This window comes from Streptomyces sp. NPDC033177 (assembly GCF_055577715.1).
Genome location: NZ_JBVIPS010000004.1, coordinates 221506 through 329485, shown reverse-complemented (window position 1 = coordinate 329485; position 107980 = coordinate 221506). Strand labels below are relative to the sequence as shown.

Annotated in this window: 111 protein-coding genes and 8 pseudogenes (1 of these 119 cut by a window edge); 57 read left to right on the top strand and 62 right to left on the bottom strand. The window is 68.7% G+C overall.

Annotation, left to right across the window (positions count from 1 at the left end):
• Positions 1-242 precede the first annotated feature (242 nt).
• From ACZ5U5_RS16375 to ACZ5U5_RS16350, 6 genes are all read left to right on the top strand, one after another.
• A complete protein-coding gene (locus ACZ5U5_RS16375; RefSeq protein ID WP_469021674.1) occupies positions 243-1304 on the top strand; it encodes a TerC family protein in 1062 nt (353 codons plus the stop codon).
• A 740-nt stretch (positions 1305-2044) separates the two neighbouring features.
• Positions 2045-2386, top strand: coding sequence for an ArsR/SmtB family transcription factor (locus tag ACZ5U5_RS16370; RefSeq protein ID WP_469021673.1), 342 nt, complete (start codon positions 2045-2047; stop codon positions 2384-2386).
• Positions 2387-2389: 3 nt separating this feature from the next.
• Positions 2390-2905 carry an SRPBCC family protein gene (locus ACZ5U5_RS16365; protein WP_469021670.1) on the top strand — a complete coding sequence of 172 codons (516 nt, stop codon included), beginning with the start codon at positions 2390-2392 and terminating at the stop codon, positions 2903-2905.
• On the top strand, positions 2905-3525 hold the full coding sequence (locus ACZ5U5_RS16360; protein ID WP_469021668.1) for a dihydrofolate reductase family protein: 621 nt from the start codon (positions 2905-2907) through the stop codon (positions 3523-3525). Before ACZ5U5_RS16365 ends, ACZ5U5_RS16360 begins: the two co-directional genes overlap by 1 nt.
• Positions 3526-3636: 111 nt before the next feature.
• Entirely contained in the window at positions 3637-3945 is a 309-nt protein-coding gene (locus tag ACZ5U5_RS16355) for a hypothetical protein (protein ID WP_469021665.1), read from the top strand.
• 120 nt (positions 3946-4065) lie between these two features.
• Positions 4066-4731, top strand: a complete 666-nt coding sequence (locus ACZ5U5_RS16350; RefSeq protein WP_469021664.1) for an MSMEG_1061 family FMN-dependent PPOX-type flavoprotein — start codon at positions 4066-4068, stop codon at positions 4729-4731.
• Between the two features lie 505 nt (positions 4732-5236).
• On the opposite strand, the pseudogene ACZ5U5_RS16345 reads toward ACZ5U5_RS16350, so the two are convergent.
• A pseudogene (locus ACZ5U5_RS16345) lies at positions 5237-5491 on the bottom strand (hypothetical protein); the annotation flags it as partial.
• Between the two features lie 375 nt (positions 5492-5866).
• Between ACZ5U5_RS16345 and ACZ5U5_RS16340 the strand changes: the two are divergent.
• On the top strand, positions 5867-6445 hold the full coding sequence (locus tag ACZ5U5_RS16340) for a phosphoesterase (RefSeq protein ID WP_469021661.1): 579 nt from the start codon (positions 5867-5869) through the stop codon (positions 6443-6445).
• Entirely contained in the window at positions 6442-8007 is a 1566-nt protein-coding gene (locus ACZ5U5_RS16335; RefSeq protein ID WP_469021659.1) for an alkaline phosphatase D family protein, read from the top strand. Before ACZ5U5_RS16340 ends, ACZ5U5_RS16335 begins: the two co-directional genes overlap by 4 nt.
• A 233-nt stretch (positions 8008-8240) precedes the next feature.
• Here the strand turns inward: ACZ5U5_RS16335 and ACZ5U5_RS16330 are convergent.
• Together ACZ5U5_RS16330 and ACZ5U5_RS16325 are read right to left on the bottom strand one after the other, a co-directional pair.
• Positions 8241-8715: pseudogene (locus ACZ5U5_RS16330) on the bottom strand (DinB family protein).
• A gap of 162 nt (positions 8716-8877) precedes the next feature.
• A complete protein-coding gene (locus ACZ5U5_RS16325) occupies positions 8878-9273 on the bottom strand; it encodes a cupin domain-containing protein (protein WP_469021657.1) in 396 nt (131 codons plus the stop codon).
• Positions 9274-9379: 106 nt separating this feature from the next.
• Between ACZ5U5_RS16325 and ACZ5U5_RS16320 the strand changes: the two genes are divergently transcribed.
• Entirely contained in the window at positions 9380-10210 is an 831-nt protein-coding gene (locus ACZ5U5_RS16320) for a helix-turn-helix transcriptional regulator (RefSeq protein WP_469021654.1), read from the top strand.
• Positions 10211-10413: 203 nt separating this feature from the next.
• On the opposite strand, the gene snpA is transcribed toward ACZ5U5_RS16320, so the two are convergent.
• Positions 10414-11106: a snapalysin gene (gene snpA, locus ACZ5U5_RS16315; RefSeq protein WP_469021652.1), complete on the bottom strand. Its 693-nt coding sequence runs from the start codon at positions 11104-11106 to the stop codon at positions 10414-10416.
• Between the two features lie 566 nt (positions 11107-11672).
• Here snpA and ACZ5U5_RS16310 point away from each other — a divergent pair.
• Positions 11673-12197, top strand: a complete 525-nt coding sequence (locus tag ACZ5U5_RS16310) for a 2'-5' RNA ligase family protein (RefSeq protein WP_469021649.1) — start codon at positions 11673-11675, stop codon at positions 12195-12197.
• Between the two features lie 479 nt (positions 12198-12676).
• Here the strand turns inward: ACZ5U5_RS16310 and ACZ5U5_RS16305 are convergent, their stop codons facing one another.
• Both ACZ5U5_RS16305 and ACZ5U5_RS16300 read right to left on the bottom strand, forming a co-directional pair.
• Positions 12677-12946: a hypothetical protein gene (locus ACZ5U5_RS16305; RefSeq protein WP_469021647.1), complete on the bottom strand. Its 270-nt coding sequence runs from the start codon at positions 12944-12946 to the stop codon at positions 12677-12679.
• Positions 12947-12955: 9 nt separating this feature from the next.
• Positions 12956-13156, bottom strand: a complete 201-nt coding sequence (locus ACZ5U5_RS16300) for a hypothetical protein (protein ID WP_469021645.1) — start codon at positions 13154-13156, stop codon at positions 12956-12958.
• 521 nt (positions 13157-13677) lie between these two features.
• Between ACZ5U5_RS16300 and ACZ5U5_RS16295 the strand changes: the two genes are divergently transcribed.
• The 5 genes from ACZ5U5_RS16295 to ACZ5U5_RS16275 all read left to right on the top strand — a co-directional run bounded on the left by ACZ5U5_RS16295 (position 13678) and on the right by ACZ5U5_RS16275 (position 17736).
• A complete protein-coding gene (locus ACZ5U5_RS16295) occupies positions 13678-14208 on the top strand; it encodes a DinB family protein (protein ID WP_469021643.1) in 531 nt (176 codons plus the stop codon).
• 76 nt (positions 14209-14284) lie between these two features.
• Positions 14285-15064, top strand: a complete 780-nt coding sequence (locus tag ACZ5U5_RS16290) for a DUF899 family protein (RefSeq protein ID WP_469021641.1) — start codon at positions 14285-14287, stop codon at positions 15062-15064.
• Positions 15065-15216: 152 nt separating this feature from the next.
• Positions 15217-15666, top strand: coding sequence for a nuclear transport factor 2 family protein (locus ACZ5U5_RS16285; RefSeq protein ID WP_469021638.1), 450 nt, complete (start codon positions 15217-15219; stop codon positions 15664-15666).
• A gap of 893 nt (positions 15667-16559) precedes the next feature.
• Complete coding sequence (locus ACZ5U5_RS16280; RefSeq protein WP_469021635.1) at positions 16560-16934, top strand: VOC family protein; 375 nt, start codon at positions 16560-16562, stop codon at positions 16932-16934.
• Between the two features lie 331 nt (positions 16935-17265).
• Positions 17266-17736: a GNAT family N-acetyltransferase gene (locus tag ACZ5U5_RS16275; protein WP_469021632.1), complete on the top strand. Its 471-nt coding sequence runs from the start codon at positions 17266-17268 to the stop codon at positions 17734-17736.
• A 179-nt stretch (positions 17737-17915) separates the two neighbouring features.
• Here the strand turns inward: ACZ5U5_RS16275 and ACZ5U5_RS16270 are convergent, their stop codons facing one another.
• A complete protein-coding gene (locus ACZ5U5_RS16270; RefSeq protein ID WP_469021629.1) occupies positions 17916-18404 on the bottom strand; it encodes a hypothetical protein in 489 nt (162 codons plus the stop codon).
• Between the two features lie 300 nt (positions 18405-18704).
• Between ACZ5U5_RS16270 and ACZ5U5_RS16265 the strand changes: the two genes are divergently transcribed.
• The 3 genes from ACZ5U5_RS16265 to ACZ5U5_RS16255 all read left to right on the top strand — a co-directional run bounded on the left by ACZ5U5_RS16265 (position 18705) and on the right by ACZ5U5_RS16255 (position 24946).
• Entirely contained in the window at positions 18705-19052 is a 348-nt protein-coding gene (locus tag ACZ5U5_RS16265) for an STAS domain-containing protein (RefSeq protein WP_469021628.1), read from the top strand.
• A 1431-nt stretch (positions 19053-20483) separates the two neighbouring features.
• Positions 20484-22964 carry a PQQ-dependent sugar dehydrogenase gene (locus ACZ5U5_RS16260; RefSeq protein ID WP_469021625.1) on the top strand — a complete coding sequence of 827 codons (2481 nt, stop codon included), beginning with the start codon at positions 20484-20486 and terminating at the stop codon, positions 22962-22964.
• Positions 22965-22969: 5 nt separating this feature from the next.
• Entirely contained in the window at positions 22970-24946 is a 1977-nt protein-coding gene (locus ACZ5U5_RS16255; RefSeq protein WP_469021623.1) for a ThuA domain-containing protein, read from the top strand.
• A gap of 108 nt (positions 24947-25054) precedes the next feature.
• On the opposite strand, the gene ACZ5U5_RS16250 is transcribed toward ACZ5U5_RS16255, so the two are convergent.
• Positions 25055-26383 (bottom strand): ATP-binding protein, encoded by a 1329-nt coding sequence (locus ACZ5U5_RS16250; RefSeq protein ID WP_469021620.1) that lies wholly within the window; start codon positions 26381-26383, stop codon positions 25055-25057.
• A gap of 206 nt (positions 26384-26589) precedes the next feature.
• Positions 26590-26979, bottom strand: a complete 390-nt coding sequence (locus tag ACZ5U5_RS16245; RefSeq protein ID WP_469021618.1) for an iron chaperone — start codon at positions 26977-26979, stop codon at positions 26590-26592.
• 145 nt (positions 26980-27124) lie between these two features.
• Between ACZ5U5_RS16245 and ACZ5U5_RS16240 the strand changes: the two genes are divergently transcribed.
• The 3 genes from ACZ5U5_RS16240 to ACZ5U5_RS16230 all read left to right on the top strand — a co-directional run bounded on the left by ACZ5U5_RS16240 (position 27125) and on the right by ACZ5U5_RS16230 (position 28804).
• Positions 27125-27622, top strand: a complete 498-nt coding sequence (locus ACZ5U5_RS16240; protein ID WP_469021615.1) for an SRPBCC family protein — start codon at positions 27125-27127, stop codon at positions 27620-27622.
• A complete protein-coding gene (locus ACZ5U5_RS16235; protein ID WP_469021613.1) occupies positions 27619-27960 on the top strand; it encodes an ArsR/SmtB family transcription factor in 342 nt (113 codons plus the stop codon). The genes ACZ5U5_RS16240 and ACZ5U5_RS16235 overlap by 4 nt, the downstream gene beginning before the upstream one ends.
• 121 nt (positions 27961-28081) lie before the next feature.
• Positions 28082-28804: a DUF899 family protein gene (locus tag ACZ5U5_RS16230; protein ID WP_469022451.1), complete on the top strand. Its 723-nt coding sequence runs from the start codon at positions 28082-28084 to the stop codon at positions 28802-28804.
• Between the two features lie 20 nt (positions 28805-28824).
• Here ACZ5U5_RS16230 and ACZ5U5_RS16225 read toward each other — a convergent pair whose 3' ends face one another.
• From ACZ5U5_RS16225 to ACZ5U5_RS16190, 8 genes are all read right to left on the bottom strand, one after another.
• On the bottom strand, positions 28825-29385 hold the full coding sequence (locus ACZ5U5_RS16225; protein WP_469021611.1) for a cytochrome b: 561 nt from the start codon (positions 29383-29385) through the stop codon (positions 28825-28827).
• A gap of 119 nt (positions 29386-29504) precedes the next feature.
• Positions 29505-30275 carry a hypothetical protein gene (locus ACZ5U5_RS16220; protein WP_469021607.1) on the bottom strand — a complete coding sequence of 257 codons (771 nt, stop codon included), beginning with the start codon at positions 30273-30275 and terminating at the stop codon, positions 29505-29507.
• Between the two features lie 236 nt (positions 30276-30511).
• Complete coding sequence (locus tag ACZ5U5_RS16215; RefSeq protein WP_469021605.1) at positions 30512-32248, bottom strand: chitinase; 1737 nt, start codon at positions 32246-32248, stop codon at positions 30512-30514.
• 186 nt (positions 32249-32434) lie between these two features.
• Positions 32435-33337: an amidohydrolase family protein gene (locus tag ACZ5U5_RS16210; RefSeq protein ID WP_469021604.1), complete on the bottom strand. Its 903-nt coding sequence runs from the start codon at positions 33335-33337 to the stop codon at positions 32435-32437.
• Positions 33334-33990 (bottom strand): hypothetical protein, encoded by a 657-nt coding sequence (locus ACZ5U5_RS16205; RefSeq protein ID WP_469021601.1) that lies wholly within the window; start codon positions 33988-33990, stop codon positions 33334-33336. The genes ACZ5U5_RS16210 and ACZ5U5_RS16205 overlap by 4 nt, the downstream gene beginning before the upstream one ends.
• 155 nt (positions 33991-34145) lie before the next feature.
• Entirely contained in the window at positions 34146-34343 is a 198-nt protein-coding gene (locus tag ACZ5U5_RS16200) for a hypothetical protein (protein WP_469021599.1), read from the bottom strand.
• A gap of 323 nt (positions 34344-34666) precedes the next feature.
• Positions 34667-36226, bottom strand: coding sequence for an MFS transporter (locus ACZ5U5_RS16195; RefSeq protein WP_469021597.1), 1560 nt, complete (start codon positions 36224-36226; stop codon positions 34667-34669).
• 113 nt (positions 36227-36339) lie between these two features.
• On the bottom strand, positions 36340-37047 hold the full coding sequence (locus ACZ5U5_RS16190; protein ID WP_469021596.1) for a TetR/AcrR family transcriptional regulator: 708 nt from the start codon (positions 37045-37047) through the stop codon (positions 36340-36342).
• 166 nt (positions 37048-37213) lie between these two features.
• Between ACZ5U5_RS16190 and ACZ5U5_RS16185 the strand changes: the two genes are divergently transcribed.
• On the top strand, positions 37214-37657 hold the full coding sequence (locus tag ACZ5U5_RS16185) for a nuclear transport factor 2 family protein (protein ID WP_469021593.1): 444 nt from the start codon (positions 37214-37216) through the stop codon (positions 37655-37657).
• Between the two features lie 154 nt (positions 37658-37811).
• Here the strand turns inward: ACZ5U5_RS16185 and ACZ5U5_RS16180 are convergent, their stop codons facing one another.
• The gene (locus tag ACZ5U5_RS16180; RefSeq protein ID WP_469021590.1) at positions 37812-38390 is read right to left on the bottom strand and encodes a DUF6328 family protein; all 579 of its coding nucleotides are present in this window, start codon (positions 38388-38390) and stop codon (positions 37812-37814) included.
• 154 nt (positions 38391-38544) lie between these two features.
• Complete coding sequence (locus ACZ5U5_RS16175; protein WP_469021587.1) at positions 38545-39570, bottom strand: ArsR/SmtB family transcription factor; 1026 nt, start codon at positions 39568-39570, stop codon at positions 38545-38547.
• Between the two features lie 244 nt (positions 39571-39814).
• Between ACZ5U5_RS16175 and ACZ5U5_RS16170 the strand changes: the two genes are divergently transcribed.
• Positions 39815-40222: a VOC family protein gene (locus ACZ5U5_RS16170; RefSeq protein WP_469021584.1), complete on the top strand. Its 408-nt coding sequence runs from the start codon at positions 39815-39817 to the stop codon at positions 40220-40222.
• Positions 40223-40312: 90 nt separating this feature from the next.
• On the opposite strand, the gene ACZ5U5_RS16165 is transcribed toward ACZ5U5_RS16170, so the two are convergent.
• The 4 genes from ACZ5U5_RS16165 to ACZ5U5_RS16150 form a co-directional block, all read right to left on the bottom strand.
• Positions 40313-41068 (bottom strand): GNAT family N-acetyltransferase, encoded by a 756-nt coding sequence (locus tag ACZ5U5_RS16165; RefSeq protein ID WP_469021582.1) that lies wholly within the window; start codon positions 41066-41068, stop codon positions 40313-40315.
• An 88-nt stretch (positions 41069-41156) separates the two neighbouring features.
• Positions 41157-42287 carry a DUF475 domain-containing protein gene (locus ACZ5U5_RS16160; protein WP_469021579.1) on the bottom strand — a complete coding sequence of 377 codons (1131 nt, stop codon included), beginning with the start codon at positions 42285-42287 and terminating at the stop codon, positions 41157-41159.
• A gap of 164 nt (positions 42288-42451) precedes the next feature.
• Positions 42452-42853 carry a response regulator gene (locus ACZ5U5_RS16155; protein ID WP_469021577.1) on the bottom strand — a complete coding sequence of 134 codons (402 nt, stop codon included), beginning with the start codon at positions 42851-42853 and terminating at the stop codon, positions 42452-42454.
• 163 nt (positions 42854-43016) lie between these two features.
• A complete protein-coding gene (locus ACZ5U5_RS16150) occupies positions 43017-43706 on the bottom strand; it encodes a TetR/AcrR family transcriptional regulator (RefSeq protein ID WP_469021575.1) in 690 nt (229 codons plus the stop codon).
• Between the two features lie 107 nt (positions 43707-43813).
• On the opposite strand from ACZ5U5_RS16150, the gene ACZ5U5_RS16145 reads away from it, so the two are divergent.
• Positions 43814-45235: an MFS transporter gene (locus tag ACZ5U5_RS16145; RefSeq protein WP_469021574.1), complete on the top strand. Its 1422-nt coding sequence runs from the start codon at positions 43814-43816 to the stop codon at positions 45233-45235.
• A 256-nt stretch (positions 45236-45491) separates the two neighbouring features.
• On the opposite strand, the gene ACZ5U5_RS16140 is transcribed toward ACZ5U5_RS16145, so the two are convergent.
• Positions 45492-46382: an aminoglycoside phosphotransferase family protein gene (locus ACZ5U5_RS16140; protein ID WP_469022449.1), complete on the bottom strand. Its 891-nt coding sequence runs from the start codon at positions 46380-46382 to the stop codon at positions 45492-45494.
• A gap of 255 nt (positions 46383-46637) precedes the next feature.
• Positions 46638-48035, bottom strand: coding sequence for an NAD(P)-binding domain-containing protein (locus ACZ5U5_RS16135; protein ID WP_469021572.1), 1398 nt, complete (start codon positions 48033-48035; stop codon positions 46638-46640).
• A gap of 354 nt (positions 48036-48389) precedes the next feature.
• Between ACZ5U5_RS16135 and ACZ5U5_RS16130 the strand changes: the two genes are divergently transcribed.
• Positions 48390-48758, top strand: a complete 369-nt coding sequence (locus ACZ5U5_RS16130; RefSeq protein WP_469021569.1) for an ArsR/SmtB family transcription factor — start codon at positions 48390-48392, stop codon at positions 48756-48758.
• A 300-nt stretch (positions 48759-49058) separates the two neighbouring features.
• Here the strand turns inward: ACZ5U5_RS16130 and ACZ5U5_RS16125 are convergent.
• The 3 genes and pseudogenes from ACZ5U5_RS16125 to ACZ5U5_RS16115 form a co-directional block, all read right to left on the bottom strand.
• A pseudogene (locus tag ACZ5U5_RS16125) lies at positions 49059-49163 on the bottom strand (NAD(P)-binding protein); the annotation flags it as partial.
• Entirely contained in the window at positions 49160-50272 is a 1113-nt protein-coding gene (gene arsB / locus ACZ5U5_RS16120) for an ACR3 family arsenite efflux transporter (protein ID WP_469021567.1), read from the bottom strand. The pseudogene ACZ5U5_RS16125 and the gene arsB, both read right to left, overlap by 4 nt.
• The gene (locus tag ACZ5U5_RS16115; RefSeq protein ID WP_469021565.1) at positions 50272-50577 is read right to left on the bottom strand and encodes an ArsR/SmtB family transcription factor; all 306 of its coding nucleotides are present in this window, start codon (positions 50575-50577) and stop codon (positions 50272-50274) included. The genes arsB and ACZ5U5_RS16115 overlap by 1 nt, the downstream gene beginning before the upstream one ends.
• 231 nt (positions 50578-50808) lie before the next feature.
• Here ACZ5U5_RS16115 and ACZ5U5_RS16110 point away from each other — a divergent pair, with 231 nt between their 5' ends.
• Positions 50809-51249, top strand: coding sequence for an arsenate reductase ArsC (locus tag ACZ5U5_RS16110; RefSeq protein ID WP_469021562.1), 441 nt, complete (start codon positions 50809-50811; stop codon positions 51247-51249).
• 502 nt (positions 51250-51751) lie between these two features.
• Positions 51752-55228, top strand: coding sequence for a DNA polymerase III subunit alpha (locus tag ACZ5U5_RS16105; RefSeq protein ID WP_469021560.1), 3477 nt, complete (start codon positions 51752-51754; stop codon positions 55226-55228).
• Between the two features lie 51 nt (positions 55229-55279).
• On the opposite strand, the gene ACZ5U5_RS16100 is transcribed toward ACZ5U5_RS16105, so the two are convergent.
• The 4 genes from ACZ5U5_RS16100 to ACZ5U5_RS16085 form a co-directional block, all read right to left on the bottom strand.
• Positions 55280-55966: a flavodoxin gene (locus ACZ5U5_RS16100; RefSeq protein WP_469021558.1), complete on the bottom strand. Its 687-nt coding sequence runs from the start codon at positions 55964-55966 to the stop codon at positions 55280-55282.
• Between the two features lie 90 nt (positions 55967-56056).
• Positions 56057-56908 carry an aldo/keto reductase gene (locus ACZ5U5_RS16095; RefSeq protein ID WP_469021556.1) on the bottom strand — a complete coding sequence of 284 codons (852 nt, stop codon included), beginning with the start codon at positions 56906-56908 and terminating at the stop codon, positions 56057-56059.
• A gap of 51 nt (positions 56909-56959) precedes the next feature.
• A complete protein-coding gene (locus tag ACZ5U5_RS16090) occupies positions 56960-57988 on the bottom strand; it encodes a zinc-binding dehydrogenase (RefSeq protein ID WP_469021555.1) in 1029 nt (342 codons plus the stop codon).
• 95 nt (positions 57989-58083) lie between these two features.
• Positions 58084-59061 (bottom strand): aldo/keto reductase, encoded by a 978-nt coding sequence (locus ACZ5U5_RS16085; protein ID WP_469021552.1) that lies wholly within the window; start codon positions 59059-59061, stop codon positions 58084-58086.
• Positions 59062-59239: 178 nt separating this feature from the next.
• Here ACZ5U5_RS16085 and ACZ5U5_RS16080 point away from each other — a divergent pair, with 178 nt between their 5' ends.
• Positions 59240-60133: a helix-turn-helix transcriptional regulator gene (locus ACZ5U5_RS16080; RefSeq protein ID WP_469021549.1), complete on the top strand. Its 894-nt coding sequence runs from the start codon at positions 59240-59242 to the stop codon at positions 60131-60133.
• A gap of 205 nt (positions 60134-60338) precedes the next feature.
• Entirely contained in the window at positions 60339-60689 is a 351-nt protein-coding gene (locus tag ACZ5U5_RS16075) for an ANTAR domain-containing protein (RefSeq protein ID WP_469021548.1), read from the top strand.
• Positions 60690-60832: 143 nt separating this feature from the next.
• On the opposite strand, the gene ACZ5U5_RS16070 is transcribed toward ACZ5U5_RS16075, so the two are convergent.
• The 4 genes and pseudogenes from ACZ5U5_RS16070 to ACZ5U5_RS16055 form a co-directional block, all read right to left on the bottom strand.
• On the bottom strand, positions 60833-61381 hold the full coding sequence (locus tag ACZ5U5_RS16070; protein ID WP_469021546.1) for a YciI family protein: 549 nt from the start codon (positions 61379-61381) through the stop codon (positions 60833-60835).
• A 269-nt stretch (positions 61382-61650) separates the two neighbouring features.
• Positions 61651-61830, bottom strand: a pseudogene (locus ACZ5U5_RS16065) (IS5/IS1182 family transposase); the annotation flags it as partial.
• Between the two features lie 234 nt (positions 61831-62064).
• Entirely contained in the window at positions 62065-62448 is a 384-nt protein-coding gene (locus ACZ5U5_RS16060; protein WP_469021543.1) for an SH3 domain-containing protein, read from the bottom strand.
• 315 nt (positions 62449-62763) lie between these two features.
• Positions 62764-63162: a hypothetical protein gene (locus tag ACZ5U5_RS16055; protein ID WP_469021542.1), complete on the bottom strand. Its 399-nt coding sequence runs from the start codon at positions 63160-63162 to the stop codon at positions 62764-62766.
• Between the two features lie 249 nt (positions 63163-63411).
• Here ACZ5U5_RS16055 and ACZ5U5_RS16050 point away from each other — a divergent pair, with 249 nt between their 5' ends.
• The 4 genes from ACZ5U5_RS16050 (at position 63412) to ACZ5U5_RS16035 (ending at position 66576) form a co-directional block, all read left to right on the top strand.
• Positions 63412-64395: a helix-turn-helix domain-containing protein gene (locus tag ACZ5U5_RS16050; RefSeq protein WP_469021540.1), complete on the top strand. Its 984-nt coding sequence runs from the start codon at positions 63412-63414 to the stop codon at positions 64393-64395.
• Positions 64396-64607: 212 nt separating this feature from the next.
• Positions 64608-65225 carry a dihydrofolate reductase family protein gene (locus ACZ5U5_RS16045; protein WP_469021538.1) on the top strand — a complete coding sequence of 206 codons (618 nt, stop codon included), beginning with the start codon at positions 64608-64610 and terminating at the stop codon, positions 65223-65225.
• A gap of 8 nt (positions 65226-65233) precedes the next feature.
• Positions 65234-66085, top strand: coding sequence for an alpha/beta fold hydrolase (locus tag ACZ5U5_RS16040; RefSeq protein ID WP_469021536.1), 852 nt, complete (start codon positions 65234-65236; stop codon positions 66083-66085).
• A 101-nt stretch (positions 66086-66186) separates the two neighbouring features.
• Entirely contained in the window at positions 66187-66576 is a 390-nt protein-coding gene (locus ACZ5U5_RS16035) for a thiol-disulfide oxidoreductase DCC family protein (RefSeq protein WP_469021533.1), read from the top strand.
• A 24-nt stretch (positions 66577-66600) separates the two neighbouring features.
• Here the strand turns inward: ACZ5U5_RS16035 and ACZ5U5_RS16030 are convergent.
• Positions 66601-67322: pseudogene (locus ACZ5U5_RS16030) on the bottom strand (NADP-dependent oxidoreductase); the annotation flags it as partial.
• A gap of 41 nt (positions 67323-67363) precedes the next feature.
• Positions 67364-67864, bottom strand: coding sequence for a PaaI family thioesterase (locus tag ACZ5U5_RS16025; RefSeq protein ID WP_469021531.1), 501 nt, complete (start codon positions 67862-67864; stop codon positions 67364-67366).
• Positions 67865-67962: 98 nt separating this feature from the next.
• On the opposite strand from ACZ5U5_RS16025, the gene ACZ5U5_RS16020 reads away from it, so the two are divergent.
• Together ACZ5U5_RS16020 and ACZ5U5_RS16015 are read left to right on the top strand one after the other, a co-directional pair.
• Positions 67963-68427 (top strand): winged helix-turn-helix transcriptional regulator, encoded by a 465-nt coding sequence (locus ACZ5U5_RS16020; RefSeq protein WP_469021529.1) that lies wholly within the window; start codon positions 67963-67965, stop codon positions 68425-68427.
• 169 nt (positions 68428-68596) lie between these two features.
• Positions 68597-69595 (top strand): RNA polymerase subunit sigma-70, encoded by a 999-nt coding sequence (locus ACZ5U5_RS16015; protein ID WP_469021526.1) that lies wholly within the window; start codon positions 68597-68599, stop codon positions 69593-69595.
• Between the two features lie 293 nt (positions 69596-69888).
• Here ACZ5U5_RS16015 and ACZ5U5_RS16010 read toward each other — a convergent pair whose 3' ends face one another.
• Both ACZ5U5_RS16010 and ACZ5U5_RS16005 read right to left on the bottom strand, forming a co-directional pair.
• Entirely contained in the window at positions 69889-70338 is a 450-nt protein-coding gene (locus tag ACZ5U5_RS16010; RefSeq protein WP_469021524.1) for a DUF6069 family protein, read from the bottom strand.
• Positions 70335-70946 (bottom strand): TetR/AcrR family transcriptional regulator, encoded by a 612-nt coding sequence (locus tag ACZ5U5_RS16005; RefSeq protein WP_469021522.1) that lies wholly within the window; start codon positions 70944-70946, stop codon positions 70335-70337. The genes ACZ5U5_RS16010 and ACZ5U5_RS16005 overlap by 4 nt, the downstream gene beginning before the upstream one ends.
• A 165-nt stretch (positions 70947-71111) precedes the next feature.
• Here ACZ5U5_RS16005 and ACZ5U5_RS16000 point away from each other — a divergent pair.
• A pseudogene (locus ACZ5U5_RS16000) lies at positions 71112-71261 on the top strand (MFS transporter); the annotation flags it as partial.
• Between the two features lie 370 nt (positions 71262-71631).
• Complete coding sequence (locus ACZ5U5_RS15995; RefSeq protein ID WP_469021519.1) at positions 71632-72453, top strand: SAM-dependent methyltransferase; 822 nt, start codon at positions 71632-71634, stop codon at positions 72451-72453.
• Between the two features lie 204 nt (positions 72454-72657).
• Here ACZ5U5_RS15995 and ACZ5U5_RS15990 read toward each other — a convergent pair whose 3' ends face one another.
• A complete protein-coding gene (locus ACZ5U5_RS15990) occupies positions 72658-72813 on the bottom strand; it encodes a DUF6131 family protein (RefSeq protein ID WP_453448267.1) in 156 nt (51 codons plus the stop codon).
• A 426-nt stretch (positions 72814-73239) separates the two neighbouring features.
• On the opposite strand from ACZ5U5_RS15990, the gene ACZ5U5_RS15985 reads away from it, so the two are divergent.
• From ACZ5U5_RS15985 to ACZ5U5_RS15960, 6 genes are read left to right on the top strand one after another with little or no spacing between them, the layout of a single operon-like run.
• Positions 73240-74028, top strand: coding sequence for a GntR family transcriptional regulator (locus tag ACZ5U5_RS15985; protein ID WP_469021516.1), 789 nt, complete (start codon positions 73240-73242; stop codon positions 74026-74028).
• Between the two features lie 41 nt (positions 74029-74069).
• Positions 74070-74297: a 4Fe-4S dicluster domain-containing protein gene (locus tag ACZ5U5_RS15980; protein WP_351904079.1), complete on the top strand. Its 228-nt coding sequence runs from the start codon at positions 74070-74072 to the stop codon at positions 74295-74297.
• Positions 74298-74312: 15 nt separating this feature from the next.
• Positions 74313-75656 carry an ABC transporter substrate-binding protein gene (locus tag ACZ5U5_RS15975; protein ID WP_469021512.1) on the top strand — a complete coding sequence of 448 codons (1344 nt, stop codon included), beginning with the start codon at positions 74313-74315 and terminating at the stop codon, positions 75654-75656.
• Entirely contained in the window at positions 75653-76528 is an 876-nt protein-coding gene (locus tag ACZ5U5_RS15970) for an ABC transporter permease (RefSeq protein WP_469021510.1), read from the top strand. Before ACZ5U5_RS15975 ends, ACZ5U5_RS15970 begins: the two co-directional genes overlap by 4 nt.
• A complete protein-coding gene (locus ACZ5U5_RS15965) occupies positions 76512-77300 on the top strand; it encodes an ABC transporter ATP-binding protein (RefSeq protein WP_469021508.1) in 789 nt (262 codons plus the stop codon). Before ACZ5U5_RS15970 ends, ACZ5U5_RS15965 begins: the two co-directional genes overlap by 17 nt.
• Positions 77301-77310: 10 nt before the next feature.
• Complete coding sequence (locus ACZ5U5_RS15960; RefSeq protein ID WP_469021505.1) at positions 77311-80070, top strand: fumarate reductase/succinate dehydrogenase flavoprotein subunit; 2760 nt, start codon at positions 77311-77313, stop codon at positions 80068-80070.
• Here ACZ5U5_RS15960 and ACZ5U5_RS15955 read toward each other — a convergent pair.
• From ACZ5U5_RS15955 to ACZ5U5_RS15945, 3 genes and pseudogenes are all read right to left on the bottom strand, one after another.
• A pseudogene (locus ACZ5U5_RS15955) lies at positions 80042-80226 on the bottom strand (hypothetical protein); the annotation flags it as partial. The gene ACZ5U5_RS15960 and the pseudogene ACZ5U5_RS15955 overlap by 29 nt on opposite strands.
• An 81-nt stretch (positions 80227-80307) precedes the next feature.
• On the bottom strand, positions 80308-81228 hold the full coding sequence (locus ACZ5U5_RS15950) for an LLM class F420-dependent oxidoreductase (RefSeq protein ID WP_469021502.1): 921 nt from the start codon (positions 81226-81228) through the stop codon (positions 80308-80310).
• Between the two features lie 155 nt (positions 81229-81383).
• Positions 81384-82052 (bottom strand): TetR/AcrR family transcriptional regulator, encoded by a 669-nt coding sequence (locus tag ACZ5U5_RS15945; RefSeq protein WP_469021499.1) that lies wholly within the window; start codon positions 82050-82052, stop codon positions 81384-81386.
• Between the two features lie 70 nt (positions 82053-82122).
• On the opposite strand from ACZ5U5_RS15945, the gene ACZ5U5_RS15940 reads away from it, so the two are divergent.
• A complete protein-coding gene (locus ACZ5U5_RS15940) occupies positions 82123-83028 on the top strand; it encodes an SDR family NAD(P)-dependent oxidoreductase (protein ID WP_469021496.1) in 906 nt (301 codons plus the stop codon).
• 91 nt (positions 83029-83119) lie between these two features.
• Here ACZ5U5_RS15940 and ACZ5U5_RS15935 read toward each other — a convergent pair whose 3' ends face one another.
• The 3 genes from ACZ5U5_RS15935 to ACZ5U5_RS15925 all read right to left on the bottom strand — a co-directional run bounded on the left by ACZ5U5_RS15935 (position 83120) and on the right by ACZ5U5_RS15925 (position 85734).
• Complete coding sequence (locus tag ACZ5U5_RS15935; protein WP_469021493.1) at positions 83120-84280, bottom strand: oxygenase MpaB family protein; 1161 nt, start codon at positions 84278-84280, stop codon at positions 83120-83122.
• Between the two features lie 130 nt (positions 84281-84410).
• Entirely contained in the window at positions 84411-85466 is a 1056-nt protein-coding gene (locus ACZ5U5_RS15930) for a polyprenyl synthetase family protein (RefSeq protein ID WP_469021490.1), read from the bottom strand.
• A complete protein-coding gene (locus tag ACZ5U5_RS15925) occupies positions 85456-85734 on the bottom strand; it encodes a polyprenyl synthetase (protein ID WP_469021488.1) in 279 nt (92 codons plus the stop codon). The genes ACZ5U5_RS15930 and ACZ5U5_RS15925 overlap by 11 nt, the downstream gene beginning before the upstream one ends.
• Before the next feature lie 325 nt (positions 85735-86059).
• Here ACZ5U5_RS15925 and ACZ5U5_RS15920 point away from each other — a divergent pair, with 325 nt between their 5' ends.
• Positions 86060-87004 (top strand): threonine/serine dehydratase, encoded by a 945-nt coding sequence (locus ACZ5U5_RS15920; protein WP_469021485.1) that lies wholly within the window; start codon positions 86060-86062, stop codon positions 87002-87004.
• Between the two features lie 67 nt (positions 87005-87071).
• Here the strand turns inward: ACZ5U5_RS15920 and pip are convergent, their stop codons facing one another.
• Entirely contained in the window at positions 87072-88034 is a 963-nt protein-coding gene (pip, locus tag ACZ5U5_RS15915) for a prolyl aminopeptidase (protein ID WP_469021482.1), read from the bottom strand.
• A 490-nt stretch (positions 88035-88524) separates the two neighbouring features.
• Between pip and ACZ5U5_RS15910 the strand changes: the two genes are divergently transcribed.
• A complete protein-coding gene (locus tag ACZ5U5_RS15910; protein WP_469021480.1) occupies positions 88525-88698 on the top strand; it encodes a hypothetical protein in 174 nt (57 codons plus the stop codon).
• A 27-nt stretch (positions 88699-88725) separates the two neighbouring features.
• Here ACZ5U5_RS15910 and ACZ5U5_RS15905 read toward each other — a convergent pair whose 3' ends face one another.
• Positions 88726-89556: a hypothetical protein gene (locus tag ACZ5U5_RS15905; RefSeq protein WP_469022446.1), complete on the bottom strand. Its 831-nt coding sequence runs from the start codon at positions 89554-89556 to the stop codon at positions 88726-88728.
• 66 nt (positions 89557-89622) lie between these two features.
• Between ACZ5U5_RS15905 and ACZ5U5_RS15900 the strand changes: the two genes are divergently transcribed.
• Positions 89623-90264 carry a nucleotidyltransferase domain-containing protein gene (locus ACZ5U5_RS15900; RefSeq protein WP_469021477.1) on the top strand — a complete coding sequence of 214 codons (642 nt, stop codon included), beginning with the start codon at positions 89623-89625 and terminating at the stop codon, positions 90262-90264.
• 53 nt (positions 90265-90317) lie between these two features.
• On the opposite strand, the gene ACZ5U5_RS15895 is transcribed toward ACZ5U5_RS15900, so the two are convergent.
• The 3 genes from ACZ5U5_RS15895 to ACZ5U5_RS15885 form a co-directional block, all read right to left on the bottom strand.
• Positions 90318-90737, bottom strand: a complete 420-nt coding sequence (locus tag ACZ5U5_RS15895) for an Imm26 family immunity protein (protein ID WP_469022444.1) — start codon at positions 90735-90737, stop codon at positions 90318-90320.
• 5 nt (positions 90738-90742) lie between these two features.
• Positions 90743-91477, bottom strand: a complete 735-nt coding sequence (locus tag ACZ5U5_RS15890) for a hypothetical protein (protein WP_469021475.1) — start codon at positions 91475-91477, stop codon at positions 90743-90745.
• Positions 91478-91695: 218 nt separating this feature from the next.
• A complete protein-coding gene (locus ACZ5U5_RS15885) occupies positions 91696-92112 on the bottom strand; it encodes an ATP-binding protein (protein WP_469021472.1) in 417 nt (138 codons plus the stop codon).
• A 214-nt stretch (positions 92113-92326) separates the two neighbouring features.
• Between ACZ5U5_RS15885 and ACZ5U5_RS15880 the strand changes: the two genes are divergently transcribed.
• Positions 92327-92701, top strand: a complete 375-nt coding sequence (locus tag ACZ5U5_RS15880) for an STAS domain-containing protein (protein ID WP_469021470.1) — start codon at positions 92327-92329, stop codon at positions 92699-92701.
• Positions 92702-92913: 212 nt separating this feature from the next.
• On the opposite strand, the gene ACZ5U5_RS15875 is transcribed toward ACZ5U5_RS15880, so the two are convergent.
• A complete protein-coding gene (locus ACZ5U5_RS15875) occupies positions 92914-93759 on the bottom strand; it encodes an SDR family oxidoreductase (protein WP_469021468.1) in 846 nt (281 codons plus the stop codon).
• Between the two features lie 92 nt (positions 93760-93851).
• Between ACZ5U5_RS15875 and ACZ5U5_RS15870 the strand changes: the two genes are divergently transcribed.
• Positions 93852-94454, top strand: coding sequence for a TetR/AcrR family transcriptional regulator (locus tag ACZ5U5_RS15870; protein WP_469021466.1), 603 nt, complete (start codon positions 93852-93854; stop codon positions 94452-94454).
• Between the two features lie 204 nt (positions 94455-94658).
• Positions 94659-94940, top strand: a complete 282-nt coding sequence (locus ACZ5U5_RS15865; RefSeq protein ID WP_469021463.1) for a hypothetical protein — start codon at positions 94659-94661, stop codon at positions 94938-94940.
• A gap of 26 nt (positions 94941-94966) precedes the next feature.
• Here the strand turns inward: ACZ5U5_RS15865 and ACZ5U5_RS15860 are convergent.
• A pseudogene (locus ACZ5U5_RS15860) lies at positions 94967-95173 on the bottom strand (winged helix-turn-helix transcriptional regulator); the annotation flags it as partial.
• Between ACZ5U5_RS15860 and ACZ5U5_RS15855 the strand changes: the two are divergent.
• Positions 95154-95411 (top strand): zinc-binding dehydrogenase, encoded by a 258-nt coding sequence (locus ACZ5U5_RS15855; RefSeq protein WP_469021461.1) that lies wholly within the window; start codon positions 95154-95156, stop codon positions 95409-95411. The pseudogene ACZ5U5_RS15860 and the gene ACZ5U5_RS15855 overlap by 20 nt on opposite strands.
• A 349-nt stretch (positions 95412-95760) precedes the next feature.
• Here the strand turns inward: ACZ5U5_RS15855 and ACZ5U5_RS15850 are convergent, their stop codons facing one another.
• Entirely contained in the window at positions 95761-96045 is a 285-nt protein-coding gene (locus ACZ5U5_RS15850) for a cupin domain-containing protein (protein WP_469021459.1), read from the bottom strand.
• Between the two features lie 178 nt (positions 96046-96223).
• Here ACZ5U5_RS15850 and ACZ5U5_RS15845 point away from each other — a divergent pair, with 178 nt between their 5' ends.
• Positions 96224-96928, top strand: a complete 705-nt coding sequence (locus tag ACZ5U5_RS15845; protein ID WP_469021456.1) for an SMI1/KNR4 family protein — start codon at positions 96224-96226, stop codon at positions 96926-96928.
• Between the two features lie 106 nt (positions 96929-97034).
• Here ACZ5U5_RS15845 and ACZ5U5_RS15840 read toward each other — a convergent pair whose 3' ends face one another.
• From ACZ5U5_RS15840 to ACZ5U5_RS15830, 3 genes are all read right to left on the bottom strand, one after another.
• Positions 97035-97580: a GNAT family N-acetyltransferase gene (locus ACZ5U5_RS15840; protein ID WP_469021454.1), complete on the bottom strand. Its 546-nt coding sequence runs from the start codon at positions 97578-97580 to the stop codon at positions 97035-97037.
• Positions 97581-97731: 151 nt separating this feature from the next.
• On the bottom strand, positions 97732-97971 hold the full coding sequence (locus tag ACZ5U5_RS15835; RefSeq protein WP_469022441.1) for an acyl carrier protein: 240 nt from the start codon (positions 97969-97971) through the stop codon (positions 97732-97734).
• A 62-nt stretch (positions 97972-98033) separates the two neighbouring features.
• Positions 98034-98342: a hypothetical protein gene (locus ACZ5U5_RS15830; RefSeq protein ID WP_469021452.1), complete on the bottom strand. Its 309-nt coding sequence runs from the start codon at positions 98340-98342 to the stop codon at positions 98034-98036.
• Between the two features lie 380 nt (positions 98343-98722).
• Here ACZ5U5_RS15830 and ACZ5U5_RS15825 point away from each other — a divergent pair, with 380 nt between their 5' ends.
• From ACZ5U5_RS15825 to ACZ5U5_RS15805, 5 genes are all read left to right on the top strand, one after another.
• A complete protein-coding gene (locus ACZ5U5_RS15825) occupies positions 98723-99505 on the top strand; it encodes an MHYT domain-containing protein (protein WP_469021450.1) in 783 nt (260 codons plus the stop codon).
• 143 nt (positions 99506-99648) lie between these two features.
• Positions 99649-101964, top strand: a complete 2316-nt coding sequence (locus tag ACZ5U5_RS15820) for a sensor histidine kinase (RefSeq protein ID WP_469021447.1) — start codon at positions 99649-99651, stop codon at positions 101962-101964.
• A complete protein-coding gene (locus ACZ5U5_RS15815; protein ID WP_469021445.1) occupies positions 101961-102425 on the top strand; it encodes a roadblock/LC7 domain-containing protein in 465 nt (154 codons plus the stop codon). The genes ACZ5U5_RS15820 and ACZ5U5_RS15815 overlap by 4 nt, the downstream gene beginning before the upstream one ends.
• Entirely contained in the window at positions 102422-102865 is a 444-nt protein-coding gene (locus tag ACZ5U5_RS15810) for a DUF742 domain-containing protein (protein ID WP_469021442.1), read from the top strand. Before ACZ5U5_RS15815 ends, ACZ5U5_RS15810 begins: the two co-directional genes overlap by 4 nt.
• Positions 102846-103442 (top strand): GTP-binding protein, encoded by a 597-nt coding sequence (locus ACZ5U5_RS15805; RefSeq protein WP_469021440.1) that lies wholly within the window; start codon positions 102846-102848, stop codon positions 103440-103442. The genes ACZ5U5_RS15810 and ACZ5U5_RS15805 overlap by 20 nt, the downstream gene beginning before the upstream one ends.
• A 22-nt stretch (positions 103443-103464) precedes the next feature.
• Here ACZ5U5_RS15805 and ACZ5U5_RS15800 read toward each other — a convergent pair whose 3' ends face one another.
• The 4 genes from ACZ5U5_RS15800 to ACZ5U5_RS15785 all read right to left on the bottom strand — a co-directional run.
• Positions 103465-104235, bottom strand: a complete 771-nt coding sequence (locus ACZ5U5_RS15800; RefSeq protein WP_469021438.1) for a hypothetical protein — start codon at positions 104233-104235, stop codon at positions 103465-103467.
• A 119-nt stretch (positions 104236-104354) separates the two neighbouring features.
• Positions 104355-104831: a (2Fe-2S)-binding protein gene (locus ACZ5U5_RS15795; protein WP_469021435.1), complete on the bottom strand. Its 477-nt coding sequence runs from the start codon at positions 104829-104831 to the stop codon at positions 104355-104357.
• Positions 104832-104877: 46 nt separating this feature from the next.
• The gene (locus ACZ5U5_RS15790; RefSeq protein ID WP_469021433.1) at positions 104878-107124 is read right to left on the bottom strand and encodes a molybdopterin cofactor-binding domain-containing protein; all 2247 of its coding nucleotides are present in this window, start codon (positions 107122-107124) and stop codon (positions 104878-104880) included.
• A gap of 310 nt (positions 107125-107434) precedes the next feature.
• A protein-coding gene (locus tag ACZ5U5_RS15785) for an oxygenase MpaB family protein (protein WP_469021431.1) crosses the window boundary here: on the bottom strand, positions 107435-107980 show its final stretch. 681 nt of this gene lie beyond the right edge of the window; 546 of the gene's 1227 nt are visible here — the last part of the coding sequence; the start codon falls outside the window, past its right edge; its stop codon occupies positions 107435-107437.

The following is a 107980-nucleotide window of genomic DNA, read 5'->3' as shown; positions in this document are numbered from 1 at the left end:
CGCCAGGCGGCGGGGCGAGGCGGTGTACGGACAGGCCCACGCACGTACACGCACCCGCACCCGCACCCGCACCCGCACCGATCTCGCAGGTGCACCGATCTCACATGCGCTGGACGCTCGCGTCACCGTTGGCCCCAGCACCATGATCCGGCACGGAGCGAGCCTGGCCTCAGGACAACCACGGTCACATCCCGCAGACTCGAAGTAGGGCTTCCGGTCGACCGCGTCTGAGAGGTCAGATCGTGTACGACGTGCCGCTGTGGCTGTGGCTGGTTTTCGCCGTCACCGTACTGGTGTCGCTGGCGGTCGATCTGCTTGCGCACCGGGAGGCGCACGTCATCGGCTTTCGGGAGGCCGCCGCCTGGAGCGGAGTCTGGGTGGGCCTGGCCATCACCTTCGGCGCCGTCGTCTTCCTCGTGGTCGGGTCGGATGCCGGGGTGGAGTACACGACCGCGTGGCTGCTGGAGAAGAGCCTGTCGGTCGACAACCTCTTCGTCTTCGCCCTGATCTTCGGCTACTTCAAGGTGCCCCGCGCCTACCAGCACCGGGTGCTCTTCCTCGGGGTTCTCGGCGCGCTGGTCTTCCGCGGCATCTTCCTTGCCGCCGGCGTGGCGGTGGTCAGCCGCTTCACCGCCGTCCTGTTCGTCTTCGCGGCCATCCTCTTCTACAGCACCTACAAGATCGTCAAAGGGGAGGACGACAGTTTCGACCCAGGCAAGAGCATCGCCGTGCGTCTGCTGCGCAAGGTCGTCCCTGTGCGGGACGAGTACGCGGGGACCCGCTTCTTCGTCAAAGAGGCCGGCCGACGCGTCGCGACCCCACTGCTGGCCGTCGTGGCCGCAATCGAAGCCGCAGACCTCGTCTTCGCCGTTGACAGCGTCCCCGCGGTCCTGGCCGTCAGCAGCGACGCCTTCATCGTCTACACCAGTAACGCCTTCGCCATCCTGGGGCTGCGCGCCCTGTACTTCATGCTCGCCGGCCTGCTCGACCGCTTCCACTACCTCAGCGTGGGGCTCGCGTTCATCCTCTCCTTCATCGGCATCAAGCTCGTCCTCCAGGCGTCCCACAAAACGATCAGTGCTGCCATCCCCGAGATCCCCTCGCTTCTCAGCCTCGGGGTCATCGTCGTCGTCCTGGCCATCTCCGTCGGCGTCAGCATGCTGCGCCCCCCGCCAGACCACACCCACACCCCACTTACGGACACGGCCGAGCCTGCAGATTCCTCACCCAAGAGCACCTCCGGCGACCCCCCTCAACCGCCGACCGGGCCGCGCGATCCAGACGAACCGCCTGACACCAAATGAGCGCCGATTGCCGACCGCGGATCGGCCACCGACCTACCGGCTGAAACAAATCACCCAAAACCCTACCAATAGGCATTAAATTTGTCGTAAAATTTCGGTTATGAAAACTCAGCGGAGATCCAGGACGAAGCCGCCAGCCCAACACGTCTGCCACTCGTGCCAACAGCCGGTGGACGCCGTTCTGAAGCGGCACAAAACCATGGGCGTGTACGTAGCCCTCTGGGTTGCGGGCCCCTGCCACCATCCGCAGTGCGACCAGTACGTACCGGAGCAGGTGGCGATCAGCTCGGTACGCAGTGCCACCTGGAAGAATCTGACCGGCTGGACAGGCCGCCCCTGAGTGCCCTTGCCCCACGGCGGTACGGCGGCTCGCTCCGAGACTGCGCCTGGCGTGCTCCCCGACCCGGCAAAACCACCGATCAACCGATTAACCGGTGGCATCGAAACCGCACGATCTCTCGCAGTCGACACCACCGGTCCTGAACTCCCCGGACGCCGGGGCATCCCGTTGCACCGGCCCCGCGGTTGAGGCGAAACCGACCGTGGAGGGGAGCTGCGCGCCCGGAACCGCCCGCTCCAAGTCTCCTCTCCAGGCAAGAAATTGGAGCTTCCCGCACAGCTTTGGCGCGGCGCACTTCCCCTACGTCATCCGCCCCCGGCCGCTCACGATCGCCATCTGGCAAGACCTGCCCGACCTTCCCCGCCCTTGACGTATGCCGATATCGGCATACGATTGATCCATGGCACGAGCAGCGACCACGTCGGACGTCTTCAACGCGATCGCCGAGCCGCAGCGCCGGGAGATCCTGGCGCTCCTGCGGGCGGGTGAGCGCTCGGTGACCGAGCTGGCCCAGGAGTTGGGGATGACCCAGCCGGGGGCGTCCAAACACCTGCGGGTACTCCGGGAGGTCGGGCTGGTACGTGACCGCAAGGCTGGCAAGCAGCGCCTGTACGGCCTTGACGCCGGCGGGCTGAAACCCGTCCACGAGTGGACCGGCGGTTTCGAGCAGTTCTGGAACGAGAGCTTCGACCGCCTGGACGCCTACGTGCAGGACCTGAAGCAGACCAGGGAAACGGAGTAGCGGATGAGCACGACAGAGCACGGAACGCCGGCGGAGTCGGCAGGGTCGGCGACAGCCGACCGCGCGATCGTCATCTCCCGGATCATCGACGCCCCACAGGAGCTGGTGTTTGAGGCGTTCACCGAGGTGCGGCACCTGTCGCGATGGTGGGGTCCGGAAGGATTCACCACCACCACGCGGGCGTTCGAGTTTCGCGTCGGCGGAGAGTGGGACTTCGTGATGCACGGACCGGACGGGACGGACTACCAAGAGTGGATCACCTGGACCGAGCTCACCCCGTCGGAGCGGATCGCGTTGCTTCACGGTGAGTCCCGCGACGACCCGAACGCCTTCGAGTCGGTCCTGACGTTCGAGCCCAATGGCACGGCGACGCGTATCGAGATGCGCACTCTGTTCCCCACCAAGGAGCTGCGCGACGAGGCGGCCGAGAAGTATCACGCGATCGAGGCCGGCCGGCAGACCCTGAGCAACCTGGCGGCCTACGTCACCGAGACCGTTCGCAAGGGAGCTGAGAGCTGATGGCCGGGAAGGTGTTCTTCAGTGTGTCGATGTCGCTGGACGGTTTCATCGCGCCCGAGTCCTCCGAGGAGTTGATGGGGAAGCAGTGGATGGAGCTGCAACAGTGGGTCTTTCCTCAGCGGTTCTTCCGGGAGAACCTGCATCTGGGCAACGGCGGCGAAGAAGGGCGCGACAACGACATCGTGCGGGAGACGTTCGAGCGCACGGGCGCCAGCGTGATGGGCAAGAACATGTTCGACGCCGGCGAGAAGATGTGGCCGGAGGAGGCACCGTTCCACACGCCGGTCTTCGTCGTGACGCACGAGAAACGTGACCCCTGGGAGCGACCCGGCGGCACCACATTCCACTTCGTCAACGACGGGATCGAGTCCGCCCTCGACCGGGCCCGCGAGGCGGCCGGCGAGCGGGACGTCCGGGTCGCGGGCGGCGGCGCAACGATCCTGGAGTACGTGAACGCCGGTCTGATCGACGAGTTCTCGATTGCGCTCTCCCCCGTGCTGTTCGGCTCCGGGATCCGCCTGTTCGACGGTGTGGATGCCGGCCGCGTAGCCCTGGAGCAGGTCCACTCAGAGCCCTCCCCGAGGGTGACGCATGTGACGTACGCCGTCCGGGAGCGGTGACTTTCCCGAACTCGGCGCTCTTGCACCACAGTTAACTTCCACGGTCGCCCCGGACCGCCCTTGCTACCGCCCTGACGTCGGCATCCCCGCGAAAGGCCCAGGAAAGTACAGATGGTGGACTGGCTGGACGAGCACGGCGTGGCGACAGACGAGATCGCCCTGGATTTCGATCACGCCTTCAGCATGGCTGAGGCCCTGGTGGAGGAGGGTCTGCTCATCGGCGAAGTGATGGCGGACCTGCATGAGATCGACGTGGTCCTCAGCGGGATGTACGACGACGAGAACGCTGATCGGTGGACAAGGGGAGCCCTATCCACCGACAACGGCTGGGCTCAGGCCCGACAATTGGCCCGCCAGGTTCTCGTCGCGGAACTGGGCGAGTGGCAGCAGCCACTTCCGGTGATCACGGTTATCCGGTGACGAGCCGCTGACCAAGCAACCAGAGCGTCCCACTCGATGGCCTGCGTGGCGACCGGTCGACGCGGGCGAGATCACGCACTGACCTTCGCGCGGCCTTGGTCGTCTTTTAGGGTCATCTCCATGACGACCGACACGGGGACCACCAGTTCGCTCTTCGACGCCCTCCGGGCGGATGCCCTGACCAGCCCAGATCAGCTGCGTGAGCTCTATCCGCAGGCGAATCCGAACGCATTTCGCAAGGAGATCGACCGCCTGACCGACCAGACCCGCGCGCTGATCGGCTGTTCGTCCCTGGTGTTCATCGGCAGCGCCGACTCCGAAGGCAGGGCGGATGTGACCCCGCGCGGCGGCCCGGCCGGCTTCGTCTCGGTACTGGACGAGGTGACCCTGGTGATCCCCGACGCGACCGGCAACAAGCGGCTCGACACCATGCACAACGTGCTGCAGACGGGACACGTCGGCCTCCTCTTCCTCATCCCCGGTCGGCCGACCACGCTGCGCGTCAACGGCCGCGCGTGCGTAACGGCCCGCCCAGAGTTGCTCGCGCAGCTCACCTCCGTCGGCAAGCCGCCCGTCAGCGCGCTGGTCGTGCAGGTCGACCAGGTATACCCCCACTGCCCCAAATCGCTGATGCGCGCCCATGCGTGGCAGCCGGAGAAGTGGATACCCGCCGACGCGCAGCCGCCCAGCGCCGAGGTGACGCTGGCCCAGCTGAACCTGCCGGGCCTGACGGTTGAACAGATCGAGGAGGCCGAGAGGGAGTCACTGCGCCTGCGCTTCGAGTGAATCGGACTGAGGCGAAGGCGACCCGCCGGCGGCTACGCGAAAGCCAGCCCGTGACCGGGCGGGATGGAGTCCTCGAGCCGAGCGTGCCAGATCGACATTCGTTGAGGGGGTTGGTCGCCCTCGAATTATTCAGGCTCCACCAGCCCGGTGGCTACGAGCACGCCCATGAGAATCATGAAGCATCCGATGATCAACGGACCGGATCGGGCCGCCCCCTCCCCGGCGGCAGCATTAGCCCGCCCGAAGAAATTCCGCTGACTCACTGCTTTCTCCCCAAATTTCCTTCTGGTTGCTATCAACGTAATTCCTATGATGAAAGCAAAGACCGCAACAAAAATCCGCACAATCCCTCCTCTCAATTTACGGACCGGGCATCTGCAAGCGAGACTCCGGTCAGCGATACTTGATGAGAACGCCGATGTTGACTCTCTCGCTTCTCTCACATGACCCCTCCCGCTACGAATCCGAGCCCCCGATAGGCGGGTATTTACGCCACGGGACATTGTCCGGTCGGGTCCTGGTAGCCGCCGGAGAACCGGTGGGGCTGGGAGACCTTTTCGCTGCTCGCCGCTCGGGTGCCACCGCGGGGGCTGTAGCCGCACGAGTTCACCTTCGCGTCGGACTCGTCCGCTGTGGCGACGACGGAGCCGAGGGCGTCGGTGAGGTAGTAGTGAGCCTTGCCGTCCCGGGTCATGGAGTTGAGTGTGCCCCCGGGTTCCCGGTTGACGCCCGTGCCCACACCGGCAGTTGAGGTGGCCGACCGGTCCGTGGTGGACCCCCGTTCACTGGCGCGAAAGCCACACTCGCTTGCCCCCGGCCACCCCAGCTGCCGCAGTTGCGCCGCGCCGAGCCTGTTGTGCTCGGCCACGGCCTCGGTGCCTCGCGTTCGGTCGCGGCTTCGGTCTGCCGATCGTAGGCCCCATGCCGCTTGTTTGGCCTGGTTCGCCAGGTCGTCCCGCCTTCGGGCACTTGCTGCGCGCCGCGCCGCCGAGCGCCGAAGACGGTGGGACTTCTATGGCTGCAGATCTCCACAGGCAGGACAGCAGTGGTAACAGAATTTGCCGGAATACTTCTCCTGGTTCATGCGGGACTGGTGGGCTGACCGCGCTCAACTCATCGATCACAGGAGGCGCGCGTGAATCTCGTCGTCAACGGCGACGCGGAGAGCGGGGTCGGCGGCACCGCCGACCCCGTCTCGAAGGTCCGTGGCTGGAACATCACCCAGGGAGCCCCTGCGCTCATCGCCTACAGTCTCGGCGGCGGTTACCCGACCGCGTCGGACCCCGGCCCGGCCCGCCGCGGCAGCCGCTTCTACTCGGGCGGAATCAGCCCGCGCACCGTGCTGGTGCAGGACGTCGACCTGCCCAGGAGCGGTCCGACCGGACGCCGCGCCGTCGACGCGGGCAAGGTCCGCTACACGCTGGCCGGCTGGCTCGGCGGATTTGCCGCACAGGAGGACGGCGCGCGCCTGTCCGTGGAGTTCCGCGACGCCAAGAACACCCCCGTGGCCCTCAGCGTCCTGGGCCCGGTCAGCGCGGCCGACCGGCAGAACAAGACGGGGCTGCTCGAGCGCACGGCCGAAGCCGCCGTACCGCCCACCGCCCGCTCGGCGCGCATCCTGCTCGTCTTCACGCGCAGCGGCAGCGGCACCTCCAACGACGGCTACGCGGACGCCCTTTCCCTCACCCTCAGCGCCACCGGAGGCCGTCGATGACCGTCAACCGTCGTGACCTGCTCAAGTCCGCAGCGGCCGCCGGTGCGCTCAGCCTCGCCTGGCCCCTCGCCCCCGGCCTGACCCCGGCGCAGGCCCGCGAGGCCGCCGAGAAGCTGGGCGCCCAGTACGATTCCGCGCCCTTCACGCTCGGCGTCGCCTCCGGTGATCCGCAGCCGCACTCCGTGGTGCTGTGGACCAGACTCGCGCCCGAACCGCTGGCCGCCGAGCAGCAGCTTCCCGAGGTCGTCGAGGTGGAGTGGGTCCTGGCCAAGGACGCCGGACTCCGCCGTGTCGTCGCCCGAGGCAAGGCGCCCGCTTCTGCGACGCTGGGTCACAGCGTGCACGTCCCGGTGGACGGCCTGGCCCCGGGCCGTCATTACTGGTACGCGTTCAAGGCGCTGGGCAAGACGTCCCGTGTGGGGCGTACGAAGACGGCACCGCGCGGACGCGTCGAAAAGGTCACCTTCGCCGCCGCCAACTGCCAGGCCTTCCACGACGGTTTCTACGCCGCCCACCGCGGCATCGCCCGCGAGAAGGTCGACTTCGTCGTCCACCTGGGCGACTACATCTACGAGCACGGCCAGGTCGGCGGCGTGCCCGAGCAGCACGTGCGCGACCATGACGGCCCCGAAATCCTCACCCTGGCCGACTACCGCAAACGGCACGCCCTCTACAAGGGCGATCAATCGCTGCGCGAGGCGCACGCCGCCCATCCATGGTTCTTGACCTGGGACGACCACGAGGTCGTCAACGATTACAGCGGCACCGGCGGCGGCGCCCCGTTCATGCGGCGCCGCGCGGCCGCCTACCAGGCCTGGTACGAGCACATGCCCCATCGCGACTCCTTCGGCGGCTCGGCGCTGCCCGACCCCGAGATCCACCGGGTGCGGCGCTGGGGCGACCTGCTGGAACTGGCCATCCTCGACCTGCGCTCCTACCGCTCGGCGCAGAACCTGCCCGACGGCACCATCCTGGGCGCCGAGCAGAAGACGTGGCTGAAGAAGACCATCGACCGGGCCCCCGACGCCTGGCACGTATGGGCCAACTCGATCATGCTGAGCCAACTGCGGGGCCGTCCCGGCGGCTCGTACATGTTCACCGACCAGTGGGACGGCTTTCTGGCTGAGCGCAAGGAAGTCCTTGAGCACGTGCATCACAGCGGTCTGGAGGACCTGGTCGTCGTCACCGGCGACTGGCACTCCGCCTTCGTCGACGACCTCCGCACCGACTTCGACGAACCGCAATCTCCCCTCATCGGCACCGAGTTCACCGCCCACTCGATAACCTCCGGCGCCTACTCCCCCGACTGGAACGCCACCAACGGCCCAATGATGGGCCAGGCCAACCCGCACCTGAAGTACTTCGAGGGCAACCGGTACGGCTACGACGTGTACGAGGTGACACCGCAACGCTTCAGCGCGCACATGCGGGTCATCGACGACCGCCGTGACCCACACTCCCCCGTCAGCACGCTGACGACATTCCATGTCGACCGCGGCACGAGCGGGTCCTACGAAGACAACGACACGAAGAAGTCGCCTGCGCAGTACCGCAGGGACTGACACTCAACTGCCCGTGCCCCGGCCAAAGAGCCTGGGACACGGGCAGTTACCGTCACGCACGTACACGAACACACACCCGCTTCCACCCGCCGCCCTCCCGTTCCCTTCCGAACGTCCTACCCCCTCATGCCACGACTCAGGCACCAGGCCGCCGGCGGCGACCAGGACGCGCCGTCATCCAGACCGGCACCGAGCCGCCGCTCACGCGTCCGTTCCAAGCGCCCGTCCGTACCTCACGCCCCGGCGAACCCGTCGATGCGCTCTCGGATCAGGTCGGCATGGCCATTGTGGCGTGCGTACTCCTCGATCATGTGAACCAAGATCCAGCGCAGCGAGACCCCTGGATCTCCTACGTGGCCGGCTTCCTGATCTGACAGGTGGCCGGAGTCGTCCAGTGAGGCGGCAGCGATGAGCTCTCGTCCCCGATCAACCTCCCTCTGCCAGATCGCCATGGCTTCTTCGAGTCCTCGGTCTTCCGCAAGTGCAAAACCGTCGACATTGCTCTCTTCGAAGACTGCGGGCAGGTCCTGGCCGGCCTGCGAACACGTGCTGGAACCAGTTGCGCTCCACCACAGCCAGGTGCTGGACGAGACCCAGCAGGGTCATCGACGACGGCACCGCCGAAGCCAGCCGTAATTGATCATCTCTGAGGCCGGAGCACTTCAAGACGAGAGTGGCACGATGAAAGTCGAGCCACGCTTCCAGCATGGCGCGCTCACCAGCATGCGCGGGCGGGACAGGGCGTCCATCCGGTGTCGTAGTCATGGCTGCAATGTGGCACGAACCGCCATGCTCTGCACGGGTCTTCGCTGGCGACGAACATCTGCGATCACCCCGTCCCACGGGGTCAGCGAATCGACGCCCTCCGTGTCAGCTGAGGATCTCGGCCGCCTTGGTCATCGCCCCTCCTGCGTCACCGGTGTTGATCGTTCCTGCTGGCTCAAACAGCAGGATCGCGGTCTCCTCGTCCGCCACAGGGCAGTGCTCGACGCCGCGGGGCACCACGAACAGCTCACCGGGTTCCAGCACCACATCGCCATCCCGGAGCTGAATGGTGAGTCGCCCGCTGATGACCAGGAACAGCTCATCCGTGTCCTCGTGGGTGTGCCAGACGAATTCCCCTTTCAGTTTGGCCAGCTTGACCTCGTAGTCGTTGAGGACGGCCACCTTCTTCTGCGACCACAGCTCGCTGAACTGCGACAGCTTGGCGGCGATGTTGACAGGGGCAGAGGCAGGAGCAGGAGCAGGAGCAGCAGAACTCGACACCGAAAATCTCTCCTCAAGGCTGGGCAACAGGGAACGGCTTCAGCCCTTCCCGCTTGCATCACCACCCTGCCGTGCTCGGACTCCGCCGGTCTTGTACGTTCCTGGCATGACCGGTGACCACCCCCGCACGTCCATCAGCGCCTGGAAGCCGTCAGTCCCAGGAATCGCCGAGGTCTTCCACGCACACTTCACCGACCACGCGTACCCGACCCACACCCACGACACGTGGGACCTGATGATCCTCGACCACGGCTCGGTCGACTTCGCCCTCGACCGCCGCCGCCATGACGCGACCGGCACCGCCAGCGTCCTCCTGCTGCCACCCGGCGTCCCCCACGACGGCCGGACCGTCACCGCGACAGGCTTCCGCAAACGCAACCTCTACCTCGATGACTCCGTACTCCCACCGCATTTGGCCGGCCGAGCGGTGGACACTCCCGTCGTCGACGACGGGGTACTGCGCCATCGGATCCACCAACTGCACGACGCTCTCGCCCATCCCGGAGACCGCTTCGAAGCCGAGTCCCGCCTGTCGTTCATCCGCGAGCGGCTCCACTTCCACCTCGCCGCGCTCCAGCACCGCGCACCGGGGCGTGAGGCCAACCGGCTCGCCGCCGAGCTGCGGGCGCTACTGGATTCACGAATACCCACCGGCATATCCCTGCGCGAGGCCGCCGCCATATTGCACGCCCACCCCACGCACCTGATCCGCTGCTTCAAACAGACATACGGCCTGCCGCCACACACCTACCTCACCGGTAAGCGCATCGACCAGGCACGGCGCCTCCTGCTCGACGGTCACCGGGCCACTGACGTTGCCACAACCGTGGGGTTCCACGACCAAGCCCACTTGAACCGACACTTCGCACGCCACGTGGGCACCACACCAGCGCGTTACCAGCGCACGCGCACCGGTTCAGCCGCCGCTCCTTCCTGAAGAAGTACCATGCCGTGTCCAGGAGTTGGCGCGCTCGGGAACGCTCCTTTTACGCCCCTCCCGCACCCGAGCCGGCCGACCGCAGCGCGACGCCCTCCCTCAAGTGGGGCCAGTTCGAGGAGAGCGCGCCGCGCGCGGCCGGCCGGGCGCCGGGGGCAGTTGGCGATAGGTGACCGTGCGCCCTGCGGGTGGCGTAATGCCGGTCAGCGGACCTTGGTCAGCTCACCCTTGTCCTTGAGAGTGGCGATCCCCCTGGCCCACAAGGTGTTGACCCGCTGGCGCTCCGTCGCGTTGGGGTAGGCGTTGGTGCAGGACGTGCCGGGGCCGCCACCCGACATCAGCTCGCTGCACGGGCCCGAGTAGTGGTCGGGCAGACCCAGCACGTGTCCCGTCTCGTGAGAGGTCACCCGCGTGGAGTTGTACTGCTGGTTTTGGCGGTAGTCCAGGAAGATGTAGCCGTGCCCGCGCCCATCGGTCGAGGCGTACGAACCGCGCGAGTCGTTGCCCTCGCGGTACTCGAAGTCGGCGCCCGAACTGGACTCCTGCAGCTTGACGTTGCTGACCGAGGAGTTCCAGATCTGCGTGCTCTGCGCTATCTGGCTGCGGAAGCTCGGCGCGCGGGTCGTGCGGTAGCGCACGGTGACGACCTGGACGCCCGGCTGCGCCGCCTGCTTCTTCAGTGCCGACTTCATGACGGCATCGAAGAACTCCTTGTTGGCGGACGCCTCCTCGGCGGAGCCCGAGTACGCCGATATGGTGTTCGGTGAGGCAGACTTGAGCGCGTCGGGTGCGGGCGCTGCGAACGCCGAGGGCGCGGCGGCCAGCGAGCCGACCAGAGCGGCGGCGCCGAGGACGGCCAGGAGGTTGGTGCGGGATCTGGAACGGGATCTGTTCATGGGGGTGAGTCCCTTTTTCGGATGTCCGGTGGCCTCGAGGGCCGGGGCGTCCGGGAGCCTTCGGAGCGCGAGGGCACCTCAGGTCCCGGGACCGGGGCCCGTTGGGTGCGGGCCTGCGGTCGCAACGAGTATCGGGAAGGCGGGGCTCATCCGCACCGATACCATTCGGCGATAGCGGCAGAGCATCAACTGTTATGCGTAGACGGGCAGTTGGGGGCCACACGTCCGGGCTTGGTGCCGGTTGCAGACACCTGACCCGAAGTTTGCGGTCCCCCACTCCACACACCGGCCGCCACCTGGCCAAGCGCTCTCTCGCAAGGCCGGACGGCTCCTCTCGACCGAGGAGATTGGCCTTGGGCCAGCCGTGAACCACTGAACGGACACCGACTTATCTTCGCCAGCGCCTACTCCGTGGCGGCCGACACCGCACCTGTGGGATCCGTCCTCGACAACACCTCACACGCCCGGGCCGGGCGCATGGGCCGGGCGCAGGTGACAGGCATCCACTGCGTCGGAGACACTGCTCCTCCGCCAGACTCGACGCAGAAGGTGGGGTGAGGGCGGCGATGCCCATGCCAGGAACGACAGCAGTACTGGCACTGCTGCCGGACGCCGAACCGCTCCTGGAGCTGGCCGCCCAGGTGGACGCGCGGGTGGTGCGGCCCGGTGTGCCCGCACACGCGACGCTGCTCTACCCGTGGCTGCCTGCCGAGACGGTCGGCCCCAGGGAGCTGGAGCGGTTGCGGACTGTACTGGTGCGGGCCGCGCCGGACGTCGGCCGGATTCCCCTGCGGCTGACAGTGGTCGAGCGAGTTGGCGCGTTCGTCGGTGTCCCGCTGCCCGAACTGCGATCACTGGCCAGCACCGTTCGAGAGGCGTACCCCGAGCAGGTGCCATACGGGGGCCGGTTCGGGCAGAACCCCTCGGTGCACGTCACCGTGTCCTTGGACGCGACTGACCATACCGCCGCCGACATCGCGCATCGAGTCACCGGCCGTCTGCCGATCACTACCGAGGTATCCGCCGTACACGTGGTCACGCTTTCACCCGACGGCTGGCAAGTTCTCGCTGAACTGCCGCTCGCTCCTTGACCGGGAGATGTCTACGTGCGGTCCTCAGCTTGAGTTGTTGACCTCGCTTCCGCTGCCCGAGCCCCGGCCGACCTGGTGCCTCTGCGGCGAGCTGCGCCTCTGAGGGTGACGCGTGCCCGGTTCAGGTCGGGTGTCCGGTGCGCGTTGCCTGGCCGGGGGGGACTTGTCGCGGGCGTCCGGTGCTCAGGCGCAGGAGCGGCCAGGGGCGTCAGGAGCGGCAGATGCTGTCGCAGAGCTGGCCGGTGAACTTGTGGTTGCGGCGGCAGCGGGCGTGCATGCGGTCTTACCAGCCAGCGAGTTCCCCGGAGTGTTCGGGATGGAGGGAGGTCGCCACAGTGAGAGCCTGCGCGGTCTCGCATACGGTGGACGTGGACGTGGACGTGAACGGGCGGCGCACGTCGACCAACGCCCGCGTATCGGCGGGAAGTTGCGCGCAGGCGCCGCCAGGCGGAGGTGAGGCCCAGTCGGTCACGGCTGCCTTACGCTTCGAAGTAGGCGACAGTGATGATCGTCCGCCGAATGGTCAAGGTGTAGACGATTCGCACTTCGGAGCCCGGTGCCCGGTACTCCCACATCGGCCCACCGTGTTCGTTCTTCGGGCGGATGGTGCCGGCGGTCGGATCGGCGGCGATCACGGCTAGAGCCCGGTCGACGGCAATCTCTTCGGCTGGGTTGAAGCCTGCTGCCTGCTGAACCGCGGTGGGGCCGAGGACGATCCGGGCTCCGGCCTTGCGGTGCTGGGGCGCCATTACGCCTGATTATGTCGCTGAACCGCTGACGTCGATACCGTGTTTGGCGTATAGGTCGACGCGCAGCGTCTCCCAGTCGGTCGTGGGTGTCTTTCCGTCGCGAATGTCCTGCCAGTAGGAGGCGAGTTCCGCATTGCCAGATTCTCGGGCAGCGGTGATCGTCTCGTCGAGGTCGGCGACTTCCTCGGTGGTCCACGGCTGGTCGCTCATGCCGTCCTCCTGGCTGTGGATTCACGGATCGTGATTCCGGTTGACAGTAGGAGCGTAGCGCTCGCTCGGCCTGACGGGCGGCCGTGCGGCCGGATTTGGTGTTGACCGGGCGAGTGCTGTCGCGTTGTCCGGCGTGGGCGATCTCGGTCTGGCGCAGTCATGGCAGCTCACTCCGCCTTCGGTGGTACCCACGGCTCGGACTAGGGGAAGCCTGGACGCAGCCGGACGCGCAACCCCAGGGTTGCGCAAGCCTCCCCCTTTGTGCAACCTTTGAGTTGCACAAAGGGGGTGGCCGTCCTCGCCACGGCCGGGCTGGCAGACAGCGTGGAGGATGGGCGCTAGGTGCGCTACACGGTGCGCCCCGAGGCGCTGGACACCACAGCCCGCTGGATGGCCGTGCTCGCCGCTGACTGGGATCGCCGCCTGGCCAAGATCACACGCGTCCCCGCGAAGAGAGCCCCCGAGATCCCACCCCGCATACTCCGGACCGGCACCAACCTCCGTACGAGAAGGGCAAGGTCATGGACACCATCCTCCTGCGCAGGGCCTACGACGCGCTGTTGGAGGCCGCCGCCACAGTGGCCGACTCCCCCACCCGCAAGACCCCACCACCCGGCGAATGGAACGCCGACCAGATCCTCGCGCATGTCACCATCGTCAACGCCCTCACCTGCGCCACCGCCGCCACCATCTCCGCGGGCGCACACACGACCTTCGAAAACCGCGTCGCACAAGACACCTGGACCATCGAGCGCGCCATCACCCATGGGGGCGGCAACAAGGGCCTCCGGGAGCGTATCCGTGCCCAAGCAGAGATCCTCTGCGCCCTGGGCGAGATGTTGAGCGACGCCGAACTCGACACCCTGGTGCCCACACTGCTCCTCTCCAACAACACGGTCCTGGTTGACCAGATGGTGCCTTTGCGAGATCTGTTCACCGGCCTTGCTGAAAACGAGCTGCCCGGCCACAGCAAACAACTCCTGGCCCTGATGTCTAACACCGCTGCCGCGGTCACACCCACACCCATGCCCACAGCAACACCCACAACCTGACCGCAATCGCCCAGTTCACGAAGTCACCCCGCACGAGCCGATCCACCCACGTCCCGACTGTCACCTGGAGACGACGATGACGCTTGACGCGACGAACAGTGCGACGAACAGTGCGAGCAACCACGAAACAGCCCCGCCGCGGCCCGCGTTGGTCGACCGGGCGACCTGGCAGGCAGAGATCGACAAACTGCGTATCCGCGAGAAGGCACACACCCGCGAAGGGGACACGATCGCAGCGGCCCGCAGGCGACTGCCGATGGCTGAGGTCGACCCCTCGATCTCGCTCACCGGCCCGGAGGGACCGGTGCCGCTGCTCGAGGTATTCGAGGGCCGACGGCAGCTGATCGCCTACTTCCACATGTGGCACGAGGGACAGAGCGCCGCCGACCAGTGCGAGGGCTGCACGTTCTTCAACGGCCAAGTCCGCGAACTGTCCTACCTGCACTCCCGCGACATCACCTACGCCACCTTCTGTCAGGGCCCCTACGCCGAGAGCGTGCGCTACCGCGACTTCATGGGCTGGGACGTGCCCTGGTACTCGGTGCGCGAATGCGCCGACGAACTCCTGGCCGGTCGGCCGTTCTTCCTGCTCTCCTGCTACCTGCGCGACGGCGACCGGGTGTTCGAGACCTACTGGACCACCATCCGCGGCTACGAAGCCATGTCACCCAGCCACGGACTGATGGACCGGACCGTTTACGGACGTCAGGAGACCTGGGAGGACTCGCCCGTCGGCTGGCCTCAGCCCTGGGACGCCGGCGACCGCGGCGTCTGGCGCACCGACGGGCGACCGTCCGCCCAATGGTCCCGGCTGGCCGCCGGCCGCAGCGACGACCTGGGCACCACCGCCCGCTGAGCGGACCGGTGAGCAGCGGGCAGCCCTTCGAAGGGGTGGTTCGGCCTTCGGGCCCGGCCCCGCTGGGTCCCGTCACGAGGGTAATGCCCGCGTTGCACAACGACGTCTGAATGCCGCCAGCAAGGGCTGTCTTGGCTGGTCATGCTGGCGGCATGACGCAGTCACTCACTACAGACTCACTGACAGTCCTCACCGGCATGTACGCGGCTGAGGCGAAGTACCTCGCGGCAGGGGGCCCTGGCGAGGCTTCGTTCGACCTGCTCGCCCCGTTCTTCGCGCCTGATGTCGAGCTGCATCAGGCAGATGCTCTGCCCTACGGCGGCACGTGGCGTGGACACGACGGCATGACGCAGTTTTTCCTCGAGATGGGACAAGTCTGGGAGTCATTCGACATGGTGGACCAGAAGTTCCTCGCCACCGGCGAGACCGCGGTGGTGCTCACACAGGTCCGTGCGCGCGCCCGTGCGACCAGCCGTGAACTCAGCTTCCCGATCCTGCAAACGATCAAGGTCAGGAATGGGCGGATCACCGAGGTCCGGCCGTTCTACTGGGACACGCGAGCTATCGCCGACGCCTGCACCACGCCTACACCGACAGACTGAGCTCGACCGCCGATCCGCGGCCCTTCGGCCCTTCGGCCCTTCGGCGGCCCTTCGCCGAGGATCTCGCCGCCCCGAGCAGCAACACTCAACTCCCGGCGAGTCCTCGGACTGGCTGCGGGTACGGACTGGCGCCAGGCCGACACTCAGTGGTGTCGTTTCCGGACGGCGCCTTCGAGCCGTTGGTCTGTCAGTTGGTCGACCGTCCGGACCACTGTGATCACGGAGTTGACGACCCATCTGGGTCCAGGTCCGGTTGCAGCTCTGATGACGGCGTACGTCTGCCGTAGTGCTGCCGACTGCCGCGAAGAGTGAACGGTCATCGATGCGAGGGCGGCTGGCCTGCTCGCTGATCAATCACCCCTTCACCGTCAGAACTGTTGGCCCATAGGTGGTGAGAGGACCTGGGCAAGGCTGTAAGAACCGGTGCACAGGACCCCGGCGTCGGCCATGAGCTCTGGACTTGTCCTTGATCCCGGGCACGGACGGACGCTGATGCTGCCCCCTGATCTATCGCGGCTGCTGGGTGATGTTGACCATCCAGGTGATCCCGAACTGATCGACGAGCGAGCCGGCCTCAGACCTGGTCCTACCACCAACGCCACCGAATACAGCACGCTTCCGTTGGGCCAGTTGTGGCGTCATCTGCTCGGCGCCACACGATTCGACGTCGCCGTTAGGGGGCATCGAGTGCCCTTGCAGGCGTCGCAGGGACTCTCCCGGGCCGGCGAATCCCCCAGCGAGCACCGCAATTCCGGCGGCACCGTCCACAAAAGCGACCGCCGCCTTCGTCCACCTCGGCGGCGATGGGCGCTGTGGCCGCACCGCCCATCGCCACCGGTGGGTGGCCTCTAGGCTGGTGATCGCGCAGCTAAATGATCAGTACGGAGGAAGCCGTGCCCCTGCAGATGAAGTTGAGTGCGATAACTCTCGATTGCCCTGATCCGCTGGCCTTGGCGGCGTTCTACCAACAGGCCACCGGCTTCGAACTGCACCCGAAGTCGGACGCGGACTTCGCCGGGCTCAATCGCGAGGATGGACTCTTCGTGGGCTTTCAGCGGGTGGACGATTACCGGGCTCCCAGCTGGCCCGACCAACGCCTGCCCCAGCAGCTTCACCTCTGTTTCAAGGTGGCGGAAGGCCTGGACGACACCGAGGAGCAACTCTTGAAGTTGGGCGCGGGCAAGCCGGAGTATCAGCCCGATCAGGAAAGGTTCCGGGTCCTGACCGATCCGGCCGGACATCCCTTCTGCCTGATCAGCGAGTCGTAACTGGCTCCCACGAGAACGACGATGGACGGTCAGATGTGGCGACATAATCATTCGGGAGGAGAGAGCATGCCGTCTGCACCAGAACCGGTCACCCGCCCCCGCGACCGGGCCTCCCGTCCTCCGCCCAGCCACGGGGCCAACTCAGCGATCGCGGCTTCGAGTACCACCACCGTGACATGGGCCGCCTCCTCGCACAGGTCCGGTTCCTCGATCAACGAGCCATCGCCGCCTCAAGTCTTTGCCGAAACCGTAGGAGACGGCTGCATCTCACCGCATACGCCCGCCGGAGTCCCGCTGAGCACTACCCGCTCGAGATCCGTCAGACTGCGGTATGACCGCATTCACTGTCCGGAAGGCACAGACCACCGACGCCACTGCTCTGGCACATTTGCGGTGGCGCTTCAAGCAGGAGGACGAGCCGGAGCTGAGCAGAGAAGAGGCGTCCTTCATCCGTGCGTGCACCGAGTGGATGCGAATTCGCCTGGCCGGCACATGGACGGCCTGGGTCGTCGAGGCCGACAACGATGTGCAGGGCCATGTCTTCCTGAATCATGTGGAGAAAGTGCCCGAGCCAGGCAGTGGCGCGGACGCTCTCGGCTACGTCACCAACTTCTACGTCTGCCCGGAGTACCGCAACCGTGGTCTCGGCAAGGCGCTACTGGAAGAGGTAGTCCGCCACGGACGGCAGAACCAGCTGGACACCTTGATCGTCTGGCCTTCGGAGCGGAGCGCTTCTCTCTACTCCCGAGTCGGCTTCGGTGCGTCGGAGGAAGCCCTGGAACTTCCGATTGAGCCCCTTTGACCTGCTCAGAATTTTCCCTGGAGAAGCGCCACACCCATCTCAGCGTGCACCGCAGTGCCGATCTTCGCGACTATGCGGCCCAGCACGACTGGTTGGCCACCGTCCAGCGCCCGTCATGGGCACAGGTTGCGGCCGGTGAAGGCCTGGCGGGGGCGCTCACTCATCTTTCCTTGGCCCTCTCAGTCGAGGATCACCATCTCTCGCCAGCAGATCCCCAAGTCCCTGTGGAGGTTCTCCTTGCGCTGGAATCCGGTGGGGACAGGGGTGTTGGCGTCGAAGTAGAAAGCCATGACGAACAGTTGGGCGCCCCTGTGCGTCGCCTTCAGGTGGTTTTGGAGCTTGTCCACGTCCGCCTCGATCTCCTTCACGAAGGCGGGCTTGTTGTACTCGGTGGCGCGCAGGGTCTTCAGTTCTACGATGATCCGCTCGCCCGGTACGGCACTGGAGCCGTTGAGCAGCAGGTCACTTCGCTGCTGGCCATCGAAGACATACTGTTCGCGGCGTACGTCCAGCAGGGAGTTGCGCGCTCGCAGGTTGCCTGCGAGTTCGGCCTGCAGCCACCACTCCCAGCCCCAGTCGAGGAGCTGCACGCGCTCGGCCCGCGCGCCATTCTCCTTGATCCAGTCGAAGACGAAATCCCGGAACTCCGTAACCGTGATCGAAGGCATGTTGGCCTCCCTTGGGTATCGGTCGTCGGTACGTGCCTCCCCAAGGGGTCTACTGCACGGCGCGCGGGCCGTCCATCGCACGGACCGAAGCGGACCGCCCTCCGCCGCACCGGGCCTGATCGGTCCGGTGCGGCGGGGCAGGAAGCGGCACCTGGCCCGGTGGAGTCGGTCCTCAGCCCACAGCTCACCATTAGCTCACCGGCAAACATTCATAAATCTATGTTCGCCGGATTAGACATTGAGCGACGGCAGTAGCCATAATGTGCGCGTGCCTGGACCCCGCACGTCTGGAGTCGCCCCATGCCTGACAGCATCAGCCGCCGCACCTGCATCGTGGAGCAGTACACGAGCAGGGGCAGTTGGGTTGTCGTCGTGCAAGGCGACCTCGACATGGATACCGTCCCTCCGCTGCGCGAGGCCATGGAGAGGGCGGCCAGCGCACTCCCGGTGCTCATCCTGGACGCCGGCGACGTGAGCTTCGCGGACTCCACCGCGCTGAATCTGCTGCTGCGCATCCATCAGACGACCACACTGCGCATCGCCGCCCCGCCGGCCCAGCTGTTGCGCATGTTGGAGGTCACAGGCGCCGACACGGTTCTGAACCTTTATCCGTCCACGGAACAGGCCTGCGCAGCCACCACCAAATGAGGTTGCCGCGTTCCCTCAGCCGCGGCGTCCAGCTGGTCGACGAACGCGCGAGCAACGCTTCCCCCCGCCGCCTTGCGTAGGGGCACGGTCAGCGGCGAGCCCTGCCCAGCAGAGGGGGGCGGCGGCAGCCGGCATGCAACCGCGGACAAACAACGGCAACGCTCCAGCGCTTACCCGTCCGACCGCGCCAAAGTCGCAGAACCGGCGCCGATGTCTCATCGTCGACCGGTCAGAGACCGGTCAGATGCCGTACTCGTCGGTGTCCGACTGATCGGCGCCCGGGCCCCCCTCGCGGGCCCCTCCGGCGCGACGCAGGAGCGCATCTCGCTGGCCTGCCGCTAGCAGGGGGGGGGCGAAACGCATCGTCACGCCTCCGGCGCAGCACGCAGGCAAGAACCGCCGGGCCGCCACGCCGGGGTCCGGCGTCCGTCCTTTCTATCCGCAAGCGCAAGCACCCGTGCACGGCAGAATGAACGCCGTTTTGCGGGGAACTCGCCAACTCGGATACCTGGGGACGTCAGGTGCCTGGGGACGGCCGCCGTCGATTCGGGCGACGGCGGCCGTCGAGGGCGCGAGGAGCCAGGCTCCCCCTGAGCTTCTCGCGCGGGTGCCCTCCGAGCGGCGGGTCGCGGAAAGTCGCCGCCGCTACAACACCGGAGGACAGGGGCGATTGGGGCCGCGTGGGTCGACGATGCGGCTCCACCGGGCCCGAAACGCGAACGGACGTCAGCCTCGGGGCCCTGAGACCAAACAGGTCAAGGCGGTCACACCACCACCATCTCAGCGCTGACCTCGTCGCGTCTCCCACCAAAGTAGCTCCGTTCGTGAACTGATCGGTAGAGGGCATCCACCATCACCGCGCGCATTCCACCCGGCGCGAGCAAGGGGCCCGGGCCAGGGGGACCCCAGGCAGGGGGGACCCCACACGCCTTGTCAGCTACTCCCGGGCCGGAGGAGGCTGACCGCAGAGGGTGGCCCCCTGTACAAGGGCGTTCCTGGATCACTCGGGAGGTGAGCAGGGCATGCCCGAAACGGCTCGCGAAGAGCATCACGCACCGGTGATCATTCCACCGGACCCCACGCACACCACCACGGGGTAAGAACGACACCAGCCGGCCCCACTCCGCATTCGCGTCTACGACCCCGCTGAAGGAGACTGCCCCGCCTCCGCGTCGAGCGAGAGGCTCGTGAGGCGAGCCCGGCCATGTTTTGACACGGCCTTGACAAATAGGTGAGGGGTCATCAGGATGCAAAGTGCTCGCACTTCTGCGCAATTTCTCATGCTGAATGCGTAATTCACGTATGCATCGGCAGGACAGTCCGCACCTCAGCACATGCTCAGTACGCGCTCAGCACCTTTCCCATCACCGCAGCAAGCGCGGCCGGCGCGCGCCCTGCCTGACACGCCCCCAAGCGTCAGGAGGATGCCCCATGTCCCCATGCCCACGCCCACGCCCACGTTCCGGGCTCACGTTACTCACCGCACTCGCCCTCATGCTGTCCGGGCTCACCGTCACCGCCGCCTCCTCCGCCGACGCGAACTCCGACGCCCAGGACATCCCTGCCGCCGACTATCAGCAGGTACAACTGGCCGTCGGAGGTGCGGAGTTGGGTGAGGCCATGTCCCTCACCGTGCTGCCCGACCGGTCGGTGCTGCACACCGCACGTGATGGCACGGTCAGGTACACCGACGCCACCGGCAACACCACGCAGGCCGGAAAGCTGGACGTCTACACGCACGACGAAGAGGGGCTCCAGGGCATATCCGCCGCACCCGACTTCGCCTCCAGCCGCCAGGTCTACGTCTACTACTCCCCCAAGCTCGACACCCCGTCCGGTGACGCTCCGGCCACCGCATCCGCCGCCGACTTCGAGCGGTGGAAGGGGCATCTGAACCTCTCCCGGTTCACGCTCAAGGCAGACAACACCCTCGACATGGCAAGTGAGAAGGTCGTGCTCGAGGTGGCCAACGACCGCGGCCAGTGCTGCCACGTGGGCGGCGACATCGACTTCGACGCGGCCGGAAACCTGTATCTCAGCACGGGCGACGACACCAACCCGTTCGACTCCTCGGGCTACGCCCCCATCGACGAACGCAGCGACCGCAACCCGCAGTTCGACGCCCAGCGATCCTCCGGCAACACCAATGACCTGCGGGGCAAGGTACTGCGCATCAAGCCGACCGCAGCCGGCGGCTACACCGTCCCCGCCGGCAATCTCTTCGCCCCCGGCACCGCCAAGACCCGGCCCGAGATCTACGCGATGGGCTTTCGCAACCCCTTCCGGATGAGCGTCGACAAGAAGACCGGCATCGTCTACCTCGGCGACTACGGCCCTGACGCCGGCGGGGGCGACGCGAACCGAGGGCCCGGCGGACAGGTGGAGTTCGACCGCATCACCGCCCCCGGCAACTTCGGCTGGCCCTACTGCACCGGCACGAACACCAGCGCCGAGACCTACAACGCCTACACCTTCCCCAGCGGACCCTCCGGCGCCAAGTACAACTGCGCGGGCGGCCCGGCCAACGACTCCTTCCGCAACACCGGCCAGGCCACGCTGCCTCCGGCAAAGGCAAGTTGGATCAAGTACGGCTGGGAGGGGTCCCCGCCCGAACTCGGCAGCGGCTCCGAATCGCCCATGGGTGGCGAGGTCTACCGCTACGACCCTGATCTGCAATCGGCCGTGAAGTTCCCGCAGTCCCTCGACGGCCGCTTCCTCGCGACCGAGTACGGCCGCAAATGGATCAAGTCGATCGAGGTGAAGTCCGATGGCTCGCGAGGCACCATCGAGGACTTCCCGTGGACCGGCACCCAGGTCATGGACAGTGACTTCGGCCCCGACGGCGCCCTGTACGTCCTCGACTACGGCACCGGGAGCAACAATCAGGCCCTGTACCGCATCGAATACCTCGGCGGGAGCAACCGCAGCCCGGTCGCCAAGGCCGCCGCGGACAAGACTTCTGGCGCCGTGCCGCTGACCGTCCAGTTCTCCTCCGCTGGCAGCGCCGATCCCGAGGGGCAATCCCTCAGCTACTCCTGGGACTTCGGCGACGGATCCACCTCGACCCAGGCCAACCCCTCGCACACGTACACCACGAAGGGGACCTACCGGCCGACCCTCACCGTCAAGGATCCCCAGGGCCTGACCGGCAGCGCAAGCCTCGTGGTGACCGCGGGCAACACCGCGCCCACCGTCTCCCTGCGACAACCCCCGGACGGAAAGTTGTTCTCCTTCGGCGACACCGTGCCCTTCGAGGTGTCGGTGAGCGATCCGGAGGACGGCGCGATCGACTGCGCGAAGGCCAAGGTCACCTACCTCCTCGGACACGACAGCCACTCCCACGCCATCACGTCCAAGAACGGCTGCACCGGCAGCATCAACGTCCCGGCCGACGGCGAGCACGACAGCGCGGCCAATCTGTACGGAGTCTTCGACGCCGAGTACACCGACAAGGCCGGACTGACCACGCACACCCGGCGGACCCTGCAGCCCCGCCACCGGCAGGCCGAGCACTTCACCGCCCAGTCCGGCATCCAGATCGCCGGCCACGGCCCCGCCGAGGGCGCCAACACGGTCGGCTTCACCGACGACGGAGACTGGATCTCCTTCAAGCCCTACGCCCTGTCCGACGCCAAGTCTTTCACCGCCCGCATCTCCTCCGGCGGCGTCGGCGGCACCCTCGAGATCCGCGCCGGTTCACCCACCGGGCCCCAACTCGGCTCGGTGGCCGTACCCGTGACAGGTGGCTGGGAGAACTTCCAGAACGTCACGACGAACCTGTCCGGGGCACCGTCAGGCACCACGGACCTCGTGCTGGTCTTCAAGGGACCGAGCGGCCAGGGCAACCTCTTCGACGTCGACGCGTTCACCCTCGCCACCGCCACCACCACGCAGAAGGGGCGTCAACCATGACCAGCATGAGCAGAGCGTTGAGGCGGCTGCGCCGCGCACCCGCCCCGCTTGCCCTTGTCCTTGCCGCCGCTCTGGCCGTGCCGCTCACCGCGCAGGCCGGATCCACGCAGGCCGGATCCGCACAGGCCGCGCCCACAGAGGAAGCCGAGCGCCGAGCGGACGCCGCGCCCTATGACGTCCTCGTCTTCTCCAAGACGGCGGGCTTTCGCCACGACTCGATCCCGGCCGGCATCGACGCCCTTCGCGACCTCGGCCAGCAGCAGGGCTTCACCGTCACGGCCACCGAGGACGCCACGTCCTTCAGCCCGGACAACCTCTCCGGATACGAAGCCGTCGTCTTCCTCAGCACCACGGGCAACGTTCTCGACAGCTCCCAGCAAGACGCCTTGCAATCGTACGTCGACACCGGCGGCGGTTACGTCGGGGTGCACGCGGCGGCCGACACCGAGTACGACTGGCCGTACTACGGGCAACTCGTCGGGGCCTGGTTCAAGAGCCACCCCGCCATTCAGCGGGCCACCGTGATCAACGAGGACCGCTCCCACCCGGCAACCTCTCACCTCGGCGCCACCTGGGACCGCACCGACGAGTGGTACAACTACCGCGCCAATCCCCGCTCCGGCGTCCATGTCCTGCAGAGTCTGGACGAATCGACCTACAGCGGCGGAGAGATGGCCGGCGACCACCCCATCACCTGGTGCCATCCCCAGGGCCAGGGCCGTTCCTTCTACACCGGCCTCGGCCACACCGCCGAGTCCTACACCGACCCTGCCTTCCGCACGATGCTGCTCGGCGCAGTCCGCTATGCCGCGGGGCAGACGCCCGGCGACTGCGGTCCCGGCGCGGACAGCGGAACAGCGAAGGGTGAGGCGGATGAACCTGGTTCGGGCGCACAGGCCGCCACACACGCGTCGACGAGCCACGGTGGCCACCCCTGGACGGCCGGCAAGACCGCAGCCGCGGAAGGATCCCAGAACGTCCACCTCTTCTACTACCCGTGGTACGGCACCCCCGCCGTGAACGGGAGTTGGCGCCACTGGCCCCAGGGAGGCCACACCCCGCCCGATGACATCGGCGCCGACTACTACCCGGCGCTCGGCCCATACGACTCCGGCGACATGCAGGGTGCCGTCGCCCAGCACATGAAGGAGGTCAAGCAGTCCGGCGCCGGAGTCATCGTCTATAGCTGGTGGGGCCGGGGCGGTTACGAGGACCAGCTCGCCAGGGGTGTCCTGGACGCTGCGGCCAAGGAAGGCATCAAAGTGGCATGGCACTTGGAGCCGTACTCGGGGCGCACCGCGGCCTCCACGGTGTCCGACATCCAGTACATCAACGCCACCTACGGCGGCCATCCCGCCTTCTACCGTTCCGCCGCGCACGGCGACAGACCCGCGTTCTACGTCTTCGAGAGCCTGCGCATCACCGACTGGACCGCGCTCGACGAGGTGACGGACACCAGCATCGTGCTCGCCCAGACGACCGATACGACGAAGATCGCCCACTTCTCCGGGATGTACACCTACGACGGCATCGCGGGCGCCACCGCCCCCGGCTGGAAGCAGGCCGGCGACTACGCCCGCGCCCACGACCTGATCTGGGCCCCGTCGGTCGCTCCCGGCTACATCGACGACCGGGCGGTCCCAGGCAACACGACCCCCACCCTCGATCGCGCGAAGGGAGCGGCGTACGACAAGCAGTGGAACAACGCCCTGGACCCGGCCATCGGCGGCTCACCCGCCTGGGTGTCGGTGACGTCCTTCAACGAGTGGCACGAGGGCAGTTCCATCGAGCCCGCCGACAGTTCGCCGCCGCCCGGACACGGATATCTGACCTTCGAAGGAGCGTACGGAAAGACGGGTGAGGCGGCGGAGAGCGCCTACCTGGACCGGACGGCGTACTGGGTGGACCGCTTCGAGGCCAGCGGGCGTGGCCAGCACCCGGCAGGCAGGCACACCGACCGGAACCGTCCCGCGCACCGGTAGCCAATCCCCGGAGTTGGACACGTCCCCCGGAGCCCCCGGAACCCGCAACGGTTTCCGGGGGCGTGTGCCGTGAGCGTCCGGCGTGCGGCCCCGGGTCAGAACGCCGGGTCAGAACCGTGCGTGCGTGGTGATGTCTGACTCGAATTGGTCGATCATCTGCGGCGTCACGGTGGGGCGGCACTGGGCGATCGCTTCCAGGTAGCCCGCGGTGCTCGCACCGGGCAGGTTCTCCGCGGCGGCCGCTTGCCCGCCAACCGAGACACCAACCGAGGCGCCACCCGGGACACCGGCCGAGACCAGATCGCGCTCGAAGGAGTTCTGGGCGGCGATCCGGGCGGCGTGCTCGATGTCAGCGGGCGTGAACTGGTCGCTCGCTGCCACCAGTGCGTCGACGTCCACCTCCGGCCTGCCGTCGGTGTAGCGCGCCCAGATCGCCGCGCGGGCCGCCTTGTCCGGTGTCCCGATCGGGATCAGGTAGTCGAAACGGCCGGGCCGGAGGAAGGCGGGATCCAGGGAGCGGATCGAGTTGGTCGCACAGATCAGGAGCCGCTCGTCGCGCTCGCGGAAACCCGGGATGAGCTTGAGGAGTTCGTTGGTCACTCCGTGCATCCCGCCGGGCTGCGCCGGTTCCTGACGGACCGGGGCGATCTCCTCGACCTCGTCGATGAAGACCAGGACGCGTTCCAGCTCGGCGATCGCCGCGAAGGCGGAGCGCAGCGCAGCCGCCAGATTGCCCCCGTCGGCCAGCCGCGAGGGAAGGATCTCCACGAACGGCCAGCCGAGCCGCGAGGCGATGGCGCGCGCGAAAGTCGTCTTGCCCGTACCCGGCGGACCGAACAGGCCCACCGCCCGCGGCGGGCGCACACCGTGCCGCGCCGCACGTTCCGGCTCGGCGAGCGGCAGCACGAGCCGCCGTTCGATCAGGTCCTTCTCACGCTCCATGCCGACGACCTTGGCCCACAGGTCACCGGGCAGCAGCCGGCCGCCGAGGTCATCGAGAAGGCTGGCGGCGGGCCCGTGCACCGGCTCGACCTTCTCGAAATAGGCGACGGCCGGGCGGCGGGTGTATCCCGCGTTGAGGAGTCCGTCCCCGAAGAGGTCCTCTTCGGGCAGGACGTAGGCGATCCGGCCGACCCGCGCGGCGACCAGGCGGCGCTCAAGCTCGACCAGGAGTGCGCTGGCCAGGCCGCGCCCGCGCCAGGCCGGGGCGATCGCGATCCGCATCACCCAGGCCCGCTCCCCGGCCACACAGGCCAGGGCCGTCCCGATGGGCACGCCCTGGTGCACGGCGACGACGCCGGGCTGGCGTGAGGTCAGGGCGCTGATGCACTCCGCCACGGTGAAGACGGATTCCTGGCCGAGCTCGGCCGTGGTGTCCATCAGGTGGACCACCGCGGCGAGATCGCTCTCGCGGTAGTCGTGGATCAGCCAGTTCACAGGCCTCGCCCCTCGATCGTTCTCGTTGTCGCGCCAGTGCGGCGAGGCTAGGGGCGCGGGAGGCCACGGGGCGTGTGCCACTGTGCACAAGGCGCGAGGAGGGAATGCTACGAACCGTCGCTGGGCGCAGGGCGCCGATCATGCGTAGAGCTCTCCTTCACGCCCCCTGCCGGGCCCCCGCACGGGTCGGCTGCGAGGCGTCGCCATCACATCCACAGCACGCCGTCATCCTCGTGTTCGCGGACGCGATAGGCGATCATGCGGCGCAGGAGGTCTGTCGGCACCGGGCTGCCGTACGGGAGCTTGACCGTGCCCTTGCCGGTTGCGACATCGCTGAGATCGGTGTCGAAGGCTTGGCGGGTGCTGGGGGTGAACGCGAAGTTCACGTGCTTTGCGTGACCGCTGATCACGAACAGGATCGTCCCCGAGGGGTGCACCCAGGCAGGGTGGCCCCACTTGATGGCTTCGGTCGCATTCGGCGCGGTTTCGCGGATCAGCGCACGCAGCTGCTCGAGCAGCTCACGCGCCTGGCCGACAAATCCTTCGATGTACGCGTCGATCGTCTGGGGCCTGGGCTTGGGGCTGGGCTTGTTCACGGGATCAGTCTGTCAAAGCGGACTGCCGACCAAGCGGAATACCGACCCCACCGGCATCGACCTGCAATCCACCAGTTGCAGGTCGGCGGGACATGTGCAATCTTTGAGTTGCAGGTCAGTTTCTGGCAACCCTGAGGAGCGAGCCATGAGTGACACCGCCCGTACCGACACCGAACTCGCCGAGCTCGACCGGATCAGTCGGCAGATAGACATCGACGCCCCCGCCGAGCGCGTCTGGGAGTTGATCGCACGTCCCGGCTGGTACATCAACGACGGCACCGTCGACGCCGACCCTGACCTGCGGCACGAGGACGACATCGCCGTATTGCGCCATCCGACTCTGGGCGAGTTCCGGTTCCGTACCGTGACTTTGGACAAACCGCGCTATGCCTCGTTCCGCTGGATCGGCACGCCGTCCCGGGATGAGTCGACGCCCTCGACACTGGTCGAGTTCTGGATCGACGAGCGGTCCGGTGGAGGGGTGACGCTGCGTGTCGTCGAAAGCGGATTCTCCAGCCTCGCCGACGACGCGGCCGCGTGGCTCAAGGAACGGGAGGGCAACGACGAGGGGTGGATCATCGAGCTGAAGGCCGCGAAGGTGTTCGCCGAGAAGTCCGCGTCGGCCCCGACGGCGGCTCCGTGAGCGCCTCCCTCCCCGTCGTGTGTGCCGCCCTTGGGGACCCGATGCGCTGGGCGATACTCACCCGGCTCGGCGAGGGCCCGATGTCAGCGTCCGCGCTGGCCAAGGTCCTGCCGGTGAGCCGCCAAGCGATCGGCAAGCACCTGGAGGTGCTGCGCGAGGTAGGTCTTGTGGAGTCCGAGCAGCGTGGGCGCGAGGTGGTTCACCTCGCCATCGGCGCCCGGCTCGGCGCTCTGGCACGGGAACTGGACCGGATCGGTCACTCCTGGGATGCGCGCCTGCTGCGGATCAAGGAGCTGGCGGAACAGCCCGGCCCCGACACCCCGGAAACCCCCGGCTGACACGGAACGACCGGTGCCGGCAAATGACGTACGACGATGGGAGACGACCGTGACCGAGTACGAAGCTCACGAGCAACCCGAGAAGCAGGCGAACACGGCGAGGGACGTCCGCCGCACGTCAGTGCTGCCACCGGTCGCCGACCGGGCCGCCTTCCAGGCCGAACTGGACGAACTGCGGCTGCGCGAGAAGGCGCACACCCGCGAAGGCGACGCGATCGCCGCAGCCAGGCGTCGGCTGCCCATGGTCGAGGTGGCCGCCGACCTCGAACTGACCGGGCCGAACGGGCCGGTCACCCTGCTCGACGCGTTCGAAGGACGCCGACAGCTCATCGCCTACTACTTCATGTGGCACGACGGCCACGACGCCGCCGGGCAGTGCGAGGGCTGCACCTGGGTCACCACCCAGGTGCACGAACTGTCCTACCTCCACTCCCGCGACATCACCTACGCGGTCCTCTGTCAGGGCCCCTACGAGGAAAGCCGCCGCTACCGGGACTTCATGGGCTTGCAGGGGCCGTGGTACTCGGCGCTCCCCTCACGGGACGAGCTCCTGGTCGGCCGCCAGGCCGGCATGATGTACCTGGTCTGCTATCTGCGCGACGGGGACCGCGTCTACGAGACGTACTGGACGACGCTGCGCGGCGTGGAGGTCATGGATTACAACTACGCGCTGATGGACCTCACCGCGTACGGCCGCCAGGAACTGTGGGAGGACTCTCCTCCCGGCTATCCGCGCGACCAGGACGCGCCCCCGGAGCACCCCTTGCGCCGCGAGGGGCGCCCCATCGCCCAGTGGCCCCGGATCAGGGCCGGACGCTCCGACGACCTCACGCGTCGGCCCTGACAGCACGGCGCGCGTGTGCCTCATACCATGCGGCGCAGCAAGCGGTCACGATCGATCAGTTGGTGTTTGAGCACCAACCCGACGTGCAGCGCCAACGCGGCGAAGAAGACGAGGTGCGACACGATGTGAGCGACAAGCAGGTCGTCGCCGGAGAGCAGCAACGCGATACCGGTGAGCGGGATGGCGAACGTGGCCGCGTACAAAACGGTCTCGGTGCCATGTGCCAGGCGTCGCTCCAGCGGGGTCAGCGCAGGCGCCCACGGCGGGAGGGGCGTGGCCAACCGCCATACGAGCCGGGCCAGGCCGAGGACCAGCACCGTGGCCCCCAGCACAACGTGCGCGGTGAGCAGCGCGTCATCACTGAAGGGGTCGTACCCGTCCTCCCCTCCCCGACCACGGCCCCGCCCCTGCCCCGAATCCCCGCCCCGCCCACGCCCTCGACCCCGGCCATGGCCGCTGTCGTCGACGTCAAGCAGATACCCCACGGCGAACTGCGCGGCCATCGCCACGAATACCGCCCAGTGCAGCACCTTCGTGACCAGCCCATAGCCGTGCGCACCATTGCGCAGCTGAAGTCCCATGCCTCCAAGCTGCCCCATCCCCCGCCACTCCAGGCATGCGGCACATTCCCTATGGGGACTCCCGTCGCCCGTCTCGGAACCCTCGAAGCGGGTTCCGAGACGGGTTCCTGGGCGGGTTCCTACCGCACCACGACGTTGTCCGCCGCCGAAGTCGACTGACCCGTGGTGGTGTTGCCGTAGTACACCCAGCGCCACGCGCCGGTCTTGGACGCCTTCACGGTCGTCTTGAGATCACCCGAGCCGTTGGCGTGAACCTTCTTCACCGTGGTGTAGGAGGTGGCTCCGCTGGGCTTGAACTGCAGGCTCACCAGGCGGCTTCCGTAGGAGGCGTACTTCTTCGTCTCCCAGTTGGCCCGCGTCACCTTGCCGGTCACGGTGATGGTCTTGCCCTTGGACACCGGCTCGGGCGCGGCGTTCACACTCAGGCGAGAGTTGCGCTTGACGTAGGCGGTCAGGCCCTTGTCGTCCGTGTCACCGCCGCCGCCCTTGAAGGACACCTCGGCCGCGACCTTCCAGGCTCCGGCCTCACTGTTGCGCATGTCCCACACAGAGGGGTCAAAGTACATCGTCTCGTTGATGTCGCAGACGCCTGAGCTCACCTCGTGGCAGTCGCTCGTTTCGACGGCGTGCCACAGTCGCTCACCCGTATTGCTATTGCCGCGGTAGAGGAACACCGCCGGCCACTTCCACTCGCGGGTGGTCGTCATCCGGAAGGAAGTGGGCGCGGCGACCTCCTCGGACACCCCGATCACGATCGGCTTGCCGCCGTTCACCTGAACGCGGGTGAACGAGACCCCACCCTCGGCCGCCCCGGCCGGCACCGCGGCCATACCCGTAAACACCGCCGCCGCGCCGCCGGCCACGACAGCTCTCCAGACCTTCTTGCCCACCTGAACCCCGATCTCTGTATCTCTGCACCGAAAGGCGCCGGAGAGTCCTCCTCCGGCGCCTTTCAGACAGCCGGGATCTTTTTGGGGTTGCGCACTTGTGGATCACGATCGGGCATCAGAGGTCGTCTTGGATCCCTCGAAGCAGGTTCTGGATGATCTGGAGGGGTTCGCACTGCGGGGAGGTGGTGTGGTCGAGGGCGGGTCGGGGTGGCCCCTCCGACCCGCCAGGTCGTGCGTCAGGGGAGGCTGTGCACCTTCGGGCCGACGGAGTTCGACCATGCGTTGCCCGCTGTCGCGTCCCAGTTGGTGGACCACGTCATGGCGCCGCGCAGGGTGGGGTAGGTCTTCGAGGGCTTGAAGGAGCCGCAGCCGGTTCCGCGGGTCAGGCAGTCCAGGGCGTTGTTCACGACCGAGGGGGCCACGTATCCGCTGCCCGCGCCGCGCGTCGATGCCGGGACGCCGATTCCGACCTGCGAGGGATCGAGGCCGCCCTCCAGTTGGATGCAGGCGAGCGCGGTCAGGAAGTCCACGTTGCCCTGGCTGTAGACCTTGCCGTCACAGCCCAGCATTGAACCGCTGTTGTAGTACTGCATGTTGACGACCGTGAGGATGTCCTTCACGTTCAGCGCCGTCTGGAAGTAGCCGCCGGACGTGGACTGCATGTCGATGGTCTGCGGCGCCATCGTGAGCACCATGTTCGGGCCCGCCTTCGCGGAGAGCTGGCGCAGCGCCTTCGTCATGTAGGTGGGGTTGAGGCCGTTCTCCAGGTCGATGTCGACGCCGTTGAACCCGTACTCCTGCATCAGCGCGTAGGCGCTGTTGGCGAACGCGGTCGCGGAGGCGTCGCTGTTGACGGAGATGGTGCCCTTCTCGCCGCCGACCGAGAGGATCACTGACTTGCCCGCTGCCTTCTTCGCGGCGATGTCCGCCTTGAAGTCGGCGGTGGAGGCGTAGCCGACGGCCGGGTCGAGGTTGAAGGTGATCTGCCCCGGTGTGGTGGTGGCGTCGGCGAAGGAGACGGCGATGATGTCGTACTGCGAGGAGACGTCCCGCAGCTTCTGCACGGTCGCGCCGTTGTCGAAGTTCTGCCAGTAGCCGGTCAGCGCGTGCTTGGGTACGGGGCCGCCGTCTCCGCCGCCGCCCTTTGCGGTCCGTACGGACACAGACGTCGACTTCGCGGACTCCCCCGCCGCGTTCGTGGCGCTCACCTGGAAGTTGTAGGTGGTCTCCGGCGTGAGTCCGGTGACGGTCGTGGAAGCGCCGCTGGGCGAGGCGACCTTGGTGCCGTCGCGGTAGACGGTGTATCCGGTGGCCGTGGACACCGGGGTCCAGGACAGGTCCACCGACGTGGACGTCGCCGTGCCCGCCTTGAGGCCCGCCGGCACCGCCGGTATCTCCACCGGGTCGGCGCCGCCGCCCCCGTCGGGACCAAGGACGCTCACATCGTCCACGTAGTACGCGCTCTGCCCGTACCACCCGTGTGTGTACACGGTGACCGACGTGGTGTTCGCGCCGGTGGTGAAGCTGGTGGAGAGCTGCTGCCAGGAGGTGTTGCCCGGCGTCCAGGTCGACACGTCGGTGGTGCCTGTTCCGCGGGCACCCAGATAGGCGTAGCTACCCTGCACCCAACTGCTCAGCTTGTACGTGGAGTTGGGCTTGACGGCCACGATCTGGGAACACTCGGCGTTGCTCTGCCCGGCCGGGGTGGCCTTGAGCGCCTTGGCACCGCCGTGCACGGGCGAGGTGACGGCGGCACCGCTGTTCGCGGTACACGTCCAGTTGCTCAGGTCCGACTCGAACCCGGCATTCTTGGCCACGTTGACGTCGGCCGCCTTGGTGTCGGCCGCCGTGGTGTCCGCCGACTGCGCGGGCGCGGCGAGCGCGGTGACGGCGAGCGCGGCAGCGGCGCCGACGGCGATGGCCGCGCCGATTCTCTGGCGAACGCCAGCTCTGCCCTTACGTACACGGTCCACGGAATGCCTCCAGGGGAGAAGCGAAGGACGAAGGTGAGAGCCGGTGGCCACCGCTACTGTGCGCAAAGCTGGTCCAGACCAATCGAGTTGTCAAGACCTCTGGCAAAGCCGACCGCCCGCGGGGCAAGAAAGCCGCCACGGAACGGAGTTCGGCCAGGGCCGCCCCGCGTCGGCGTCCGGACGACGTCAGAGGCTGAACAGGTCTGCCGCGTTGTCGTGGCAGACGGCCCGCAGCCAGTCTCGCCCGAGCTCCAACCGCTCCAGAGCCTGGAGTTGATGGACGTACGGGTAGGGGATGTTGGGGAAGTCAGTACCGAGCAGGATGCGGTCACCGAGATCGGCGAGGCGGGGAAGGGCCTTGCGGGGAAAGGGCATGAAGCTGTCAGAGAAGTCGGTGAACGTCATCGTGGTGTCGAGGCGTACCTGCTCGTAGCGGTCGGCGAGATCGAGGAACTCCTCGTACTCGGGCATGCCCATGTGGGCGACGATCAGGCGCAATCTGGGGTGACGGGCCAGAACTCGGGCGACGGACTCGGGGCCGGTGTACTTGCCTGGTGCGGGCCCCGATCCGCAGTGCATCACCACAGGAACCCCGGCCTCGGCCAGCAACCCCCATGCCGTCTGGAGCCGTTCGTCGGCCGGATCGTACGCGCCCACCTGGATGTGGGCCTTGAAGATCCGGGCCCCGGCTTCGAGGGCCTCGCGGACGTAGGTGCCGGTATCGGGTTCGGGGTAGAGGGTGGCGGTGTGCAGGCAGCGAGGGGTGCGGTCGGCGAATTCGGCCGCCCAGTTGTTCAGCCACCGGGCCATGCCGGGTTTGTGGGGGTAGAGCATGGAGGTAAAGGCCCGCACGCCGAAATCGTGCAGCAGGGCCGCGCGCTCCGCTTCTTCCCGCCGGTAGGTGATGGGCCAGACACGACCGCCGATCAGGGGACCGCCGGTGTCGAAGTAGTCCCAGACCTTGCGCAGGACCCGTTCGGGCATGAAGTGGGTGTGGACGTCGATCAGCCCGGGCAGGCCGAGCCCGGCCCAGAAACTGCGGATGTCATCGGCCTCGCTGCTCACGGTCGAGCGGGGGGTGGTGCTCATCTGGTGCTGCCTCCTTGGGTACGCGCGTCCCGACCGGCACCAGCGAACAGATCAAGGTGCGGGGCGAGATCGTCGTCACAGCCGTAGCGCTCGGCGGTCAGCCGCTTGCGATGACGTCTGCGGCGTACGGCAGTGACAAGGAAGATGACAGCGCACACACCGATCCCCAGGGCGGGGAGGGCAATGGCCAGTACCAGCCAGCCCGCCAACGCGACGAGGCCACCGGCCTCCCCGATGGCGTACCGGGACAGCGCGTGGGACGAGCAAGTGATCGCGTAGTCGCCGGCCTGCGACACCTCGATGGTGGCGAGCGGCGTCCAGGTCTCGTCCCGGGTGAGGAACACATCGGCTCCCGGCTCGGTGAGACGCGGGGCGCCGGGGCCGGTGATGCCGCACTCCGGCCCAGGCGACGGGCCCGGATACTTCACCCAGATCGTCTTCTGGCTCTCCGGCGTGAGCTGCAGGGTGAGGGCGTCCCCGTTGGCGAACCGATCGTCGGTGTCCACCGCATCGATCGCCTTGGCGAACTGGTGCACACCGAGAATCACGCCCAGCACGATCAGCACGACGGCGACCCCGACCGCGGTGAGATACCAGTGCCGGCCGGGCCTCAGTTCACGCGCCGGTATTCGCGGCTGTGGGGAGGACTGCATCGGCACACTTTAGACCGTCCACACCTTCCGCCCGCCGGGTCACCCTCACGCCGCCTCGGGTCGGGACAGAATCATGCGGCGCCGCCCGCGCTCGGACTCCTCCCTCAGCGCAATCAGACGCGCCTTTTTCGGTGCTGCTCCCCGGGAGTGTGCATTCATGCGTTGCGAGCGCTCTTGTGCCAGTACGCCGCGCTCTTCGAGGTCTGCTTGAGCACCTCGTCCGGGGCTGGCGGGGCGGGCCAGAACTGCAGCAGATAGCGGTCGATGATGCTCCCGCCTTCCAGGACAGCAAGCTCCTGGTCGACGGTCAGGTCCATGGCTCGTGCGCTGTAGCGCACGCGATGCGGGACCACGGCCAATTTAACTGTGCACAGAGGGCCCTCACCTCAAGCCAGAACTGGTGATGTTGGCCTGGCGCCAACGTCCCTGGCACCGCCGAGCCGTCGGCACAACTACCCATCGGACTCCGGGGCTGGACCATGCCACTACAGACCGTTCAGCCGCTTTTACCAGGCTGGGCGACAACCCGGCCACTGTGCGCGCATGCTCGCAATCTCCGACCTCAGGACGCAACCAGCAGCGCACCACCGTCGGACGCTCCGACAGTGGTGCGCTGCTGGACCTGGGACCTGCTCCGCGCCGGCCCGCTCGCGTACTTCAGACACCCATCCCGCAGTTAACCAACCGGCTCCGCCGCCGGCTTGTCGGGGGCCGCGTCGGACTCCTGGGCCAGGCGCTCCATGCCGCTCGTGTTCTTCAGGGGCTTCTCCTTGATGAACAGGACCGCGATCAGTGCGAGCAGAGCGAACGGCGTGGCCACGAGGAACAGATCGCCTGTGGCGACGCCATACGCGTGCTCCACGATCTCCCGCATCGGGGCCGGCAGCGTGGTCATGTCGGGCACACCGTGACCGGCGGCCTGGCCGGAGCCGGCCGGGACGCCCGCCTGGTCGAGTCCCTTGGTCATCTCGGTGGCGACGCGATTGGCGAGGATCGCGCCGAGAACGCTGGTGCCGATGGTGCCGCCCAGGCTGCGGAAGAAGGACAACACCGAGGTGGCGGCGCCCAGTTCAGTGGCGGGCACGTCGTTCTGTGCGGCCAGGACGAGGTTCTGCATCAGCATGCCGACGCCGATGCCCATCACCACCATGAAGACGCTGAGCAGACCGAAGTGCGTGTTCGCGTCGATCGTGGAGAGCAGGCCCAGGCCCACGGTCATGGCGACGCCGCCGATGACCAGGTAGATCTTCCAGCGGCCGGTGGCGCTGATGAGCTGCCCCGCGACCGTGGAGGAGACGAGCAGGCCGAGAATCATCGGCAGGCTCATCAAGCCCGCGACCGTCGGCGACTTCCCGAGGGACACCTGGAAGTACTGGGAGAGGAAGACGGTGCCGCCGAACATCGCCAGGCCGACCAGCAAACTTGCCAGCGTGGTCAGCGACACGGTGCGGTTACGGAAGATGCCCAGCGGGATGATCGGCTCGGCGACCCTCGATTCCACGTAGACAGCAGCCACGAGCAGCGCCACTCCCCCGCAGACCAGTGCGGCCGTCTGCCAGGACGCCCAGTCGAACTGGTTGCCGGCGAGCGAGACCCAGATGAGCAGCGCGCAGACGCCCGCCACGATCAGGAACGCACCCAGGAAGTCGATCTTCGCCTCGCGGCGGACGGTGGGCAGCTTCAAGGTGCGCTGCAGCAGCACGATGGCGAGCAGCGCGAAGGGTACGCCGATGAAGAAACACCAGCGCCAGCCCAGCCACGACGTGTCCACCAGGACACCGCCGATGAGCGGCCCGGCCACCGTGCCGACGGCGAAGACGGCACCGAAGATGCCCGCGTACTTGCCGAGCCTGCGCGGCGGGATGATGGCCGCCATCACGACCTGCGCGAGGGCGGTGAGGCCGCCGGCCCCGATGCCCTGGGCGACGCGGCTGAAGATGAGCAGCCCCACGTCGTGGGAGAAGCCGGCAAGGAGCGAGCCGACCACGAACATGCCCAGGGAGAGCTGGAGCAGCAGTTTCTGGTTGTACAGGTCGGAGAGCTTGCCCCACAGCGGCACGGTGGCCGTCATCGCCAGGAGTTCGGCGGTGACCACCCAGGTATAGGAGGCCTGGCTGGCTCCGAGGTCGGCGATGATCCGCGGCAGTGCGTTGGAGACCACGGTTCCGGCGAGGATGGCGACGAACATGCCTGCCATCAGTCCGGACATGGCCTGGAGTATCTGCCGATTGGACATGGAGGTCGAAGGCGCCTCTTGGGGCACCGCTGTTGCAGTCACATCGTCTCTTTCAGAGTTCAACGCTGGGCCCCCTCACATGCAGGGGGCTCCAGAAGAGAAAGTGGATCCGGTCAGCGTCGCCCGGACCTGGCCGACGGTGGCGGCTTGGGCAGGCCGGCCGCCAGGTGGTCGAACACCTCCAGGAAGACGTCCTCGAAGGCCGCCTCGTCCTGGTGGACACACCAGTGCTCCACCGCGATCCGAACGGCCGAGGTCCCGACGGCGGCAACGAGCCGGGGGTACAGCCCCAGCGCTCGTCGTCGCTGCTGGGCCTCGGCCTCGGTGTTCTCCGTACGATCTCCGGAGAACAGGGGGGAGTTGGCGCCGATGCGCTCGGCGACGGCTTCGGCCAGGCCGAGTTCGTCTGCCATGTGCGGCCCGATACTGCGGGCGAGGAGTTCGGGAGACCGGCGCAGCACTTCGGCGTGCAGTCGCCACAGCTCCTGTTGTTGCTCGATCTCCTGCAGTTCGACCGCCATCGCGTCGCGGAGCGCGACGAGCGGTGAGAGCTCGCGTGGCGCCTCGAGCACCGCATCGCGGACCCGGGCACTCGCCTCCGCACCGACCAGGACGAAGACCTCGTCGCGGGAATCGAAGTAGTTGAAGAAGGTGCGTGGCGAAACGCCCGCGGCCTCGCTGATCGCATCGACGGTGGTGTGCTCCACCCCGCGCTCCGCAGCGATCCGTACCGCCGCCTCGACCAGAGCGGCCCGCGTCGCCCGCTTCTTGCGCTCTCGCCAACTGCCCGTGACAGCCGTCTCCTCATCCACATGTTGCATGCTACGCAAAAATGCAGAGTCTGCAAAACATGCACGGAACGCGCCGGCAGAGTGGGGGGCGATGACTTGCGTTACGTCAGAGGTAATGGTCTCAGCCTGCTTGTGTGGGCAGGATTGGCGATCTCAGCGCGTCGACGCGACGCGGGAGGGGACGAAGGAGGCAACCATGTCCATAGCCGCACCTACGAACACGCGCAGCGTGGTGGAAGAACTACTGCGCAGGATCGGTGAGGGCGACCCCGAGCGCATTGCCGAGCTGTACGCCGAACATGGCGATTGGAAGCTGGACTGGCCGGAGGCCGAGCATGGCCGAGCTGCCACGCCGTGGATCCGTCACCGGTCAACCCGGGCCGACGCGGCCGCTCACTATCGCGAGCTTGCCGAGCAGCACATGCCGGAGCATGTGGCGACCGAGGTTGAGCGCATCCTCATCGACGGAAACGACGCGGTCGTGCTCGGCGAGATCCGCCAGACCGCCCGGCCCACAGGACGTGCGTATCGCGCGCGGTTCGCCCTGCACCTCACCGTCGAAGGCGGCCTTGTCACCCGGCACCATGTCTACGAGGACAGCCTCTCTGTCGCCCAGGCATTCGAGGCGGAGGGCCAGTGAAGGGGCACAAACCGATCGTGGAGGAGCTGATCACAGCCACTCGTTGATAGCTGGGATGAGGTCGGAGATCGACCTCGGCGCGACCCCGAACGTTCACGAGCGCCTGGACGCGGCCTACCCCGCGGCCAGCACCTCACCGCAATGCGGTCCACGTCTACGGCTGCACGCCGACCTCGCCACTGCGGCGTGCGGCGGCACGTCGGCGCAGGCGCATCGGCAACACGTACCAGCAGAACCCGAACCAGAGCATGACCGCGCCGACCAGCACCTCGGCCAGCACACCAGGGACCACGAGGCGCAGGATCAGCAAGAGCGTGCAGCCGATGGTCAGGGCAAGGAGCACCATGCCGCAGATCATCAAGCGGCCAGCGGCTTCCACCACTTCATCCTTCATGCGGTAGCCGGACAGGAAACGGTGGATGGATACCGGCGCTATCAGGGAACCTGTTGCTGACGCGCCGAGAACGACAGTGACGACGTAGATGACTCGATCGAAGGTACCCAGCTCCCGAAAGAGGGGAGTGAAGGCCACACTGAGCAGGAATCCGAAAAGGATCTGCACGCCAGTCTGAGCGACCCGGGTCTCCTGAAGAATCTCGTTCCAGCGTCGATTGACTCTTTGACGGGCGTCCTCCGGCGGTTCGCCGCCACTCGTCCCGCCGCCAGATCTCTGGCGTCCAGGGCAAGTTGCATTGTGTTCTGCGCGCTCGACCGACTGCTCCGCCATGGTCATGGTTTCCTCCTGATCCAGGAAAAAACGGATGCCCCATGGCCGCCCTTTCATGCGAGCCCATGCGGGTTCCCAGCGCGACAACAGGAGGCGCTCAAAGCTCGGCGTCTTGCGAACTCGTGTAGCTGTTAGTAGACATAGCGCGCGTGTACCCGATTCACGGGCATTCGTTTGCTTGCTGACGGGGCGGTGGCCCGAAGTTCGAGGTCGAAGAGACGGGGCTCAAGATGGCCCGAGCCCGAGGCGTATGGCGGTAGTGGACGTGTCGTCCGTGGCGTTGGCGTTGGACCAGGTCGGCGGCGAGGAGACGGGAGAGGTGGAAGGAGACCGTCGCGGGTGCCAGGTGGTGCAGCGTGGCCAGCGCCGTGGTGGTGCGCGGTTGGGTCAGACTGTGGAGGATCGCCAGCCGGGTCGCGCCGAGGACGGGGGCTATGCGGGGGCTGGTGTCGTCTGGGGTGCCCATGGGGATGGCAAGTTGGGCTTCCCCGGGGCGCAGGGGTGCGTGCAGGCCGATGCGGTCCAGGTAGAGGCTGGGGATGAGCGCGACGGGGTGCCCTCCGGGGACCTCTCCGTCGTAGGCCGAGGTCACGGTCAGGGCGCCTTCCTCCCAGCGCAACGACGGGTGCAGGGCCGCAAGGGCGCTGCCGAGTCCTTCGCGGGCTGCGACGGAGGCATGCCGTTCGACGAAGCCCTCGAAGCTCGCGGTGGTCTGGGACCAGTGTGGCGCCATCGCTTTCGACCACAGCCAGTGCAGTTCGCGCGCGAGACGTTCACGCAGCTCGCTCTCGCCGACCTCGATCCGAGCGCGCACCTGCTCGTCGGCTCGCTCCAACTGTCCCTCCCCGAGCCAGGGACAGCGACTGCTGCGGGCCTGTCCCCCGGTGAGGAAGGCGGTGAACTGGGTACTCACCGTGCTCGTCGGCGTCGTCGCGAGGGCATGTAACTGATCCTCGACCGCCGGCAGGAAGGAACGTGGCGCCGGAGTGAGCAGTTCCGGAAGGTAGGCGGTATAGCCGCGCGCGACGGCTGCGAGCGTCGGCAGCCGGCCCGAGGACAGCAACGCCCTGACGTGGTGAAGCCTGGGCGGCGTCTTCGGCGCTTCGGCGACGGCGACCAGCGCTGCGGCCAGCTCCCCCACTGGTGAGACCGCCCAACGCAGACCGGCCAGTCGTTCAGTCGGCATGTGCACGCGAATCACGGATCCGCACTCCCCGTTCGTCGACGACCCCATTGCGCGGTTCGTCGCAGGCCAGCTTTCGAACCTGATCGAATCAACGCGTCAAGCACACCCCTGGTTCCTACGATCCACATGTCTCAGCAGGAGAAGCAGCGATCGGCGATGCGCGCTCATCGGCAGATGCGCGGATCGGTCTGTCCGCCGCCGCCACCTGTTGCACCGTCACACACCAGAGGAAAGGCACGACTTCGTGAGCCAGCAGATGATCTTTGTGAACCTCGCCACCCGCGATCTCAACGCATCCAAGAAGTTCTTCACCGAGCTGGGCTTCTCCGCCGACGACCAGTTCAGCGACGACACGACGGCCGCGATTCCGCTCAGCGACACCATCCACGTGATGCTGCACACTCACGAGAAGTACGCCGAGTTCTCGAAGAAACGCATCATCGATTCCACCACGTCGAGCGAGGTTCTTCTCGCGCTGAGCGCCACCAGCCGAGAGAAGGTCGACGAGCTGGTCGACAGAGCGATCGCCGCAGGAGGCTCGCCCAGCGGTTCGACTCAGGACCACGGCTACATGTACGGCCGCGCCTTCGACGACCTCGACGGGCACACATGGGAGGTCATGTGGATGGACCCGTCGGCGGGACAGGAGTGATGACAGCCGGGCCGGTGCCCTGGGGACGCTGACTCGATGTGTGTACGTGTGGCGGTCCTTGGCCTTTGGCAAGGGCCGCCGCACGGGCACTCAGGGGGTGCCGAGATCGGTTGCTGCCGAACGGGCGGAGTAGGAGGCCGTGTTCACGAGCGCGCTCAGCGGGTGGCGCTGCCCGCCGTCCTCCCGGAAGTTCTCCGGTGCCAGCCAGGCGCGGAACACCTCGCGAAGCGAGGGCCATTCACTGTCCACCACGGAGTACCAGGCCGTGTCGCGGTTGCGTCCCTTGTACACGACCGCCTGGCGGAACACGCCCTCGAAGGTGAAACCGAGACGCTCGGCCGCCTTGCGCGACGGTGTGTTGAGCGCGTCGCACTTCCACTCGTAACGCCGGTAGCCGAGCTTGTCGAAGGCGTAGGCCATCAGCAAGTACTGCGCCTCCGTGGAGAGAGGGGTGCGCTGCATCAGCGGCGAGAACACCACATAGCCGACCTCGATGACCCCGTTGGCCGGGTCATGGCGCATCAGCGACAGGGTGCCGACCGCTCTGTCCGCCGTACGGTCGATCACCGCGTAGTGCAGCGGGTCCGCGCTGCGGGCCGCGGCCCGGGCCCAACGGCGGTATTCCTCCTCGCTGGCGTAGGGCTCATCGGGCAGGTAGGTCCAGTTCCGTCCGTCGGTCTCGGTCGCGTACGCCGCGTACAGATCGGCAGCGTGCCGCTCGGCGTCGAGCGGCTCGATGCGGCAGTACGCGCCCTCCAAGTCGACCCGGGCGGGGGCCGCTCGGGCGGTCCAGCCTGACAGGGGATCTCCGACGGGCTGGTCGTAGGCGTTGAGGCGTGGGGTCATCGGGTCTCCTCGATGTCTGCTCTGGGGCGGCGACGGTACGCCCGCAACGGCTTCGGCCTGTGAGCTGGGCCGCGCTCCGTCGTGGCTCTCAGCTATGGCTTCGGGTTGCCCCCACGCTCGTCTCGGCTGCCGCAATCTTCTTGTTGCGGCGTACCGACGACCAGAACGACGAAGCGATCAAGATGACGCCGACGAGGCCGGTAATGACCTCACTGATCTCGTACTGGATGGTCACCAGGAGAACGGCTGCGAGGGCGCCGATCGCGTAGTGCGCGCCGTGCTCCAGGTAGACGTAGTCGTCCAGGGTGCCCTGGCGGACCAGGTAGACGGTGAGCGAACGGACGTACATCGCGCCCGTGCCGAGACCCAGCGCCATGAGCACGATGTCGTTGGTGATGGCGAAGGCGCCGATGACGCCGTCGAACGAGAACGACGCGTCCAGGACCTCCAGGTAGAGGAACATGAAGAAGGCGGCTTTGCCGGCCAATACCACTGCGGGCTGGCCGCTGCCGCTTGTCCTGGCCTCCTTCTCGGCCGCCTGTTCACGCTCCTCCTCGTCCTCCAGGCGACGCTCGAAGAAGCCGGAGAGTCCGCCCACGACGAGATAGGTGATGAGGCCGGCGACACCGGACAGGAGCACCGTCCCCGCCTTGTCCGCGTGCGTGCCGCCGTGCTGGTGGGCGTGCGTGGCGACGGTCATCGCGGAGACCATGAGGACGATGAGCGCGATGCAGGCCGACAGCATGTCGATCTTGCCGAGCTTGGCCAGCGGGCGCTCCAGCCAGCCGAGCCACTTGATGTCGCGGTCCTCGAAGATGAAGTCGAGGAAGATCATCAACAGGAACATTCCACCGAACGCGGCGATCGACGGGTGCGCGTCGGTCACCAGCTGCTGGTACTGGTCCTTGTCGTTGACCGCGAGACGCACCGCCTCGATCGGGCCGATCTTGGCGCTGAGCGCGACGATCAGGACGGGGAAGACCAGTCGCATCCCGAAGACGGCGATCAGCACACCGATCGTGAGGAAGATCTTCTGCCAGAAGGCGCTCATCTTCTTCAGGATCCCGGCGTTGATCACCGCGTTGTCGAACGACAGCGAGATCTCGAGGACCGCCAGGATCGCCACGACCCCGATGGCCGTCCATCCGCCGTAGAACACCGCCGCGACCAGGCCGAGCGCGGTGACCGCGAACGACCAGCCGAACGTTTTCAAAACCACTGGCTTCTCTCTCATGGGACGTCGGGCCGGGGTGTCACAGCGCCGGGGAGCGGTTCATCGAACGCTGAACGCTCTCGGACTATGATCACCAACGTTTCCCTACCTGGTGCCCTTTCGCGGCACTTCACACTCCCGCCCTGGAACCTTGCCGCCAGGCCCACCGATCAGACAGCGGGCTGATCGGGGTCGCAGCTGGCCCGGCGCAGGCCGATGGTGCGCAGCGCGGCGCGCAGGGCGGCTTGGTCGCCGTGCCGGACGGTGTGGATCTTGCCCTCGGCTTCTTCGAGCAGGCGCGATGGGAGGTGAGGTTCCGCCGAGACATGCCAGATGACGCCACTGGGAGGATCCAGGTTGCGCAGCTCTCGGAACGCCGCGGCAAGCTCCGCCGGAGTCCCGGGAACGGCGGTGTCGATGACGACGATGTCCGGGAGCAGGGCCCTTGCCTGAGCCAGGGCCACCGATGGGCTGCCGGCGTGGGAGATCACGCGGTAGTGCGGGCCGTGATGGACCAGCGGGCGCAAGGACCTGATCATGTCGTCGTCGGCTACAAGCAGCACGGTCATCATGCAGCCAGCATGCTTCCAAGTACTCTTCACCGCCCGTCCGTGGTCGGGGCTGGTCGGGGCCTGCAGGGGTGCGAGCCCGCCGACGGCCCGGCGGCGCCGACGCGAAAGCCCCTACCAGCGCACCAGCGACACTCCACCTACCAGCGACTGTGACGGTGGGTGGTCACACCGCGTCGAGGTGGCTCCGGATGTGTGTCAGGACGGCGGAGATGAGCTGGTCGAACTGTGCGTCCGCGGAAGGCAGGGGCAGCGCGGCCGCCTGTCGGAGGGTGGGGATGTCGAGGTCGGCGTGCGATGTGAGCCATGCGTCGGGGACGAGTGTGCTGCCTTCGGCACCGGCCCGGTCGATGGGGTGGTCGACGAGCAGGGTGAACGACAGGACGAGCAGGGAGAGATGGCGGTGGGCCCCGAGCGCCGCCGGAAGATCGAGGCCGACGCTCTGCAGAAGCCGGAGGAAGCGGTCGAGGTTGATCAGGCGGTTGGGGTGCACGGAGGCCGGGGGCGCGTCCTCATCGAGGGAGACGAGCAGGGCGCGGGGCCAGCGCCGGTAGAGCTCACGCAGCGACCGGGCGTAGTCGGCGACGGAGGTCTCCCAGGTCTCGGGGTGCAGGGCAGGCGGGTCCCAGGCGTCGAGCATGAGGTCCACGGCGAGCGCGACGACGTCCTGGCGGTCCTCGACGTAGTTGTACAACGCCCGCACGGTGACGCCCAGTTCAGCGGCCAGGGCGCGCATGGTGACGGAGCGAAACCCTTGCGAGCCGGCCATCTCCAGAGCCTTGGCGGCGATGCTTTCGCGGGTGAGGACCGGGCGGCCCTTGCGGGTGACGGGGCGACGGCGGGAAGCGGCAGGCATGGCGCCAGCCTACGACCTCCCCCATTAAACTTCACACCCGTTGACTTTTAGGGGCGGCGGGCTGCACGCTGACCATCCACCCCGCCCCCCTGGAGGTCGAGCACCGCATGACAGCTCAGAAACCTTCCCGCCGCCTTCCGCCGTTCAGCGGGGTCTTGGTGCTCGTGATGGTCTCTACGGGACTGGTGGTCGTCGACCTCACCATCGTGACGGTCGGACTGCCCCTGCTCAGCACAGACCTTGCCGACGGTGCCTCCGCGGAGTCGGTGGTGGTGACGTACATGGTCGCCATGGGGGCGCTCACCCAGGTCGTCGGGAGCCTCTCGGACCGGTGGGGCCGACGGTCGTTGTTTCTCGCCGGGATCGCCGTGTTCACTCTTGCCTCCCTGGCGGCGACGGTGGCGCCGGACCTGGCGTGGCTGAACGTCGCGCGCGTCGTCCAGGGCACGGGAGCCGCAGCGATCATGGTGAACGGCATCCCGCTGCTCTCGGACCGCTACAGCGGCGAGGAGCGCAATCTCGCCATCGGAGCCTGGGGATCGTTCGCGACCGCAGCCGGTCTCCTCGCCCCGACGCTCGGCGGGCTGCTGATCGACGCCTTCGGATGGCGGGCCGTCTTCGCGATCAACCTCCCCCTCGGCATGCTGGCCTGGGTGCTGGCCGCACGCGTCCTGCCACGCCCCGCCCCTGCGGCTCCCGGGACCGGGGATCCGGACTGGGCCGGCAGCCTGCTGCTCACGCTCGGCCTCGGCACCGCGACCTTCCTCATGCTCCGCCCCGGCGGAGCACCCTGGTCCTGGCAGAACACCGCCGTGCTGGTCATCGCTTGCCTGTCGCTGGCAGCTTTCTTGGCCGCCCAGCTGCATGTGCCCCAGCCCATGGTGGAGTTACGCATGTTCGCTCAGCCCGCGTTCTCCGGCGCGATGCTGGCCGTCCTCCTCTCCCGGGCCCTGACCATCGGCGGCTCGGTCTATCTGATCCAATACTTCTCCGACGGGCTGCAACTGAGCCCGACCGGGGCGGGGATGTTGATGACCCCGGTCTTCCTCGCCCAGATCGTCATGGGCATGGCTGGTTCCAAACTGCTCAGCCACTGGGCGCCCGGCCACGTGATCAGCTTCGGTTATGCGCTCAAGAGCGCCGGCCTCCTGGCCATGGCGTTGCTGATCACGCCCGGCACAGCGTGGTGGGCCCTGCTTGTGCCGCTCCTGGTGTGGGGGGCCGGTGGCGGGATCGCCGGTGCGCCCGTCATGGCCGTCGCGGTGCAGGTCGCCCCTCCCGAACGGGTCGGCATGGTTGCCGGGACCGTATCCACCCTGGCTTCCCTCGGCGCCGGCGTCGGCACCGCGGCTCTGGGCGCGGTCTTCACCCTCCAGGGCGGCCAGGGCAGCCAGGCGGTCACCGACGGCACCCGGGCCGTGCTCGCCTCTGCCGCGCTGCTCGCGGTCCTCGCCGTACTCACGACCGTGACCCTCATTTCCCCGCGCCGGGTGCCTCGCCCCGACCGCAGGCAGGAGCCCGTGTCCTGACCCACCTCTTCGGCGGCAGTTGCAGCCGCAGAGGGCACCCGTGAATGGTGGCGTCATGCCACCCCATGTCTTCGAAATCTGCGTCGCTCCAGGTGCTCTTGGAGAGACCTGAATCCTCGTGGCTACCGTTACCCATGCCCGAATCCAAGCAGACAGCTCAACGGAAGCGGCCGCCCTGCTGATGTTGTTGTCGCTTGGGTCGGCAAGCGATCGTCTCTAGCAGGCAGGTTCTACGAAGGTCTACGGTCGGGCGGCGTCACTCCACCGATTCCAGGATGCGGGCGAGTGTCCGGCGTCCCATCTTGCTCATCGGCGGGTTGCTCTCGATGTAGTACCAGACGACACCCATCGCCTGCTCGAACGCCCACGCCTTGCCGCGCTCCCACTCCAGGTCGTCACAGGCCAGGGTCCGCCGGAGCACTTCCCGCGGCCCCGACTGCAACAAGTGCCAGGCGCTGACCAGATCCAGCGCCGAGTCGGCCGGGCCGAAGTCGCCGGTGTCGAGTACGCCACCGAGCCTGTCTCCCGCGACCAGGACATTGCCGGGAATCAAGTCACCATGGCTCATCACGTCGGCACCCGTGCGCGGCAACTCCCGAAAGCGGCTCCATACTTGGCGCAGCCGGGGCACGTCGAGCAGTGCCGTGCTTTCCTCGAAGCACTTCGCCATCCAGTCGTCGTGGTGAGCGAGAACGCCGCCACGCCCTTCGCCGCTGAAACGTCGCCCCCGCGTCTCGGCGCCCCGCAAGGCTGTGATGAAGACCGCAAGGTCCTGGGCAAAAGCGTGCGACCCACTCGGGTCGGCATCAAGGGCGATAGTTCCCGGCACCCAGGTCTGCACCGACCACGGCATGGGGTAACCCCCTCCAGGCTTCCCCAAAGCCACGGGTTCTGGGGCTGGAAACCGGGACACCTGAGCCAGCTCCGCGCTCGCCTGGGCCTCCCGTTCCAAAACCGCCAGCGCCTCGGCAGCATCGGCCAGACGCAGCGGGAAACGCGCGGAGAGGTCATGCCCGATGCGGAAGATGGCGTGCACCGTCCCGGTCGACGACAGGGGCTGGATCGCCTTGCTGCTCCACTGAGGGAACTGTTGTTGGATCAAGGTCGCAACGATCTCGGCCGTCACGTCCACTTGGTCTTCGTGCATGGTCAATCTCGGGGGCCCTCCACTAGTCCAGTTGAATCGCCGGAGAACAAACCAGATCAACGATCACGAGAGCCAGTATTCAGACGCCAGAGCCCAGATCAACTGAGATTTGCGGCCTCCAGGCGTCACAACCGCTTTGGTCGCCCCGCGCCATAGCTGCGGCTGCGGCTGCAAGCTCACCTCGCCGCAGTTGAACGCCGGCGCCGGGATCTACCCCTTCGGCTCCGAAACAGCCGACGCGTGCGGGGAATCGGGTCAGCAGCTGCCGGACGAGGACGGCGCACCGGCCTCGATCTGCAGGGTGGAGGGCGCCGCGCAGCAGCCGCCGCCGTCCTGCTTCGGCTTCTGCTCCTGCTCGGCTTCGGACTCGTCGAACAGGCCCGCGCCGCCGCAGACTCCGGTCTCCGGGAGGGTCAGTTCGACGCGCTCGGCGGCTTCTTGGTCTCCGGCGAGGGCGGCGGCGATGGAGCGAACCTGCTCGTAGCCGGTCATGGCCAGGAAGGTCGGGGCGCGGCCGTAGGACTTCATGCCGACGAGGTAGACGTCCTTCTCCGGGTGGGAGAGCTCGCCCACACCATGGGGGTAGACGGTGCCGCAGGAGTGGACGTTGGGGTCGATCAGCGGGGCGAGCCCGATGGGGGCCTGAAGGCGCTCGTCGAGGCCCAGGCGCAGTTCGGAGACGAAGGAGAGGTCGGGGCGGAAGCCGGTGAGGACGATGACCTCGTCGACCGGGTCGAGGCGGCGGCCGTCCTCGGAGACCAGGGTCAGCTGGTCACCCGTCTTCTCTACGGCGGTGGTGCGAAAGCCCGTGATGGCGTCGGCGTGGCCGTCGTCGACAGCCGCCTTCGCGGCGAGCCCAAGCGCGCCGCGGGCCGGAAGCTGATCGGCTTCGCCGCCGCCGAAGGTGGTGCCGCCGACGCCGCGGCGCAGCACCCATGCGGCGTGGGTGCCGGGGGTGTCCTTGGCGAGGTCGGCCAGGTAGGCGAGCGCGGTGAAAGCGGAGGCTCCGGAGCCGATGACGGCAGTGCGCTTGCCCGCGTAACGGGCGCGTACGGCTGGATCCTTGAGGTCGGGTACGCGGTAGGAGATGCGGTCGGCGGCGGCCTTCTCCCCGAGCGCGGGCAGGCCGTCGCCGCCGATCGGGCTGGGCGTCGACCATGTGCCGGAGGCGTCGATGACGGCGCGCGCGGTGATGCGCTCCTCGCGGCCGCCGGCGTAGGTGATGTGGACGGTGAAGGGCTGCCGGTCGCGGTCGGCGTCGACGATCCGGTCGCGGCCCAGGCGGGAGACTCCGGTGACCGTCGCGCCGAAGCGGACCCGCTCGCCCAGGGCATCGGCCAGCGGCTGCAGGTAGCGGGAGGCCCACTCGCCACCGGTCGGGTAGGTAGCGCCGTCGGGCGCGTACCAGCCGGTGGGCGCCAGGAGCTTTTCGGCGGCAGGGTCGACGACCTCGGCCCACGTGGAGAAGAGGCGTACGTGACTCCACTCGCGCACCGCGCTGCCCGCCGACGCCCCTGTTTCGAGGACCAGCGGCTCAAGACCGCGCTCGACAAGGTGCGCGGCGGCTGCCAGCCCAATGGGACCGGCTCCGATCACCACGGTGGGCAGGGCGGTGGTGGACGCGTGGGCGGTCGGCTCGGACGGCTCACTCATGGCGACTCCCTCGTTGTTTCGACACCTGTCGATGACTTGCGCGGCCAGCATGTCACCTGTTTCGATAGACGTCAACATAGACCATTATCGAAACAAGGGGCCTTAGGAGATCGTCTTGGAGCAGCTCGATGCCGCGGTCATCGGTGGCAACCAGTCGGCCTCCACTCGACCGTGGGCTCCAAAGTGCCCCGGCGGGACGGCACCGTGACAGCACCTCCCTCACGGTGCCGCACCTCGCCCACGTAGGGCTGGAGTAGCAGCGCGTCGCCCGACACCTAGCGGCCCGCGTCCGCCACACGCAGCCGGGGCATTGCCCCTCTGGGCCATTGCTTCGACGTGTGTCAACATAGACGTATGTCGAATGCAAAGGTGTTGCCGCTCCTGGAGGCGCAGGGCGTCGAGCCGTGCTGCCCGCCCCTCACCGAACGGCCGATGAACGCAGATGAGGCGGAAACGGCCGCGCGGATGTTCAAGGCACTCGGCGATCCGGTACGCCTGCGCCTGTTCTCGGCCGTGGCTTCGCATGAGGGCGGGGAGGCGTGCGTGTGCGACATCTCCGACGTCGGCGTCTCCCAGCCGACCGTCTCCCACCACCTCAAGAAGCTGAAGGAGGCCGGGTTGCTCACCTCCGAGCGGCGCGGCACCTGGGTCTACTACCGCGTCGAGCCGTCCGTGCTGGCCGCGATGGGGCAGCTACTGACCCCCGCAGCCGCCGCGCCCTGACCGCGCCGACAACCATCGAGGGCGTGCAGCAGCCCTTGCCCTGCCAGTCGTCCCGGCCTTCCTTGACCGCGACGGCGGCGATGACCTGGGGTGACCTCTGGCATTTTTCTGGAGTGCCAGACGCTGCATGTGAACCGGCATACTCTCCACCTCACTTGGCGTGATCAAAAATGATCGACGTCATGGAGGCAGGGGGGTGTGAGGACCGTACGGAGGCAACGTCGGCGGGGGCAGCTCGAATTGATCAGCCTCCACCGGGTGGAACAGCTACACCATGAGCGGGATCGCGCACGGCGGACCGGCCTCGAGGATGACGAAGTCCAGGCCGAGGCGGCGCAGGTGGTAGCCGGCGGCGAGCCCTGCCTGCCCGCCGCCGATGACCACCACGCTTGCCTGGTGCGTCACGGGGCCGTGGTCAGCGCTTGGGCGCTGAACTTCCTGCGCCAGGCCAGAGCCACGTAGACCAGGCCGATCAGCACCGGGACTTCGATGAGCGGACCCACGACGCCGGACAGGGCCTGGCCGCTGGTCACGCCGAAGGTGGCGATGGCCACCGCGATGGCGAGCTCGAAGTTGTTGCCCGCCGCGGTGAAGGCGAGGGTCGCGGTGCGGTCGTAGGCCAGGCCAAGTCCCTTGCCCAGCAAGAAGGTCCCGAAGAACATGACGGCGAAGTACACCAGCAGCGGCAGGGCGATCCGTACGACGTCCAGCGGCTGCGATGTGATCGTCTTCCCTTGCAGGGCGAAGAGGATGACGATGGTGAAGAGCAGCCCGTACAGGGCCCACGGGCCGATCCTGGGAAGGAAGTCGGCCTCGTACTTCTGGCGGCCCAGCTTCCTCTCCCCCACGCGGCGGGTGAGGAATCCGGCCAGGAGCGGGACGCCGAGGAAGATGACGACGTTCAGCGCGATCTTCCACATGGAGATGTCGAGGTGCTCACCGTCGCCCAGGCCCAGCCAGCCCGGCAACAGGTCGAGGTAGAGCCAGCCCAGCAGGCCGAAGGCGATGACCTGGAAGACGGAGTTGAGCGCGACCAGGACGGCGGCGGCTTCCCGGTCGCCGCAGGCCAGGTCGTTCCAGATGATGACCATGGCGATGCAGCGGGCGAGGCCGACGATGATCAGTCCGGTGCGGTACTCGGGCAGGTCGGGAAGGAAGATCCAGGCCAGTGCGAACATGACGGCGGGGCCGACGATCCAGTTGATGACCAGCGACGATGCCATCAGCTTCTTGTCGCCGGTGACTGTGTCGAGCTTGTCGTAGCGCACCTTGGCAAGGACCGGGTACATCATCACGAGCAGACCGAGCGCGATCGGCAGAGAGATGCCGCCGACCTCGATCTTCGCCAGCGCGTCGTTCATGCCCGGGATGAGCCGCCCGAGGCCGAGGCCGACGGCCATGGCCAGCAGGATCCATACGGCCAGGTACCGGTCGAGGGTGGAGAGCTTGGCGACGATGCCCTCGCCGGACGGCCCGCCCTGGTTCGTCTGCGGGAGGGTCTCCGTGCGGCTCATCAGCAGGCCCTCTTGTTGTCGGCGGCGGTACGGGCGGAGGCGGCCAGCTCGGCGAAGTGCTCAGAGACCGAGGCCAGGACCTCGGGGCGCAGCTTGTAGTAGGTGAAGCGGCCGCATGGCTCGGTCTCCACCAGGCCGGCCTCGCGCAGCACCTTCATGTGATTGGAGAGGTTGGTCTGCTTGGCGCCGGTCTCCTCCACCAAGTGCGTCGTACACAGCGTCTCCTGGGCGAGCAGGGTCACGATGTGCAGACGGAGCGGGTCACCCAGGACTCGGATCACATCAGCATCGACTGAAGTCAGCATGGACTGATATTGTCACATCACTCTGCGCTGATGCCAGTCCGGGCTGAACTGTATGACTCGTAGAGTCGGCCCGGACCCAACGGCACCCCATCGCCGTCGTACGCGCCATCCGCGATGGGGGCGACGCGCACATCGCCGACCTTGCCGGCCCCCTTCCAGCACCTGAACGCCCGCCGCTCCCAACTTCCCCCCGCCCTGCTGACCGCACATCCCCACGAAGGAGCCTCAACGATGACCACCTCTCCCCTGGCCTCCGTACTCTTCGTCTGCGTCCACAACGCGGGGCGCTCGCAGATGGCCGCCGGATTCCTCAACCACCTTGCGGGCGACCGAATCGAGGTCCGCTCCGGGGGCTCCGCCCCCGGCGACCGGGTCAATCCGGCCGCGGTCCAGGCCATGCAGGAAGTCGGTGTCGAGATCGCCGACCAGAAGCCGAAGATCCTTACCACCGAGGCCGTGCAGGCGTCCGACTACGTCATCACCATGGGTTGCGGCGACGCCTGCCCGATCTTCCCGGGCAAGAAGTACCTCGACTGGGCGCTGGAAGACCCCGCGGGCCAGGGCGTGGAGGCCGTGCGCCCGATCCGCGATGAGATCAGGACGCGCATCGAGGCCTTGATCGCCGAAATCGACGCCAGGCACGACACGCGTGCTCAGCCACCCGCCCGCTGACGATCGTCAAGAACCAGCGTGAGCCTGCCGAGCCACTCGAAGCCATCCGGGCAGTTCCGCTCCTCGGCGCAGGCATGCACACCCTGCAGGTCTTCGCGTGAGATCAGCGGCCCCTGCCGACGATCGCGCTCAGACCCAACTGGTCCCACTGTGCACGCCACTTGGCGCCGCTCACCCGTTGTGGCGCTCACTTCGGGGTATGCAGCGCCTGCGAACAACGCTCCCCTCCCGACTGACGGTTAGGGCAGACCCACCAGCCCCCAGCCGCGGTGCGCAGCCTCGGTGGTCACGTCGCCCCCCTTCTAACCAGGTCAGTGAACCGACACGTCAGGTGCGCCCTCCGATAGCGCAGGGTGAAGGTCGAGCTCAATTCGGGGGCTTCACCGGTTGCCACAGCCAGGGCAGGCAAACACCACTCGCCATGTTCGATTTATGTTCGATACATTGATGACAGATCGAGCCATCTGGCTTGAATGATGTCTCGTGGATCGGAGGTGGGAGCGTGAGCACCTCGCCGTTCCCCCACTTCTCCCACCTCCACGTCACCTCGGGCTACTCCCCCCGCTACGGCGCCTCGCTCCCCCACGCTCTGGTGCGTCGAGCGGCCGAGCGCGGCATCGGCGCCCTGGCGCTGACCGACCGCGACACGGTGGCCGGGACGGTCCGCTTCGCGAAAGCCGCGGACGGCGTCGGGGTGCGGCCCCTGTTCGGCGTCGATCTTGGCGTCGCTCCCGTCTCCGTGGCGGAGCCCGGGGCCGGGCGGCGGCGCGTACCGGTGCGTGGAGGCGCGCATGTGGTGGAGGCACGCTGGCGGGTGACGTTGCTCGCGCAGGACGTGGGGGGCTGGGCGCGGCTGTGCCGGATCGTGTCGGCCGCGCATGCCTCGCCGGTGGGCGGGGTGCCTCTCGCGCCGTGGCCGGTATTGGAGGAGTACCTGGGTGATGGCCTGGTGGTGCTGCTTGGACCGTCCTCGCAGCCCGCCGCGGCGTTGATGGCCGGACGCCCGGACCGGGCCGAGCAGCTGCTTGCACCGTGGCGAGTGATCGCGGGGCCGGGGCTGCGGCTGGAGGCGGTCGACCTGGGCCGCAGCGGCACCGGCGCGGGCTCGCTGCGGCTGGCGGCGCGCACCGTGCAGCTGGGCGATGAGCTGGGCGTGCCGGTCGTGGTCTCCGGCGCGGTCCGCTACGCCGACCCGGCCCAGCACCGGCTCGCCGACGTACTGGATGCGGCCCGGCTGCTGCGGCCGATCGACCGGCGCGGCCTGGACGGCGGAGGGCGGTGGCTCAAAGGGCCCGGCGAGATGAGCGAGGTCGCCGCGCGGATCGCCGCGGCGGCCGGGCACGGCAGTGAGCGGACGGCCGCGTTGCTCGCCGAGACCGAGGCGACCGCCGCCTCGTGCACCCTGACCGCAACCGGCCTGGGGATGGGCCGGGCACACTTCCCTGAACCCCACGTGGTGGGCGCCGACCGCTCGCGCGGCGGCCCGATGCGACTGCTGCGCCGACGCTGTGAGGCCGGCATGCTCGCCCGAGGCCTGGATGAGGATGCCGTCGCGCTGCGGCAGCTGGACCACGAGCTCGATGTCATCGGCCGGCTCGGCTACGAGGGCTACTTCCTGGCCGTCGCCCAAGTCGTCGCCGATGTGCGCGCCATGGGCGTGCGGGTCGCCGCCCGCGGCTCCGGAGCAGGGTCCATGGTCAATCACGCGTTGTTCGTGGCCACCGCCAACCCGCTGGAGCACCGGCTGCTGTTCGAACGTTTCTTGTCCCAGCGGCGCACCTCACTGCCCGACATCGACCTGGACGTGGAGTCCGCACGCCGCCTGGAGGTCTACGACAAGATCTTCGAAAGATTCGGGCGGGAGCGGGTCGCGGTGACCGGCATGCCCGAGACCTACCGCGCCCGCCACGCCCTGCGCGACACCGGCCTCGCGCTGGGCATCGCCCCGCAGACCGTCGACGAGATCGCCAAGTCGTTTCCGCACATCCGGGCCTGCGACATCCGCTCCGCGCTCGCCGAGCTGCCCGAGCTACGCCAACTCAGCGCCCGGAAGGAAGATTTCGGGCAGCTCTTCGAAGTGGCCGAGGGCCTGGACGCGTTGGTGCGCGGCTACGCCATGCACCCGTGCGGCGTGATCCTTTCCAACGCCGCCTTGCTGGACCGGCTGCCGGTGCAGCCCACCCCGGGCGGCAACTACCCGATGCTGCAGGCCGACAAGGAGGACGTAGAGGACCTGGGCCTGCTCAAGCTGGACGTACTGGGGGTGCGGATGCAGTCCTCGATGGCGCACGCGGTCACCGAGATCCACCGCACCACCGGCAAGCTCCTGGACCTCGACAACCCAGACCACGTCCCCCTCGACGACGAGCCCACCTTCGCGATGATCCGCCGCTCGGACACGATCGGCTGCTTTCAGATCGAGTCGCCCGGCCAGATGGATCTCGTGGGCAGGCTGCAGCCCCGGCACATGCAAGACGTCATCGCCGACATCAGCCTCTTTCGCCCCGGACCGGTCAAGGGCGGCATGCCCGCCCGCTTCATCGCCGCCCGCCACGGCGCGGCCCCGCACTATGCGCACCCTGATCTGGAGCCGATCCTGGACGACACGATGGGCGTCGTGATCTGGCATGAGCAGATCATCGCGATCCTCGCGAAGATGACCGGTTGCGACCGCGCCGCCGGGGACATCGCCCGCCGCGCCTTGGCCAATCCCGAGCGGCTTCCTGGTGTGGAGGCGTGGTTCAAGGCGGCGGCCGGCCAGCGCGGCTACCACCCTCGGGTGGTCGACGAAGTCTGGTCCACGATCCGGGAGTTCGGCGCGTACGGTTTCTGCCGGGCACACGCCGTGGCGTTCGCCGTGCCGGCGGTGCAGTCGGCCTGGCTCAAGGCCCACCACCCGGCTGCCCTGTATGCGGGGCTGCTGGAGCACGATCCGGGGATGTGGCCGATGCGGGTCATCGTCGCCGACGCCCGCCGCCATCACGTGCCCGTACTGCCCGTGGACATCAGCCGCTCCCACACCGAACACCGGGTTGAAGACACCGCGGGCGGCCTGGGTGTGCGCCTGGCGCTGTCCACGGTGAAGGGAATCAGCGAGGCCGAGGCGACCCGGATCGCCGCCCACCAGCCCTACGTCTCCCTGCAGGACTTCTGGCAGCGGGCCCGGCCCTCACTGCCGATCGCCGAGCGGCTCATCCAGATCGGCGCCCTCGATGCCACCAAGGGCGCACTGACCCGCCGGGACCTGCTGCTGCAGGCCCGCGAGCTGCACCGGCACACCCGCAACCGCGCCACCACCGACGGGCAACTCGCGCTGGGCGGTGACCTGGTGGGCGCGGAGCCCAGCGGGCTGCGCGAGATGAGCAGCCGCGAACGGATGAGCGCCGAACTCGACGTCCTCGCGATCGACGTCTCACAGCACCTGATGGAGCACCATCACCGGCTGCTGCGCGAACTCGGCGCCACCGACGCCGCCCACCTCAAGCGCCTGCACCCCGGACAGAAGGTCCTGGTGGCCGGGGTGCGCGCGTCCACCCAGACCCCGCCCATCCCCTCCGGCAAGCGCGTCATCTTCGTGACATTGGAAGACGGGTCTGGGCTGGTGGATCTGGCCTTCTTCGAGGACTCCCATGCGGCGTGCGCCCACACCATCTTTCATTCGGGCCTGTTGCTGGTGCAGGGAACAGTGGAGGCGCGCGGTGCGCGCCGGACCGTGGTCGGCCAGGTCGTATGGGATCTGGAAACGGTCGCAGCCGCCCGCCGGGACCACGGCCCACAAGCCGCCCTCGACCTCCTGGGGCACACCACACCCGCACCGACCCCCGCCCGCGACGGCGGCCGGACGACTACGGCCCGCACCCTCGACGACGGCACCGCAGGCGCGAAATTGTCCGCGTGGTCCGACCTCCAGCCCGCGGGAAGCCGCGCGGCGGACCTACACCGCCTGGGCCACCGCTCGCCGGGTTCGTCGGATCGCTAGGCACCTTGTGAGACAACGATGTGCATCCCTGTGGGGCCGGCGAAGCGTGGGTCACCTGGGGCCGGTCAGCCAGGCCCTGATGGCGCGGTCCGCTTGTCCGACCTTTTCTCCCTGGATGGCGAGCCCCTGGGAGAACGCGGCGCCGCGGCATGAGGCTGCGTAATCGCGTTCCGTTGTGCCCAGGCCGCTCATGGCATGGGTCGTGAACGGCACAACGGTCTTGCCGGTGAAGTCGAGTTGCTCCGTGAGCGTCGTCATGATCATGGGTGCGCGGACGTTCCAGATGGGACTGCCCAGCAGCACCGTGTCGTAGCCGTCGAGGTCAGGCAGTCGTCCCTGGATGGCGGGGCGGGCGTCGGCCTCCTGTTCGCGGACGTTGCGCTTGACGGTCGCGTCGTAGCTTTGCGGGTAGGGGTCGACGGGCTCGATCCGATACACGTCGCAGGTGATGAGGTCGCGGATCTTGCGGGCCATGACCTCGGTGTTGCCGACTTTCAGGTCGGTGCGCTCCCCGTAGTAGTAGTTCTCGCCGGGCCGGGAGAAGTACGCGAGCAGCACCTTGCCGCGGGCCTTGGCGCTCCGCGTCGGTCCCGGCGTGCGGCTTCTTTCCGGGGGCTGCTGCTCACTCTCAGAGGAGCAGCCGGTGAGGTGAGGCGTGGTGATGACGGTGGTTGCGGTCAGCAGCGCGGCGCGCAGGATCGTCCGGCGCCGGGCGGGGGTGCGGTCCTGCGGGAGCATGGCGCTTCCTTTCATCGGGCCGTACGAACGGGGGTGGAGCGAGGGCCGGATGGCCCTCGACCAGTCGCTCACCCACTGGAGGTACGTCGGTCAGGCGTCCAGGCGGCGCTTGGCGAGCCAGGTGACGATCTCGGGGTCGTGGTGGTCGAAGAACAGGGAACTACCGGTGTCGAGGGTGGCGATCCGGGCCATCTGCTCGTCGGTGAGACGGAAGTCGAAGACGTCGATGTTCTCGGCCATGCGCTCGGCGCGAACGGACTTGGGGATCGCGATGACTCCGCGCTGGGTGAGCCAGCGCAAAACGACCTGAGCGACGGTCTTGCCGTACTCCTTGCCGATCTGGGCGAGCAGGGGGTTGGTGAACAGGTCGCTCTTGCCCTCGGCGAAGCCGCCCCAGGACTGGATCTGCACGCCGTGTTCGCGCATGAGGTCCTGGTAGTCGGCGCGCTGGAAGAAGGGGTGGGTCTCGATCTGGTTGACGGCCGGGGTGATTTCGTTGTTGACGATCAGGTCGACCAGGCGGTCGGGGTAGAAGTTGGCGACACCGATCGACTTCGCGAGGCGCTCGCGGTTGAGGTCCTCCATCGCGCGCCACTGGCCGTAGACGTCACCGAAGGGCTGGTGCATCAGGTACAGGTCGAGGTGGTCCAGGCCCAGCCGGGTCAGGGACGTCTCGAACGCGCGGCGGGTGTGGTCCTGGGCGGGGGCGTCCTGGACCCACAGTTTGGTGGTGACGAACAGGTCCTCGCGCGGGATGCCGCTGGACTTGAGGGCGCGGCCGACGGCTTCTTCGTTGCCGTAGGCCGCGGCGGTGTCCAGCAACCGGTAGCCGGCGGCAAGGGCTTCGGAGACTGCGCGCTCGGTGTCCTCGGCGGGGATCTGGTAGACGCCGAAGCCGAGGAGCGGCATCTCGGCGCCGTTGTTCAGGGTGACGGTCTGCATGAGTGGGGTGTCCTTCGCTGTGCCGGTGGGGGTAGCCGTCGGGGCGGTGGGTCAGGGGCGGATGAGGGCCTTGAGGACCTGCCGGTCGGCCATGGCCCGGTAGGCGTCCGGGGTCCGGTCGAGGGCGAACTCCTCGTCGAAGACGCGACCGGGGGCGATGGAGCCGTCCAGGACGTCGGGCAGCAGGTGTTCGATGTAGGCGCGGGCGGGGCTGGCGCCGCCGGTCAGGGTGAGGTTGCGCATGAACGCGGCCGGGCCGATCGGTCCCTGCTCGTACTGGGGGACGCCCAGGCGGCTGATGGTGCCACCGTCCAGGACCGCTCCGAGGGCGGTGTCGAGGGCCGGACGGGTGCCGACGGCCTCGATGACCTTGTCGACGCCCCCGGTCAGCTCGTGGATGCGGGCGATGCCCTCTTCGCCACGCTCGGCGACGACGTCGGTGGCGCCGAACTCGCGGCCCAGGCCGGTGCGGGCGGTGTGGCGTCCTGCAAGCACGATCCGCTCGGCCCCGAGCCGGTGCGCGGCGATGACCGCGCACAGGCCGACCGCGCCGTCCCCGACCACCAGCACCGTGTCACCGCGGTCGACGCCCGCGGTGACGGCACCGTGGTGGCCGGTGGTCATCACGTCCGACAGCGCCAGCAATGAGGGCAGCAACGCGGAGTCGGCGGCCACCGGCAGCTTCACCAGGGTGCCGTCCGCGTAGGGGACGCGGACGGCTTCGCCCTGGCCGCCATCGACGCCGTCGAGGCCGTACCGGCCGCCGTTGCGGCACGAGATGTGCAGGCCCTTGACGCAGTAGTCGCAGGTGTTGTCGCTGTACGTGAACGGCGCGACGACCAGGTCACCGGGGGCCACGGCGGTCACGTCCGCGCCGGTCTCCTCGATGACGCCGAGGAACTCGTGGCCCATGGGGCGGCCGGTATCGGCGGCGGGCATCGAGGCGTAAGGCCAAAGGTCGCTGCCGCACACGCAGGAGGCGACCACGCGAACAACCGCGTCGGACGGGTCAGCGATCTTCGGGTCGGGCCGGTCCTCGACGCGGACGTCGCCGGCTCCGTACATCACTGCTGCACGCATGAGGGGGTTGCTCCAAACGGGGGGTGGGTCCGGCCGCGAACGAGGCAGAGCCAGGGCAGAGCCAGAGGGCTGGGGGCTGGGGGCTGGGGGCTGGGTCAGCGTTCGAGCATTCGGGCCTGGGCCTCGGTGTGGGTGGCGCCCACGGCGGGAGGCAGGCTGGAGAGCCTCTCCAGCTGCTCCGCGGTCAGCGAGACAGCGTCCGCCGCGGTGTTCTCCTCGACCCGGGCCACGCGCTTGGTGCCGGGGATCGGGGCGATGTCGTCGCCCTGGGCGAGCAGCCAGGCCAGCGCCACCTGTCCGGGCGTGGCGCCGGCCTCGTCGGCAAGGGCCTTGACCTCGTCGGCGAGGGCGAGGTTGCGCCGGAAGTTCTCGCCGGTGAAGCGCGGGTTGCCGCGACGGAAGTCGTTCTCGTCGAACTGGTCGGTGGAGCGTACGGTCCCGGTCAGGACCCCGCGGCCCAGCGGGGAGAACGGCACAAGGCCGATGTTCAGCTCCCGCAGCACCGGCAGGATCCGCTCCTCGATCCCGCGGGTGAACAGGGAGTACTCGGACTGGACCGCGCTGACCGGCTGGACGGCGTGGGCGCGGCGAATCGTGTCCGGCCCGGCCTCCGAGAGCCCGAAGGCACGCACCTTGCCCTCGGCGATCAGCTCCTTCACGGCCCCGGCGGTCTCCTCGATCGGCGTGTTCGGGTCGACGCGGTGCTGGTAGTACAGGTCGATGTGATCGGTGCCGAGGCGCTTGAGAGAGCCCTCGACCGCGGTGCGGATGTTCGCCGGGGAAGAGTCCAGGTTCCAGGCGCCCTCGCTGCCGTGGGAGACAAGACCGAACTTCGTGGCGAGCACCGCCTGGTCCCGGCGGCCCTTCAGCGCCCGGCCGAGCAGGTCCTCGTTCGTGTACGGGCCGTAGATCTCGGCGGTGTCGATGAGCGTGACGCCCAGCTCCAGCGCCCGGTGCACGGTCCTGATCGACTCCGCGTCATCGGTGCCGGAGCCGGTGTAGCCGTGGGACATGCCCATGGCGCCGAGCCCGACACGGGAAACTTCCAGGTCACGCAGCTTGATGTAGCGCATCTCGCCCTCTTCGTATCGTGGCGTCGCCCGACATCCTGATCGTCACGCGGGGTGTCGGCGTCTTGCTCATTCAGCTTCGCCCGGAGTGCGGTGATGTGGCAGGGCGGGCTCTTCAGGGGTAATGACAGGGCCCCCCTCGCCGGTGCGCGGCGGGTACCCGGCGAGTGAGACTGGAGCCATGGCATCGACGAGCGCACCCAGCGAGGGCGCCGAGCTGGGCCGCTACCTGCGCGCCCGCCGCACCCAGACCAGCCCCGACCACGTCGGTCTCACCGTCGGCGCCGGCGTACGCCGCACCCCCGGGTTGCGCCGCGAGGAACTCGCCACCCTCGCCGGCATCAGCATCGACTACTACGTACGCCTGGAGCGCGGCAAGGAGACCCGCCCCAGCCCCGCCGTCCTTGACGCGCTCGCCCGCGCCCTGCACATGGACGAGCAGGAGCACCAGCACCTGCGCGAGCTCGCCGCCCGCGCCGCCCGCTACGTCGCCGAGCCCCCACCCGCGCCCAGCCGCACGGTGCGCCCCCACCTCAAGCTGCTGCTCGAGTCCCTGCGCCCGAACCCGGCGTACGTCATCAGCCGCAGCATGGACGTGCTGGCGTGGAATCCCGGCGGCCTCGCCCTCTACGCGGGCCTGGACGACTGGCCCGTCAAGCACCGCAACCTCGCCCGGTACCTCTTCCTGCACCCGGCCGCACGCGATCTCTTCCCCGACTGGGACCGCCAGATCACCGCGTGCGTCGCCCGCCTGCGCGCCATCGCCGGTACCGCACCCGATGCCCCCGACCTCACCCAGCTCGTCGGCGAACTCCTCCTCAAGAGCCCCGACTTCGCCGGCCTGTGGGAGCGCTACGAAGTGACCGGACGCAAGCCCGCCCACAAGACGTTCCAGCACCCCCAGGTCGGAACGATCACCCTCACCTCGCAGTCCCTCCACGTGGAGGGGACCCCCGGCCAACGCATCGGCGTCTACACCGCCGAGCCCGGCACCCCCGACCACGACGCCCTGCTCCTGCTCGACATGACCGCGCCGTCAGTCGCGAACCCCAGCACCTCATCCCCCAGGAACTGACTGCTGCCCCACAGCCGCCGTTGGCGCTGAGTCTGCTCGCCGACCGGTCTCTCGCTGTTCACGACGTCGTGTACACGGCATTGTGAACCACTTCGACCACCCCGAGGGGCGGTGTACAGGGGCCGGACGGGGCACGGTTGCGCTCTCCATGATCAACGGGAACTCTGTGGGCAGGGCACCATCCCCAGTCCCCGGAGGGCTTGCCTTGTCCACTGACGGGAACCGCGTTGAGCGCACTCCCCCGCCCCAAGCCGACGAGTCCGAGACGGTCATCGATCTGCAAGACGAGGTCGAGCAGTTGAAGCAGGCCGTGTGGTCCCACGCGACGGTCGACCAAGCGATCGGCGTGGTCATCGCGCTGGGGCAGCTGAGCCCAGACGATGCGTGGGTCATCCTCCGCGAAGTCTCGATGCGTACCAACACCAAACTGAGCGATGTCTCCCAACAGATCGTCACGTGGGGGCGCACGGGCCAGCTCGCCGAACAGCTCCGCAGCGAGCTGGAGCGCCAACTCGGCCAACAGCAGTCCAACAGCAAGCCGGCGGACGGCGCGTGACCGTCCGCCTTGCCGGTTACGGCAGGCACGCCGGCCGTGGTGCAGCAGTGTGAGCCGACGATGTGTGGAGGCTGCCTGGCGGATGGCTGGGAGGATGTCTGAGCCGGGCCAGAAGGCGCGCCCGGCTCAGGCCGCTCGTAAGCTCATCGCCGCCCACCGAACTCCCAGTTGTGCACCTCGATGTCCGCGTACCGGTCCGACGTCAGAACGGCACGTGCCGCGTCCGGATTCGGGGCCCTGAGCAGCACCGCTGTGCCCACCCAGGTGTCGCCGCCGTCGGACAGCAAAGGCCCGTACGCGATCAACTCATCCGAGCCAAACGGCAGTTCGAGATCGGCGGCCGAGCCCTCGCCGAGACCGAGCACCAGGTACCGATCGCCACCGGTCCGGCCACCGTCGAAGTCCCACATGGTCCGCCCCAGCAGGTTGCGCCACCGGCGCACCAGCACGTCCCGATACGCGCCTGCCTGATAGTTGGGCTCGTCGATGGCGAACGCGCGGGCAGCGGCGGGATCGGGCAGGTCGACGATGTGCACACTGCCGGTGGGCGTCTCACCGTCATCGGCGAAGGTCGGGCCGCGAGCGATCAGCTCTTTCGCATACCGGTCCATGTAGGACCAGTGCTCCTCCGTCAACTCCTCGCGCAACGCGAGGGAGCCGGGACGGTCACGGTGGTAGCAGAAGAACTCCATGACCAGGGAGCCTTCCCAACCCGAGCCGACAGTTGCAAGCGGCTTTTCACGACGATGCCGACGCGCCCCGTGTGAGGCAACATCTCGCCCGCAACTGTGCCGATCGCCGGCGGCACAGAAGGAAGAGGAGTCACCCGCGCCGCCGCACGGCCCATCGGCAATCCGGCCAGCTCCTGCGCCGCTTCCACACCGCGATGACCAGCGCTCAGGTCCAGCCGGAAGCCGACGCAGTCGTCAAAAAACATGGTGGCGGTATGGACAAACACCTGGCCGAGGCCGACGGCGATCTCCGCCAGCGTGGTGTGCTCGCGTAGGTACACCAGTGCCACCATCGCGCGCTGGGACGGGCGGAGCTTGCAGCGCCGGTCGCCCTCACGGGTGATGATCAGCATGGTCACCCACTCCACAAGTGCATGCGGCAGGTCGAGTGCGGCAGGATGGATGACCAACGAGGCCCCCGGGCAACGTGATTGAGACGTCAGACATCTCGATCAACAGCCCGGGGGGCTCGCTCGTTGCGCTTCACGGCTCATCACCCGATCGGTGGCCAACTCGAAGAAGCTCAGTGATGAATTCGGAGGCCGGTGGTAGGCAGCGGACGGGCCGTCGGCCGCCGGAGGGATTTCCGGCGGTCGGCGGCCTGTTGAAGGGCTGGGGAACGGTGTCCTCGGCGCAGGTCCCTGTTACTCGCAGGGATAGCTGGTGATGCGGACGAGGTACACCGCGGAGACCCAGCGGTTGGTGCCCACGTTGCGGAAGCCGTTGGTGGTGGACACCGACGCGAGGATTGTGGAGCCGTTGCGGTAGGACCCGACGACCCGGTAACTGGTGCCGGGACCGCTGCGGATCAACAGACCGCCGCTGGCGTTGACCCTGTAGTAGCACTTGGTCGCGAGCACACCGGCCGGCGCGAGCTCCACAGCCGCGCCCGTCGTGCGGGCGGGTGCGGCGGCCTGAGCCGTGAGACCGCCGCCGAGGAGCGCGGCGGCGGACAGGGCCGCCACGGCCGCCGTGCGGGCGGCGGAGCGACGCGGTGACATGGTGCGGCGTGCTGCTGTGACGGTCATGGAATCGATTCCCCTTGCGTGGTCGGTTCTGGGTGCGGAACACGTACGTAGGAGCAGACCCGGGCCTGGCCGAGCGGTGTCACCGCTCAAAGACACCGGAGCCGCGCACGGCGTTGGCGCCCTCGGGGCAATCAGCCGCCTGACACACTAGAACTCTTTAACTGGAACGAAGAAGTGGCCCGTTCCAGTTGGGGAGTCCGTATGTCAATGGCCTTGAAGTGCTCCCCGTAGGCGGAGGATTTTCCCCGCTGGTACCAGGATCTGGTCAAAGGCCGAGCTGGCCGACAATGGTCCTATGCGCGGCACGACGGTCATCTAGTGGTGCAGGCCGTCGACGCAGTAGTAGTAGCCGCGGTAGCAGGTCTGTCCCTTGAGGTAGTTCAGGTTTTCGTCGGTCATGTAGACCCAGATGTGGTCGGCCCCACCGACGACGTTCGCCTCAAGGGTGAAGTTCGCCGGCCCGGATCGGTTGCACCAGCTGCTGCTGTTGTTCCAGCCCAGTGGGGTGGTGCCGATGTACGCCTCCGCGTAGACCCGTCGGCAGTTGCTGGCCTTGAAAGCTCCCTTGACGTCGACCGACCGGTTGTAAAAGGTGGCCTTGCCTTTGTAGTAGCTCGCCCCGTACACGATCGAGAACTCGCTGATGGGGTAGTCGGCGGCGGTGGCGGGTGTCGCCGCGAAGACCATCCCGGCAACCGACGCGGCTGCGGTCACGGCTACGCCGACCTTCCTCGTGCGGTTCCTTACCTTCGATATGTCCTTCAACTTCCCCATCACAACCGCTCCCAGATTTCTCGAGTGCCGGGTACGCAACCTCACCGTCGTACGAAGGCGACCGCCTCAGACCGGGCGGTGAACGTTGCTGCCGTTGTTCGGCAACACGACTCAAGCACGCGTGGGCTTCACGCCGGAAAGCATTCGAGCCTGTTCAAATCCCTCGCGACGACTGCTAGCGTCGGGGCGGTGCTCACCCTGCGTGTAGACGCCGACACACTGTCCAGGACGCGGCTGGCCCCTTCCCCCGCGTCGGAGTCCATGGCGTGGCTGAAACTCACCGCCGCGTCGAGACGGCACCCGGTCTTCGGAGATCCCGGACCACTCGCCCGCGCGTCACTCGCTCATCCCGATGTTGCCCTGCTCGCGGGCCTGTTGCCGCAGAACGGCGACACCTACATACCTGACCTGCTTACCCCGCAGCCGGGAACGGACGCGCAGCGCCGTGACCTGATCGACGAGCAGATCGCGCAGATCGAGGCCGCAGCGCAGGACGACCTTGAGACCCAGGTCTTCACCCACACCCGGACCCACTGGAACAGGCCGCTGCCGACCGCCACCCGCCGGATCGCGGAGTCAGGGCGGATGCAGCGCCATCTCGCCAACGGTCTCGCCCGGTTCTGGCGCGATGCCCTGGCCGACGGCTGGCCCGAACTCCGCTCGATCATTGATCAGGACATCGCCCACCGCGCGACGACCATCGTCACCCAGGGCGTCGGCCGGGCGCTCGGAGCACTTCACCCCGACATGGCGTGGGCAGGCGACGCGGTCACCCTCGCCACGCCGTGGGATGCCGAAATCGATGTCACCGGCCAGGACCTGGTCCTCGCCCCCGGCGTGCTCAACTGGCCCGACATCGTCATCCAGGTCGACACCCCCGGGCAGTTCGTCCTCTACTACCCCGCCCAGCGGATCGGGGCCGGCCGGGACCACAGGCCCGGAAGGATCGCGCAAGTGGTCGGCAACACCCGAGCAGCCTTACTGGCGGACCTCGAAACCGCCCGGTCCACCGCAGAACTCGCCGCCCGGATCGGATGCACGCCAGGCACCGTCTCCTACCACCTCAGCGCCCTGCACCGCGCACGCCTCGTTACCAAGGTCAGAGACGGGCGCTACGTGTTGTACCAGCGGACCGCACATGCGGCAGGTCTGCTGGAAGAGGCCCGCGTCTAGGACGTGTGTTGGGAGTTGCTGGCGTTCTGGGCGGCAGGTCAGGCACATACGACCGGGGGTGCGTGCCACACACACGCTTCTCTGCCCGTGAGACCAGCAGTTACTCAGCACCCTCCGACGTACCGCCATGTCTCGTGCTGGTCGCCGTCACATTCACCACGCGATCCCTGCGCGAGCGATGAGTTTGGGCGACGGATCGAGTCTGCCCTGATATGACTCGCATCGTCGCCGACATCTCCGTCTCACTCGACGGCTTCGTCACCGGGCCGGCCCCCGGGCCGGACAACGGTCTGGGCACCGGTGGCGAGGCCCTGCACACGTGGGCGTTTTCCGATGATCCTGACGACCGCCGGTTCCTGCGCGAGGGAACCGCCCGCTCGGGCGCCGTCGTCCTCGGCCGTCACCTCTTCGACATCGTCGACGGACCGGGTGGCTGGGACGACACGACGGGCTACGGTGCGGGCGAGGTCGGCAAACCCGCGTTCGTCGTCGTGACGAGCTCGCCGCCGAAGTCGGTGCGGACGACCAACCTCGACTGGACGTTCGTCCCCACCGGTCTGCCCGACGCCGTCGCCGCCGCACGCAAGCGAGCCGAGGCGGCAGCCTCGGGCAGCGGCAAGGACCTCGACGTCGTCCTGATGGGCGGCGGCGCCACCATCCGCTCAGCGCTCGACGCAGGGCTGGTCGACGTACTGACACTGCACCTCGCGCCCGTCGTACTGGGTGCCGGGACACCACTGTTCACCGGCGGGTCGGCACACACACTGGTGCAGCGAAGCGTGACCGCGACATCGACGGCGACACACCTGACCTACGACGTTTCCCGGTGAGTGAACCGATGACCACTGTGAAAGCGAATGAGGTCGCCCTGGGCATTGAGTCGTTCGGTGACGACGACGCACCACTCGTTCTGCTCGTCGGCGGAACGACCATGCTCTCCTGGCCCGACGCGCTGTGCGAGCGCCTCGCCGCGGGTGGGCGCCATGTGGTGCGCTACGACCTGCGCGACAGTGGGGAGTCGACGACTGCGGACCCAGAAGCGCCCACCTACACCCTGCGCAGCCTCGCCGCCGACGCGGCGGCTCTTGCTGCCGCGCTCGGCGGGGAGCCTGCGCACCTCGCGGGGATCGGTGTCGGCGGGATGGTCGCCCAGGTGGCCGCGCTCGACCATCCGGGCGCGTTCTCGGCGCTCACCCTGGTCGGCACCCGCGCGGTTGCCCCAGGCCCACTCGACGATGACCTCCCCGACCATGATCAGGCGACGATGAGCAAGCTGTTCGCGCGCCCGATGCCCGATTGGAGCGACCGCGAGGCGGTTGCTGAGTTCGCGGCCACCGGCGCGGAAATCCTCGGCAACGACCCCGTCGCCGCGCGCGAAATCGCTGCGCGCATCTGGGACCGCACGCCCGGCACCACACCCCCGCTCCAGATGGCCAACCAGATGGGCATGGTGTTTTCCCGGCTCAACTGCAAGCCCCGCTGGCGCGAGCGCCTGCCCGAGATCGAGGCCCCCACCCTCGTCGTCCACGGCCGCCGCGACCCGTTCTTCCCCGTCGGCAACGGCGAGGTTCTCGCGCGCGAGATCCCCGGGGCACAGCTGCTCGTTCTCGAGGAGGCTGCCACTGCGATCCCCGATGCGGTGGTTGGCGAGGTTGCCGAGGCGATGCTCGCGCTCGGGCAGATTCCCTGACCTCGGGCACGACGAGGGCCCGGTCCAGTTTCTCGGCACCGCCGGGGTTGCCCGGCGATGGCTCCGCCGCGCCTGTCATGGGAGCGCATCATGCTGGAGGCATGAGGATCCAGCCTGTGCTTGTTTTCGATGGAGACTGCGGTTTCTGTACTACCTCGGTGAAGTTCGTCGAGCGTCGTGTCCGGCCCCGTTGCGAGATCATCCCTTGGCAGTTCGCGGACTTGGAAGCGCTCGGTGTCCTCCAGGAACGAGCCGAGTACGAGGTGCTGTGGGTGACTCCGGCGGGGACCGTGTACGGAGGTTCCCAGGCCGTGGCGAAGGCGCTCCTGAGTGCGGGCCGAGTGTGGTCGGTGCTGGGCGCTTTGCTGACACTGCCCCCTCTGCGCTGGGCCGCCCACGGCGTTTACCGCTTGGTCGCCAACAATCGTCATCGCTTGCCGGGCGGGACAGCGGCTTGCGCTCTACGGGGATCCCGGCCACCAGGGCGGTAGTTGTTGTTCGGGGCCCTCACACCAGGTGAGCTCGCGCAGCTGGTCGCCGCTGGCCTTCATGAACAGGAACGAGTACGTCACGCCGCGCCGCTTGGCCTGACGCCGGGTCTTGAGGCTGAGGGCGCTCATCGCCAGGCGAAGAAGGGGGTTTGCGCCCAGCTCGCGGGCGAAGGCCGGGTCGGGCGGGCCCGCGACACTGATGGCCAGGCCGCCCGGCTTGAGTACCTGCAGGGACTTCGCCAGGTTGTCGCCACCGAGACTGTCAAGGACGACGTCGTAGTCGTGGTCGAGTGCTGTCACGAAATCCTGCGGCCGGTAGTCGATGACGAGATCCGCGCCGAGCTCCTTGACGAGGTCGGCCCTGGTGGCGCTCGCGGTGGCGGTGACGTGCGCTCCGAGCGCCTTCGCAAGCTGGATGACAATGCTGCCGAGGCCGCCGGCACCCGCGTGGACGAGAACCTTCTGGCCCGGCTGTACGTGCGCCCGCTCGACCAGGAGCTGCCAGGCGGTCAGGGCGACCAGTGGCAGCGACGCGGCTTCCGCCATGGTGAGCGTGGCGGGCTTGAGCCCCACGTCGTCCTGGTGGACGGCGATGAGTTCGGCGAAGGTGCCGATGCGGTCCTTGTCCGGCCGTGCGTAGACATCGTCGCCGACCGTGTACCGGGCGACGGCCGCGCCCACCTGGACGGCTTCCCCGGCGAGGTCGTTGCCAGGATGAGCGGGAGCTCGTACGGCATGAACGCCTCCATGGGTCTCCGGTCGCGAGGCGGAGGCCACCGCACCCTCCTCACCCCCGTGCGGGCGGCACCGGGAAGAGCATGCAGCTGCTGGTGGCATGGGCGAGCAGACGGTCCGTGCCGTCGAGCAACTGCGCCTGGGCGAGGGCGGTTTGGCGCCCTTTGCTGACCACCGTGCCGATGGCGCGCACCGGGCCTGTGTCCGCGGTGATCCGCCGCAGGAACTTCACCGTCAGATCGAGTGAGGTATACGCCGTGCCGAGCGGGAGCGTGGACTGGACGGCGCAGCCCGCCGCCGAGTCGAGCAGGGTGGCGTAGACGCCGCCGTGCACGCTGCCGATCGGGTTGTAGTGCTCCTCGCCCGGTGTCAGCGAGAAGACCGCCCTGCCGGGCTCCACTTCGTCCAGGCTGAAGTCGACGGTTCGGCTGATGGGGGCGCCCGGCAGCCGCCCTGCCTGCAGCTCTCGCAGGAAGTCGATGCCGGCCATGCGGGTCGCGGCCTCCGCGAGGGTTTCGGGGTCATCCCAGTCATACGTACGCGTACGTCCCACGGTCGAGCACCTTCACCTTCCATCTGGCTTTTACAAGTGAAGCTAGCCCTGCGTACTGCTGACTGTCAACGGCGAAGCCAGACCCCTACAATGGCGTGATGAAGTGGCTTGATGCGAGCACGGAGAACTGCCCCGTCCAGCGCACGCTAGACGTGGTCGGGGAGAAGTGGACGTTGCTGATCCTGCGGGACGCGGTGAACGGAGTCCGCCGCTTCGACGACTTCCACCGCCACATCGGTCTGTCGGAGGCCGTCCTCAGCGACCGTCTCCGCAAGCTGGTCTCCGCCGGCATTCTGACGGCAGTCCCCTACCAGGAGCCGGGTAGCCGCTCACGCAACGAGTACCGCCTGACACCCAAGGGCTGGGACCTCTGGCCCGTCCTGATGGCCCTGAGCCAGTGGGGCGAGACGTACGCCCTCGGTTCCGAGGGCCCGGTACTGGACGTCCGCCACACCGACTGCGACGCCCCGGTCCGCGTCGTCGTCGAGTGCTCCGCGGAACACTCCGCCCTCACCCCCAGGGATGTCACCGCCCGGCTGGGCCCCGGCGCCCGAAGCCGCTGACACCTCGATCGAGGTCCGCGACGGGACCCCCTGCCCCAGCGAGTGCGCCGCGCCGCCTCCCTCAACGCCTGGAACGGAAACGTGCGGCGAGTTCGCCCCCAGTGATGAGTTTTCGCGCCCACACGCGTCACACGTACGACAGGACACGACGCGGCGGAAGGATGACGTGATGAGCGCGGACACGTGGCTGAAGGAGCTGGGCGTGAGGGATCTGGGCGAGGTCGACGAGCCGGCGTTCTCGGGGCTGGCGGAGCGGCACCGGCGGGAGCTGCACGTGCACTGCTACCGGATCCTCGGGTCGTTCGAGGACGCCGAGGATGCCGTGCAGGAGACGTTCCTCCGTGCCTGGCGGCGCCGGGAGACCTTCGAGGGGCGGTCGACGTTCAGGGCCTGGCTGTACCGGATCGCCACCAACGCCTGCCTGGATCTGCTCGCCAAGCGTCGCCCTGAGCCTGCGACCGGCGGCGAGGTGCTGTGGCTGCAGCCCTACCCGGACCGGCTGCTCGACGAGCTGCCCGCGGGCAACGCGGACGAGCCGGAGACCGTCGCGGTCGCGCGGGAGACGATCGAACTGGCGTACCTGGTCGCGGTCCAGCACCTCGCGCCGCGCCCGCGGGCCGTGCTGATCCTGCGGGATGTGCTCGGCTGGCCGGCGAAGGACGTCGCGGAAGCCCTCGGGGATTCCGTCAACTCCGTCAACAGCGCGCTGCAGCGGGCCCGCGCCGGCATGCGGGAACACCTGCCGGCCGAGCGGCAGGACTGGACCGTCGGCGATCAGGACGCCGGGACGCGCGAGCTGGTGCGCCGCTATACGGACGCGAGCGTGGCCACGGACGTCGGCCGGCTGGCCGCCATGCTGGCGGACGACGTCCGCTGCTCGATGCCGCCCACGCCGGGTATCCAGGTCGGCCGCGACGCGGTCGTGGATGACTGGGTCAAGGGTGGCTTCGAGGGTATGAAGGGCCTGCGCGCCATCCTCACCTCGGTGAACCGGCAGCCCGCCGTCGCTTTCTACCTCTGGCAGAAGCCGGAGGGTGCGTACCTGCCGCTGACGATCGACGTCCTGCGGGTCACCGACGGGGCGATCAGCGAGATCATCACGTTCCACGACGATCAGTTCCCGCGGATCGGGCTGCCGGAGCGCCTGCCGATGGACGGTACGGAGTAGGCCCGGTGCGGAGTCGGCCCGGTACAGGCGCTTGGGGTGAGTGGTGGCGCTTGCGTCGCGGTGCTCGCGGCGGGGTCGCAAGAGGCGTTCGCAGCCGTGGGTGGTGGGCGAGTGGCCGGTGGACGGGCGTCTGCGCCCGATGGCGGCCGGCGCGGCGATCTCGCGCGAGGGTCCGCCTCTGCGGGCTTCGGGCCCGCCCACCAGCCCTCGCTCCTCATCTCCCTCGTGATTGGCGCTTTTGAGGGCGATCCCCGGCCGCGTAACGCTCCAGCGAGGCTGACTGCCTCTGCTGCCTACATCTGGTGCTGTTCGCCGCCTACTTGGTGCTGCCGGTCACCTCCTGGCTGCACCGAATGCCGCCCGGGGGAGCTGCCGCCCAGCCCCGGGATCAGTACCGCCGCCACCGCCAGGTGCATCAGAGCCAGAGCGGTCCGGGTACGGCCGTCCATGCCGTCGCCGGTCAACGGCAGGAAAGACACGACGAGTACGGCTCCGGCCACCGCGGTCCAGATGACGCGGGGGCGCCGCATCCCGAACCTCTCCAGGGCGGCTAACAGCCCCCAGCCGGAAAGCGACGCGAGCAGGGCGACGACCACCACGGCCCCGGCGCCGATGTCGAGCGTCTGGTCGCCGTCGGTGATCTGCACCCGGTCCCCCAGCAGCGGGTCCACGACCAGCCACACCGTGACAGGGGCCAGGGCCGCCGCGGCCATCACCGCCAGGCGCCTTCGTGGCGCGCTCACTTGGCGCCCCCCGTGACAGCCCCGTGCAGGAAGACCTCCACCAGCTCCTGCGGGGTCAGGTCGGGTTCGTCCTCAGTCCGCGGCTGGATGAACAGCAGCCCGAAGAACAGGGCGGCGATCTGCTCCGGCGGTCGGCGCAATGCGGCCTTGTCGGGCTCCAGCAGCTCCACGAGAGCCGCGCGGATGCGGGTCGTCGACTCCGCGCGGCCCGCGCCGCGCACCGTGCCGGGGTGCTTGCCACCGCTGTGCCCCAGCGAGCCGAGGATCGCGCCCATCCTGGACATGTGCGCCTGCAGCGCCTCGGCCGCCTCCGCGAGCCGTTCGGGCAGCGGCTGGGACACGTCGATCGCGTCGAGCTCGCGGACCGCATGCTCGGGTGAGAGCGCCTCGGCAATGCAGGCCTGCAGCAGCTCGTCCTTGTCGGCGAAGACCCGGAAGATCGTGCCCTCTCCGATGCCCGCGGCGCGGGCGATCTTCGCGGTCGTCACCGCGGCGCCGTACTCGGCGATCAGCGGGATCGCGGTCCGGATGATCATTTCGCGGCGCTGCTCCGGCGACATGCCGGGGGCGCGGCGGCGGGTGGTCTGGTTCTCCTTGGGTGCTGTCATGACCACGAGCTTACGGAGTGAGTGCTCACTCCGTCAATGAGTGAGCACTCACTCCGCGCATCTCGCCAGGATCCGTCTCGGGGCGTGACCGCCGTTCGTAGGCGGTTGGGCCGTGGCTAGGGTGGGCGCCCACATCCACTGTCTGCTTCCGGAGGGTCGCGCCCCATGGACCCGCTGATCCGCCGTCACCTCACGGCCCTGCAGCCGTGTCTCGCGATACCCGGCCTGGCACTCGCCACCTGGGGGACCCGGACCCCTGACGTCCGGGACCGGCTCAGCGCCTCGACCGCCGAGATGGGCCTGGTGCTGTTTGGCACTTGTTGCCGCCGCCCTCTCACCCGCCACCACCTCCCGGCCCCGGCGCCCCACGACAGCGGGCGACCGCCCCTCAGACGTCCACCACGCCCTGCCGACAGCATCCGACCAGGACACCGCAGGCAGACCGAACTCCACCCACAGCCAGCAGCGGTAGCCATACGTCGGGCCACCCGAGGACCTTTCTGGCGCAATACCTTGAGCATGCTGCTCAACCGCCGTGTCACTGCCCTCTGCCCTCCAGTACTCCCAATCCCCAGACGTCGTGATCTGCGTACACCACACTCTTAAGGCAGTCTGCTGCCGCCAAGGCAACAGCCCATCCAGCCCATCCAGACCACCTCGTGGGTGAACAAGAGAAGGTGAAGACGTGAGTGAGAGCCAACACCTCCCGTCAGATGTGTCGGGCAGGCTGAAGCTGAACACCGCTGTCGCTCACAACGCGCGCGTGTGGAACTACTGGATCGGCGGGAAAGACAACTACGAGGTCGACCGGCAAGTAGGCGGACAGGTCGCCTCGATGTTCCCGGTGATCCGAGACGTGGCCCGCGCCGACCGCCAGTTCCTCGGCCGTGCGGTCCAATTCCTGGCCGCCGACCGTGAGGTACGGCAGTTCCTGGACATCGGAACCGGCCTGCCGACCCTCGACAACACCCACGAGATCGCCCAACGGATCGCACCCGAATCCCGGATCGTCTACGTCGACAACGACCCCATCGTGCTGGTCCACGCCCGCAGCCTGCTGACCGGCACCGACCTGGGAGCCACCGACTACATCGACACCGACATCCGCGACCCGGACGCCGTCATGGAGGGTGCGTCGGCGACTCTCGACCTCGACCGACCCGTTGCGGTCATGATGCTGGGCATCCTCAACTTCGTCCTCGACACGGGCGAAGCACAAGAGATCGTGCGCCGGATCATGGCCTCGGTCCCCTCCGGCAGCTATCTCGCCCTGACCCATCCCACCACCGACACCGACCTGGGTGGCGAGGGCAATGTCGAGGCCATGAAGTTCTGGAACGAGAACGCCACACCGCCGATCACCGCCCGAAGCCGCGCAGAGCTCAGCTCCTTCTTCGACGGGCTGCACCTCGTCACCCCGGGCCTGGTGTCGTGCGCGCAATGGCGTACTGAGCCCAACTCCGCTCCCGTGCTCCCACAATTCGGTGCCGTTGCGCGCAAACCCTGAACCACGCCGGACTCTCGGGGGGTCTCCCGGACGGCCGGCTGCACTGCCCGACCCACCACACAGCAGGTGCCCGCCCCCGGGACACAGGGGCGGGCACCTTGCTCTTACGCTCGGCTCTTACCCGCAGGGGTGGCCGGTTGGCCGTCCGTGACGGTGCGTGGAGACCGGGCGATGCTTCCTCTAGAAATAGCCCTAGAAGTAGCTCTAGAAGTAGTGCTTACGTCCGCCCACCGCGCGCCCGGTCGCGCCCAGGATCCACAGGGCCGCGCCGACAACGACCAGGATTCCGCCGACCGTCGTCAGCAAGGAGATACCGGCCAGCACTCCGATGATGAGCAAAATAACGCCAAGGACAATCATGGTCATTCCTATCGTCAAGTGTCGTCGGTATGCGCGGGCCCTCAGTCCGGCCTGCGGCACCTGTTTCCCGCCCTCCGCGCAGCCTGGAGCGGGTGAACCTGCCGCCCGCGAACTGTGCGGTTGCTGAGCCCTCTGTCGTGCTAGCTCCGAGTGCCCAGGTCTTGCCGGCTAATGCATGGGCGAACCAACACGGTGACTTTCCCCGAGTGAGGCACCCTGGCGCAGTGGGCAGGGCAGGCGTGGGCCCTCCCCAAGCCGCCCCGGCCGCGACCTCTGCCCGGTGTTCCGCTCCCATGCCGACCGCCCCTGGCAGATCTTGCCTTCCGTCTGCCGAAGGACCAGGTCAGCGATGCGTCCGGTGCGGCGTCAGGTGGCGCAACACTTCCGCAACACCACTATCCCTACCGGATAGGTATGGTTCCGGCCATGCCGCCCACCGACCGCATCCGAGACCACGCAGGCCAGGGCGCGCCCACCGTCGCCGCCCAGCGCACGCGGCGTCGGCTGCGCGCGGACCGGGCACGCCAGCTCGCCGACCTGCTGCGCCACCAGCTACTCACCGGGGGCTTCCCGGCCGGCACCCTCCCGCACGAGTCGACCCTCGCCACCGACTACCGGGCCTCGCGGAACACCGTCCGCCAGGCACTTGACCTCCTGCGCGCCGAAGGCCTCGTGGACCGTCTCCCCGGCGTCGGCACGGTGGTGGTCGCCCAGAAGTACCCGCACGGGCTCGACCGCCTCATGGGCCTCGCGGAAACCCTGCGCGAACACGGCCAGGTCACCAACGAGGTCCGCACCATGGGCCCCGCCCCGGCTCCCACCCCCGTAGCCGAACGCCTCCGCCTCCCACCCGGCGCTGACGTCCTCTACGTCGAACGTCTCCGCCGCCTCAACGGCCTTCCCCTCTCCCTCGACCTCACCTACATCCCCCTCGACATCGGCACCGCCCTGCTCGACGCCGACCTGGTGAACACCGACGTCTTCCGCCTCCTGGAAACCATCACCGGCAGGCGGCTCGGTCACGCCGAGATCACCCTGGAAGCGGTGAACGCGGACGCCCACTCCGCCACCGTCCTCGAAGCCCCGCGCGGCGCGGCCGTCCTGATGCTGGAACGGCTCACCCACCTCTCGGACGGCCGCCCGGTCGACCTGGAGTTCATCCGCTTCCGCGGCGACCGCATCACCATGAGCGGCCTGCTGCACCGCTCCCTGTAGACATCACCCCCGCCCCACAGCACACCTTCCTGGAGACAGCCATGACCTTGGCGCCCCAGCGGGCCGACGTGCCCGTGACCATCGACGAGTCGAAGTGCATCGACGGCTGCACGCTCTGCGTGGACATGTGTCCGCTGGACTCCCTCGCCATCGACGAGACCAACGGCAAGGCGTACATGCACGTCGACGAGTGCTGGTACTGCGGCCCGTGCGCGGCCCGCTGTCCCACCGGAGCCGTCACGGTCAACATGCCCTATCTCCTCCGCTGAGAGGCCCCAACTCCCATGAAACGCACGGCAGTCGCGCTCGCCGCCTCCGCTCTGCTGCTCCCCCTGTCCGCCTGCGGCGGCAGCGCCGAGGCAGGCAGCGGCTCCACGGTCACCGTCACCGTCGGATACCAGTCCAAGACCATCAACACGGTCACGGCCGGCACCCTCCTGCGCTCCCTCGGCTACTTCGAGAAGCAGTTGAACTCCCTCCGGGACGGGAAGACGTACAAGGTCGACTGGCAGGACTACGCCACCGGCGCCCCTATCACCGCACAGATGACCGCGGGGAAGATCGACATCGGCTCGATGGGTGACTTCCCGCTGCTCATCAACGCGGCCCGCGGCAAGCAGCTGGGCACGCCCACCCACCTGGTCTCGGTCACCGGCTACAACCTCAAAGGCGGGCTGAACACGGTCGTCGTCCCGCCGGAGTCCAAGCTCACCTACCTGAAGGACCTCAAGGGCAAGAAGGTCTCCACGAGCGTCGGGTCAGCCGCCGACGGCACGCTCGTACGGGCCCTGCAGCGGGCCGGCATCGATCCGGACAAGGGCATCGAGAAGCTGAACCAGCAGCCGGCGGTGGGCGCCTCGGCCCTGTCGGCGGGCAGCGCGGACGCGCTGTCGCAGTTCGTCGCCTGGCCGGGCCTGCTCGCCCACCAGGGCAAGGCGAAGGCCCTGTACGACGGCGCCCAGCTGAACCTGCCCACCTTCCACGGCGTCACCGCCCGCGAGGACTTCGCGGAGCAGCGCCCGGCCGTCCTTGAGGCGTTTCTGAAGGCCCAGGCGGAGGCGACCAACTACCTCAACACCCATCCGGTGCAGGCTGCCGAGAAGGTCGCGAAGGCCACCGGCCTGCCGGCCGAGGTCGTCTACCTCTACAACGGTGCCCACGGCATCTCCACCTTCGATCCGGCCGTCAAACCGCGGCTCGTCTCCGCGCTCAAGCAGGACGTGGCGGTCCTGAAGGCGGCTGAGCTGACCGGCGACATCGACGTGGACTCCTTCGTCGACGACCGGTACGTCAAGAAGGCCCTCGGCGCCGGCTACGCCAAGCAGCTCGCTGCCACCCCGCCCGCCGCCGCGAGCGAGGTCTGGCCCAAGGGCAGCGCGAAGACCAGGAGCTTCACCTCCCCCGCCCAGCTCCTGGCCTACATCGACCGGCACAAGGACCGCATCCGCGCCGCCTACGTCCCCGACGCCACCACCGGCACACTCTGGTTCGCCGACAAGGCCGTCTGGGTGGCGCACGGCAAGCAGCTGCTGCCTTTCGTCGCTGCGGAAACCGCGCAGGCCTACGTGGCCGGTCACAGCGGCGCCCAGCGGATCACGTACGCGGACGCCCTGGGACGGGCCTCGTGAGCCGATACCCCCGTCGGACGGGTCGGCTCGCGCTGCGGGCCGGCTCGCTGGCCGCAGCGCTCGGCCTGTGGCAGCTGCTGACCACCCTCGACGTGAACCTGTGGATGCGCTTCTCGCAGTTCCCGACGGTGACCGACGTGGCCCGAGCCTTCACCGACCGGCTCTCCGGCCCCGACTACTGGACCGATCTCACCGACAGCCTCACCCGGATCGTGACCGGCTTCCTGCTCGCGGCCGTCCTGGGCGTGGCCACCGGCGTGCTCGTGACACGCTCGCGGCTGGCCGAGGATCTGCTCGGCCCGGTCCTCGAAGTAGTGCGGCCCGTCCCGGCCATCGCCATGGTCCCCGTCGCGATCCTTCTGTTCCCCTCCAATGAACAGGGCATCGTCTTCATCACCTGCACCGCCGCCTTCTTCCCGGTGCTGGTCTCCACCCGGCACGCGGTGCGCGCGCTGACCCCGGTGTGGGAGGAGGCTGTGCGCACCATGGGCGGCGGCCGGTGGCGGATTCTCGGCTCGGTCGTCCTGCCGGGCGCGCTGCCCGGCATCTTCGGCGGCCTGTCCGTGGGCATCGGCGTGTCCTGGATCTGTGTGATCTCCGCCGAGATGATCTCCGGCCAGTACGGCGTCGGCTACCGCACCTGGCAGGACTACACGATCGTCAACTACCCGGGGGTTTTCGTCGGCATGGTCACCATCGGCCTGCTCGGCTGGCTGACCTCCACCGCTGTCGAGCTGGTCGGGCGCCGTCTGACCCACTGGCTGCCGCGCACGTCGTACGACCCCGGCGCCCGGCCCCGGCCCGCACGGACCCCGGCATCCACCATCGAACCCCGCAAGGCCGAGGAGGCACACGATGGGCACCTCGTCTGAGACCAGGCCGGCCGACGCCGGGACCGCGTCGGCGGCACCGCGCGGCACCCGCCTGACCCTTCGCGGCGCCACGCTCGGCCGACCGGGCGCCCCGGCCGTGGCCGACGTCGACCTGGACGTCTCCCCCGGCGAGATCCTCACCGTCGTCGGCCCCTCCGGCTGCGGCAAGTCGACCCTGCTGCGCACCTTCGCCGGACTGCTGCCCGCCCTGGCCGGGGCAGTGGAACAGGACGGCCGGCCGTTGACCGTCCCGGGCGCGGACCGTTCCCTGGTCTTCCAGGAGGACGCCCTGCTGCCCTGGCGCACCCTGCGTGCCAACGTGGAACTGCCCCTGGCCATCCAGGGACTGCCGCGCACGCAACGCAGGGAGCAGGCCGAGGCCTGGCTGGAGCGAGTCCAACTCGCCGACCAGGAACGGCGGTTGCCGCACCGCGTGTCCGGCGGGCAGCGCCAGCGCGCCCAGCTGGCCCGCGCCCTCGCCGGACGCCCGCGCGCCGTCCTCATGGACGAACCGTTCGGCGCGCTCGACGCCCAGACCCGCGCCGGCATGCAGGACCTGCTGGTGGAGGTGCTGCACGGCACGGGCGCGACCGTCGTCTTCGTCACCCACGACGTCGACGAGGCCCTGTTCCTCGGCGACCGCGTGGCCCTGCTCGGCGCGGGCCGCCTCATCGCCGTACGCGACGTGCCGCGCCCGCGCGAGCGCGCCGCCCATGGCGACTCGGCGCGCGTAGCCCTGCGTCGCGACATCCTCACCTCGCTCGGTACCTGAAAGGCCCCCGGTGACCACCCTCGTGAACACCCCTACGGAGATCCCCGCCCTCAGCGATGCCGAGGAACTGACCTGCGACGTCCTCGTCATCGGCGGCGGAACCGCCGGCACCATGGCCGCCCTGACCGCCGCCGAGCACGGCTCGGACGTCCTGCTCCTTGAGAAGGCGCACGTGCGCCACTCCGGCGCGCTCGCCATGGGCATGGACGGCGTCAACAACGCCGTCATCCCCGGCCGCGCCGAGCCCGACGACTACGTCGCCGAGATCACCCGCGCCAACGACGGCATCGTCGACCAGTCCACCGTCCGCCAGACCGCCACCCGCGGCTTCGCCATGGTGCAGCGCCTGGAGTCCTACGGCGTGAAGTTCGAGAAGGACGAGCACGGCGAGTACGCGGTCCGCCAGGTCCACCGCTCGGGCTCCTACGTGCTGCCGATGCCGGAGGGCAAGGACGTCAAGAAGGTTCTGTACCGGCAACTGCGGCGACGTGAGATGCGGGAGCGGATACGGATCGAGAACCGGGTGATGCCGGTGCGCGTGCTGACCGCCGAGGGGCGCGCCGTGGGCGCGGTCGGCTTCAACACCCGCACGGGCGCGTTCGTCACCGTCCGCGCGGGCGCGGTGATCCTCGCGACCGGCGCCTGCGGCCGCCTCGGCCTGCCCGCCTCCGGCTATCTGTACGGCACGTACGAGAACCCGACCAACGCGGGCGACGGCTACGCGATGGCGTACCACGCGGGCGCGGAGCTCACCGGCATCGAGTGCTTCCAGATCAACCCGCTGATCAAGGACTACAACGGCCCCGCCTGCGCCTACGTCGCCAACCCCTTCGGCGGCTACCAGGTCAACCGGCACGGTGAGCGCTTCGTCGACTCCGACTACTGGTCGGGGCAGATGATGGCCGAGTTCGCGGCGGAGGTGGCGAGCGACCGGGGCCCGGTGTACCTGAAGCTGAGCCACCTCCCGGAGGAGTCGGTCTCGGCGCTGGAGTCGATCCTGCACTCCACGGAGCGCCCGACGCGCGGCACCTTCCACGCGGGCCGCGGCCACGACTACCGCACACACGACGTGGAGATGCACATCTCCGAGATCGGCCTGTGCGGCGGCCATTCCGCGTCGGGGGTACGGGTCGACGACCAGGCTCGGACGACCGTTCCCCGGCTGTACGCCGCCGGCGACCTGGCCTGCGTCCCCCACAACTACATGATCGGCGCGTTCGTCTTCGGAGACCTCGCGGGCGCGAACGCGGCACAGTACAAGCCCTACGAAGGGGAGTTGCCCCTGGACCAGCTCCGCACGGCGCACGAACTGATCTACCGGCCCCTGCGCAACCCCGACGGCCCGCCGCAGCCCCAGATCGAGTACAAGCTGCGCCGCTTCGTGAACGACTACGTGGCCCCGCCGAAGACCGGCGCCCGCCTCTCCCTGGCCCTGGAGGCGTTCGAGCGGATGCGCGCCGACATCGCCACGATGGGCGCCCGCACCCCGCACGAGCTGATGCGCTGCGCGGAGGTCACCTTCATCCGCGACTGCGCGGAGATGGCCGCGCGCGCCTCCCTGGCCCGGACGGAGTCCCGCTGGGGCCTCTACCACGACCGCCTCGACCACCCGCGGCGCGACGACGCGTCCTGGTTCCACCACCTCGATCTACTCAAGTCCCCCTCGGGGACGATGGAGTTCACGGCCCGTCCCGTGACCCCCTATCTGGTGCCGGTCGACGGTTTCGCCCCGGTCGGGGGCCCCTCCCGTCACCTCGGCGAGGTCCACGCGGAACAGGTGGCGACAGCAGGCGCCCGTGAAGTGTCACCGGGGTTGCGGCAGGAGCCCACCGCGACCGACCCCACCGTCGACGCCGCCGCCGAGGCGGACGTGCCGGCCACGCCTCGACTGCTCGACCTCCTCTCCCTCACGGAGAAGGATCCCGAACTGGCCGCCCTCGCCCCCTACTTGACCGACCCCCAACCCACCGTGCGCCGTACGGCCGTCACGGTCCTGACGGAGACCGTGCCACCGGGGACCGGACCGGCGCTGGCCGCGGCGCTCGCCGACCCCGACGTCGGCGTCCGCGCCGCCGCGTCCGCCTCACTGCGGGAACTGGTCGAGACACTGCCCCCCGAACCGGCCCTGCGCGACGGCCTCGCCGCAGCCCTGTCCGAGGCGGACCCCGTGGTCCGCGCCGCCGCGCTGGATGTCCTGCGCGCCCTGCGCCTGGGCGACGTGGAGCTGTTCGCGGGCTCGCTGTCGGACTCGGACGTCTCCGTCCGCATCGCAGCCGTACGCGCGCTGGTGTCGGTCGACGCAACGGGAGAAGTGGCCCGCGTGGCGGCCGTCGATCCGTCGCGCGAGGTCCGCGTCACCATCGCCAAGGCCCTGGCCGCCGAGGGCCCAGACCCGACTACGGCCGACGCGGTCCATTCGGCCCTCGCGGAGCTCGTGGACGATCCCGACGCGCTGGTCCGTGGGGCCGCCTATGAGGCGCTGGGCACGGCGGGCTGCCCGGAGGCCCTGGCCACCTGCGCCGAGACGGCCCTGGCAGACCCCGCCTGGCAAGTGCGCGCCGGCGCCGCCATCGCCCTGTCCGCCTCGGATCCCTCCTTCGCCGTCCCCGCACTCGCCAAGGCTGCCGCCGACCCCAATGCCGACGTCCGCAAGGCCGCCGTACTGGCCCTGACCCGCCACCGGGCCACCGAGGACGCCCGAGCGGCCCTGACCGCCGCGACGACGGACTCGGACGCGGACGTCAGGGCCTATGCGGCGCGGGCGCTGTGACCCTCACCTGCCCGGCCGCGGCGAAGGGAACCTGCGTCGAGGGGCCCGCCGGCCGGCCGAACGGGTGCTGCCACAGCCCCTGCGCCCGGAGCTTCGGCAGACGCCCTCGCCGAACCAGTACGCCTCCTCCAGATGCGGGTAGCCGGAGAGGACGAACCCGCGGGCAGTGCGCGATCCGCATGAGCTGTTCATGCGCAACGCCCGTACGTACCACGCCACTTCGTGCGGGCCGGTGCCTCAGCTGTTCGCCAGCTCCCCGAGCAGCTTCCAGGTGCGGCGCCGGTCCGCCTCACCTCCCAGGTCGGTCACGGTGAACACCACCTCCGTCGCCCCGGCCTCGCGGTAACGCCGCACCTCGGCGGCGACGGTCTCCTCGTCGCCGATCACGGCCAGGTCTGCGGCCCGGGTGGCACCGGAGAGCCCGATGACACGCTGGTATGAGGGGAATTGCTCATAGAACGCGAGCGACTCGGTCGCCGTCTCTCGCACGGCTTCGGGGTCGGCGGTGACCACACCTGGGACGAACGCCACGATGCGCGGTGCCGGGCGGCCCGCCGCCTCCGCGGCGGCGGTGACTGCCGGGACGATGTGGTCGCCAAGGGCGCGCGGTCCGGCGAGCAGGGGCAGGATGCCGTCCGCGAGTTCGCCGGAAACCCGCAGCGCCTGCGGCCCCATGGCCGCGACCAGGAGCGGCACCGGCGGCTCGGCGCCGCCCGGCACCGCCGCCGGCAGCGGCGGGGTGGCGGTCAGCAGCTCACCGTGAAAGTCGGCAGTGCCCGTCTCCACCAGCGGGCGCAGGGCCGTGAGGAACTCCCGCAGCAGGCGGATGGGCCGCTCGTAGGGGATGCCGAAGCCGGCCTCGGTCAAGTGCTTGGTGCCGAGCGCGAGCCCGAGGTGGTAGCGGCCTTCGGTGGCGGCCTGGGCCGTCTGGGCCTGGCTGGACACCAGCAGCGGATGGCGGCCGAAGATGGGGATCGCGGAGGTCCCGACATGCAGCCCGGGCACCTCGCGGCCCACGATCGCGGCAAGCGAGGGAGAGTCGTACCCGAAGGTCTGCCCGAACCACGCGGAGCGCAGGCCGGCCTCGTGGGCCTCGCGCGCGAGGCCCACCGTCGTGTCGATCCGGTTCTGGGGAGCGAGCGCTACTCCAATAGTCATACTCGGGGCAACCGGCAGGCACACGAAGGGCATTCCTGTCCGCGCATGACAAGCTCATGGCAGGTTTGTAACGGCCACAACGTCACTCCGGGGGACGGGAAGCCGCTCAGGGTGTGCCACCTGGCCCAGCCCTGATGGGCTGTCCCAACTGCCGCTCACTGTGCGGGCGTTCCAGCGCGCAAGCCGATGAGCAGGGCAGTGAGGACGCGGCGCAAGCGGGGTTCCACCTCGACTACGGCATGGCCGAGCCGGGGGTCGCTCGTGTAGAGCTGTCGCAGGAGCGGGCCGGGGGTGGCCATCTGCCACAGGGCCCCGGCCATGCTCGTCGCGGTGGCCAGCGTGTCCACGGCCTGTGCCTCGGTCAGCTGCAGGAGCCGGTGCAGCTCGCCGCCGATCCGTGCGACCTCCTCCAGCGTGACGAGCTTGAAGGCGCGCACGGCCTCGGTCGACACGTTCCGCTCCAGGTTCAGGGGTGCCTGCGCCAGCAGGTCGCAGAACATGGGGCGCGCGGAGAGGGTGGCGGCGAAGGCGTCGGCGACCACCGCCGGCGCGGCCTGTTCGTGCTGGGCGAGGTCCGCACACAGGGCGGCGGACCACTCCCGCCAGCCTTCCGCGGTGAGGTCGAGGAAGATCTGCTCCCGCGTCTCGAAGTAGCGCAGCAGTGCCGACTTGTGCATGCCGACTTCCGCGGCGATGTCGGTGAGCGTGACCTCGCGGATGCCGCGCCGGCCCGCGAGGACACGCGCCGCGTCGAGGATCGCGGTCTCGCGCGCCTGCTTGGCCTGGGCGCTGCGGGCCCGCTGGAAGGCGGCCTGATCAGTCATGCCGCCATCATAGGAAAGGGCTTAACGCTACGACGTTGCGTTATTACGGCAACGGTGTTTCACTAACTACATGAACGATTCCGCGAGCACTGACATGAGCCCTGCCGCGCGACGCGGCACCAAGCAGCAGGTCTGGTTCATCACCGGTTCATCCCGCGGTCTCGGCCGCGCCCTGACCAGCGCCGCCCTGGAAGCGGGCGATCTCGTCGCGGCCACCGCGCGCCGCCCCGAGTCCCTCGCCGAGGCCTTCACCGACTACGGCGACCGCATGCTCCCCCTCGCCCTGGACGTCACCGATCCGCAGGCGGCGCACGACGCACTCGATGCGGCCTTGGCCCACTTCGGGCGGGTCGACATCCTCGTGAACAACGCCGGATACGCGAACGTGTCGCCCATCGAGACAGCGGACGACGCCGATTTCCGCGCCCAGTTCGAGACGAACTTCTGGGGCGTCTACAACGTCACGAAGGCCGCCCTGCCCACCCTGCGCCGCCAAGGATTCGGCACCGTCGTGCAGTTCTCCTCGATCGGCGGCCGCGTCGGCGGTTCGCCCGGCATCGCCTCGTACCAGGCGGCGAAGTTCGCGGTCGACGGCTTCAGCCGCGTCCTGGCGACCGAGACGGCGCCGTTCGGTGTGCGGGTGATGGTCGTCGAACCCAGCGGCTTCGCCACCGACTGGGCGGGCTCCTCGATGACGGTGCACGGCATTCCCGAGGCCTACGACGCAACCGTCGGCGAGATGAACCGGCGCGTACGACAGGACACGGCGGGCGCGGCCGGGGACCCGCAGCGCGCCGCCGAGATCATCGTCCGCACGGTCCACCGCGCCGAGGTCCCCAGTCACCTCCCGCTGGGAGTGAACGCGGCAACCATGGCGCTGGACCACTCCCGACGCCAGACGACCGAGGCCAGCGCCTGGGAGAAGGTCAGCCGCTCGGCCGACTTCGGCGAGCCCTACCCGGTGGAGCTGCCGTGAAGTCCCGCTCCGCCGACGCCTTCACATTCGATCTCGGGTGGTCCGGCAAAGGGATTAGCCGTCAAGGTCGGCCTTGCGGACCACGCGGCGGTCAGCCGACCGTGGCGGCCGGTGGGGTCCATCGGTGGGTGCGGGGGACCGTGTGGGAGACGCCGAAGTCCTTCTTGAGCTGCTCGGGGATGGCGTAGTGCATGACGCGTCCGCGGGTGAGGGAGGACAGTTCGAGCACGCTGGTCAGGTGGCCGAGGCGGTCCAGCGCCCAGGCGCCGAGCGGGGAGCGGTCCTCGATCGTCTCCAGTACGCCAAGGAGATGGGGCACGGTCTTGACGACGGTGTCCCACGGAGTGCGGGGGACCTCCAGCCAGTCGGCGCAGGTGTCTCCGACGAGGAAGCGGATGAGAGCGGAGACGATCGGGTCGAGCACGGTCCCGGGCACCACTTCCTCGTAGAGGTCGATGAGTTGCCGGGTCAGGTGCGCACCCTCCTCGGAGGGGCCCATGTGCCGGAGCATGTACAGGTCGAGGAAGCGGCGGGCGTCGTCGAGGGTCTTGGGGACGGCGTCCTGGTCGACGCCGAGCATGGCTCCGACCACGCGCCAGGCGTAGTAGTACGCTTCCGCGCCTTCCGTCGACATGTGGACGCCCAGGCGGTGCAGGCTGTCCAGCACGAGCATCGAGAAGAACATCTGCCCGCCGATCATGTCCTCCTGACAGATCGGCGTCCCGAGCGCGCCGGTCTCCCACCGGTTCTCGCGCTTGAGGTGGTGGCGGATGGAGGCGTGCAGCAGGCGCACCTTCTGGGCGGCGGGAATGAAGCGGCTGCCGCTCTCGAAGGCGTCGGGCTGCATCAGGTAGACGGTGAACTGCCCGGTCTCCGCCATCCGTTTGGACGGGTACTTCAGTCCGTGGGTGGTCGACAGCAGCTTCGCCACGTGCGGGACGACGTAGCAGGCGGGCATGGCGGCGAAGGACAGCGCGGTGGAAATGTGCACGTTGTTGTCGATGAAGAACAGCCGCGCCTTCTCCATCTCTCCCCAGTCCACCCAGGCCGGCGGGGTCCGGGTGGCCTCGAGGTACTCGCGAGCGACCTCCGGAAGCCCGTCCGGCAGGGGTGAGCCGGCGGTGGAGACGTAACGCATCAGGGTGTTGAACGTGCCGACCTGTCCGCGTTCGAAGAGTTCGGCGACGGTGGCGTCGGCGAGTTCGTCCCCCACATGGCGTAGGGAATCCATCGATGCCTCGGTGTAGATCATGGCGGGGTCCTTGTCTGCTGCATGTGCTGCGCCTGATGCGCCTGATGTGTCTCTATGTGTCTGCTGCGGGGGCCGTCTGCGCCGACGGGCAAGCAAGTACGGCGCGGGTTCACCCACCCCGGTGCGAAGGTCAGGACAGGCGGAGCGCCGCCGAGCGCGCCAACCCGGTCAGGGCGGTTCCGGCGTGCGTCGGCACACCCAGGCCGTGCAGGGCGTCGAGCGCTTCCTCGACGCGCGCGCTGATCATGGTTTCGATGCGGGCGGGCGCCCCGAGCCTGTCCATCACGTCGCGCACCTCCTGCAGGCCCTCCGCGCCCAGGTCGCGCTTGCCGAGGAGGGCACGCAGCCGCTCCCGCTCGTCGTCGCCGGCCAAGCGCCAGGTCTCCGCCAGCAGGGCTGTCGGCCGTTGGCCGCGTACGTCGTCGGCATTGGCCTTGCCGGTCAGGTCCGGGTTCCCGAAGAGACCGAGCAGGTCGTCCCGGAGCTGGAACGCCTCGCCCAGCGGCAGCCCATACGCTCCGTAGCCCTCGCGCAGGCGGGGCCCCGCGCCGGCCAAGGCCCCGCCGATGAGCAGGGGTTGCTCGACGGTGTACTTGGCGGTCTTGTAGCGGATCACTTTCAGCGACGCCGTGATGTCCGGACCGGATCCAGTGCGCAGGATCTCCAGACACTCCCCCGCGATCAGCTCGCGGGCCATCACCGACCACACCGGGCGGGCCCGGGCCAGATACGCGGCAGGCAGCCCGCTGGTGGTGAAGAGGTGACCGGCCAGCGACATCAGCAGGTCTCCCACCAGCATCGCCAACGACCTCGCCGCGGCGGTGGCGCGCGGGCGACGGCGTACGGCGCCGCGCAGGGCGAGGTGCGCGGTGGGCCGCCCGTGCCGCAGCGGGCTGTCGTCGATGAGGTCGTCGTGCACGACGGCCGCGGCGTGCACGAGCTCCATGGAGGCTGCCGCCCGCACCAAGGCGTCGTTGTCCGGCTGTCCCACCGCGCGCCAGCCCCAGTAGCAGAATGCCGCCCGCAGTCGTTTGCCGTCCGCGACCGCCGCCTCCAGTTGCCCGGCCACTGGGCTCAGCAGCGGGTCGATGGCCACGAGTTGGTCCGCCTCCTCGGCGACGAACCGGCGCAGTGTCTCGTCGACGCGGGCCTTGAACGCGTCCGGCTCCCACGCCTCAGACGTCATCGGCGGCCCGTCGAGCCAGCGCCCGCCGGGCCAGCACCTCCAGGTGAGCCGGGGGCACGGTCGCGTACCGGTCGAGCACCAGGCGGCCGCGCGCCAGAAGGTCACGCTCGGCCTCCGTCGCCAGCTCGGCGGCGTCGGAGCGTCGCAGCACCCCCCGAACCGTTCCCAACGCCGAACCCAGCGTGCTCACCGCCAGATCGGCCAGCCCGGCCACCAGCAGTACCGCCTGGCCGTCCCGGCCTCCGCGCCGTTCCGCTGACTGCGTCATACCAAGCTCCCCCGTCCCAGTAGACATCCGGACGGCGCCGGTCACGCACCGCCCATGCGAGCATCCCGCGACGCCCGACCAGAGATGGGAAGAACTCACCATCGAGTGATCACATCGCTCGACAGTACGGATCACCGCGACACGAGCCGCGTCGAGCTGCCTACGCCAGCCCTGCGAGGCGTCCGGCCTGATCCGCCGGGCAGAGCCCAGCCAGCCACCGTCGAGATGGAACTCCATACCTGACTCCGTCGCGCAACGCCGGAGAGTTGCCACGTATCGTGCAGGCAAAGACTGCGTACGTCGCAACATAGCCAGAGGGAGCGCCATGATCGGTGTCGAGGAACTGGAGGCCGCAGCGGTCAGGATCGCCGGCCACGTGGTGCGTACTCCCACACTGCCCAGTCCCGGGCTGGCCGCGTTGCTCGGCGTGCCGGTCACGGTCAAGCTCGAACTGCTGCAGCGCAGCGGCTCGTTCAAGGTACGGGGTGCGGTGTCGAAGCTGCTCACGCTGACCGACGAGCAGCGCGCGGCCGGCGTGGTTGCAGTGTCCGGCGGCAATCACGGTGTCGGCGTGGCGGAGATGTCGGCCGCCCTGGGCGTGCGAGCCACGGTGGTCATGCCGCAGGCCGCACCCGCCCGCTCCGTGGCCGGCGCCCGTGCTGCGGGCGCCGACGTCCGGTTGACCCCCACCATGGCCGAGGCATTCGCGCTCATGGAACGACTGGAGACAGCTGGGCTCACGCTCCTGCATCCGTTCGCCGACCCTGTTGTGATCGCGGGCCAAGGCACCGTGGGGCTCGAACTCGCGGCGGACGCCGGTGAGCTGACGGATGTGCTGGTCTCCATCGGCGGTGGCGGACTGATCGCCGGTGTGGCGGCGGCACTGCGGGCGCGGCGGCCCGGTGTGCGGGTATGGGGTGTGGAGACCACCGGCGCCGACGCGATGTCGCAGGCGCTGGCCCACGGCGGGCCGGTGCAGGTGGACGTGAACTCACGGATCACCACGCTCGGCGCGCCCACGGTGTCACCGCTGACCTACACCATGGTGCGCGACTTGGTCGACGACGTACTGGTCGTGCCCGAGGCCGAGGCCTTTGCCGGTGTGCGGGAGCTGGCCGAGCACGCCAAGGTGTGGGCGGAGCCCGCGGCCGGCTGCCTCCTCCCGGCTGCCCGCCGCATCCTCGCCAAGACCGGCGACGAGACGCGGCTCGGCCTGGTGATTTGCGGCGGGAACGCGTCGGTGGATGATGTGATCGCGTATGCGGGCTAGCTGTTCCGTCCGGGGAGGTCGTGGACGGTGACTGGGCTATCGGCTCCATGGCGACTGCGGTTCAGACTCAACCCTCGTGAAGGAAACGGTCAAGGGCGCTGAGCACGTGCGCGCGTGAAGTCCCGCTGCCCAGATGGCCCGCGTCATCGAAGACGACCAGCTCGGCGGCGGGCCAAGCGCGGGCGAGTTCCCAGGCGGTGTCGAGCGGGCCGGCCATGTCCAGTCGGCCGTGGATCAGGACACCGGGGATGTCAGCCAAGCGATGGGCGTCGCGCAGCAGTTGGCCTTCTTCCAGCCATGCGCCGTGGGAGAAGTAGTGCGCACAGATGCGCACCAGGGCCAGCTGAGCGGAGGGCGAGCGGTCACCGTACGGATTGGAGGAGCCGTTCGTCTCTCCGGACAGGACCGCGTCTTCCCAGGCGCACCAGTCGGCCGTGGCCTTCTCCCGCACCGCGGCCTCCGGATGTTCCACCAGGCGCGCGTAGGCCGCGACGATGTCACCGTCTCGCGGTGTGCCGGGAGCGCCCGCCAGGAAGCGTTCCCACTGCTCGGGGAAGAACCGGCCGACACCGCGGTAGAGCCAGTCGATCTCGGAGCGCCGGGTGGTGGTGACAGCGGAGATGACGATCTCCGACACCCGCTCCGGGTACGTCTCGGCGTAGGCCAGGATCAGCGTGGAACCCCACGAGCCGCCGTACAGCAACCAGCGGTCGATCCCCAGATGCTCGCGCAGCTGCTCCATGTCGGCGATCAGGTGCTGGGTGGTGTTGTTCTCCATGCCGGTGAGCAGGTCGCTCGCGTGTGGACGGCTGCGCCCACAACCGCGCTGGTCGAAGAGGACGACTCGATACCTGTCCGGATCGAAGTACCGGCGTGCGCCGACGCCACATCCTGACCCCGGCCCACCATGGACGACGACGGCCGGCTTGCCGTCCGGATTGCCACAGACCTCCCAGTACACGAGGTGACCGTCCCCGACGTCGAGCATCCCCTCGTCGTATGGCTCGATCGGCGGGAACAACTCGTCCATTTCCGGCCTCCGCACAGCACACCTCCAACACGCTCACGCTTGCAGGAGACAGCATGACTACGCGTCCCCGCGAACCCACTCCTTGGCGCGGCGGGAGCCGTCGGGACGTCGGGAAGCCGTCGGCCGAAGCAGGCGGCCGGGCTGCGCAGAGGTTACGAGATCTACGGCTGCCCCTCCCCAGGGCCGGAAGGAAGTTGATGCGCGACTGCCCGCAGGCGCAGTTGGACGCCGTCGACGCGCTCGGCACGTCCCAGCAGCTGGCCGGGAACCATGCCGTGCCCGCCGTCCGCGCGGACGCGCTGCACCGCCTCGGTCGGACCCGGGAGGCAGCGGAGACGTGCCGGGTTGGCGAAGGCGACCGCTCCGAACGGGGCGATCGCCCGCGAATGTGTGCAGTGTGCTGCAGAGTTGGGATCCCCAGGTGCTGGGAATCCCGAACGGGCCGACGTGCCAGTCGACTTGGAGAATCAGATGATGGGATCGCCCCGCGGTGGCCGATACGAACCACGAAGAAGTTCTCGACCGGATCGCCAAGGGGCTCGTCTACACGGAGCCCGAAGGGCCTTCCAGGCCCCTCACCGCCGCACGGACCAGATCTCTCCATGCCGGGTTCGGCTCCAACGTCCACATAGGCGACGACTTCTTCGGCAACGTGAGATCGTGAGCATGGCATGGGCCTGGCCGCGCTGGTTCAGGCGTCGGCCGCCCGGGCCGAGCGGGGTTGAGCGCGCACCTCGGGCAGCCGTGCGCACTCCTCGGTTGCGGCCAGGCTCTCATTCAGGGCCAGGAGGGAAAGCAGCTGCACCGGACGGCCTGCCGTGGCTGCGGCCTCCAGCTTGTGGTGGCCGTCCAGGAGGAAGTGCGTCAGGCCCCAGTGCCGGTAGTGGTCGGCGGGCTGGCCAACTGCCGGTTCGCACACGTCCAGCGTCGAGACGGCCACTGCGGTAGGAACCGTTCCCCGGTCGAGGAGTTCGACGTACTCTGCGACCCGCTCCCGCGCGTTCCACGCCGGGGGAACCATTGGCACGACGAATTCATAGAGGTGCGCGGATACATCGACCGCGGTCTCGTAGGTCCGGTAGTACGGCGTGTGCGGGTACTCCGGGAGCCCCCAGAACTGGTCGATCCCCCACGTGGCCACCTGCTCGCCACTGAAGTAGTCGCCCTCCTGGCCCGGGACCACCAGGCGGGGCTCCACGCGCAGCAGCATCGGCAGGTACTCGCCCTGCACCAGTAGGGCACCGAACGCGTCGAGGACCCCGCGCTCCCCCGGATCGGTCAGCGTGCCGATGAGCTGCTCCTGCACACCTTCCAGCGACAGCGTCTGCCGGGCGCCTTCCAACCGCCGGAACAGGAACTGGCACGACCCGCACCAGAAGCTGAGCTCAAAGGCAGGCTCCCCGTCGACGACGAGCAACCTCCGGCCCGGTCCTGTCCCGGCCTCCCGCTGTTCCGCCCCAAAGCGCAACCGCGCCTGGGACTCCGGCACTCCGAGCCTGCGCGGCTCGCCCACGTCGAACATCACGCATCGACCCTACAGAGAGGGCGATACGGGTGGGCACTCGTACTCCGCTGATAGATTCCTGCAGTGAGCGAGCAGCTGCCCAGCGGTGGCATTGAGCTGTCACCCGACGAGATCGAAGCCCTGGACGCCAGGTGGTCATCCTGCTGGACCCCGAGTGAGGTTGCGCAGCAGCTGTCCGGGATCAGCACGCCTTGGTACGTGGCCGCGGGCTGGGCGCTGGACCTGTTCCGCGGAAAGCTGACACGCGTTCATGGAGACATCGAGATCGCGATTCCGGCAGCCAGTTATGCAGAAGTCCGCGACCGCTTCCCGGGTTACGTCTTCGACGCGGTAGGCAGCGGCCGGATCTGGGAGGGCGCCACACCAGACGTTCTGGCCGCTGTACATCAGACATGGCTCCGTGATCCGGCCACCGGAAACTACCTGCTCGACGTGTTCCGCGAACCGCACGACGGCGATACCTGGATCTGCCGACGCGACGAGAGGATCCGGCTTCCATACAGCGGCATCATCCACCGCACCCGGGAGGGCATCCCGTATCTGGCACCCGAACTGGTCCTGCTGTTCAAGGCCAAGCACGCCCGTCGTAAGGATCAAACAGACTTCGAAGCGACCGTCCCGCACATGACCTCTGCTCAGCGCGAGGCCTTGGCCGAGCTACTCGCCCGTGTGCACCCAGGACACCACTGGATTGCCGACCTGTAGCCGACGCATGGAACTCTGGAACGACAAGCGGCGCCATGCCCATCCGGGCTTGATCAGGGATTTGCCCTGCCGCGAGGCGGCAGGACCTCGATGACCCTGGCCGTGCCGACGACAGGTCGGCCCTCGTGCATGGTGATCACGTGGCCAGGCTTCAGATTCCCCCACCTCTCGGGGCTCAGAGGAGCCAGCCGCACATCGGCGCTCTCCCCGGGACCGAGTTCCTGCCCCGTGTGCCAGACCCAGCCAATGGTGAAGAAGGGAGGCAAGAGCAGCCGGTCAGGCGTGAGTTGCGTGAGGTCGGGAGCTTGATCAGCGGACGGAACGTCGTAGATGTAGGCGAGGATGCCGCCGGGAAAACGTGCCCTTGACCCGCTCTCCCCGACCCTCACAACGCGCCCGAACCGATAGCTGCAGTCGTCCAGTTGCAGAACAAACACGTCCCCCGCCCGGTGCTGGCGCCGCTGCCCCTTCATCCGCTTCACGGACACACCCGGAGCTGCGGCGTACGCCCCGCAAGCACCGCCTCCAGCGCGGTCCGCTGTACCGCAGGCAGGTGCTCCCCGAGCGGTGTCTGGCGCGGGCTGTGTTTGCCGTCGCAGAGCCAGCTTCGCTCGTCGACGTCGTACGTCCATTTTGCGGCGCTCCACAGGGGATGCCCCTCCAGCAGGCGTCGGGCCAGCGGCTCGCACTCGGGCGGAGCGCCTTGCGCCACGAGCGCCTCGGTGACCATGGCCAGGGCTTCGGGTGGGGTGTCCGCGTCGCCCAGTGCGGGGAGAAGGAGGAGCAGCCGGGCGTGGGGGTCGTGGACCCCGTCGGCTGCGGCGGGCGTGGTGAGGAGAGCCGCCAACTCCGGCCAGCAGAGACCGGGCCCGATGCGGTCCTGATCGTCGCTGGTGAGGACGAGGGCGGCGCGGGAGGCCGGCCAGTCCGGGTGCGTCAGGAAGTAGTCCGTGGTCGTGTACTCCTCGCCACTGTTGTAGTGCACGAGAATCGCGAAGCCGCCGGCCAGCGGCACGGTGAACATCGGCCAGGCCGCCCGGTCGCGCAACTGCTCCAGGGCTTCACCGGCATCCGCCGCGTCGGCACCGAACGCCTCCGCCGGGATGCCGGTCCTGAGGTCAGCTAGGTGGGCCGCCCAGAAACCGGGGGCGTCCAAGAGGGGCAGCCCGTCCACGACGGGGGCGGACGCGTACCAGTGCTGTGCCATCACCATGGCGGGATTCTCCCCTGTGATCGCTCAAGTACCCAGCCCGTCAGGCCCGCAGCCGAAGCCGCAGCCGAACCGCAGCGAAGTCCCACGGCTCGTCGAGGCCGATCTCTCGTGGCACCCATCCTGCGTGGAGTCGCCATGTTGCCCGTAGTCGCCACTTTCTATGGCGCCGTCCAGCTCAATAGTCGTGGCGGGACGCCAGGTGCCGCCGTGGAGCGGTCTCATGCGCCTGCACTGACGGCAGCACCGATCGGTTCGTCGGTCAGAGCGATTCGCGCGGTGATGCGTTTGCCGACCGTCTCGCTTCGCACCGTGAGGTCGCGGGCGACGGCCTGCACGATCTCCAGGCCGTGTTGACCGATACGTCCGGCATCGACGCCGCGGACCACGGGAAGGACCGGCTCGGAATCCCACACCGTGATCGACACCGATCCTCCGGTGATGCGCAGACGCACCAGCACCGGCCCCGGGGCGTACTTGAGCGCGTTGGTGACCAGCTCGCTGACCACCAGACGCGCGATGTCCATGCCGCGCTCCGCCACCGGCACCCCGTGCTCACATCGCGCCGCGGTCAAGAAGTCGGCGGCAAGGTCACGGGCCTGAGCAATGCACGACCCGTCCCCCTCCAGAGCCACCATGGTCTCCAGTGCGTGCCCAGTCGAGTGAGAACCGCCGTCATCCTCTTCGGGACCTGATCCCATTACGCCGCTTCACTCCCCCATGTATAGACCTTCCCGGCGCCTACCCCAGCCCGCGCACTCGACACCTCACCCGAGAGGTGGTTTTTGCCCCAGACCAGAGCTGATCCAACCAGTGCTCCAGGGGCGGCGATCATGTGCCAGTATCGCCAGCATGACTGAGACCGAGACGCCCGGCACGGAAGACCCCCGACCACCGGGCGGGCTGTCGGTCGTGGCCACCGCCACCGACGGCATCCGCGTACTGTCCCTGTCCGGGGAGATCGACCACCACAGCGGCGTCATACTGCAGCAGGCCCTCGACGAGGTCGACGCAACCCTCCCCCGTGTCGTCCTCGACCTGCGCCGGGTCAGCTTCATGGACTCCAGCGGCATCAACATTCTCCTCGGCGCACACCACACCCTCGCCGAAGCCGGAGGATGGCTGCGCCTGGCCGCACCCGGCAGCGCCGTGAAGCGCACACTCGGCATCGTCGGCGTCGAGACCATCATCGACTGCCACGACACCCTCCGCCAGGCGCTCGCGTAGCCAAGCCGTAGCGGCGAAGGGGATCGCACATCAGTGATCCAGAGGACAATCGCCTGGCTGCTCGGCATGTGTCGGCCACCGTCCCGGCGGTGGCCGACACACCGCGCCGACCGGCCGCGCAACGTCTAGGTCGTTCCCTCAACTCCCGTCTGCTATAGGCGTGTTGCGCGTTCCCGGGGCGCGCATGACCTCCTCGCGCGCCCCGGCGGGTTCTATCGGAAGGCCGCCAAGTTGGCCGCGACCCATTCCCCGAAAGGCCGTGCCGGGCGGCCCAGGACGCTCTCCACATCGGGGCTGATCGCCTGCTCGGCCGGCAGTGGCACGCCGAGGACAGCCAGGGTGCCGTCGATGACCTCTGCGGGCATGAACTGCGCCATCTGCGCGTGGGCCTCCTGGCGGGACAGCTCCACGAACGCGACGTCCTCGCCCAGCGTTTGGGAGATGGCCGTGGCCTGCCGGCGCGGGCTGATGACCTCGGGCCCGGTCAGTTCGTACGTGCGGCCCGCGTGGCCGTCTTCGTACAGGGCTGCTGCGGCGACCGCGGCGATGTCGGCCGGGTCGATGACGGGCAGGGCGACATCGCCGAACGGGGCGAAAACCGTGCGTTTAGTGCGGATCGACTCGGCCCAAGCGTAGGCGTTGGAGGCGAAACCACCCGGGCGCAGGATCGTGAAGTCCGCTCCGGACGCGCGTACGGCGGCCTCGAAAGTGCGCAGGCGGGCGTGCGACGGGGCCGTGGGGCGAGTGGAGTTGAGCTGGGAGGAGAGCAGGACGATCCGCTTGACACCTGCCTCCAACGCCACCTCGAGCAGAGCGTCCGGGCTTTCGCCGTGAGCGTTGAGCTCGCCGCCCAGCAGGACGAAGAAGGCGTCGACGCCCTCCAGGACCGGCCGCATGCTCGCGCTGCTCCCGATGTCGGCTTTGGCGTGCCCGACCCCGGCCGGGAGCACGTCGGGGCGAGGGCGCCGCGAGACGGCCACGACGTCCTTGCCCGCCTCGGCCAGCAGGGGCACCAGGGTTCGTCCGATGTTGCCGGTCGCACCTGTCACCACGATCATTCGCTCCCCCAAGGAGTTCGTAAAGTTAGTTAGCTGACTTACTCAGGAGGAAGCTAGCACGGGGCCACCAGGGGGTGTCTATAGTCAGTTGGGTGACTAACTCAGCGAAGCCCAGGGCGCGCGCAGCCGACAAGCGCCGGCGGCTGGCCACCGAAGCGGCCCGCGTCCTGCACGAGCAGGGTGTCGAGCGCACCACTCTCGCCGACATCGCGCGCGCAGCCGACGTACCCGTGGGCAACGTCTACTACTACTTCAAGACCAAGGACGAATTGGTCCTGGCCGCGCTCTCCGAGCACAGCGCGCACCTGGACGAACTCACCGGCCGTCTGGACCAGTTGCCCGACCCGCACGATCGCCTGAAGGCTCTGATCGAGGCCTGGATCACCCAGCGCGAGATGGCCGCCCGCTACGGCTGCCCCACCGGTACCCTGGCCGTCGAACTCGACAAACGCGCCGACGGAATCCTCGACACAGAGGCCGGCACGGCGATCCGGCGCCTCCTGCAGTGGGCCGAACAGCAGTTCCGCGCCCTGGACTTGCCCGACCCCGACGACCTCGCCCTCACTCTCGTCTCCGCGTACCAGGGCATGTCGCTCCTGACCAACGCCCTGCGCGATCCGGACATCATGACCCGCCAGGGAGCCCGCCTCCTCCGGTGGCTCGACTCCCTCAAGGACGCGGACCCCGCCGACTAGGGGGCGATCACCGGGCCTCCGCCCGGGTCCCACTGCTTTGCGCCGTGCCCCGAGCGTCCCCCATGCGAGGTCTGGGCACAGGGTCCGCCCGCCCGCACAGACATCGGTGCGGGTAGTACTTGTAACCGCTCAGCCCCAAGGGGTAACAGCAAGATTCAGCCCCTGGGGCGGCAGGGGTGAGGGACGAACAGGGCGCAAAGCGCCATGGGGCGCCGTGGTGCGCCGGAAAAAAACCTCACCATCGGCTGCGTCGACGACGCGCACGCCGGGTCGGCCTCCGGACTGTTCAACACCGCCATGCACCTGGGCATCGCCCTGGGAGTCGTCCTCACCAGGGTGTCTTCTTCGCCTCACGATCAGACCGCGACCACCCGCGGCAACGAGGTCGTCGACGGCTTCACCGCCACACTTCCGTACGTGATCGGTGGCCTGTTGATCACGTGGGCCCTGATGTTCTTCGTCCCCCGCGCCACTCCACGCGCCTGACGGCTCTGAGCCTCACGCTCGGAGGTTCACCCACCGAGTTCATCTTGTTCGCCTAAGGCTCGGTAGTGTTCCTCGCGGTGGGCGAGCACCTCGGTCATGTTGGTTTCGGCCCAGTCCTTGAGGCCGATCATGACGCGGTTCAGGGACAGACCCAGGTCGGTGATCTCGTAGGTGACGGTGACGGGCACGGTGGGCGTGACGGTCCGGGTGACCATGCCGTCCACTTCCCGCGACGGCGGCGCCTACGTCGGACTGCGGCCCGGCCTCGGCCCCTCCACCGAGCGCGGCATCTCGGTCACCTCCCTGCTCACGACCTCCGACCACGGCCGAATCGCCGACCTCCTCACCCGCGCCGCCGCCGGCGAACTGCCGACCCGCGTGCACGCGGTCGTCCCCCTGGACCAGGCCGCCGACGCCCACCGGGCCACCGCGAAGGGCGGCTTCCGCGGCCGCTACGTCATCTGCCCCTGACTAGCCCAGCGCGTCGAGTGCGCCACCGACTCGCCTCACCGGCACCTGCCCGCCGGAAGCCACGAACGCCCGGGGGCAGGCCCCTGCTGCGGACCTCGTCAGCAGCACCTAGGCGAGACGTCGGGGCGGGGCGGCAGCATCCCCGCCCGTCTGTCCAGCCGAACAACACCCTCTGGAGATCCGCCATGAGCATGAAGCGCCTCGCCACCATCCTCGCCCTCCTCGGCGGCCTGTTGCTGCGCGAGCGTCCGACAGCAGCCTGAAGTTCCCATCCAAAGCGGTCAGTGTCCGCACCGTGGTCCGTCGGGGCCGGCCCGGCGCCCGACCGGCGTTTGCTGACTTTGGTGGGCTACTTCAGTTCGATCTCGACGAAGGCCAGAGGCGCGTCACCGGCGTTGACGACCTCATGTTCGCCGCCGGCCGGGCGGGCATAGGACACGCCTGCTTCCAGTTGCGAGGAAGTGACGGTGCCATCGGGGGTGATCACATTGGTGCGTCCGTCGGTGACAGGCACCACGACGTACTCGTACTCGTGCACGTGTCGGCCCGTGCTCTCCTGGGGCTCGAAATCCCAGCGGGTGACCCGTACCCGATTGTCTTCGTGCTGCAAGGTGGCACGGGCAGTGGTCGTCATGGCTCAGCTCCTCGTCGTCGTTTGCCACACCCGTACGGCGACCGGCGTGCAACATCTCAACCGGCAGGCTAGCCGCCGCGGCCTGCGCGGGAGGGGCGGGGTCGGCTCGGGCCGGAGTCTGAGACTGTCCCGCGGCTGGTGACGCACCACCTCGCCACGAATCGATACGCTCACCGGCGTGACGAGCAGCGGCGATTTCATACGGGTGCAGCGAGCGTGGAAGCACATCGAGATGTGGATGGGTCGTCACGCACCCGCCTCGCACGCCATGCTCAACCCGCCCGCCACCCCGGACGAGGTCGAGAGTTGGGAGGCCTCGATGGGCTTCCCCCTCCCTCCGGCTCTCAGGGCGCTCTATCTGTTGCGCGATGGAAGCCGGGGCTACGACCAGGACCAGTTCGGGCACCACCCGCATATCGAGGGGCCTCTGCCCGCGCCGGCCGACGATGCTTCCCGCGTCCGGGAGGCGCAGTGGGCTGCCGCGCTCTTCCTGCCTGGCCCCGGCATCCACACCGGCTTCGCCTGGCTCCCCCTCGACGAGATGATGATGCAACATCCGGTGCATCAGGGCATCGAAGAGGAGTACAACCGGCTCATCCCCTTCGCCGCCGACACCCTTGATTCCTCCATGTCCGGCTTCTTCGCCGATCCCCGCGACGGGCAGATAGGCGCATGGGCCGATGAGGGGCAGGTGGAGTTCGAGTTCGGCACAGTTCTCGACTACATCGAGCAGATCGCGGCCGCGCTCAACAGCGGCGGCACCGCCTTCGGCTACCGGCCCGCCCTGCACACCAGTGGCGCACTCGGCTGGCCGGACAGCGTCGGCAATGCGTACGAACTCGGCGGCGACGCCTGGACGTGGGTGCCCGAGGGCGGCATCTGAGCCTCTCCTTACCGAAGTCCGCCCTTCGGCTCCGAGGCCCACGTACGTTCTCTGCGAGGCAACCGCCCTCGCGGCGGCGGGCAATGAGTTTCTGCGCCCCGCCGCATCACGATGATGCTGCGTAACAGTGGACAGTCACGGTCTGGTGCAGGGTCCACCGCTGCTCGAGTGTGGCCAGGCGTTCCCAGCCGAGCCGCTCGTAGAGGGCTGCCGCAGCGATGTCGGAAGCCACGACGTCGAGCACCGGATGGAGACCGCTTTGTCGCGCCGTCTCCTCGGCTTGGCCGAGCAGCAGTGCGCCGATCCCGTGCCCCCTCGCCTGCGGGGCGACGAACAGCCGGCTGACCACCGCGGTCAGATCCCTCCGCGTCCCCTTTCGCTCGCTCCACAGTCCAGGGGCCAGATCGTCCTCGCCGCTGCGGGACAAGCTGACATGGCCGACGAGGCGGCCGTCGAGTTCGGCGACCCAAGCTCCCAGCATGGAAGCGCTCGACAGCCAATCGCCGGGCCGTTCGGGCCAGTTCACCGGGTAGCCGTCAAGATGATGGACCTCCTTCAGGACGTCCACACACGCCTCGATGTCCCCATCAGTCCTTCGCCTGACCCGGCGGCCTGGCTTCTGCTCGGCGGTTTCGAAGCTCTCTTTGTTCACTCCGGCATCAAAGCAGCCTTCCCAGGGGCAGGGGCGAACCGGGTGGCCAGGGCGGCGGCCGTGCGGGCGAAGGGGGTGGTCATGATCCCGGCGACGCTGGTGCGGCCCGACACGTAGGCGTCCAGGCGCCGCCACGCCGGGGGCAGGCGGGTCAGCGCTGTGTGGACAAGTCCGGGGTTGCGGGTGAAGAGGCCTGCAGTCGGGCCAGGAGGTGGCGGGTGAGGGCGAAGGCTGTCGGGTGGGTCCACCGCACTGTGGTGGGGATGTCCAGGCCCAGTTCACGCTGGAGGCGGCTGTGCAGCGCGATAGCCATGAGTGAGTCCAGGCCGAGCGAGGCCAGGGACGTGTTGGCGTCCAGCCGGTCGGCGCCCAGGCGCAGCACCGCGGCGATGTGGCCGACGACCTCGGGCTGAGGATCATTGCGCCAGTGCGTACGGTGTGGCGGAAGCCGAGTCAGAGGTCGCTGTCGATGCCGGTGACAGCCGGCGGACCGAGCGGGGCATCTGCTACATTGATGCCCGCTTCCTCCAGAGCCGTGGTGACGAGCCGCGTAGCTTCCAGTTCCGCCTCGTAGCGGTCCGCGGCCTTCACTTCGAGTCGGACCGAGAAGCGGCCGCCCTCATTCAACGTGAGCAGATCCAGGCCCTCGTCCTCACTGACCTCCGTGTGCCGGGAAGCCAGCCCTCGCTCCAGTGCCGAGCGTGCCCCTTCATCGATGTCGGTGAGGAACGTGCCGGGGACAGTGATCACGAAGGTGGACATGACGGCTCCTCGCTCGGGCGGTGCTCGTGTGCCCCACCTATTTCCCTTCCCCTCGGGGGGCTAATCCACCCTCAGACGCGCGGCCGCACCACCGGACGGGATGTGCATTCACCGAGCGGATCCTGCACCACCATGTCCCGCATGTCCGGAACTGGGCGCCTCGCCCCTGGTGTCACGAGCGGTTCGATACGTGGCGTGACAAGAGTCGCACCTGTGTGTGCGACCGGTGATGGTTCCGTGGGCATGGGGCCCGTGAACTCGGGCTTTACTGCTCGGTAACCCTCACATCAAGCGGATTTCGTGCCTCCGGTTCAGAGATCCACTGCGTGCTAGCGTCCCGGATCGCCGGGGGGCCGACACAGCGAAGTGAGAGGAATCCCGTGGGTCACATGCACCACATGGCAGGAGGCTGGGCCACTCCGGTCCTGTCGTACGCCATGGCCGTCGTCGGCGCCGCGCTGGGTCTGCGCTGCACCGTGCGCGCTCTGGCAGCCGGGGGGCGGTCCAAGCGGAACTGGCTGATCAGTGCCTCCGTCGCCATCGGTGCCGGCATCTGGACCATGCACTTCATCGCGATGCTCGGTTACACCGTCCAAGGCACCGCGATCCGCTACGACATCCCGCTGACGCTGCTCAGCCTGCTCGTCGCAATCGCCGTCGTCGGCGCGGGCGTCTTCACCGCCGGTTACGGGAAGTCCCGCCCGCGTTCCATCGCACTGGGCGGCATCGGCACCGGACTTGGCGTCGCCGCGATGCACTACATCGGCATGGCGGCCGCTCAGCTCAACGGCTCGCTCTCGTACGACCCCGCTCTCGTCGCGGCCTCCGTGCTCATCGCGATCGCCGCCGCCTCCGCCGCTCTGTGGGCCGCGCTGTCCGTGCGGGGGCCCGCCGTCGCAGCTGTCGCCTCGCTCGTGATGGGCCTGGCGGTGAGCAGCATGCACTACACCGGCATGGCGGCCGTCACCGTGGACGTACACGCCGGCACCACGCCCCTGGAGGGCGCGAGCGCCACCAGCTTCATCCTGCCGCTCGCCGTGGTGCTCGGCTCCTTCCTCTTCTTGACCTGCGCGTTCGTCGCGCTGTCCCCCACGGCGCGTGAGCGTGCCGAGAGCGAGGCCGCGGCCCGCCCGCTGCACGAGGTCGAACTCCCCGTCACCTGACCGCAGCCGGGCCACCTCGGCCCGCGCCCGCCTCCCCCACTGCGGCACGCCATCACGTCACCCACGTCGGCGCCGCGCGTTCCCCGGGCCCGACGCACTGCGCGCGCCCCCACACTCCTGCACCGCCAAGGAGCCCCTTCGTCATGCCCGCACGCCCTCTGGTGCCCGAACGCTGGCGCCCCAAATCGATCCGCGCCAAGGTCGTCACCTTGCTGACCGTGCCGGTCCTCTCACTGATGGCGCTGTGGGGCCACGCGGCCGTCACCACCGCATCCCAGGTCTCGGCCACCGAGCAACTGCGCCAGATCAACGCGACCCTGGTACGGCCCGTCGCCCACTTCACCGCCGCGGCGCAGGACGAGCGGGCCGCGGCCCTGAAGTACCAGGCCACGCCCGGCAACGCCGCCCAGGACGACTTCGACGCCGCGCAGGCCCGTACGGACAAGGCCATCACGGCGCTGCGCACGGGCGTCCGCTCCAGCAGCACCGACCTCGCCGCGCTCGACGCCGCGCTGCCCGGCCGTGTGCGCTCCCTGCTCACGAGTGCGGGCTCACTGGGTGAGCGGCGCGAAAGCAGCCGCGGCGCCTCCGCCGTGCTCTCCGACTACGGCACGGCCGTCGAGCGGGCCTTCGCCGTACGCTCCAAACTCGCGGGCGCCGACCAGCCCGACCGCGCCTCCACCACCCGTGCCGTGCTCGAACTGGCACGCTCCCGCGAGGCGTTGAGCCGCCAGGACGCCGTACTCGGCGCCGCGCGCGCGAGCGGGACCATGTCGGCGGCCCACTACCGTACGTTCGTCGGCGACGTCGCCCAGCAGCGTGCCTTCGCCGACTCGGCGGTGTCCGACCTGCGATCCGAGGACGCCACCGCCTACCGCAAGGTGCTCGACTCCCCCGCTGCCTCCGAGCTGGCCGCCGCCCAGGAGGACGTCTCCGCCGCCGGCCCTTCCGGCGCCGCCACCGCGGTGACCGAAGCCCACTGGCACGCCATCGCCGGTCCTACCCTGGCCGGGCTCGCCGGCGCCGAGCGGGGCGCGATCGACACGGGCATCGACGCCAAGCCGTACTCCCTGGCGAACCTGGGCAGTTCCGGCCTCGCCGTCCTCCTCGGTCTGCTCGGTGTGATCCTCGCGCTCCTGCTCTCCGTACGCATCGGACGCGGCCTGGTCGCCGACCTGACCGGCCTGCGCAACTCCGCACTGGAACTCGCCGCCCACCGGCTCCCGTCCGCCATCCGCCGCATCCACGACGGCGAAGCCCTCGACCTGGAGAAGGAAGCACCGCTCTCCCACGACCCGGTCCGGGACGAGGTCGGCCAGGTCGGCGCGGCGCTGACCACCGTGCAGCGCGCCGCCCTGCGCGCCGTCGCGGGCCGCGCCGCCGTGCTGACGGGAATCTCCGGCGTGTACGTCAGCCTCGCCCGCCGCAGCCAACTGCTGCTGCACCGCCAGCTGGAACTCCTGGACACCATGGAGCGCCGCACCGAGAACCCCACGGACCTGGAGGACCTCTTCCGCCTGGACCACCTGACGACGCGGATGCGCCGCCACGCCGAGTCCCTGCTGATCCTCTCCGGCTCCGCGCCCGGCCGCGCCTGGCGCACCCCGGTCCCGCTGATCGACGCAGTGCGCGCGGGCATCGCGGAGACCGAGGACATCGAGCGGGTCCACCTGGACAACATCCCCGACCTGCGTCTGGCGGGCACGGCGGTCGCCGACCTCGTCCATCTCGTCGCCGAACTCACCGAGAACGCCGCCGTGTACTCACCGCCGCACACCCCCGTGGTGGTGCGCGCCGAAGAGGTCGGCGCGGGCTGCGTATTGGAGATCGAGGACCGCGGCCTGGGCATGGGCGACGAAGCACTGGCCGCGGCCAACGAGAAGATCCGGGCCGCCGACGTCGACCTGCTCGACTCGCGCCAGCTGGGCCTGTTCGTGGTCAACCGACTCGCCCAACGCCAGCGCGTCGAGGTGACGCTGCGCCGCTCGGTCTACGGCGGCATCACCGCCCTCATCTTCCTCCCGCAGCACCTTCTGGAGGCCCCGCACCCGGGCCTGCGGCCGCTGCCGCAACCGGAGGGGTCCGGCCCCGCACAGCCCCTCCCCCGGATCCCCGCCCAGCGCGAACGCAACCAGCTCCCCGCCCGCGCCCGGCACGCCGCACCCCAGCAGCCCGACACCCCTCCCACCTCTACCGCCCCGCCCACAGCGGTGCCGGACGATGAGGACCACCTGCCACGCCGAGTACGCCAGGCCAGCCTCGCGCCCGAACTGCGCCAGGACCAGGACGGCGGCCAGGACCCCGCCCCAGGCCCGCGCCTGCGCTCCCCGGAAGCCGCCCGCGCCACGATGGCGTCACTGCGCTCCGGCCGGCGCCGCGCCTCGGCCACCCGCGACGACCCGCCCGGCCCCGAGTCCCCCCACCACACGCCGAACGACGAAGGGTCCCAAGACCGATGACGCCGACCTACTCCGTCACCACCGTGGGCCAACACGGCGACGACCACGGCACGGGCGGCATCGACTGGCTGTTGGACGACCTCGTCGACCGCGTCGCGGAAGTGCGGCACGCGGTGATGCTCTCCACCGACGGCCTGTGCGTCGGCGCCTCGCAGGCGATGGGCCGCGACGAGTCCGAGCGCTTCGCCGCCATCGCCTCCGGCTTCCACTCCCTGGCCAAGGGGGCGGGCCGGCACTTCGACGCGGGCGGCGTCGTCCAGACCATGGTCGAACTGCAGGGCGGCTTCCTCTTCGTGGTCGCCGCCGGGGACGGCTCCTGCATCGCCGTGTTCACCGACGGACACGCCGACATCGGCCTGGTCGCCTACGAGATGGCCCTGCTGGTCGACCGGGTGCGCGAACACCTCACCGTCCCCGTACGGTCGGACGCCACGCCGACGCCGGACGACGAGGCCTCATGACGGACCGGCCACCCAACCGCCGCCCGGACGGCCCCGGCGAGCGTTCCGCCGAAGCCTGGACCGACCGCTACGACGCCGAGGCCGGTCCCCTGGTCCGTCTCTACGCCATGACCGCCGGGCGCGCCCGCACGGACAACGGCGCCGAGCGCGTCGACCTGATGGCGATCGTCCGGGCCACCGAAGGCACCCCGCGCGGCCCGCTCCCGCCCGAACAGCGCACGCTGTTGGCCCTGTGCGCCCATGGCCCGAGCCCCGTCGCGGACCTCGCATCGGACTCGGGCCTGCCCCTTGGTGTCGTACGGGTCCTGCTCGGCGACCTCACGGCCCAGGGCCTGATCCACATCACCCCGCCCGAGTCCACCACCACCGCCGCCACTGGTACGGAACATCCTCCCGCCCACCTCCTGCGAGAAGTGATCAATGGCCTCCGCGCACTCTGACCGCATGCGGCAATCGGCACCCGCCGACTTCACCGCGCTCAAGCTCCTGATCGCCGGCGGTTTCGGCGTCGGCAAGACCACCCTGGTGGAGTCGGTCAGCGAGATCCGCCCCTTGCGCACCGAGGAACCCCTCACCGAGGCCTCGCGCCCGGTGGACAGCCTCCAGGGGGTGGCCACCAAGTCCACGACCACGGTCGCCATGGACTTCGGCCGCATCACCCTGCGCGACAACCTCGCCCTGTACCTGTTCGGCACACCGGGCCAGGACCGGTTCTGGTTCGTGTGGGACGAGTTGGCCACGGGCTGCCTCGGTGCGGTCGTGCTCGCCGACACGCGCCGGCTCGCGGACTGCTTTCCCGCCGTGGACTACTTCGAGAGCCGCGGAATCCCGTTCATCGTCGCGGTGAACTGTTTCGACGGGATACGCAGCCACACCCCCGAGGCGGTGGCCCGCGCGCTGGACCTGAACCCGGACACGCCCGTGCTGCTCTGCGACGTACGCGAGAGGGAGTCCGGCAAGGAGGTCCTGATCTCCCTGGTCGAGCACGTCCTGAGCCGGGAACTGGTCGCCCACTGACGTCGTTGCGAACCGCCGGCCGTCAGTAGCGGTGGGCCGGCCAGTGCGGATCGCTCCAGCGGGCCTCGTCGTCGAGGCCGAGCAACCGTATCCGGTGCTGCAGATCCTCCGATGCGCCCGACTCCCGGAGTCGCGTCGCAGCGTGGCCCAGGAGCCAGCTGACCAGGTCGGCGCGCATCTCCTCCTCGTCGTGGTCGTACCAAGTGACGTACCACGGAAGGCTGTCTCCCAGGAGTTCGTACTCCCATTTCGCGGCCGCCTCGGCGAGACGTCGGTCGCTGAGGTCGCCGGTCTGCTCCTCCCAGTCGGCCAGCCACGGTCCGAGGGCTCCGGACGCCTCGGCACACATCGCGAAGACCTGGTGCGCGGGGACGGCCGCATCCGGCTCGGTGAGGGCGGCGACCCACCAGGCATGCAGGAACTCGCGTACCGGAGCAGCGTGATCATCGGGCCACTGCTGCCATCGTGCGCGGGCGAAGGAGTCTCCCGCCTCCTCCAAGCCGAACAGGGGCTCCGCACGACCGGCCACCAGGGTCCTTGCGAACTGCGGCAGGATGCGGCGCAGCACAGCCGCGTGATCGGTCCAGTCGGTGGCCTGCCAGGCCCGGCGCAAAAGGTCCGGATCCAGTTCCACGTCCGGCGTCTTCAAAAGAGCGAGCTCCTCAGGACTGCCCCAGTGGCATTCGCAGTTGTGCTCATCCGGACGCGCGGTCATGCCACGGAAGGTCACCGAGAGGTTCTGCAGGGCGGCGCGCAGGCGGCGGGGAGCGGGACGGTCGTCGAGGTGCAACATGTACTCGGCCTTCGAGGACTCCGCACGACTTCAACCGAGCGAAGATCGCAACGTTACCCGGTAGGGCGGGGCCATGCACCAGCATTCGCTGATGGCGGTGCGGATCATCGCGGCTGCCCTCACATTCGCGCAGCGCCCGACTTGATGGCCTCGCGGATCCGGGCATAGGTGCCGCAGCGGCAGATGTTGCGGATTCCGTCGAGGTCGGCCTCGCTGATCTCGCGGTTTTCCTCAGTGGCTCGCCGGACCAGTGCGACGGCGGCCATGATCTGGCCGGGCTGGCAGTAGCCGCACTGGGCCACGTCCTGGTCGAGCCATGCTTCCTGCATGGGGTGCAGTTCCTTGCCCACCGTGGCCGGCAGTCCCTCGATCGTGGTGACCTCATCGGTGGGCCGCAGGTTGCCCACCGGGATCGCGCAGGGGTTGACCGCCTTGCCGTTGAGGTGGCTGGTGCACGCCTTGCAGACGTTGATGCCGCAGCCGTACTTGGGGCCGGTGACACCAAGGACGTCGCGCAACACCCACAACAGCCGTTCGTCGTCGGCGATGTCGACGGTGACCTGCTCGCCGTTGAGGCGGAAGGTGTGCTGGGGCACGAGGGCTCCTTGAATCAGTGGCGAGGGGGCGGCGAAGGGCGGCACTTCAGAACGCGTGATCCAGGCCGTCGGTCGGGGACGGAGGGATGGGCGGGGTCGTCGGCTTGGGTTCGAAGGAGAGGGTGGCGTGGTTGATGGGGAAGGTGGTGGGCATGGCGCCGGTGGCACGGCCGTAGGCACAGGCGACCGCGGCCATGGCCGCCGAGACGCCCAACTCGCCTGCTCCGCCCGGCTTTTCGCTGGTGTCCGGCATGATGATGATCTTCAGTTCGGGTGGTGTGTTCCACTGCCGTGTGTAGAAGTAGTTGTCCCAGCTGGCCTCCAGGAAGTAGCCGTCACGCAGGTGCAGGCTGGAGGTCAGGGCCAGGGCGATGCCGTCCATCGCGCAGCCCATCATCTGCGCTTCGAGGCCCCGGGGGTTGACCGTGAGTCCGGCGTCCACGGCGAGGACGACCTTGGTCACGCGTGGTCCGGTGACACCGTTGCGGATGGGGCGGTTGACGGTCTCGGGCCGGCAGTCGATCTCCACCAGGACGGCGCTGGTGGCGTGGTACTCGGAGTGGAACGCGATGCCCTGCGCCATGCCGTCCGGCATCGACCGGCCCCACTGCCCGGCTTCGGCGACCTTCTCCAGTACGGCCTTGGATCGCTTGTCCTTGAGGAAGTCGCGCCGGAAGCGGTAGGGGTCCTTGCCCATCTTCGCGGCCAGTTCGTCGACGAGGAGTTCGCGGGCGCAGGTGGCGTCGGGTGAATAGACGTTGCGCATGCTGCCCGTGTTGAAGCTCTTGTCGGTCTCGTTCAACAGGCGGCTGTGGACTCCGAAGTTGTAGGGCATGGACTGGGAGAGCTGGAAGAAGGTCTCGGAGAATCCGAGGTCGGCCACGGGCAGTTTCGCCGCCATGGCGGTGAGGATCTCCCCGAAGCCGTGACTGAGGTCGGTGGCCACGCTGGTGTGGCGTTGCCGGTAGCTGAGGACGGTGTCGCCGAGGTAGGCGATGCGTACGCGGGAGGTGGCCATGGGGTGGGTGCGGCCCTGCCGGGAGTCGTCGGCGCGGTGCCACATGAGTTTGACGGGCTTGCCGATCTTCCGGGAGATCTCGACCGCTTCCAGGGCGGCGTCGAAGAAGAGTTTGCGCCCGAAGGAACCGCCGCCCTCGGTGACGTGCACGGTGACGGCATGGAGCGGCAGCCCGAGTCTGGCGGCGATCGTCTCCTTGGCCACGATCGGTGATTTCAGGCTCGACCAGATCTCGGCGCGGTCGGAACGCACGTCGGCGATCGCGCAGTTGGTCTCCAGCGCGCTGTTGCTGCGGAAGTGGAAGGTGAAGCTGCCCTCCACGTACGGGGTCAACGGCGGCAGTCCGAGCGGCACTTCGGCAGCTTTCAGCCTCTTGAGAACGGAGGCATCGGACTTGCCCTCCGCCGTTCCCGCCTTCCACGTCACCTTCAGCGCGCGCACCGCATCGATGCACTGTCCGAAGGTCCGGGCGCGCACCGCCACCCCTGTCGAGATCACCGCGACGTCGGTGACGCCCGGCATGGCGCGGACCTCACCGGCGTTGGCCACTGACCCCACCTTGCCGTTGATGGTCGGGGGGCGGCACACCATGGTCGGGGCGGCGTCCGGGACGCTCAGGTCCATCGCGAACTTCTTGCGCCCGGTGACCGCGTCCAGGGCGTCGATACGGCGCTGGGGTGTGCCGATGACGCTGAACTGCTCTGTCGGCTTGAGCTCGGCGGTGACCTGCTGTGTCCGTACGCCCGCGGCTTTCTCGGCGAGCGCGCCGATGACGATGCGCCGGCCCGCGGGCCCGGTGACGACTCCCGCCGCGAGGGTGAGGTCGCCGACGGGGGCGTCGAGTTCGACCGCCGCGGCCTGCAGCAGCCGTCCGCGCGCGATGGCGGCGGCCACCCGGACCGGTGTGTAGGTCGAGATGGTGGTGTTGGACGCGCCGGTGAGCTGGTTGAAGACGAGCTCCGGTCGCGCGTCGGCCAGGGTGACCCGCACCTGCGCGAGGGGTACGTCCATCTCCTCGGCGATCAGCATGGCCGTCGATGTGGTGATGCCCTGTCCCACCTCGGCGCGGGGCAGGGCGAAGGACACCGTGCCGTCGTTGTTCACCCGGACGGTGATCAGGCCGGAGGTCGGCAGGGCCGCCGCCGTCATCACGTCGTTGAGGTCCACCAGTTCGGTGACCTCGGGCGAGGGGATCCCGTCTGCGGGGACCTGCGCCCTGGCTCGGTCAGCCGGTATGAGTTCGGCGGCGGTCACCAGTGTCGGCGCAGCCAGCACGAAACCCAGGAAACGGCGTCGGCCCAGGCCGGCGTCTTGCGCGGTCGGTTGTCCGGGCCCGCGATCAGCACCGTTCGTCACTGGCCGCCCCCACCCGGCGTGGCGCGTCCGGCAGTTGGCCGGCGGCGGAGTCGGGTGGTGGTCCCGCTGCTGAGCGATCTCATCGTGGTGTCCATGGGTGCGGCTCGGCTCCGGTGGTCGTGGGCGGGGGCTGCCCGGGGCGGTGGCGGGGGGAGCCACCACCCCGGGGGTGGCCGGCAACCGGGCGTGGCCGCGCCGGCTGTCGCAGGCCTTCAGGACGGGCAGGCCTTCAGGTCGGGCGGTTCATGTCCGGGATGTCGATGGAGATGGGCAGGCGGGCTTCGGCGAGGAACAGCAGGACGAACTTGCGGATGGCTTCCTCCAGGGTCCACATGATCCCGGGGATGCCGGGAAGGGGGATCAGCTTTTCGCGGAAGGCCACGAGGAGCGGCCAGGCACCGGCGACCAGGGGCGTCAGGACGGGTTCCTTGGAGAGGCCGATCATGTCGCCGACCCGGTCGCCGAGTGTGTAGCGGGAGAACGCGCTGATCAGCGGACGCGTCAGGCCGGCGTCGAGTTCGGCCACGATGTCGAGCAGTACCTTGGTCAGCGCCTTCCCTTCCGTCGTGGCGGCCAGGACCGGGTCGAGGACTTGCTTGGACTGCGCTTCGGCCGCCTGCCAGGTGGCCGGGATGTACTCCTCTCGGACGCCGAGCATGTTCGCGGTCACCTGCCATACGTGCAGATAGGCGTCGGCGTCACCGTCGGAGACCCGGACTCGCCATTCTTTCAGCTTGCGCATGACAAGTGTGGCCAGACTGTGCCAGGTGACCAG

What these genes read in the sequence shown, in the direction of transcription:
- ACZ5U5_RS16370 (WP_469021673.1), top strand. Translation starts at nt 2,045, where the DNA reads ATGGCACGAGCAGCGACCACGTCGGACGTCTTCAACGCGATCGCCGAG.
- ACZ5U5_RS16365 (WP_469021670.1), top strand. Translation starts at nt 2,390, where the DNA reads ATGAGCACGACAGAGCACGGAACGCCGGCGGAGTCGGCAGGGTCGGCG.
- ACZ5U5_RS16360 (WP_469021668.1), top strand. Translation starts at nt 2,905, where the DNA reads ATGGCCGGGAAGGTGTTCTTCAGTGTGTCGATGTCGCTGGACGGTTTC.
- ACZ5U5_RS16355 (WP_469021665.1), top strand. Translation starts at nt 3,637, where the DNA reads ATGGTGGACTGGCTGGACGAGCACGGCGTGGCGACAGACGAGATCGCC.
- ACZ5U5_RS16350 (WP_469021664.1), top strand. Translation starts at nt 4,066, where the DNA reads ATGACGACCGACACGGGGACCACCAGTTCGCTCTTCGACGCCCTCCGG.
- ACZ5U5_RS16335 (WP_469021659.1), top strand. Translation starts at nt 6,442, where the DNA reads ATGACCGTCAACCGTCGTGACCTGCTCAAGTCCGCAGCGGCCGCCGGT.
- ACZ5U5_RS16320 (WP_469021654.1), top strand. Translation starts at nt 9,380, where the DNA reads ATGACCGGTGACCACCCCCGCACGTCCATCAGCGCCTGGAAGCCGTCA.
- snpA (WP_469021652.1), bottom strand. Translation starts at nt 11,106, where the DNA reads ATGAACAGATCCCGTTCCAGATCCCGCACCAACCTCCTGGCCGTCCTC.
- ACZ5U5_RS16310 (WP_469021649.1), top strand. Translation starts at nt 11,673, where the DNA reads ATGCCCATGCCAGGAACGACAGCAGTACTGGCACTGCTGCCGGACGCC.
- ACZ5U5_RS16305 (WP_469021647.1), bottom strand. Translation starts at nt 12,946, where the DNA reads ATGGCGCCCCAGCACCGCAAGGCCGGAGCCCGGATCGTCCTCGGCCCC.
- ACZ5U5_RS16300 (WP_469021645.1), bottom strand. Translation starts at nt 13,156, where the DNA reads ATGAGCGACCAGCCGTGGACCACCGAGGAAGTCGCCGACCTCGACGAG.
- ACZ5U5_RS16295 (WP_469021643.1), top strand. Translation starts at nt 13,678, where the DNA reads ATGGACACCATCCTCCTGCGCAGGGCCTACGACGCGCTGTTGGAGGCC.
- ACZ5U5_RS16290 (WP_469021641.1), top strand. Translation starts at nt 14,285, where the DNA reads ATGACGCTTGACGCGACGAACAGTGCGACGAACAGTGCGAGCAACCAC.
- ACZ5U5_RS16285 (WP_469021638.1), top strand. Translation starts at nt 15,217, where the DNA reads ATGACGCAGTCACTCACTACAGACTCACTGACAGTCCTCACCGGCATG.
- ACZ5U5_RS16275 (WP_469021632.1), top strand. Translation starts at nt 17,266, where the DNA reads ATGACCGCATTCACTGTCCGGAAGGCACAGACCACCGACGCCACTGCT.
- ACZ5U5_RS16270 (WP_469021629.1), bottom strand. Translation starts at nt 18,404, where the DNA reads ATGCCTTCGATCACGGTTACGGAGTTCCGGGATTTCGTCTTCGACTGG.
- ACZ5U5_RS16265 (WP_469021628.1), top strand. Translation starts at nt 18,705, where the DNA reads ATGCCTGACAGCATCAGCCGCCGCACCTGCATCGTGGAGCAGTACACG.
- ACZ5U5_RS16260 (WP_469021625.1), top strand. Translation starts at nt 20,484, where the DNA reads ATGTCCCCATGCCCACGCCCACGCCCACGTTCCGGGCTCACGTTACTC.
- ACZ5U5_RS16255 (WP_469021623.1), top strand. Translation starts at nt 22,970, where the DNA reads ATGAGCAGAGCGTTGAGGCGGCTGCGCCGCGCACCCGCCCCGCTTGCC.
- ACZ5U5_RS16240 (WP_469021615.1), top strand. Translation starts at nt 27,125, where the DNA reads ATGAGTGACACCGCCCGTACCGACACCGAACTCGCCGAGCTCGACCGG.
- ACZ5U5_RS16225 (WP_469021611.1), bottom strand. Translation starts at nt 29,385, where the DNA reads ATGGGACTTCAGCTGCGCAATGGTGCGCACGGCTATGGGCTGGTCACG.
- ACZ5U5_RS16210 (WP_469021604.1), bottom strand. Translation starts at nt 33,337, where the DNA reads ATGAGCACCACCCCCCGCTCGACCGTGAGCAGCGAGGCCGATGACATC.
- ACZ5U5_RS16205 (WP_469021601.1), bottom strand. Translation starts at nt 33,990, where the DNA reads ATGCAGTCCTCCCCACAGCCGCGAATACCGGCGCGTGAACTGAGGCCC.
- ACZ5U5_RS16195 (WP_469021597.1), bottom strand. Translation starts at nt 36,226, where the DNA reads ATGTCCAATCGGCAGATACTCCAGGCCATGTCCGGACTGATGGCAGGC.
- ACZ5U5_RS16190 (WP_469021596.1), bottom strand. Translation starts at nt 37,047, where the DNA reads ATGCAACATGTGGATGAGGAGACGGCTGTCACGGGCAGTTGGCGAGAG.
- ACZ5U5_RS16185 (WP_469021593.1), top strand. Translation starts at nt 37,214, where the DNA reads ATGTCCATAGCCGCACCTACGAACACGCGCAGCGTGGTGGAAGAACTA.
- ACZ5U5_RS16180 (WP_469021590.1), bottom strand. Translation starts at nt 38,390, where the DNA reads ATGACCATGGCGGAGCAGTCGGTCGAGCGCGCAGAACACAATGCAACT.
- ACZ5U5_RS16175 (WP_469021587.1), bottom strand. Translation starts at nt 39,570, where the DNA reads ATGCCGACTGAACGACTGGCCGGTCTGCGTTGGGCGGTCTCACCAGTG.
- ACZ5U5_RS16165 (WP_469021582.1), bottom strand. Translation starts at nt 41,068, where the DNA reads ATGACCCCACGCCTCAACGCCTACGACCAGCCCGTCGGAGATCCCCTG.
- ACZ5U5_RS16155 (WP_469021577.1), bottom strand. Translation starts at nt 42,853, where the DNA reads ATGATGACCGTGCTGCTTGTAGCCGACGACGACATGATCAGGTCCTTG.
- ACZ5U5_RS16150 (WP_469021575.1), bottom strand. Translation starts at nt 43,706, where the DNA reads ATGCCTGCCGCTTCCCGCCGTCGCCCCGTCACCCGCAAGGGCCGCCCG.
- ACZ5U5_RS16145 (WP_469021574.1), top strand. Translation starts at nt 43,814, where the DNA reads ATGACAGCTCAGAAACCTTCCCGCCGCCTTCCGCCGTTCAGCGGGGTC.
- ACZ5U5_RS16140 (WP_469022449.1), bottom strand. Translation starts at nt 46,382, where the DNA reads ATGCACGAAGACCAAGTGGACGTGACGGCCGAGATCGTTGCGACCTTG.
- ACZ5U5_RS16135 (WP_469021572.1), bottom strand. Translation starts at nt 48,035, where the DNA reads ATGAGTGAGCCGTCCGAGCCGACCGCCCACGCGTCCACCACCGCCCTG.
- ACZ5U5_RS16130 (WP_469021569.1), top strand. Translation starts at nt 48,390, where the DNA reads ATGTCGAATGCAAAGGTGTTGCCGCTCCTGGAGGCGCAGGGCGTCGAG.
- arsB (WP_469021567.1), bottom strand. Translation starts at nt 50,272, where the DNA reads ATGAGCCGCACGGAGACCCTCCCGCAGACGAACCAGGGCGGGCCGTCC.
- ACZ5U5_RS16115 (WP_469021565.1), bottom strand. Translation starts at nt 50,577, where the DNA reads ATGCTGACTTCAGTCGATGCTGATGTGATCCGAGTCCTGGGTGACCCG.
- ACZ5U5_RS16110 (WP_469021562.1), top strand. Translation starts at nt 50,809, where the DNA reads ATGACCACCTCTCCCCTGGCCTCCGTACTCTTCGTCTGCGTCCACAAC.
- ACZ5U5_RS16100 (WP_469021558.1), bottom strand. Translation starts at nt 55,966, where the DNA reads ATGCTCCCGCAGGACCGCACCCCCGCCCGGCGCCGGACGATCCTGCGC.
- ACZ5U5_RS16095 (WP_469021556.1), bottom strand. Translation starts at nt 56,908, where the DNA reads ATGCAGACCGTCACCCTGAACAACGGCGCCGAGATGCCGCTCCTCGGC.
- ACZ5U5_RS16090 (WP_469021555.1), bottom strand. Translation starts at nt 57,988, where the DNA reads ATGCGTGCAGCAGTGATGTACGGAGCCGGCGACGTCCGCGTCGAGGAC.
- ACZ5U5_RS16085 (WP_469021552.1), bottom strand. Translation starts at nt 59,061, where the DNA reads ATGCGCTACATCAAGCTGCGTGACCTGGAAGTTTCCCGTGTCGGGCTC.
- ACZ5U5_RS16080 (WP_469021549.1), top strand. Translation starts at nt 59,240, where the DNA reads ATGGCATCGACGAGCGCACCCAGCGAGGGCGCCGAGCTGGGCCGCTAC.
- ACZ5U5_RS16070 (WP_469021546.1), bottom strand. Translation starts at nt 61,381, where the DNA reads ATGGAGTTCTTCTGCTACCACCGTGACCGTCCCGGCTCCCTCGCGTTG.
- ACZ5U5_RS16060 (WP_469021543.1), bottom strand. Translation starts at nt 62,448, where the DNA reads ATGACCGTCACAGCAGCACGCCGCACCATGTCACCGCGTCGCTCCGCC.
- ACZ5U5_RS16045 (WP_469021538.1), top strand. Translation starts at nt 64,608, where the DNA reads ATGACTCGCATCGTCGCCGACATCTCCGTCTCACTCGACGGCTTCGTC.
- ACZ5U5_RS16040 (WP_469021536.1), top strand. Translation starts at nt 65,234, where the DNA reads ATGACCACTGTGAAAGCGAATGAGGTCGCCCTGGGCATTGAGTCGTTC.
- ACZ5U5_RS16035 (WP_469021533.1), top strand. Translation starts at nt 66,187, where the DNA reads ATGAGGATCCAGCCTGTGCTTGTTTTCGATGGAGACTGCGGTTTCTGT.
- ACZ5U5_RS16020 (WP_469021529.1), top strand. Translation starts at nt 67,963, where the DNA reads ATGAAGTGGCTTGATGCGAGCACGGAGAACTGCCCCGTCCAGCGCACG.
- ACZ5U5_RS16015 (WP_469021526.1), top strand. Translation starts at nt 68,597, where the DNA reads ATGAGCGCGGACACGTGGCTGAAGGAGCTGGGCGTGAGGGATCTGGGC.
- ACZ5U5_RS16005 (WP_469021522.1), bottom strand. Translation starts at nt 70,946, where the DNA reads ATGACAGCACCCAAGGAGAACCAGACCACCCGCCGCCGCGCCCCCGGC.
- ACZ5U5_RS15990 (WP_453448267.1), bottom strand. Translation starts at nt 72,813, where the DNA reads ATGATTGTCCTTGGCGTTATTTTGCTCATCATCGGAGTGCTGGCCGGT.
- ACZ5U5_RS15985 (WP_469021516.1), top strand. Translation starts at nt 73,240, where the DNA reads ATGCCGCCCACCGACCGCATCCGAGACCACGCAGGCCAGGGCGCGCCC.
- ACZ5U5_RS15980 (WP_351904079.1), top strand. Translation starts at nt 74,070, where the DNA reads ATGACCTTGGCGCCCCAGCGGGCCGACGTGCCCGTGACCATCGACGAG.
- ACZ5U5_RS15975 (WP_469021512.1), top strand. Translation starts at nt 74,313, where the DNA reads ATGAAACGCACGGCAGTCGCGCTCGCCGCCTCCGCTCTGCTGCTCCCC.
- ACZ5U5_RS15965 (WP_469021508.1), top strand. Translation starts at nt 76,512, where the DNA reads ATGGGCACCTCGTCTGAGACCAGGCCGGCCGACGCCGGGACCGCGTCG.
- ACZ5U5_RS15950 (WP_469021502.1), bottom strand. Translation starts at nt 81,228, where the DNA reads ATGACTATTGGAGTAGCGCTCGCTCCCCAGAACCGGATCGACACGACG.
- ACZ5U5_RS15945 (WP_469021499.1), bottom strand. Translation starts at nt 82,052, where the DNA reads ATGACTGATCAGGCCGCCTTCCAGCGGGCCCGCAGCGCCCAGGCCAAG.
- ACZ5U5_RS15940 (WP_469021496.1), top strand. Translation starts at nt 82,123, where the DNA reads ATGAACGATTCCGCGAGCACTGACATGAGCCCTGCCGCGCGACGCGGC.
- ACZ5U5_RS15935 (WP_469021493.1), bottom strand. Translation starts at nt 84,280, where the DNA reads ATGATCTACACCGAGGCATCGATGGATTCCCTACGCCATGTGGGGGAC.
- ACZ5U5_RS15930 (WP_469021490.1), bottom strand. Translation starts at nt 85,466, where the DNA reads ATGACGTCTGAGGCGTGGGAGCCGGACGCGTTCAAGGCCCGCGTCGAC.
- ACZ5U5_RS15925 (WP_469021488.1), bottom strand. Translation starts at nt 85,734, where the DNA reads ATGACGCAGTCAGCGGAACGGCGCGGAGGCCGGGACGGCCAGGCGGTA.
- ACZ5U5_RS15920 (WP_469021485.1), top strand. Translation starts at nt 86,060, where the DNA reads ATGATCGGTGTCGAGGAACTGGAGGCCGCAGCGGTCAGGATCGCCGGC.
- pip (WP_469021482.1), bottom strand. Translation starts at nt 88,034, where the DNA reads ATGGACGAGTTGTTCCCGCCGATCGAGCCATACGACGAGGGGATGCTC.
- ACZ5U5_RS15905 (WP_469022446.1), bottom strand. Translation starts at nt 89,556, where the DNA reads ATGTTCGACGTGGGCGAGCCGCGCAGGCTCGGAGTGCCGGAGTCCCAG.
- ACZ5U5_RS15895 (WP_469022444.1), bottom strand. Translation starts at nt 90,737, where the DNA reads ATGAAGGGGCAGCGGCGCCAGCACCGGGCGGGGGACGTGTTTGTTCTG.
- ACZ5U5_RS15890 (WP_469021475.1), bottom strand. Translation starts at nt 91,477, where the DNA reads ATGGTGATGGCACAGCACTGGTACGCGTCCGCCCCCGTCGTGGACGGG.
- ACZ5U5_RS15885 (WP_469021472.1), bottom strand. Translation starts at nt 92,112, where the DNA reads ATGGTGGCTCTGGAGGGGGACGGGTCGTGCATTGCTCAGGCCCGTGAC.
- ACZ5U5_RS15880 (WP_469021470.1), top strand. Translation starts at nt 92,327, where the DNA reads ATGACTGAGACCGAGACGCCCGGCACGGAAGACCCCCGACCACCGGGC.
- ACZ5U5_RS15875 (WP_469021468.1), bottom strand. Translation starts at nt 93,759, where the DNA reads ATGATCGTGGTGACAGGTGCGACCGGCAACATCGGACGAACCCTGGTG.
- ACZ5U5_RS15865 (WP_469021463.1), top strand. Translation starts at nt 94,659, where the DNA reads ATGGGGCGCCGTGGTGCGCCGGAAAAAAACCTCACCATCGGCTGCGTC.
- ACZ5U5_RS15855 (WP_469021461.1), top strand. Translation starts at nt 95,154, where the DNA reads ATGCCGTCCACTTCCCGCGACGGCGGCGCCTACGTCGGACTGCGGCCC.
- ACZ5U5_RS15850 (WP_469021459.1), bottom strand. Translation starts at nt 96,045, where the DNA reads ATGACGACCACTGCCCGTGCCACCTTGCAGCACGAAGACAATCGGGTA.
- ACZ5U5_RS15830 (WP_469021452.1), bottom strand. Translation starts at nt 98,342, where the DNA reads ATGTCCACCTTCGTGATCACTGTCCCCGGCACGTTCCTCACCGACATC.
- ACZ5U5_RS15820 (WP_469021447.1), top strand. Translation starts at nt 99,649, where the DNA reads ATGCCCGCACGCCCTCTGGTGCCCGAACGCTGGCGCCCCAAATCGATC.
- ACZ5U5_RS15815 (WP_469021445.1), top strand. Translation starts at nt 101,961, where the DNA reads ATGACGCCGACCTACTCCGTCACCACCGTGGGCCAACACGGCGACGAC.
- ACZ5U5_RS15810 (WP_469021442.1), top strand. Translation starts at nt 102,422, where the DNA reads ATGACGGACCGGCCACCCAACCGCCGCCCGGACGGCCCCGGCGAGCGT.
- ACZ5U5_RS15805 (WP_469021440.1), top strand. Translation starts at nt 102,846, where the DNA reads ATGGCCTCCGCGCACTCTGACCGCATGCGGCAATCGGCACCCGCCGAC.
- ACZ5U5_RS15800 (WP_469021438.1), bottom strand. Translation starts at nt 104,235, where the DNA reads ATGTTGCACCTCGACGACCGTCCCGCTCCCCGCCGCCTGCGCGCCGCC.